The organism is Pseudomonas sp. NPDC089530 (genome assembly GCF_050280705.1).
GTDB lineage: Bacteria > Pseudomonadota > Gammaproteobacteria > Pseudomonadales > Pseudomonadaceae > Aquipseudomonas.
Window position 1 is genome coordinate 22668 of the sequence record NZ_JBNNVU010000007.1, and the last position, 115343, is coordinate 138010.

Here is a 115343-nt window from a genome sequence, read left to right on the forward strand (position 1 = left end):
CGGGCACAACACTGGCCAATGCGGCTTATGGGGTCGGCGGTACAGCGACAGCAGGTGGCGAAGTCAACATCGCCAACGGCGCCAACGGTCGTCGCATCACTGGTCTTGCCGCCGGCTCCAGCGCGACGGATGCCGTCAACGTCAGCCAACTGAATAAAACGGGTCAGGACACTGCGACTGCCCTGGGCGGCGGCGCAGCACTCGATGCGAACACAGGAGCATGGACGGCCCCCAGCTATTCCACCAACAGCATCAGCGTGACTGGCAGTAACACTGGGCCTTTGGTCAGCAACAACGTTGGCGCAGCGTTGACCAACCTCAATACCAGCGTGACCAACACCGCTGCCGTGGCGGTGAAATACGACGATGCCGTGACTAAAAATCAGGTGACCTTCAACCCGGCAGGCACCGCGGTGAAGTTGACCAATGTCGCGGCCGGTGCCTTGAACGCCACCAGCACCGACGCAGTCAACGGCTCGCAGTTGTTCGCCACCAATCAAACCGTCGACAACATCGTCAACAACGGCGCGGGCATCAAGTATTTCCACAGCAATTCAGCCCTGGCCGACAGCAGTGCGACGGGCCAGGACAGCGTAGCCATCGGCCCGCTCGCGAGTGCGACCATTGCCAACGGCGTAGCGCTGGGCGCCAACTCGTCGGCCACGGGCACAACACTGGCCAATGCGGCTTATGGGGTCGGCGGTACAGCGACAGCAGGTGGCGAAGTCAACATCGCCAACGGCGCCAACGGTCGTCGCCTCACAGGGCTTGCCGCCGGCTCCAGCGCGACGGATGCCGTCAACGTCAGCCAACTGAATAAAACGGGTCAGGACACTGCGACTGCCCTGGGCGGCGGCGCAGCACTCGATGCGAACACAGGAGCATGGACGGCCCCCAGCTTTTCCACCAACAGCATCAGCGTGACTGGCAGTAACACTGGGCCTTTGGTCAGCAACAACGTTGGCGCAGCATTGACCAACCTCAATACCAGCGTGACCAACACCGCTGCCGTGGCAGTGAAATACGACGATGCCTCCACCAAAACTCAGGTGACCTTCAACCCGGCCGGAACCGCGGTAAAGCTGACCAATGTTGCGGCCGGTACTCTGAATGCCACCAGCACCGACGCGGTGAACGGCTCACAGCTGTTCGCGACCAACCAGACCGTCGACAACATCGTCAACAACGGCGCGGGCATCAAATATTTCCACAGCAACTCGATCCTCGCCGACAGCAGCGCGACCGGTCAGAACAGCGTGGCGATGGGACCGACGGCGGTTTCCGGAGGTGCCAACAGCGTTGCGCTGGGCAATGGCGCCACGGCCAGTTTCGACAACAGTGTTGCCCTGGGCTCTGGCTCATCCGCAACAGGCACAACGTTGGCCAATGCGGCTTATGGTGTAGGCGGGGCGGCGACTGGGGGTGAAGTGAACATCGCCAACGGCGCCAATGGCCGTCGCATCACCGGGATCGCCGCCGGCTCCAGCGCCACGGACGCCGTCAATGTCAGCCAATTGAACAAAGCCGGGCAGGATACAGCGACCGCCCTGGGCGGCGGCGCAACGCTTGATGCGAGCACCGGGACATGGACCGCGCCGAGCTATTCCACCAACAGCATCAGCACAACCGGTACCAACACCGGCCCATTGGTCAGCAGCAACGTCGGCGCGGCGCTGAACAACCTCAATACCAGCGTGACCAACACAGCCGCTGTGGCGGTGAAATACGACGATGCCACGACTAAAAACCAGGTGACCTTCAACCCGGCGGGGGCTGCGGTGAAGTTGACCAATGTCGCGGTAGGTACGTTGAACGCTACCAGCACCGATGCCGTGAATGGCAGCCAGTTGTTCGCGAGCAGCCAGAACATGGCGTCGGCCCTGGGTGGCGGCGCGTCGGTCAACGTGACAACCGGGGCATGGACGGCGCCAAGTTACTCGACCAACAGCATCAGCGTGACTGGCAGTAACACTGGGCCTTTGGTCAGCAACAACGTTGGCGCAGCATTGACCAACCTCAATACCAGCGTGACCAACACCGCTGCCGTGGCAGTGAAATACGACGATGCCTCCACCAAAACTCAGGTGACCTTCAACCCGGCCGGGACCGCCGTTAAGTTGACCAATGTCGCGGCCGGTGCCTTGAACGCCACCAGCACCGACGCAGTCAACGGCTCGCAGTTGTTCGCGACCAACCAGACCGTCGACAACCTCGTCAATAACGGCGCGGGCATCAAGTATTTCCATAGCAACTCGACCCTTGCCGACAGCAGCGCAACCGGCCAAGACAGCGTGGCCATCGGCCCGTTCGCGAGTGCAACCATTGCCAACGGCGTGGCGCTGGGCGCCAACTCGTCCGCCACGGGCACAACATTGGCCAATGCGGCTTATGGGGTCGGCGGGGCAGCGACAGCGGGTGGCGAAGTCAACATCGCCAATGGCGCCAACGGTCGTCGCATCACGGGTCTCGCCGCCGGTTCGAGTGCGACGGATGCCGTCAACGTCAGCCAACTGAATAAAACGGGTCAGGATACGGCGACTGCCCTGGGCGGCGGCGCAGCGCTTGATGCGAACACCGGAGCATGGACAGCCCCCAGCTATTCCACCAACAGCATCGGCACAACCGGTGCCAACACCGGCCCATTGGTCAGCAGCAACGTCGGCGCGGCGCTGAACAACCTCAATACCAGCGTCACCAACACAGCCGCAGTGGCAGTGAAATACGACGATGCTGCGACTAAAACACAGGTGACCTTCAACCCGGCAGGCACTGCGGTGAAGTTGACCAATGTTGCGGCCGGTGCCTTGAACGCCACCAGCACCGACGCGGTCAACGGCTCGCAGTTGTTCGCGACCAATCAAACCGTCGACAACCTCGTCAACAACGGTGCGGGCATCAAGTACTTCCACGGCAACTCGACCCTCGCCGACAGCAGTGCAACCGGTCAGGACAGCGTGGCGATGGGGCCGGCCGCTGTTTCCAGTGGTGCCAACAGTGTTGCGCTGGGCAATGGTGCCTCGGCCGGTTTCGACAACAGCATTGCTCTGGGATCCGGCTCGTCCGCGACAGGTTCAACGCTGGGCAACGCGGCTTATGGCGTGGGTGGCGCGGCAACCGGTGGCGAAGTGAACATTGCCAATGGCGCTAATGGCCGGCGCATCACCGGCCTTGCCGCCGGCTCCAGCGCAACGGATGCGGTCAATGTCAGTCAACTCAACCTGATCGGCCAAAGCGCAGCGCTGGCCTTGGGCGGGGGCGCACAACTTGATCCCGCCACGGGCGTGTGGACCGCTCCGAGTTATTCGACCAACAGCATCAACGCGACCGGTGGCAACACCGGCCCGCTGGTCAGCAACAACGTCGGCGCTGCGCTGAGCAACCTCAATACCAGCGTAACCAACACAGCCGCTGTGGCAGTGAAATACGACGATGCTGCGACTAAAACACAGGTGACCTTCAACCCGGCAGGCACCTCGGTGAAGTTGACCAATGTCGCGACCGGTGCGCTGAACGCCACCAGCACTGATGCAGTGAACGGCTCGCAGTTGTTCGCGACCAACCAAACCGTCGACAACCTTGTCAACAACGGTGCGGGCATCAAGTACTTCCACAGCAACTCGACCCTTGCCGACAGCAGCGCAACCGGTCAAGACAGCGTGGCCATCGGTCCGGCAGCGAGTTCGACCGTCGCCAACGGCGTGGCGCTGGGCTCCAACTCGTCCGCCACGGGCACAACGTTGGCCAATGCGGCTTATGGCGTTGGCGGGGCGGCGACTGGGGGTGAAGTGAACATCGCCAACGGCGCTGATGGTCGTCGCATCACTGGCCTTGCCGCCGGCTCCAACGCGACTGATGCCGTCAACGTCAGCCAACTGAATAAAGCCGGGCAGGATACGGCGACCGCCCTGGGCGGCGGCGCAGCGCTTGATGCGAATACTGGAGCATGGACGGCCCCCAGCTTTTCCACCAACAGCATCAGCGTGACTGGCAGCAACACCGGCCCGCTGGTCAGCAACAACGTCGGCGCTGCATTGACCAATCTCAATACCAGCCTGACCAACACGGCGGCCGTGGCGGTGAAGTACGACGACGCCGCGACTAAAACTCAGGTGACCTTCAACCCGGCAGGCACCGCGGTGAAGTTGACCAATATCGCAGTCGGAGCGTTGAACAGCACCAGCACCGATGCAGTTAATGGCTCGCAGTTGTTCGCCACCAACCAGACCGTCAACAACCTCGTCAACAATGGCGCCGGCATCAAGTACTTCCACAGCAACTCGACCCTCGCCGACAGCAGCGCAACCGGCCAGGACAGCGTGGCGATGGGGCCGGCCGCTGTTTCCAGTGGAGCCAGCAGTGTTGCGCTGGGCAATGGCGCTACAGCCAGCGTCGACAACAGCGTTGCCTTGGGCGCCGGCTCATCCGCTACGGGCGCGACATTGGCCAATGCGGCTTATGGTGTCGGCGGGGCGGCGATTGGGGGTGAAGTCAACATCGCCAACGGCGCTGAGGGTCGTCGCATCACTGGCCTTGCCGCTGGCTCGAGCGCAACGGATGCCGTCAACGTCAGCCAACTGAATAAAGCCGGGCAGGATACGGCGACTGCCCTGGGCGGCGGCGCAGCGCTTGATGCAAACACCGGGGTATGGACGGCACCGAGTTATTCGACCAACAGCATCAGCGTGACTGGCAGCAACACCGGGCCTTTGGTCAGCAACAACGTTGGCGCTGCATTGACCAATCTGAATACCAGCGTGACCAACACAGCCGCTGTGGCAGTGAAATACGACGATGCTGCGACTAAAACACAGGTGACCTTCAACCCGGCAGGGACTGCGGTGAAGTTGACCAACGTCGCGGCCGGTGCCTTGAACGCTACCAGCACCGACGCAGTCAACGGCTCGCAGTTGTTCGCGACCAACCAGACCGTCGACAACCTCGTCAACAACGGCGCGGGCATCAAGTACTTCCACGGCAACTCGACCCTCACTGACAGCAGCGCAACCGGCCAGGACAGTGTGGCCATCGGCCCAACCGCGAGTGCGAGCATTGCCAACGGCGTAGCGCTGGGTTCCAACTCGTCGGCCACGGGCGCGACACTGGCCAACGCAGCTTATGGTGTCGGCGGGGCGGCGACTGGGGGGGAAGTGAACATCGCCAACGGCGCCAATGGCCGTCGCCTGACTGGCCTTGCTGCCGGTTCCAGCGCAACGGACGCGGTGAACGTCAGCCAGCTCAACCTGATCGGCCAAAGCGCAGCGCTGGCTTTGGGCGGCGGTGCACAACTCGATCCAGCCACCGGCGTGTGGACGGCCCCGAGTTATTCGACCAGCAGCATCAGCGCGACTGGCAGCAACACCGGCCCGCTGATCAGCAACAACGTCGGCGCTGCGCTGAGCAACCTCAATACCAGCCTGACCAACACCGCTGCCGTGGCGGTGAAATACGACGATGCCGTGACCAAAAACCAGGTGACCTTCAACCCGGCGGGAACCGCGGTGAAGTTGACCAACGTCGCAGCGGGCGCCTTGAACGCCACCAGCACCGACGCAGTCAATGGCTCGCAGTTGTTCGCGACCAACCAGACCGTCGACAACATCGTCAACAACGGCACCGGCATCAAGTACTTCCACAGCAACTCGACACTGGCCGACTCGCAAGCCAACGGTCTGGACAGCATCGCGATCGGGCCGCAGTCCATTGCCGCAGGCGTCAATTCATTCGCTGTCGGTTCAGGCGCCAATGCGACGGCTGCCGGCGGTCTGGCGCTGGGTCATCTGAGCCAGGCTCAGGTGGCGGGGGGGATCGCACTGGGTGAAGGCTCGGTTGCCGACCGGGTCTTGGCACCCACCACGGGTTCGATTCCAGCCGGCGGCGGGACGATCATCTACGACACCTCGGACGCCACCTTGCTCGGCTCGGTTTCGGTGGGCAAGGCCGGCAGTTACCGGCAGATCACCAACGTGGCAGATGCCACCCAGGATCACGACGCCGTGACCCTGCGTCAACTGACCGGCGCGATGGGCTCCCTGAGTTCGACCGGCACGCAGTATTTCCACGCCAACTCGACGAATACAACGGACTCGCTTGCCAGCGGCGCGGAGTCGATCGCTATCGGCCCGGGCACCGTGGTCAATGGCGACAACGGCATCGGTCTCGGCAATCAGGCCAATGTCGGCCAGGCCGCCGCCGGCGGCATCGCCATCGGTCGCAATACCCAGGTGTTGCTGGCGTCCGGCATCGCCCTGGGCAGCGCGGCCCAGGCAGCGGCGGAGCAGTCGGTTGCGTTGGGCGCCGGGGCCAATGCCAGCCACGCCATGAGCGTGGCGCTGGGTTCGAGTTCGCTGACCACGGTCGGTGCCGAGACAGGTTACAGCGCCTATCGATTGGCAGCACCGCAGACGTCAGTCGGTGAGATCGGCATCGGCACGGCACTGGGCAGTCGCAAACTCACCGGGCTGGCCGCCGGCACGCAAGACAACGACGCGGTCAACGTGGCCCAACTGAAAGTGGTCGGCAACCAGGTGGATCAAAACACCACGGACATCACCAACCTGGGCGGCCGCGTCGGCGGGCTCGAAAACCTGATCGGCGCGGGAGGCGGCATCAAGTATCTGCACGTCAACTCGACCAAGGCCGACTCCGCTGCCACCGGTACCGACGCGATGGCGTTGGGTGCCCAGGCGCAGGCGTCGGGCAACGGCTCGGTGGCGATGGGTAGCGGCGCGACGGCTTCCGCCGACGGCAGTGTTGCGGTGGGCAGTGGCTCCAGCGATGACGGGCGCGGTGCAGAAACCTACAGCGGCAAGTATTCGGGGGCGAATAACGCGACCGCGGGCACGGTCTCGGTGGGTAACGCCGCGACCGGCCAAACCCGAACGGTCAGCAACGTTGCCGACGGCAAGAACGCCAATGATGCGGTCAACGTGCGTCAGCTCGACGGTGCAGTGGCCGAAGCCAAGCAATACACCGATGAGTCGATTGCCAACCTGGGGACGAATGCGGGTCAGCAGGATGGCCGCATCACCACCGTCGAAGGTGATGTCGCCAACATCAAGAACGGCACCGACGGCATGTTCCAGGTGAACAACAGCAGCGCGGCGGCCAAACCGAAAGCCACGGGTGTCGACTCGATCGCTGGGGGAGTGGGGGCGGTGGCATCGGGCAAAAATAGCGCGACGGTCGGTACCCGGTCCCAGGCTTCCGGGGAAAACTCTGTTGCTCTGGGCAACGGGGCCAAGGCTTCGGCCAGGAATGCCACGGCACTGGGTGCCAACTCGGTGGCGGATCGCGACAACAGCGTCTCGGTGGGCAGTACTGGCAATGAGCGGCAGCTCACCAACCTCGCGGCGGGCACTCGCGGCACGGATGCGGTGAACCTCGACCAGTTGACCCGAAGCGTGGCGGACATCACCAGCAGTGCCAATGCCTACACCGACCAGCGCTATACGGAGCTGAAAAACGACCTCAAGCAGCAGGACGAAATTCTCAGCGCGGGGATCGCCGGCGCGATGGCCATGGCCAGTCTGCCGCAGTCGTACTCACCGGGTTCCAGCATGACGGTGGCGGCCGCCAGCAGTTACCGCGGTCAATCGTCGCTGGCCTTTGGCGTATCGCATATGTCCGGCAACGGCCGGTGGGTGACCAAGTTACAGGGCAGTACGGACACCCAGCGCAGAGTCGGGGTGGCGGTGGGTATCGGCTATCAGTGGTGACCCGCTGATGGGGCTTGTGCAGGTCTTAATCCAACTTTTTTCAGGCAGAACACTATGAACATGAAATCCATTTTCGTCGCCATTCTGATCGCTCTGGTGGCACTGGCCGGTTACGACAGGTTTCTGGCCGACAGGGCGACGGATACTCCGCGTATATGGCTGCGTATTCCTGCGCTACCCGTGATTCAGGACGCGGTTTTCCAACTGGCGCCCAGGTTCGACGAGCCGCGCAAAACACTGATGATGGAGCAACTTTGCGCGTTGGCGCGTGGCGAAGTGAAACAGGAACAGGTCGACGCCTTTCTCAAGCAACAGGGGATCGACGCGCAGACCTTGCCGCGACAGGGCAGCCCGCTCTCGTTGCTGGTCAATGCCGATCAGCCAGGGCAGGCCTCAGCCTGTGCGGCGTATCTGGCGACGTCCGTGCTGTCGACCGTCAATGTGGCCGAGTTCATGCACCCCGTCACCGTACCGGCCGCCAACGGCCAGCCAGAGCAATCGTCGTTACAGATCGATAACGCGTTGCTGACGTCGGCGCTGTCGGTCAAGTTGGCCGTGGCGCGAGCCAACGCCGATATATTCGCCTTGATCGCCGCCGAGCTGCAGCGCAGTCCAGGCCTGACGATCCCGCAATACCGTGAACGAGCCGGGCAGTTGTTTGCCCGCCTGGCCCCGACTTACCTGCAGCGCATCAAGGAACAACTTCCGCCCGCGAACACGCAGTACAAGCTGCTGCAAATGGACGACAACCGCTTCGTCTTCAGCAGTTCCGTTGGCAGTGTTTTCGAGTTTGGCCGCAACGGTCTGGTCCTGAGCCAGGGCGGAATTGTCTGGTACGGCAAAGGCCGGTTGATGGGGCAGGAATACCCGCTGCCGGTGGAGTTCTTTTCGGCGGCCGTCAAAGACTTGCTGACATCGCCGACATCGCAACAGCCCACCTCGATCCAGTGAACAGGTGATGACACACATCAACTATCGAAACCCATGTTGCCCGGAGGTGAGTGGTGGCTGAAACAGTCGACAGATTCTTTCTTCGATTACCTGAAGGCTTGCGTCAAACGTTGAAACGCATCGCGAAAAAGAACCGACGCAGCTTGAATGCCGAAATTGTCGCGCGGATGGAGCGCTCTTTGGCGGGGCTGCACATAAGCGATCTTGATGATGGAGCCAGGCACGCGTCGATTCGTGAGTCTTTCGGGGAGAAAGATAGGGCAGAGCACAGCAGCCATTGTGCGGAGCGGGGTGACACAGGAGTCCCGACGCCTGAATAAATCGCACGAACGTAGGGTAGGGGAGGCCTTGTAGATCGACGATCTCGTCAGTGTGGAGTAGCCAGTGATGCCTTACAGGTTGCGTAACGGCATCCAGTTACACTCAGTCGATCAACCTGCTCAGTATGCGATGCCCATCATGAGTCACCTCGACCATCGCCGAAAGCATCACGCTATCCGCGCCGTCTTGGGTGAGAACGGTCCAGAATTCCGGCGGTTGGAACCGTACCCCGAAGGTGCCGGACTTCGCCACCACATAGACGTTTAGCACCTGCCCAGATTTCATCAGGGTTTCATCATCGATGGCGCTCTTATAACCGAGCACTTGAGGTTTCTGAATCCGCATCTGGCCCATGGAGTATCCCACTAGCTCATGCACGGCAACCACTTGGTTGGCATCAAGCTCCTGTTGAATGGCATTGCCCACATTAGATAACCGTTCGCCAGCCCGAATCTGGGCGATACCACTTTGCAGCGCTCGGCGGGCTGTCATCAATAGTTGCCGCTGTTGTTCAGTGGCATTGGGAGTGGCGAATGTCCAAGCCTGGGCTACATGGGCCTGGGACGATGCGGCTACCAACTCCACTTTGACAAGTGCAGCATCCGGAAAAGGCATATCAGTGGGTACTGCGTTACCCACCTGATTATTCACCGAAACCGGCACGGCCTCTGGGTACCCCATGTAGCCCACAGCCATCGGCCGCCAGCCATACTGCGAAAACTGCTTTAGTAAAAAGTGCTGAATCGCTATACCACTACCGCCTTGGCGGATCATCGGTTTGACCTTAAGCAGCATGTCACTGGCGAGGGGGGCGAGCCGCGTCTCCTCAGCCAAAATTTTCTCGCTATCCAGCTGAGCAATCCTAGCCCCAAGCTCTTCGTTACCTGCCGCGTAGTGGTCGTACTGCGATTCTGTGGCGAAAACACTTGTACAACATACCAGTGAAAGTATTCCGATTTTTTTCAAAACATGGTTCCTTGGACGCGAATGCATGGCTTTTTCAGCCAAGGCGCGAAGCTGTTCCGGGGGCATCTGGTCGAGGTTGGGCGAGAAAGTCATGAACCCTACAAAACTTTAAATTCTATGTAAAAGGTGTTTTCGCTCCTCCTCCCACAGAATCAGAAAAAATAGGTATATTTTGCGGTTTTGGGAAGTCAGTTGAATATGGCGAACGTTACCGATGAAGAACTTGAGGAGAGAGCGTACAGATTACTCCTCCGTACATTAGAGTGGACGCTGGCGAAAGTCGTCGGGAAGGTGGTGGATAAATCGAGCTTGCGGCAGCATCTAGCAGGACACTCTTTTCATCTCGCTATTGATTTGATTGGAGGTGTTCGTACCCTTGTTTTGGAGAAACAGCGCTCTGCAAGTTTCGTCCTTATGCGTAGTATCGTTGAAAATTCACTGCGAGGGTTTTGGTTTTCTTACGTAGCTACTGATGAGCAGATCAAGCAGTACTCTGTAGGCCGTATGACTAATACCACAAAGGCTATTGCTGCAGAGATTCAGAAAAAAGGGTTTGAGAAGGACTGCAAATTTGCTCTTTCTCACCCGGTTTTCACACATTTGGATCAGCTTACTCACGGGGGGGTGGAACACTTGGCGCTCCGTGATGAGGAGAGTGCATCGAGAAAGATTGGCCCGGTGCAACTAAGTGGGCTCATGTTAATACTATGTTCAAGTTATTTGATTTTTTTAGTGGATTACATTTTGAGAGTGGTGCATGAAGACCTTGTCGGGGCGGACTTCGCCTATAAAGAAGGGTGCGAGTTGTATCATTTGGATTAAGTTTTTTGGACTACCCCCGGTACGATAGACATCCCCGGCCTACGCTTCGACATGCCGGAGCAACGCTTCGGTGTCGTTCATGTTGAGATCAAAAATAATCAAGCTGAATCCAGGCTGGGGAGGGGCGTTTTAACTGGCAAATCCGTGGCTGAGCTTTTCAAGTTCAGCCTTCACGAGTTCGTATCCCGCCTCACTGTGAGCCGCTTGCAACCGTGAGCACGTAATGACTCCAACCATCGGCTGATTCAGCCAATGGTCGGCTTTCGCTTTGTTGCCAAATACGAGATCGGCTTGGCGTCGGATCAGCTCGATAAAATTCATGTTCCTCTCTTGTGAAGTCGGTTGTTGATGACTGCGACGCCCTACGGCGTCAACGTGCTTCCGTGGTGACTGCTGAGGTAGCCGAGTAACCGCTCTCCATCGTGATAGCCTCAATAATGCCTATTGGGTCTTGAATCATCAGCCGCAATCATCCCTGACTAGCGACAGAAACTATCTCCCTCTACAACCGTACAATTTCACGGTTGCCTGGCCGCCACTACACAACATCGTCAGCTGTTCCAATATCTTGATGTATGCGCAAGTAAACCTTCCCGGCGATCATGTCAACGCAGCGTACCAGGGTAGTAATGGCCTTAGCATCAAAGCTGCGGTGCTCTGGGTTTTCCATGCGAATCGCATAGATCTCGGTCATATTGAAGTCTTGATGGATGACTTCTGACGTGAATGTGTACACGGTGTCATAAAAGCTTCGCCCGAGCGGGGACATCTGGGCTTTGTTGCTGACATTGTTCAAGAAGTCATAGCAGTACCTCAGGCTCTCAGCCCATACCTTATTTCGCTTTGTATTATCGGAGCGCGAGGCCAGGACTAGAGCCGCGTCGAACCCTCTGCGATCGACTGCAGAATGGGTCTGCAGCCAGAAGCCGACCTGCTCTGGGGCTAGCCAATCGACGTAGAAGTCCAACGATATTTCATAAACGGATCGAAGCAATGCGACCGCTTGGTAGTAGAAGCTGTTTTTGATCAGTAGCCTGATCGCTTGAATGTTTTCACTCAGACGATAAAGGACGGAGAACAGTGTCTGGTGGTAATGGATGCCGGCGCTATAGGCCCCGTGAAAGTTTTTCAGGCGCTCAGTCAGGGCGTCAATGGTGCTTTGAAGGTGCTCGAACTTTGAGTCGTTATCGGTGAACTCCTTTGTACCGAGAAGTGAGTAATACTCGGATTTTTCCGGTAAGGGCATCGTGGAACAGATGAACCCGCCCAGATTTTCTTCGTGGAAAAACTGGTGCCTTACCTGGAACGCGCTTTCCACAAGATCGGCAGAGGTCTCCAGGATGACGACGGGTACTCTGTGGATTCCCAGTTCCTTGTAAGCAAGGTAGACGTCGGTGTCGTCAGGCGCGATGAATTTAGCGTCTGAGTCTGAGTTTATGTTCTTGTAGACATAGAGCGCTGGTCGGTGCCCGGATCTGATCATCTCCTTGGCATGGTCAACCATCTCCCTCCGGACAGGGTCTTCGACAAGGTCGAATCGCCCGTTATTTCTCTGGAAAAAGCCATTGAGAATGTTGTCCAGCGGTAGGCGGGAGAGCAGTGCTTGTTTCTTACCATTGCTGAAGGTCAGATATTTCTTCAGGAAGATTTCGTCATCAACCAAGTCATCACGGCACAAAATCTTGTCGGTGGAGATTGTTGTGGTGATAGGTCGGCGTACGAGCTTTTTTGATTCATTTTTGAGCATTGGTTGCTTCCTTTCAGTGTTTTCGTGCCGCCGTTACCACAGAGATAGAGTGCATAGTTGCATGCAAGCGCATCGGTCAGATCCTATCGGTTTAGGACGCCGGTCGGACAAGGAGGATAGCTTGTAAGCGACTATTGGCCACTTTCACACTGCCGTTGTTGCGTTTGTTATCAACAAGGGGAAAAGCTAGAAGTACGCACCATGACATCCCTGCATCGCGAAAATTTACTGGAAATTCAAGCATCCACTGGAGATCTGAAGCTCAGACAAAATCGCGCGGTGCCTCCCACTTAGTACAACGGCAACACTAATGGCAATTGGCCAATATCTGCAATTTTTGGCATATTGATCGATACCAACGGGAAGTGCAGGCTCCTGGGATCTCGCTGCGCTGATAGGCCTTGCTTAATCACGAAAGGCTGGCCTCGGCCCTCGACCGCTTGCGAATGTCGAATGATTAGGCTCAGGATTGGTTGCAGATGTGGGGGGAACGACTCCTCGCGCCCAAGCAAAAGGCGGTTAAGACCAGAAGCACTGGCCCCAGATTCAGCGGCGGGATACCCATCGCCCAACTTGTTCATTTCGAGTACATTTCTCAACAATTTTCCGGCTACTCATGCGTTATCGAGCAGTAGCCGACCGGTGCGTAAGCAACGAGGGAACGTGAGGGCCTGAATGCAAATCAGCCGAAAGTTAAACCTGTATGACATCGAAAGTCTGTACGACTCAATAGGTACGGATCCGCAAATCAGGCTGCCTATCAGCATGAGCCATGGAGGAGGGCTTGGGGTAGACGCGGCCCTAGCTCAGTTTGTTGTTACCTGGGCCCGGGCCTATGAGCAGTCAGTCCTGCATCTATACGCCCCCGTCGAGGAGGCTATCGCTCATATTCCTCAAGTTGCCAAAAGCGCCGCTGGTCTCTTCGCGCTCATCATGAGCAGTGAGATCCATACAGAGGATCACCAGATTGTTGACCGTCGCGAAGCCCTGATGGCAATAAGGCCCCTAATTGAGGCGATGTTCGACGGCGACATCCGTAACACTTCTAGTACCAAAGGTGCTCGCCCTACGGCTATCAACCTGTTCAGCGTCAACTATGCAAAACGGGAATTCATCAAACCGTTCTACTTTGATCACAGTTCACCACAGGTTCAGCCGCAATCTTGGTTTTCAGAATTGATTGCACACTCATCTAATCTCATGACGGCTAACAAAGACAGGGCCGCGCTTCTTAAAGCTGGTCTTCCTGAACTAGGGAGCGTTCTATACGAGCTGATCGATAACGCGGATCAGCACGCTACCACCGATGTCGTGGGCAACAAATACAGGAAAGCGCTCCGTGGTACATCAATAAAATTGAACCGCATCAGTCGCCAGGACGCCTTGGGTTACTCAGACCGAGAGCCCGAACTGGCACGCTTCATACTCAAGCATTTTTTGAGGTCGGAGGTTCTGGACTTTTTAGAGATTTCAGTGATCGACAGTGGGCCTGGCCTCGCTCGGAGATGGCTGACGGCCAAAGAAGGGCGTCCGGTCGAAAGCCTTGAGCAATTGGATTTTGATGAGGAACTGAGCGCGACACTGGAGTGCTTCAAGCGACATGTTTCATCCAAGCCTGACCCAGAAACGTCTGGCATTGGTTTGCATACCGCGCTGCAGGCGCTAAACAAACTTAAGGCTTATGTGCGGGTGCGCACAGGGCGACTTTCGTTAAATCAGGCTTTTCAAGGACGCAGTGGGATAATGGAGTTCGAACCATCAGCCAGGGGTACTAAGGAACGATTGGTCGCCGCTGAAGGCACAGTATTCACTATTTGCATCCCGGTGGGCTGATATGTTCGATTTAATGGATTTCGAAGCGGAGCTTCGTCAGGACGGCAAGCCCCTGCATCTCGCTGTCTTTTTTACAGGCCCTGACTTCCTCACCGGGAAACAGATTGCTCATGCCCTTCAGACTCAGTTGCCCCGCCACGTAATGCCGGATGCACTGCTGTTCCTGCTTCCCAAGTACACGCTTGAAGAGTTCAAGGATCACAAGGCTGACAAGGCTTCCCCACTGATGGCTCAGTTTGAGCGAAAGGGGCCGGGCTCACCTCAAACGTACGGGGTGGGGTTCTACGATGAGACGGGGGCGATCACCGAATATGTACATGTTTCAGGGCCTGACACCAAGGTAGGTGCGGTGATCAAGGCTCAATCACGAGCCATTGCAAAAGCTGGCCTTGCTAGCCTGGTCAAGCGCTCAGACGTTTTGAAAAAAGCGCCCGCGGGCTTCTTCTACTCAAAACCCTCGTCTCGCGCTTCAAACTATTTCATCCGTGCTGAGGATCTTCTGTCAGAAGCGCACCATGCCCATTTCTTGGCGTTTGCGTGCTTGCCACTCATCAAGAAGATCAAAGACGAAGGGCGGGCCGCCCCCGATACCTTGTACCTGGACACGATCGCATTACTGCCATTGGCTTTCGCCATGCAAATGTACCTCATGCGTTTTAAGCAGCCACTTTTCGCGGACATTCGCTCGTTCCACTCGCATGAGGGCTTGGTCAAAGATGGGCCTTTGCCGAAAGGCGCGTCCGCGATGTGTCTGATCTCGGCCTCCACTCGATGCGGGCTGGCAGACCAATGGGTGAAGATCAACAGTGCCGACTCGTGTCTTGTGACCACCATCTTGTCATTTGAACCCATTTCGGACAGCTGCTCGATCTTGCATATTCTGAAGCAGCCAGAGGACTTTGAGGTGCTCAACGAGGGAGACTCTGGTGGCACACGGCTCATCCGTATTCACGGGGAGCGGTTCGTGGCTGAGCACAGCGAAACCAGGCTTCTGAACATCACCACCGACCACGCCCCAACGATCCTTCAACCCAAGTTCTACTTATACATGGGTGAAGGCCTGTTCAGCTGTTTCAGACAGGACAAGCCTGGGGCCCGGTCGCGAACGGTGCACGTCGATAAGAGTAAGCTGATTGACACCCTTGGGTTTAAGGAATGGTTCGACACCGTTTTGCTGGAAGAGGCGGTGTCGTCCACTCGATGGATCATTCACGATGACGATGAAGCAAGTGCCCAGCTAGCAGACAAAGCCATCGCCTACCTCGAAGGGTGTGGAGTTAAGATCGAAAACAGGGTGTCGTTTGACGATTTCGATGCCGGTACGAAATTTGATGGCTCGGTGATCGTCCTGGCTGCTGCAGTTGAGCGTGGCTCTCGGTTGCAGAGCGTTAGTCGGCGGTTGCGTACTGCCCAGCAGAGTGGCACGCGTCTCTACATAGCAGGAGCGCTGTTTGGCCGAAGCTATCAGACGATGAAGGAGCTGCATGCCAACCTGACCCAGCCGGCGAAAGACCATAGCAGATTTATCTTCAAAACCTACATCGAGATCCCTGCTGCTGAACTGGCATGCGCGGTGCACTGGGAGAAAGAGCGAGCTTTGCTGCAGTCCTTGTATTCGATCAGCAGCAAATTTTCTGATCCGATCAGCAATCGAATGAAAGTCTTTAACCAAGTGCCTGTTCAGGGACTGGCGCTGAATCCTTTCTGGCCCAGCAGTCAGACTGGTGAGCCGATGACGCTGGCTCGAGGCTTCGCGTTCGTTGATGGCAAGCCCGACGGAAAAACTAACGTCACCGTCGCGACGTCCACGGACATCTTCCTGACCATCTTGTGGATTCTGCAAAACGCCAGGTACGGTGAAAAAATTGCGAACGCCAAGCGCTTGGAGTCAGGCGAGCTCCAGCAAGTGCTGTTGTCGCCAGAGGTGTTTTCAAGGTTCGACGACGGTGTGATTCAGGCGGCATTCCTCCATGCTGCATTGCCGACCGAACTGGATTACCGTGCCGATGAAACCCAAAGTCTGGCCATGTCGGACATTATCTTTCGCCTGGCCGCAGGTTATGGGTACGAACGAGGAGAAGCAGCCATGGAGTTCGTGATGGCGTTGGCCATCGAGAAGATCCGCCTCCATAAGACCGAGGATACGCGTCTACGACAAAGGCTCATAAAGGTTTTGGAAGACAAAATCCCTGAAATCGTACATTTGCTTGACCCTGACGCGGGGTCTCCGCTTTAAGTCTCAACCCTCGCTCCTGTATTTCAGATGCCACCCCCCCCCTAGCTTATAGCTTAGGGGTGGCGGATCTCATAACAGCGGCAGTTAAGTTCCATGGGTAAATTCTCAATGGCTTTACGGGCTAACTGTATAATTTTATACCGCTAATCTTGTTTCTGAGTAATTAGGTCACGTCAGCGTAAGAGAACATATGGCTTCCATTTATCATTACACATCAGGATCGGACTTACTGGGCATTATCAGCAACAGTGAATTCTGGGCGACCGATATAAACTTTCTCAATGACCATAATGAGCATGCTTTAGGCTATGATACCTGCATCAAACATGTTGAAACTTTGAAGAATGATGAGGCGGATCCTCTTTTTGGGCCTTGGCTGAAGAATCTTTATCAACAGCTGATAAATAAATAGCTCTAGGACGAAAAGAATCAAGGGTATTGCATTGAGTTTGATGAGGATCTTTTTTTGCCTGCACCAAAAGAAGGCGCTGCTTCTGAGTTTTTTATGCGATTCGAAGATGTAAATTATGCCAATTTTGATTTATTTAGTGCCAACTTAAGTCAGGTTATTTCAAAAGATTCAATTGTTTCTAGAATGCTAGATGCGCAAAAGGCGGCGAGCTTGATCGGGCTGGATGTGCAACACCGACAATTTTCTGGGGGGCTTAGCCACAGATATAATGCGGAAGCTTATGTCTTGCCTCATGATTTCAAGTTATTCTTACAAAAATAAAGGATTCGTTCATGAGGATGAGCGGCGACTGTTACTGATCCAGAATGATTTGACCCCAAAAAATAGATATCAACCTACTGCTACAAAATTCAGGGAGAAAAATGGGGCGATTTATCCATATGCGTCAGTTGCCTTTGATCGAAGTAGCATAAAAAGTATTATAGTGGGGCCGTGTTCTGACTTTGATTTCAAAAAGTCTGGGTTGCAGAAACTTCTGAAATATCACGGCATTGACTGTGAGGTGAGGCAGTCTGCTAGCTCTCTTCGGTTTACGTGATCTTGGGCATAAACTGATATCTATGGCCTCCTCAGGCCTAAGGTGCCGATACCTCAACCCCTTACAGCCTAAAAAGCATGATCTAATCTAACGGCACGAGCTGAACACTCTTCACGCACACTGTACTTCCCACTGCACCCACAAAATCGATAAGCATCCTCAGTGCCCGTCAAAACTGCGTTCAAAAGGATCGAGAGAGGTTATGCAATGCCTTACGAGTTAGAAAATCGCTTGGTGATCGGAGTAGCTTCCAGCGCTGTGTTTGACCTGGTGGCATCGGATGCCGTGTTTAAGAGCCAGGGGGAGGAGGAGTACCGCAAATTTCAGCAAGAACACCTCCATGACCCGCTCCCAAAGGGGATTGCGTTCCCCTTCATCAAGCGTTTGCTGTCAGTGAATGACCTGAGCGACGATCCCGAGGATCCGCTTGTAGAGGTGATCCTTCTTTCGCGGAATGATCCTGACACCGGACTGCGAGTACTGAAGACAATCGAGCACTATGGACTTGGAATGACACGGGCGATTTTCATGCAAGGAAAATCCCCGTACGAGTACATCCCTGCACTAAACATTGCGTTGTTTTTGTCTGGTGAAAAAAAAGACGTGGAGGGTGCGATTAAGGCAGGGTATCCGGCAGGGCAGGTGCTCGAATCAAAATTCGAAGACGACGAAGCTGACAAAACCCTGCGCATCGCATTCGACTTTGACGGCGTACTCGCCGGCGATGAATCTGAGTCGATCATGCAGTCTTCCGGGCTGTCAGAATTTCATGCTCATGAAGTGAAGAACGTCATGCAGCCTCATAACCCTGGGCCGCTGAAGGAATTCATGGTGCGGATATCCAAGATCCAATCGGTCGAGGAGAAGCACAAAAAGCAGAACCCGCAGTACGAAAACCGCATCCGCGTTTCGATCGTCACGGCCCGCAATGCTCCGTCCCATGAGCGTGCGATGAATACGCTTAAGAGCTGGGGCGTCATGGCCAATGACGCCTTCTTCCTGGGTGGCATCGACAAAGGCAAAATTCTGGGCGTGTTGAAACCGCACATTTTCTTCGACGACCAATCCGGGCACCTCAAATCGACCAGCGCCGTCGCTCCATCCGTGCACATTCCTTTCGGCATCACCAACAACGTGACAACTGAGGTTGAGGTTGCGCCTGAGGTTGGTCAGGTAAGTGAGGCGATGTAAGACGGCGACATGTTCTGGTTGGGGCCGTTTGAGTACAAATCAAAAAAAGAGCTGTTGGATCGGCTCAAAGACTATCTGCATAACGCACCAATCGGCGTGATCACCAACACGCTCGCGGTCAAAAAATGCACCTGCGGATAGCAATGCATCCGGAAGCCAGCAGAAAAATTGGTGTCGGGATCGATCACTTCAGGATCGACAGAAATGCCTTGGGAGCGGGCAGGGGGGGCAGACTTGTCCGCTTGGACGGCAGCGAAGATAGCTTTTCCTATAAGCGCTGCGTCACCGGCGCCGTCCAATCACGACCTGGCAAAGTATGCGAGGCACTGAGGTTCGCGCTGCGTCCGCAACTGATCGCAGGGATCCATTCTGGATTCTGGTCGATTAAACCGCTCTTGATACGTCCGGAACTGGAGAAGCACTGGCGTTGGTGGATTTGAAGTTTTCTTCCAAATTTGAGGGGTACCACCGTCTCCGAGCGGGGCTTAAGCCTTTGTTGAAGAATGCCAATGTTGCGAAGGAAGGGCGCCTGTCCGGGAGCACAAGGCGCGAGAAAAGATGCGTCCACGCGAAAGTGAAAATCACTGAGGATCTCCGCGCTACGTCAGCAGAGATTGTATCGTCTGGAGCGGTACACCTTTGAAACCAATGACTGGGACACCCCAAGCGTATCTGCCACTTCTGTCTGGGTGAGTCCCCGCTTTAGTAGCATCAATATATTCTGATCTCGCTGAAAAGTGCTGACCTCAGAAGGGTCATACTGCGTCAACTCCTGAAGACCAGGGCCGAGGAGGGTACGAATAGTCGTACGGCCATCAGATCCCCGAGCAACACACCGAATCAAACCTTTGGATTTATTAACGCGTAACTCGAATTGAAGCACACTCGGATCGCCGTGCATCGCTCCCACAATCGCGGCAACTTCTGGGGCGGAAGTCATTGGTACTGGTGATCGAGACCTTCTAATCATGGGAGCGTCTCCCGAGTGGTGTGCGCGCTAGTACTTTTATTACGATAGCTCAATCGCTGTCGGCTGCTGAGCATCTCGTCCGGTTGTACATTTTTCGCGTGATGGGAGCGTCGCCTAGAGACATCGTTTCATCCTTACAGACCTTCAGCCCGGTAGCCGAGTCACCGCCCAATCCAGACTTAACTCGGAGACCACCTATGAGTCGTCGGCTTCTTACATGTGAGTTCCAGATTTGCGCGCGCCGAACGTCGTACTTGGCTGAACGTCAACTGGGCGAGTTTTGCCGCAGTTTCTGCAGCATCTAGCAATGTCTCATCATTCCTTGCGGCATCCGCAATAGCGACCCGATGTCGCCGAATCAAGGTCTGGACACCTTCGCTAGACATGACTTTCGACCTCTGAGTTTCCGTCAACGTGCAGACATCAGGGAGCGGATGTCTGGTCGGCAGTCCTCGAGACTCTACGTATTCCCTCAAAATAAGAACAAACTGATTGCATAGCGGGCGCTCAGTTTCCAGAGGTGCCCCTGGGTTATCAATGAATACCCAGGGACTGCAGCGAGGCGGATCACCAGGTTCGGGCGGGTGCTGATAAGCCATAAATTGGCTTAACAAACCCGTGTGCTGGCCGTCCCGAGACAAGGCGGCTAGCGGAATAGTCGTGAATCTGGCCACCGCGAGCATGAATCGACGCATCTCGTATTCGGGGCTGATTAAGCGGCAGTGCTTGAGGTGTGTGAAGAGCCAATCCAATTCAAGGGGCGAAAGATTGGCAGCGTCCAAGCCCTTGTCAGGCGGGGTATCTGGAGGCTGAGCCATGACTGGCGCCGGCTGTTTCCGAACCCCCACACGCCACAAATAATGAAGAAAATGGAAAGTAATACCGTGCACCTTCCGCATCACCGTGCTGACTATCGGGGTCTTGGGATTGGGTCGATGGAACGGGCGCCAGGCCGGATTAATCAGCTGCTTTGTGAGACCCTGGTGGCCACTGAATAGGAAGCGAAATCCACCCGACCTCTGAGTGACCCAATTGTCGTCAGGCTGTTTTATGAAGTGTAGAAATCGCGTCAGGCTCTCGTTATCCCATTCGGTCATGGGTCGCCGGTCAACCAGGAAACTCCAGTTCAGGGCCATCTGCAGCACAGAGGTGTAGTCGCTGTATCGACCTGCCCAAGGAGTTTGCTTGATTTGCATTGATTCAAGGATGAAATCCGCCGCGTGACGACACATTTCGACTGGTAGGCAGGACGGGTCGATATCGTATAACCGTCGCAGAACATGGATGTTTACGGGGAAATCCATGCCTTCGTCTAAGCAACGGACAAACACCCACATCGTTGGAAAAATGGGGAACGGGTTTGACGTCCAGTTCATAAGAAATGCACGTTTTGTGAGCTTCGGAAAAGTGTAGTTCGGAGAACTCAATCGCAGAAAAGGGCAAGCCTTTGAGTTCTCTAAGGTTCTTGCGTCCAGATTCAGAAAATTCCCGTCCAATGATTACGAAACGCTGACAGCATGAACATACCTGACATAGCACATGATTTAACATAATATACATTATGCGAATCATCATATAGAAAGCTAGGGCGTGATCTTCCTGTCGAGATTAACTAAATATGCAAAAAAACAGCTAAATCTGAAACTGGATACAAATCAGCCTGTTAGCGAGCATGACACCTAGTATTGGCCTGAAATAATTACCTAAATATGCGTATCAGACTCAGCTCCCAGACTAGGATGCCTACGGCCGGCGCCATCTCTTTCACGACGTGGCCTGACGATGACAGTTGGCCAGATCGGAAGCCAGACAGCACTGTGATTTTCGCGGGCGCGAAAATCACAGTGGCTTTGAGCTCTGGGCTGGCTGTCGCGCCATTTCAGTCAACACCTAATCAAACAGCTCGCAAGAAAGCGCCGAGTTCATTTTGGGCTGCTCGCAGAAATGCCCGGGCTTCCTCGATAACCCAGGTACTGGGCAGTGGTTCGTATTCCATCGTATAGCACCTTTTAGTGAGCCACGGCTTGGAGATGTTGCTAGGAGCAACAGCCTCCAACTACATAGCATGGGGTGGTCACCTCTGATACCCTGCCCTTTACAATATGAGATCAGGGGATAACTATGCTAAATATTCATTTAGTTGAGTAAACATAGATGGACCTGTGATTGCACTGCCGCCTACCCAGCTAAGTGACCATCATTTTTAAACTTTCAGACATGCAGCTGTCATTCCTTGAGGGGCGCGGCTTTCAAAACCGGAATGTCGTCAAGAAACTGTCCTGCGGCAAGCGCGATATTATCTGGAACATTATCGATCGCCAGAGCCCCAGCGATTACGTGCGGCACATCGCGGAAAATCTCGATTTGTAGCCTAGTTCCTCCACGGCGACGTCCTAAACTACAGGTTGATAGGAAAACAACACCTTGTCGAAGAGCCCCTGCCCCCCCCCACACACACGAGAGGTTCATCACTTGCATATAGCATCTTAAGCCCTGCATTAGCCGAGCTTAAGATTATAAAAATCAATCTTTACAAGGCAGCTGCTTTGATAACTGATTCAAAAGTAGCCTCATGTCGTCACCCAATTCAAGCGATTCAGCTCTTGCAAGCAACTCTCTTAAGTGTTCGGTATTGATGCGGAGGTGACCAAGACACATAGCCATCAGGAATTCAAGCGCGCCCTCACCTTGCGCATTAGCTGATCCTTCAACTACCGAAATCAGAAAGTCCATCATCTTCAGACTAAAATCATCACTAACTGAGTAGTTTAACTCTGATGCCGTAGCTGCCCTGAGAAGACATGCTTGAATTACTCCATCATTGTATCTATCGAAGCATGCCGGACTTATAACTGTTGAATGATAGATGCTAGCCAAACCTTCGCCATTAGGTTTTATCCTCATATCATGCAAAATCGCTTGAATCGTCCAATATACATCAGCCTGGGTAGATTTCGTATGATCTATTTCCAAGCCTGACCAGAAGGCAAACGTATCCCTCAACTTAAGGACTTCACCTGAAGGCGACGGCAAGAATAGATCATCTGGCTCAAATTCATTCTGCTCCAACTTCTCAAGGCGCATTTTAAGAGCATCGGATAATTCAACTGGGTCTTCTGATAAGTCATCGCTAATTCCCCTAAGAAAATCACGCTCCGCGTCCCAGGGTGTTCTCGTACTTCCGATGATACGAGGCATATGGCATTCGCTCAGTACGATCAGAGTACGCCCGCCTAACTCTAAATCTTTACGGAGTTGCTCATATGCATCCTTGCTAGGAATTTTTGAGAATCCAACCAAGTAAAGGATGGAAGATTGATCACTGATACAGCGCAGCTTCCTGGAAGCGTCGAGCAATTTTCTACCAGATGTGATTGCCCCAGCAATTACTACCACTGACGAAGATCCTTTAAGCAGATCGTCGTCAACTTCAGACATGCTCTGCCAGGTAACTCCAGGCTCACCAATAATTTGCTTAACTTGTTCCATCAAAGAAATTGAGCCAGGATCATCAAGCGCAATTATCTTTTCAGCATCTCTAGAGATATACTTTTTAATTGATCGATGGAGCTTTTCCGAAAACCCCTTGGGCATTTCTTTCAAGTAACTCCCAACATCGATAAAAAAGTGCTCCCTTGATTCTGCACCCAGGTCGGAAGCCACACGCCATTGCAAAAGTTTTTTTGCAGCGAATTCCTCAAAGAACTTCCGTCGGTCAGCTGTAAAATCTGCCTTCTTGATTACTACTTGACCATGGCTAGGAGTCTCGGGCAAAAATTGATCGCCAGCGATCTTGATGACCTTACTTCCCTTCAAGCAATCAGAACAATCTTCAGGAGCAAAAGATCTTATGCTTTCAGAGACCAAGCAAGCCACATCAAAAATCCCGTATTGGGTAGGCTTCAACTTACTATAGAAAAGTGTGACAACCTGCTCAGCGGTGAAATTATTTTTCTTAAGAATTTCTGCAGCAAGCCCGCCGCTTGTGGTTGCAGAGATAATCACCAAACTGTTAGCTGCTTCCACAAAGTCGAAGCTTTTCCTAAGCGCAGTGTAAGATTCAAAACTCTCAATTAATGGCAGCCGTTCGCTGTAGCGACCGGACATCAAAGCAGCAACACTCACCAGATAAGAAATCGACGACGTATCAACATAAATTCGATCAGGAGCCTCAGTGAAGTAAGGAAGTAAAGATATAGCAAGGAATGCTACCTCTTCACCAGCCACTAACAAATTCGAAGCTCGTATGAACCCGCTGCAATGATCACCTGAAGGTTTCGAGAAATGGAAGCTTGACGAGGATGTGATAAGCCCTTGCCTGCGCTCGAAAATATCAAGCATACCCTGACAGATCATCGCATCGCGAAGGCCCTTTTCGATTCTCAAATCGTTTTTGGCACGTGTTATTACTCCACAACTGTCGTACAGCAGAGGAACGAGTCGGTCATCTACACCACCTACGAATGATTCAAATTCTTCTTTAAATGAGTCATTACGGAAGAGACTTAGAAAATCATCTCTATGGCCGGTCGGCCCTATCAAATAAACACGATCCGGAAGCAGATTATTTTCGACATCTGCTTTTATTGACTTGACGATTTCATCTGAAGATACAGTCGTATTACAGCAAATAACGAGAGCAGGCCTTACCGACTCATATTTGAAGCGAAACGCAAAGCCGGCACTCATTGTTTGGGCTCCAGAGGAATTAAGAATGTTATTGCTACACCAGAAACCCACCCTAATTGAGTAAGGGACTCATTGGCAGGAAGCCCGGTAACCCAATCGGAAAAGTCACATAGATCGCCTGGAGCATAAGGTTGAGCAATAAAATCCCTATAGAGAGAGAGACGGCCACTTCGAACCTTCATGAAACCGTTGAGCTTAGTTAAGCGATCCATAACGACGGGAAGGCCAAGACCCTTGTTATCCTTGCCGGATGACGTCTGACGCGCGCTGAAACATTTCTTGATGATCGAATACTCGTAGCCGAGATCCTCCTCAGAGGGCAAATCGTTCGTATCAGCACACCAGCGCTCAAAAAAACCAAGCCCAGAATCAATAATGCTTATTTCGATGAATCTGGTTTTTTCAACATCATCTACTCGATGCGCTTGCAAATAGGTTGAAAGTCCGCGTTCCCGCTGGGTGCGTTTTTCAAGCGCCTTATCAAAAAGACTTATTCCATTGCTATAAATTACGCGTTGCCCAGGCCTTAGCCATACGTCCCGACTATGACTTCTTGAGCCATGCTCGTGCGTATTCAAAAATAGCTCGAAAAATATACGACCAAGATGCTGCATGTCTTCACTTGATAGCTTCTGCGCAGCACCAAGAACACCAATGGATTTTTCTACCATTGACTTTATTATATTTTCTATCTGAGAAATCTGCCTGGGAATAGCACCATCTTCGGGAGATTGTGTGTAAAAGTTCTTATCGAAACCTTTCGAGCTATGGTCGACAAAAGAAAACCAACATAGCGCACCTCTTTGTTGGCCATGTTTGTTTCCTGCTTGACTCTCAATAGCACCTCTCGCAGCAATATTCACAGCCTTGCGGATGTCAGCCCCTGTACTCGAGAGCATTATCTTCTTCGCCAGCATCGCTGCATTAAACTTATGCGGGCGGCTTACTACTTCATCCGTATATTCTTGAGCTTCTTCGGAATTTCCTCCGAGAACTATTTCTCGGGAGCTAGACAACCGCCCCCACGTATTAATCGCTTGAATCGCAGCGGCCACCCCACCAAACAGGGCATTATTAAACTCAGAGGGAAGATAGAGCGCCTCACTGGGGCTGGCTTCCTCCAAGCTATTTACAAACGCCTCACAACTATCAGTCGTAAGATCCTTAGGAAAATTAATCACCGTCTAATCCTTTGCATTTACTGGATAGCCTTTCGTACAAAATATATGCAACGCATCATCAAATGTAAAACTTACCACCTAGAGTTTTTTTATAACTCAGGCAAACTCCTGTTAGTCTCATCGGGCTGCGAAGGAATACTAAAATACACCATTCAGGCTAGTAGAGGCCAAGCAGACCGCGAAGAAATGTTGATCCGTTAAACGTCGCAGGAGGATCGAGGAGCCTCACCAGATGATCGGGCAAACAAATTCAACACATTAGCTGCCTCCGCCCGTCAGCTCGGTGGAAGTAGATTGGCTTTTACTACCAGCAGTCATGAAGAATCCTTTCGACTTCGTGATCCGACGAGTTGTCTTTCCAGGGATTCGATGAATCTGGCCAGGCCCCTGGTAACGCTACCTCCAACGGTAGCGTTGCACTGAATACTGGTTAGGAACTGTAGGGGGCTCTCGCCTACGTTGGGAGAAACCTCGGTCCATGTTCGGAAAGTCAAGCCTGCTGCAATGGCAGAGCAACGTGACCGCGTGATAGGTCACTCTTCCAGTTAAGGGGAGCAGCGCTTGATCGGTACCGGTGGGTACAGCAATTATTCGGTGCTTGGTGGTGGCGCGCACGCGTCACTCTTGCATGGCTGCTTCACTTTGCGCATGGCGCGACAAAGCGTCCTTGACCAGCGCTAGCGTTTCCGAATCGGAGTCACCCAATGCCATCGACTCCAACCGTTCAACCCACTCAGTGCAACGACTGAGCCCCATCATATATTCCAACGTGCTTGGCGAAATGTAGGCCGTGTGAGTCGTATTGCCACCGGTGGACGAGCTTTGAAAACTGATAAATCCCCGCGCGAACTGGAGGAATCGACTCGGTGAATCAACGTGCTGCTCAACCCAGCTGCGCCCCTCGTCGCCGCCGGTACCGTAGTGGTTGAGGTCCGTGAGATAGGAAGACAGATCTTCGTCACCCAGAAACGCATCAGGGTCTGCACTTGCCACCTGGCGTACGATACCCAAGTACAAGTTTTTCAGTTGCTCCAGCCCCGCATCGTCGAACATGCCGATATCGCCTCTGCGGCGCAGCGCATAGTCTGCGGCGAGCAATTTGTCGGTAACGGGCAGGCTGGGCACTACGTGAAACGCCTCGACAACCAGCTGGCTGCGCGTACTCTCGCACGTGGCGCTTCAGGAACAGCCGCAGCAAGCGTACGACTTGCTCGCGCGGCGACCAGTGGGTGTGCGGCATGCGCCGGCCCACTCGCTCACCGGCCCGTAGCAAAGATTGCACCACGGCCGCTGACTGACCGAGCGGGAACTCGTCCACAAGGCCCAGCAAGCGCTGCAGAATTTCCGCCTGTCGGTGATCTTCAAACGTGCACAGTAAGCTGGCGAAGTCCTCTGGCTCGGTGATCAGCCGGGCGAACTCGTGCAACAGCGAGTTAGGGAGCTCCTGCGTGGGAATCGACAGTTCGAAATAGCGATCAAAAACTTCCTCGCAGCAGACCCGTGAGTCTCGGTCGTTTCGTTCCTGGTTTTGCCCAATGGCCGCGGCGAGGGACAGCGATTCCTGCCTTTCTGCAGGCTTTACCAAGCGCCACGTCTGAGACACCTATCTCGCGAGCCAGAGTCAAAACTGGCGTCGACCAAACCTTCTCGAACAGCTCCTGGGCCGGGAGCGACACTGTTTTGTACATCGATAGGCCTCAGGTGAACTCAACCGAGTGTTTATCTTAAGACACGTTTTTTATCACAACTCGAAATCAAGTGGGTTGCTCCACCGAGCCATCAGGCACCTCAGGGCGGGCACATTTGCCTGGGTCTCGATGGCGATCACCCGATGATATCGTCGTGCTACCATCGGCGCATGTTAGGTGCCGGATGAGCACCTAGCGGCGACTCCTCCCCAACATGCAAGAAGCAGCCAGCACCATGAAAAATATCCAGCAAATTCAGAAAGAAGCACGCTCCGAGTCCATGAACAAGTGGATTGGGAGGCTGGAGTCTGAAACGGAGTTTGACGCAGAGGGATCTAGTCCTACCGAGAGAATGGAGGACATCATCGCGCAGATCAAAGCTGCGATGCAGCAGACGGGTATCGAAGCGCCAATCAATGAGCTGATCGAGAAGGCTTTCGAACAAGGTGTGCAGGCTGGATTCGCCAGAGCACTCTCAAAATTCTGTAAAGGTGCGATAACGGCTCGAAAGGTTCCAAACGAAGATGAGTGGGTACTCAGTACGCTGTCCACTCAGTATCAAATCACAGCTAAATTGCCGACAGCTTCAAATGAGGATCATAGAGCTACGGTCAAAATCAAGCTTGCAGATCACGGTTTCGAGTGATCATGACCACTGGAGTCCGCTCGTTAGGCGAAATTCTGTGGCGATTACTGTGAGCTTGCTTCTTCCCTACTGTCGTCACTGAATAGCGTCAATGGCGCTCAAACTGATCGGCATCGCAACGGAGTACGATATGCCCTTAGCCCCCTCTTTGATTGGCGACCTTTGGAGATTCCGTACCGCGCGTACCATGTTGCCCATTCTGGTTTGGTGCGCTAAGCACCGACGCACCATTTCCTATAGTCATCTAGATGCGGAAATCGTCCGTCGTGGTCTGGGTGCTCACACACACGCCGCAGCCTATGGGCGCGCCGCCGGCCTGGTAGGTGATGCGCTTTACGAGCTCGAAGAGCAACTTGGGCTCGAGCTACCGCCGCTGAATGCGCTGGTGGTTAACAAATACTCCCGCAGACCTGGTAGCGGCTGCAACGGCTATCTGGATCAGTTTGTTCATAGCCGCACCTTCGCGCAGCTAAATGATGACGACCAATGGGCTGTCCTTGAGCAGGCTTGGGACAAAATCTACAACTGCAGAAACTGGGAAGCCCTCCTCGAATATCTCGAAATGGAGGCACTTGCTGGCGCGGTGCCTTCCGAGTACGAGGATGACTACGAACAAGTGATCATCCCCAAAACCGGTGGCTTCTCCGGCGGTGAATCGGAACATCATCGACGGCTCAAGGAGTATGTCCTACGTCACCCAGATCTTGTGATTGAGTCGGATGCACACGATTGGGAGGGAGGCGTTGAAGTCATGCTCCCCTCCGGCGATTGCGCTGATGTGATGTTCCACAATGGGCCGTCGATGCTAGCTGTGGAGGTCAAATCTTTCATCTCTTCGGACGCTGACCTATCCCGTGGCATTTTTCAGTGCGTCAAGTACCGGGCCGTTGGAATCGCATGGCAACGTGCATTGCTGGAGGTTCCGGATGCGAGCGCCGTCCTGGTTATTCAGCAAGATCTTCCTCTGGAGCTCGCGATACTGGCAGAGCGATTGGACGTAAGGGTTGTGGTGGTGCCGGCTGACCTAACCGCAACGATGGATGACGAGTCATTGACTCTTCTGTCTGCGTAGCTCCACGAGCGACGGTTAGCATCGTGGCGCTCACTCAACGGCCAGGAGGCACTTTGGGGCTTCTATCTAGAAAAATGTAGTGCTCTATGGCGCGTAATGATTTGGCCGTTCCCGAACAACAGATGCTGATAAGCAGGAAGGATGACCTACTCCCGCTTCTTGAAGGGAAGGTCTTCCATGTCACTACGCTCCAAGGGTACGAGAAGATCCTGCAAGCTGGCGCACTGCTGCCGAACACTGGAGAGCATCGCTCTCCATGAATCGCCCCGGGTTTCGTAGACACCTCTTTGCCTTAAACTGAGGCCAATTAGGAGGTGCGATGAGCAACCCGCGTTACCCCGAAGAATTCAAAATCCAAGCGGTCAATCAAGTGACCGAAAAGAAGCTGCCTGTCGCTGATGTGGCAGCACGCCTTGGTGTATCGACGCATAGCCTCTATGCCTGGATAAAGCGCTACAGCAAACCTCATGAAAAACGGCAGCAAGACGATGATCAGCAAGCTGAACTGCGCCGTCTGCGAGCAGAGCTCAAGAGGGTTACTGAAGAGCGAGATATTTTAAAAAAGGCCGCCACGTACTTTGCCAAGGAGTGCGGCTGAAGTACGCCTTTATCAAGCAGCGAGCGGGCGACTACTCCATACGACGGCTTTGCCTGACGCTGAAAGTCCATCCCAGTGGTTATTACGCTTGGCTGTCTGAGCCGCAATCTGCCCGCGCTAAAGACGACCAGCGATTGCTAGGTTTGATCAAGCATTCATGGCTGGAGAGCGGCGGAGTTGATGGCTATCGCAAAATCCATGACGATCTGCGCGAGGTTGGTGAAGATTGTGGTCGGCATCGTGTGGCGAGGCTGATGCGTCTTGAAGGTCTGCGCTCTCAGACAGGATATCGACGACGCCCTGGAAAGTACGGAGGTAAGCCAGCAGTAGCCTCACCCAATTTACTGAAGCGCCAGTTCGATGTCGTAGAACCCAACAAAGTTTGGGTCACCGACATCACCTACATTCGCACGTATGAAGGCTGGCTGTATTTGGCTGTGGTGCTGGATCTGTTTCTCGTCAGGTCGTTGGCTGGTCAATGAAGTCGCAGATGACCAGTGATTTGGCCATTGATGCGTTATTGATGGCGGTTTGGCGGCGCAAACCGAAACAGGAAGTAATGGTTCACTCTGACCAAAGTAGCCAATACAGCAGCACCGATTGGCGTAGCTTTTTGAAGGCGAACAATTTAGTTGCCAGCATGAGCCGCCGAGGCAACTGTCATGACAACGCCGTGGTCGAGAGCTTTTTCCAGCTTCTGAAGCGGGAACGGATCAAGCGAAAAATCTACACCACGCGAGAAGATGCTCGTAGTGATGTATTCGACTACATCGAGATGTTCTACAACGCAAAACGCCGGCATGGTTTCAACAATCAGCTGTCACCGATAGAGTTTGAAAAGCGTTACACAATGAGCTTGCAAGGTGCCTAGAGAACCCGGGGCGATTCATTTTCACTTCTCAGTTAATGAAACAAAAATGATGTGGGAAGCTCTAATCGATCCTAAGTATGAGCTCTAACTGCTTGATTTCAGCTCAAGAGGCTCACTGGGAAGAAAGCACCAGATTTTCTTCGACGGTCTCTGCCGCCGCCCTAGAGTTCCATCTTCGCAGCACTGGCCGGCAACTTCTCAACGCTTTCAATCAGCCGATAAAAATGCCCCCTCAGCATTTCGTCTTCCAGGCTTTCATCCAGACGACCACGCAAGGCTTCGAGCTGGCGCGTGGCAACGGCAAAACTCCCACCGTGACTCAGTTCGTCCGCGTACTCGCCAAGGGTCGTCGCGATTTCATGGCACAGCTCAGCCGACACTGAGCGAGTCGGTGCTTCCCGTTGGCCATGGCTCAGCTCGACCTGCAGCGCGTCGCTGGTCATGGCGATGCTGCGAATACGCGCCAGCATTTCTTGCAGGCGGAATATCAGTACCTCCTGATGGCTTTCCGCGACCTGCCACCCAGGTTCCAGGGCGACCCTGGCCAGCATCGTTTCACAGGCGGCTAATTCGCTCCAGACTCGTGGGTCGTGAGGTGCTTGTCCGTTGCACAGCGAATCCGCAAGTCGGTCCAGCAACCCGGCCAATCGCCGACGCAGAGTCTCGCCTTCGGCTTCTGGCCATAGACAGGCATGAATCACCAGGGAGATGCCAACCCCCAACAACACACCGATCAGGCGGTCGCGGATTTCCGTGAGGTTGGTGCTAGGACCGAACTGTTCCAGCAAGGCCAGGGAAAAAGTGAAGACGATCTGGATGCCGGCGTAACTGATGCGTTCCGAACCCGCGGCGATCCAGGCCCCCAAGGCAATCACCGGCAGCGCCATGAACAGCAGGCCGACGATATCGTCGATCTGTGGGATGACCAGGACCACCATGGCCAGTGCCAGCACGCTACCCGTCAAGGCGCCGCCAACCCTCAGTACGGCGCGCATGCCGGTGGCTCCCAGGCTGGGCTGGGCGACGATCAGGCAGGTCAGCATGATGGTATGGATGCCTTGCCAGTCGGTGCCTATGTAGAACAGGTAACAAACCAGGGCGGCAAGCAGCGTCTTCAGGGAGAACTGGGCATAGACCGGGCTTGTGAACGCGTCCGGCACCAGGAAGGGCGTGCCCTGCTCTTCCTGTGCCACGTCGCCCGGGCTCTGCCCTGCCCCCGGCAAAGCCAGCAAGGCCAGGCGCATTTCCTCATAGACCCCCGGCAAACCCTGGGTATTGAGTTCGGCAAGCGGCACGCGCGCCTCCAGCGTCTGGCCAGTGCCCAGACCGAGTAGCGCTTGCCGCAGTTGTGCCGGGACCGGGCCCGGCGGCACCTCCGCCGGCAGCTGCGGCGCCAGGGTCAACAGCCGTGAAATACCGCTGACTCGGGCCAGATGGAACACTCGATCACGGCGGTAATTCGGGTCGCGCATGCAGGCGAACCGCAGCAGCTGTTGCGCCGCCAACAGGCTGCGCTGGAGGCTGGCGGTAGTGAAATCCGCGCTGCGCTGCTGACCGGCGAGACGCTCGGCAATCTGCTGCAGTTGTGATCGCAGGTGGCGCTCCAACTGCTTGGCCGGTTCCGCCGGAAGCAGCAGCGTATTGATCACCAGGGTCAAGGCGATCGCATAGCAGATGGCGGCCCAGACCCACAGCACCAGGCGCAGTACTACCTCGGCCTGGTCCGTCTGGTCGGCGAACGTCTGCACATAGATGACCACCAGGCCGACGAGAAAGAACACCACGCCGATCCTGGTCACCCGCATCAGGTAGACGCTGCAGAAAAAAAGAACGCTGGCCCCCAGTATCCTCGGCAGTGGAAAGCCGTAGGTGAACTTCAACAGCAGAATGGAAACCCCGATGGCCAGGGTCGCCCCGACCAGGAACAGCATGCCCACCAGGCGCGTCAGCACCACGTTGGTCTGCGTGACATAGAAGACCGCGATCAATGAGAGGGCCAGGAACGGCACCTGCAGAGTCATCGAGATGCCGATCACCAGCGCGCAGCTCAACAAGGTGCGCAGCATCAGGTTGGCCCGGCCCGGATACGGCTGCAGCTCATCCGCCAGGAAGCGGTACAGGCGCTCTACCCGGCTGCTTCCGGCGTTCATCTGGCGCCCTGGGCCGTGTTATCGGGGCGCAGCACGGCCACGGCCGAGGCACCGATGCGGAACAGTTCCGGATCAGGGGCCCGCACGGCGATTTTCACCGGGAAACGTTGCGAGACCCGCACCCAGTTGATGCTGCGCTGGACCCGGGGCAGGCCCTCGATAACGGTGCCGCCGTCATCCGGCAGGACGCCGTAGCTCAGGGAGTCGACCTGGCCCTGAAAGCGCTGGCCGGTATCGCTCAGCAGATAGAGGGTGGCCGCCGCCCCCGCCTTGATGTCCTTCAGGTCGGTCTCGCGAAAGTTGGCGATCACGTACCAATGGCGAGTATCGATCAGGGTGAACACCGGTTTGTAGGCCGAGGCGAACTGGCCGACGGTGGTGCGCAAGGAAGCGACCCGGCCATCGAAAGGTGCCCGGACCTCGGTGAACTCCAGGTTCAGCTCGGCGATGGAGATCTGCGCTTCGACTTCCGCGCGCTGCGCCACCAACGCATCCACCCCGCTCACCGCGGCGGCGGCCCGCTGGGCCTGCAACCTGGTGGCATTGAGCTCAGCCGCCGTCGAACGCTGCGCCGTTCGCGCCTGGTCCACCGCCTCCACCGAAACGAAGCCCCGGGCCAGGAGTTTTTCCTGGCGCTGAAAGGTGTCGTTCGCCTGGCTCGCCTGGGCCCGGGCGCGCTCGACCGAAGCCACCGCCGAAGCCGCCTCGTACTGCTGGGCGTTCACGCTTCTCTGGGTCAGCGCAATCTGCTGATTCAGGGTCACCAGCCGGGCCTTGGCCTGGTCCAGCGCATCCTGGTAGGGACGCGGATCGATACGCAGCAGCAGATCGCCCCTTTTGACCGATTGGTTGTCACGCACCGGCAGCTCGATAATCCGCCCATTCACTTCCGGCACCACATCGATGGTGTCGGCATAGACATAGGCGTCATCGGTTTTCGGGCTGGTTTCCAGGTGCCAGAGCACATAACCCAATACCGCGAGCGCAGCCAGAACGATCAAGAGCGCCGGCAGGCGGCTGCGCCGTGAAATTGCAGGGGAATCAGTCATGGAGTGCACGCATCTACGGGTAGAAAAAGACGAGCCACAGCAGCATCGCCAACAGGCCGGCCAGCGCCGGGTAGCTCAGCGCCAACGGGGCAAAACGCTCGTGTGCGCCCCACCTGCCCAACAGCCGATGGACAGCGAGGGTCCCCAGAACGCCGCCCACCAGGCAGAACAGCCAATCGGGGAAGGCCGCACCGAAAATCACCAGTGAGGGGGACAGGGAACAACCACTGAGCAGCAAGCAGGCAAGCACGAGCGCCCACCTGACGGGGAAGAATGAAGGCATGCAGTAAGCCAGGAGATCTGAGCGAGGATTCACCGGCACACGCTACCTTCAACATTCGGGGGCGGATATTGGAAAAAAACACATCTCGATTGTGAGAAACAACAAGCTCAAAACCCGCTGTTGAACTTTAAAGCGGCGCGTAAGAGCATGGATCGCTCGCCCGCCAGAACATCCCGTACAAGGAGCTCGCCGAAGTGATCCCGGTCCCCCTTATCAACTCGCCGCTCAGGGACTTCACCTTGGACTTCGCCAGAGCCCCTGAGGCAGTCACGGGACGAGTTCACGACGCCTTGATCAAGATGGAGGGCTACAACAACCTGTCCCCGGACGCGCGAAAGGACCTGGAAAGTTCATTGGTCTATACGGCGAAGCTCTGGTGCGAAGTACTGCTGTCCGGCGAGCGACTGCCCGAGGCGTTTGCCCTGGAGCTCAGGGAAATCGGGCGCCGGCGGGTCCATCAAGGCGTTCCCTTGCAGTCGTTGATGCGCGGATACAGCCTGGGCGCGCGGGAGATCTGGCGGACTTATCTGGAGCAGACCAAAGCCACTGACGAGATCGACAAGGAACAGCTGTTGAGCATTTCAGCGTTCACCTTCGATTTTTTCGACAGCGTTGCCGAGACCGTCACCCAGGCCTATCTGGACGAACAGATCCAGAAGACCCGCTGGCGGGAATACTTGAACCATCGGCTTTACCACATCCTGTTTCACTCGCCCCAGGAGGTGACGGAGTTCCAGCAGACCTTGCTGGCGCTCGGCATCGACCCGAGCATTCCTCGGGTGGCCCTGGCGCTGGATGTCGCCTTGCAGACCACCCAACCCTTGTTGCGCGAAGAGGAACTGGATCGCCTGACGCTCCTGATCGCGCGCTGCTTCAAGATCCCGGCCAAGGAACTGGTGCGCATCTGGTACCGGGACCGGCTGCTGGTCTGGCTGCCCGGTATTCAAGGCGAAACCATGAGCCAGTGCGACCAGCGAGTGGCCCGGCATGCGGCGTCCTTGCAGGCGCTTATCCCGCCACTGCGGTGTATCGGCCTCGGCATGGTGAACAGCGACGTCGGCGGCTGGGTCAGCTCGGCGGAGGAAGCGCTGAAAGCCATCGACCTGTTCGCCTGCGACCAGGGCGAACCGCGCATCCGGCGCTACTCCCGGGTGTTGATCGAAGACAGTGTCCGCAGCCATAAAAATGTCCTGCGCTATCTGGTGTCCCTGGTCGAGCAACTCAACAGCGAACCGGAACTCCTGCTGACCCTGGAGGCCTACTTCGCCCAGGGACGTCGCCGGAGCCAGACGGCCAAAATCCTCGATATCCATCCGAACACCCTCAACTATCGCCTGGGGCGTATCGAGAACCTGCTGTACGCAGACCTCAACGACATCAACTGGATCAGCAAGCTGGATGCCGCGCTGAGACTGCGCAAACACTCGATCAACAAGATCGAGGCCGATGACGAATGAGCTTCAGGCGCCTGCCCTGCTCCACCGCCGCCGGGATGCTCGCCCCCCTGCCTGAGCCCTCCCATCACGCGCACTAGCGCAATCCTCTTGAATGCTTGCCTGATCCTGTGGACTTGAGGGGTAGCGGATAGGAAACCCTTTACCCCTGGGCTAGAGTCCGACGACGAGGAGCCCGTCGTCATGCACCATGCCCGCGCCGGCCAGGCATCGCCCCTGGCCCCACCATCGCCCTGCGGATCGGCCAGATGCCGCCCGCCTCTATCCCCCTGCGTTGCAACAGACGCTTGTCCGCGGCGCGCGGGCGGCTCCAGCCCTTACTACTCTGTGTTGACCCGGAAGACGCCTCGCCGCGCCCTCCTCATAAGAACGAAGAACCACCAACCGACGATCAGCAGGTGAGCCATGGAACTACGAATCAACCAAAAGGCCTATCAGGTCGATGCCGACGCCGACACGCCGCTGCTGTGGGTGATCCGCGATGACCTGGGGCTGACCGGCACCAAGTACGGCTGCGGCCTGGCCCAGTGCGGCGCGTGCTCCGTGCTGGTGGACGGCAATGTGGTGCGAGCCTGCGTGACCCCGGTGGCCGGGGTGGTCGGCCGTGAGGTGACCACCATCGAGGCGATCGAAGCCGATGAGGTGGGCCAGCGCGTGGTCGCCGCCTGGGTCGAGCATCAGGTGGCGCAGTGCGGTTATTGCCAGTCCGGGCAGGTCATGGCGGCCACCGCGCTGCTCAAGCACAACCCCGCGCCCAGCGATGCACAGATCGAGGCGGCGATGGTCAACCTGTGCCGCTGCGGCACCTACAACGCCATCCGCACCGCCGTCCATGACCTTGCCGCACAGCCCGCCAAGAAGGAAAGCGCCTGATGAACACGTCCATCGACTCCGCTGAAGACCTCCTGAATTTGCCGCTGGGCGAACCGATCAACCTGTCCCGCCGGCGCTTCCTGGCCAGCACCGCCGTGGGCGCGCTGGTGCTGGGGTTCGGCCTGCCGCTCGGCTCGGCCCGGGTCCAGGCCGCCACGGCGAGCGCCGCGGAACGCGGGACCCAGGTGCCGGCGTTTCTCGAGATTCGCCCCGACGGCAGCGTGCGCCTGCTCAGCCCCTTCATGGAAGGCGGACAAGGCACCCACACCGCCATGGCCCAGATCGTCGGCGAGGAATTGGATGCCGATCCGGCCACCTTCGTGGTCGAGAGCGCGCCGCCCGGCGAAGCCTACGTGGTGATGGAAAACGGTATGCGCATCACCGGCGGCAGCATGTCGGTGCGCATGAGCTACCCGACCATGCGCCGCCTTGGCGCCCTGGCACGGGCCATGCTGCTGCAGGCCGGCGCCGAGCAGCTCGGCGTCCCGGTCGCGCAGCTGTCCACCGAGCCTGGGCGGGTGATCCACGCCGCCTCCGGCCGCTCCCTGGGCTACGGAGAACTGGCCGGGCGCGCCCTGGACATGCCCGTGCCCGACCCGGCCAGCATCACCCTGCGCGACCCCGGCCAGTTCCGCTGGATCGGCAAGCCGGTGAAGCGGATCGATGCCTACGAGAAATCCACCGGCAAGGCGCTCTACTCCATCGACCAGAAGGTCGACGGCATGCTCCACGCCGCCGTGCAGCATGCGCCGCGCCTGGGCATGACCGTGGGCAGCCTGCGCAACGAAGCCCAGGTCAAGGCGATGAAAGGTGTGCACTCCGTTCACCCGCTACCCGGCGCGGTGGCGGTGGTCGCCGAACGCTGGTGGCACGCCAAGCGCGCGGTGGAAGCCATCCAGGTCGACTGGCTGGAGCCTGCCGCCGATTCGCCGGTGCGGCCAATGCCCGCCGATTTTTCCAGCGATGGCTTCCGCGACTTTCTCGCCGCCCAGCAAGGCCCGGCCCGGGACGATGAGAATGAAGGCGATGTGACCGCCGCCCTGGCCAGTGCCAAGACCAGGGTCGAGGCCACCTACCACAACCAGTACCTCAACCACGCCCAGCTGGAGCCGCCTTCGGCCCTGGCACGCTTCAATCCCGACGGCTCGCTCGAGGTCTGGCTGCCCAACCAGGCGCCAGACATGTTCCGCGCCGATATCGCCAAACGCACCGGGCTCGACCTCGACCGAATCACCCTGCACTCGCCGCTGCTGGGCGGTTTTTTCGGCCGGCATTTTCTCTATGACTCGGCCAATCCCTACCCCCAGGCCATCGCCCTGGCCAAGGCCGTGGGCCGTCCGGTCAAGCTGATCTGGAGCCGCGAGGAAGAGTTCCTGCGCGATGCGCTGCGCCCGGTCGCCGTGGTCAAGTTCCGCGCCGGGCTGGACGCCGAGGGCCTGCCGGTGGCGATCGAGGCCGTGAGCGCCACGGAAGGCCCGACCGAAGCCATCGCCGGCAAGCAGGGCGAAAAACTCGACCCCACGGCCCTCGAAGGGCTGTCGGGCAAGTCCTATGCGATTGCCAACAAGCGCATCGCGCAGATCTACGTCAAGGGCCCGGCCATGCTCGGCTACTGGCGTTCGGTGGGCAATTCGCTGAACGACTTCTTCTACGAAGCCTTCCTCGACGAACTGGCGGACAAAGGCGGCCGCGACCCGTACGAGCTGCGCCTGCACCTGCTGCGCGACAACCCGCGGCTGACCACCCTGTTGCAGTCGGTGGGCGAGTTGTCCGGCGGCTGGAAGCGCGGCCCCTACACCGCCGCGGATGGCACCCGACGCGCCCGCGGCGTGGCCATGGCCTCGCCGTTCGGCTCCCACGCGGCGGTGATTGCCGAGGTGTCGATCGAAGGCGGCCAGGTCAAGGTCCATGAGATCTGGCAGGCCATCGACCCGGGCAGCATCGTCAACCCGGCGATTATCGAGGCCCAGGTCAATGGCGCCGTGGCCCTGGGCTTGTCCCAGGCGTTGCTGGAGGAAGCGGTCTACGTGGATGGCAAGCCGCGGGCGCGCAACTACGACCTCTATCCGATCCTGCCACCGGCGCGCATGGCGCGGGTGCAGGTCAGGATCGTCGAGAGTGGCGAAAAGATGGGCGGCATCGGCGAACCCCCGCTGCCGGCGGTGGCACCTGCGGTGGCCAACGCGGTAGCGCGGCTGACCGGCCAGCGCATCCGCAGCCTGCCCTTGAGTCGCTACACCTTCAGCTGACCGACAGAGGCCCCAGATGAACAACAGCCGATTCGCAAGAACCGCAGGCTGGCTGGCCCTGCCGTGCCTGGTCGCGGCAGGCCTGCTGGCCTGGTATGTCACCCGCCAGCCCGCCTCGCCCTTCGAACAGGAGCCGGTCGCCCAGGCCAGCTTCGATCCCGCCCTGGTGAGCCGCGGCGAGTACGTCGCCCGGCTCAGCGACTGCGTGGCGTGCCACAGCCTGCCGGGCAAGGCGCCCTTCGCCGGCGGCCTGGAAATGGCCACCCCGCTGGGCGCCATCCATGCCACCAACATCACCCCGGACCGGGACAACGGCATCGGCGCCTACAGCCTGGCCGACTTCGACCGCGCCGTGCGCCATGGCGTCGCGCCGGGCGGCCGGCGGCTCTACCCGGCCATGCCCTACCCGTCCTACGCCAAGCTCAGCGACGACGATATGCGTGCGCTGTACGCTTTCTTCATGAAAGGCGTGCAACCGGCCAGCCAGCCCAACGCTCCCGGGAACATTCCCTGGCCACTTAACCTGCGCTGGCCGATCGCGCTGTGGAACGGCCTGTTCGCCCCGACCACGGCTTACGCCACCAAGCCTGGCCAGGACGCGCTGTGGAACCGCGGTGCCTACATCGTCCAGGGCCCGGGCCACTGCGGCAGCTGCCACACCCCCCGCGGCCTGGCGTTCAACGAGCAGGCCCTGGACGAGTCCGGCGCGCCCTTTCTCGCCGGCGCCCTGCTTGACGGCTGGTACGCGCCAAGCCTGCGCCAGGACCCCAACACCGGATTGGGGCGCTGGAGCGAGCCGCAGATCGTGCAGTTCCTCAAGACCGGGCGCAACCGACATGCGGTGGTCTACGGCTCGATGACCGAAGCGTTCAACAACTCCACTCAGTTCATGAGTGATGAGGACCTGAACGCGATCGCCCGCTACCTCACGTCGCTGCCTGGCGATCCGCGGCGCGACGGCACGGCCTGGCAGTACCAGGCCGTGTCCGCCGTCACCCGCCTGGACAGTCCCGGAGCCCATACCTATGTGACCCGCTGCGCCTCCTGTCATGGCCTGGACGGTCAGGGCCAGGCCGAGTGGATGCCGCCCCTGGCCGGCGCCACTTCGGCCCTGGCCAGGGAAAGCGCGTCGGCGATCAACATCACCCTCAACGGCTCGCAGCGTATCGTCGCCGCCGGCGTGCCGGATGCCTACCGCATGCCGGCCTTTCGCGAGCAGTTGTCGGACCAGGACATCGCCCAGGTACTGACCTTCGTACGCGGCACCTGGGGCAACCAGGGGGGCGCGGTCGACGCACAAGCGGTGGGCAAGCTGCGCGCCCATACCGACCCGGCCAGCAGCAGCCCGATCGTCCTGCATATGCGCTGACAGACGACGCCCTTGCTCATTGGCGCGAGGGTCTCGCCTGCAATAAGCGGCAAAGCCGATTTTTTGAACCGGAGAGGTCCCATGGAAAGCATCGACTTACTGGTCCTGCGCACCGCCCATGACTGGCTCGAGGCCGGCCAGCGCGTCCTGCTCGTCACCGTCGCCCGCACCTGGGGCTCTTCGCCTCGCCCCGTGGGTTCGATGATGGCCCTGCGCGGCGACGGTCGCGTAGTGGGCAGCGTGTCGGGAGGCTGTATCGAGGACGACCTGATCCACCGCTACACCAGCGCCCATGCCGGCAGTGGCCTGCCGGACGGGCCGCCGCAAGTGGTGCGCTATGGCATCACGGCCGATGAAGCCCACCGCTTCGGCCTGCCCTGTGGCGGCACGCTGGAGCTGATCCTCGAATTCAAGCCGGCAAGGCCGGCCCTGGAACAGTTGTTGGCCCAGCTGGACGCTGGGCACCTGGTACGCCGCAGCCTGGACCTGGGCAGCGGCCAGGTATCCCTGGCGGTCAGCACCCAGCCGGAGCAGTTCAGCTTCGATGGCCAGCAGATGGCCAACACCCTGGGGCCTGGCTACCGCCTGCTACTGATCGGCGCGGGCGCTCTGGCCGAATACCTGGCGACCATGGCGCTGTTCAACGGCTTCCGGGTCTCGGTCTGCGACCCCCGGCCCGAGCACATCAGCGGCTGGAGCGTGGCGGACGTGGAACAACTGGTCGGCATGCCGGACGACGTGGTCCGGGCATTCGCCCCGGACCTGCGCAGCGGGGTCGTCGCCGTCAGCCATGACCCCAGGCTCGACGACCTGGCCCTGCTCGAAGCCCTGCACAGCCCGGCCTTCTACATCGGCGCTATCGGTTCGCGGCGTAACAGTCAGTCGCGCCGCGAGCGCCTGATCGAACACTTCGGCGAAAGCGAAGCCTCGCTCCAGCGCCTGCACGGTCCGATCGGCATCTACATCGGGAGCAAGACGCCCGCCGAGATCGCCGTGAGCGTCATGGCCGAGATTCTCGCCGCCAAGAACGGTGTCGCCCTGCCCCGCGCCGCGAATATTTCCAGGGCCAAGCGGGCACGCGAGCAAGCAGCCCCTGTGGCCTGACCGCTCAGTCGCAGCCCCGCGCCAGCTGCGTGAGATAGGCGCAGAACATATCGGCCATGGCGTCGGCATAGGCCTTGATTTCAGCGGCGGTGCGCGGGCTTTCCGAGAACTCCTTCCCCACGTTACCGAGCGTGCGGGTAAGCAGGTCGCTGGCCAGGTCGCGGACGGGCTGGGCTGCCTCGGGCAGCACCTCGAGCATGAACGCCTGGAAAATCTGCTCGCCCTGGGCCTTCACGGCGTGCGCTTCGGGGGCGTCGCGGTACAGCGGCGCGGCGTCGCTGAGCGCCACCCGCATCCCGGCTTCCGCGCACTCCGACTGGATGAACACCTGGACCAGCACCCGCAGTCGCTCCAGCGGAGCCTTGCCCACATCCTCGAGAATGCCGCGCAGCATCTGCGTGGTCTGTTGCCACTCATCGCTTTGCAGGCGAAACAGGATCGCCGCCTTGTTCGGGAAGTACTGATACAGCGAACCAATGCTGACGCCGGCCTTCTCGGCCACCCGGGCGGTGGTGAAACGCTGCGCGCCTTCCTTGGCCAAAACCTGAATAGCGGCTTCCAGGATCGCCGCGACCAGCTCCGTCGAACGGGCCTGCTGAGGGCGTTTGCGCGAGGAAACCTGCGGGCTCCGGCGGTTGCTCATGACGCGGCGTCAGGGCCGGAGCCAATGCGAATAGCGGATATGGCCACTTGTTAATACTCTCTAAATGCGACGAATCATTCGCATTCTAGTCATGCGCCACCAGGCGCTCAACTACGGACCGGACACCCATGACCCGCACATTGACCACCTCCCCGCTCGCCCCCCTGCTCGACCGTCTGTTCGAACAGGCCCAGGCGGCGACCAGCCCGGCAATCGCCGATATCTCCCGCGAAGAGCGCGAACGCCTGATGCACAGCAAGACCGAATACCGGGATTTCTATGGCCGTCTGAAGGACCTCTGGCTGCCGGTATCCCGGGAAACCGGCGAGCTGCTGTACCTACTGGCGCGCAGCACCAGGGCACGCCACATCGTCGAGTTCGGCACCTCATTCGGCATTTCGACCCTGCACCTGGCGGCGGCCATCCGCGACAACGGCGGCGGTCGCCTAATCGGCAGCGAGTTCGAGGCGTCCAAGGTGACACAGGCGCGCCAGCACCTGGTCGAAGGCGGCCTGGATGACCTGGTGGAGATCCGCCAGGGCGACGCGCTCCAGACCCTGGCGACCGACCTCCCCGAATCCATCGACCTGTTGCTGCTCGACGGGGCCAAGGCGCTGTATCTCGACATCCTGACATTGCTGGAAAGCCGCCTGCGGCCGGGTGCGCTGATCGTCGCCGACAACACGGATTACAGCCCGGACTACCTGGCGCGGGTACGTTCACCCGGCAGTGGCTACTTGTCCGTACCCTTTGGCGGCGACGTGGAACTGTCGATGTGGTTCGGCTGAGCCGACTCCGGATAGATCGCCAGATAGCGGTCGACGGCATCGCCGATGGTCGGAAAGAACGCGGCTTCGCCCAGCCGGGCGAACAGCCCGAAGCGCTTCAGCTTGTCCTTGACCGGGTCCTTCATCTCGGCCACACACAGCTTGATAGCTGCCGCGTGCAGGGTGTCGTCCAGCTCCGCCAGCATGTCGGCGGATGTCACGTCGACGCTGGTGACCGGTTCCGCTGCCACCACCAGCCAGCGGACCGGTGTTGGCGATGCCGCCACGGCGTCCAGCACCCGGTCGTGGAACAACTCGGCGTTGGCGAAGAACAACGGCGCGTCCCAGCGAAACAGGACCACGCCGGGCACCAGGTGTGCGTCGGGATAACGCTTGATGTCGTGATAGCCCCTGACCCCTTCCACCCGCCCCAGCACGGCCGAATAAGGTCGCCAGCCATCCCACAGGAACTCGATCACGGCGATCACGATGGCCAGTCCGATGCCCTCGATCGCACCCAGCACCGCCACACCGACGGTGCAGACGATCGACAGCCAGAACTCCCAACGCTGGATGCGGTAGATGCGCCGCAGGTCGCTGACCTCGATCAGGCCGATGGCCGAGGCGATCACCACCGCCGCCAGTGCGCTGGTGGGCAGGTTCTCCAGCAGGTCCGGTGCCATCAACAACAACACGGCAACGGCCAGCGCGCCGATGACGCCGGTCAGCTGGGTCTTGGCGCCCGCAGCCTCGGCCACGGGGGTGCGGGACGAACTGCTGCTGATCGCAAACCCCTGGAAAAAGCCGGCGGCCAGGTTGGCGACGCCGAGCCCGACCATTTCCTGATTCGGGTCCACATAGCTGCGGGTGCGCGCCGCATAGACCCGTGAAAGCACGCTGGTATCGGCGAACGAAACCAGGGCCAGGGCGCAGCCACCGATCAGCACCGGAACGATGTCGGCGCGGGTGATCCACGGGATGGCGAACGCCGGCAGGCCCTGGGGCAGCAAACCCAGCACCGACACCCCGGCCCGGGGCGCAAGGTCCAGTACCCCGACGGCGATGGTCGCCGCGGTGACCGCGAGCAGGATGCCCGGCACCCGCTTGCGGTCCTTGAGCAACAGGATGATCGCCAGGGTCGCCGCGCCGACCGTGAACGCGGTCCAGTTGGTTTGGCCTTCCATTATCGCGTTGGCGATTGCCCACAGGTTGCGCAGCGGCCCCTCGGCCTCCACCGAAAAGCCGAAGAATTTTGGCAACTGGCTGATCAACACCGTCAGCGCGATCCCGTTCATGTAGCCGTAGCGAATCGGCTTGGACAGTAGCTCCGTGACAAACCCCAGGCGTGCGATGCCGGCCAGGATGCACACCACCCCCGCCACGATCGCCATCATGCCCGCCAGGGCGACCGCACGCTGCGGCTCACCGCCGGACAGCGGCAGGACGACGGCGAGAATCACCGCAGCCAGTGAGGAGTCCGGCCCCAGTACCAGGATCCGGCTGGGGCCGAACAGCGCATAAGCGAGCAACGGCACGATGGTCGCGTACAGACCGTAGATGCCGGGCAGGCCCGAGGCCACGGCGTAAGCGATGCCGACCGGTACCAGCATGGTGGTCAGCACCAGCCCGGCCACCAGGTCGTAGCGCAACCAGGCCATCCGGTATTCGCGCAGCATGCGCAGTCCTGGCAGCCAGCGGCTCCAGCGCTGCAGATCGTCGCCGCTGGTGCGGCGGACAATCCGGCCGGGTTCCGGGACGGGAGGAGAAGCGTCCGAATGGCTCATTCGCGGCCAGGCCCGTGGCTCAGAATCGCTCCGGAATCCTGCGCAACGGATAATCCGACTCGCGATAGCCGCCGGGTTTCTGCCGTTTGGGCAGGACCACTTTTTCCCGTGGCACTTCCTTGTAGGGCACGCGGCTGAGGAAGTCGGAAATGATATTGAGGCGCGCGCGGCGCTTGTCGTTGGAGTCGGCCACCAGCCAGGGGCCGTGTTCGGTGTCGGTGGCCTGGAACATGGCGTCGCGGGCGCGGGAATAGTCATACCAACGGCTGTAGGACTTGAGGTCCATGGCGGTCAGCTTCCAGATTTTGCGCCCGTCCTTGATCCGTGCTTCGAGCCGGCGGGTCTGCTCTTCCTGGCTGACCTCCAGCCAGTACTTGAGCAGGATGACCCCCGACTCGACGATCGCCCGTTCCACCAGCGGGACGGCCTTGAGGAAGCCCACCGCCTGCTCTTCGCTGCAAAAGCCCATCACCCGCTCGACGCCGGCGCGGTTGTACCAGCTGCGGTCGAAGATCACCACTTCGCCCGCGGCGGGCAGGTGCGGCAAGTAGCGTTGCAGGTACATCTGGCTCTTCTCGCGCTCGGTGGGTGCCGGCAGCGCGACTACGCGAAACACCCGCGGGCTCAGGCGTTCGGTGATGGCCTTGATGGTCCCGCCCTTGCCGGCGCCATCCCGGCCTTCGAAGACGATGCAGATCTTCACGCCCTCCTTCTTCACCCACTCCTGCAGCTTGACCAGCTCGACATGCAGTCGACGCAGTTGCTCCTCATAGTCTTTCTTCGTCAGCTTCACGTGTCCCGCGGAAACGTCCTTGGTAGCGCCCTTCTTGCTTCTTGCCATGACCAGAACCTCATGCTGGCTTCCATTAATCGCGTGAGTCTAGTTCAGGATCCAGGATCTACAGGGCTCCCAGGCACATCAGGAGAACGACCGTCCGCTAGAAAATTCAGCTATTCCGGATGAAGTGCGCGATCCGCGTGGCGATCGCCTCAGGCGCATCTTCGAGGCAGTAGTGACCCACACCGGCAAGACGCTCGATGGGAGCCGTCGGGAACAACGCCGCGAAGAGCGGCAGGAAATGCTCGGCGCCAAGGGTGCGGTCGGCTTCCCCCCAGATCGCGAGGGCCGGTTTGTCGCCCATCGCACGCACGGTCGCCGCCTCCGGGGTTTCAAAGCGGTGCGTGCCGGTCGCGAAACCTTCCGCCCAGCCGATGGCGCCGAGACAGTCGGCTGGGTTGGCAAAGGGGGCGCCATAAGCAGCGAGCCAGTTGTCAGTGATGATCGTGTGATTCTCGAAGCCGTTGAGCTTCAGGGTGCTCAGGATGTTGAACCCCAGTTGCCCGAGCACGCACCTCAGGCTGCCCTCCGCTACCGCGCCAGCGATCCAACGGAACCACGGCGAATCACCGCCGTTCGCCGCCACGCGATCCAGCAGATCGGGCTGACCAAAGGGCGTCGGGGCATTGGCCGTCACAACGCGCTGGATGCGGTGGGGATGGCGTGCGGCAAGGCCCATACCGACAGGGCCACCAAAGTCGTGCATGACCAGCGTCACGCGGTCGAGATCGAGCGCGAGCACGAAGCGCTCCAGGTTGTCGATGTGATCCTGCAGCCAGTAGCTGCGATCCGACGGCGTTGCGCTTTTTCCGAACCCCATGTGATCGGGAACGATGACGCGATGAGTGGAGCTGAGCACCGGGATCAGATGGCGAAACAGATAACCCCACGTCGGTTCGCCGTGCAGGCACAACACCGTCTCGCCGTCGCGTGGTCCTTCGTCTACGTAGTGCATGGGAAAACCGGAGGCATCGTCGAAATGCGGGGCGAACGGAAAAGTGCCACCGAAGGTGGCGTCGAACGGGATCATGGGGAGCTCCTTTCAGTGGCCATGGGGGGGTAACTTGGTTTCAACATGAAACCAAAATGAGCATAGAGCGCACGTTTTTTGTTTGCAACCCGCGACGATGGGCACGCCACGACAGAACGTGTGAAACAAAAAAAGGGCGTCCTGTGGGACGCCCTTTTCCTGACTGCGTGATTTGTGCCGGCAGCTCACCCGGAAGCCTTGCTCGCCGCCAGATAAGGCGCCAGGCGCCGGGCCATTTCCTCGCCGAGCGCCTGCAGGCCGCTCATGGGACGGACCATCACCTCGAACTCGACGATCTTGCCGGCTTCGTCGAAGCGGATCAGGTCGATGCCCTTGAGCTGGCGATCGCCGACCCGGGCGCTGAACTCCAGCACCACGCTCAGGCCGTCGGCCGTGACCAGTTCGCGGTGATAGGCGAAATCGACGAAGACCTTGCTCACGGTATTGAGGATGGTCGAGACCACTGGCACGCCCGGGTAAGGCGTATGGGCCATGGGCGAACGAAAGACTACGCGCGAATCCAGCAGCTCAGGCAAGGCGCTCAGGTCGCCCTCGGCAATCATGGCGTGCCAGCGCCGCAGGGATGCGGCGGCCTGGGGATGCAGTTTCAGATCGGACATCTTGTGCTCCTGTCGCTTGTTGTTATCGGACGGTGGAGATCGGGTATCGGCGATGCGTGCCCGGCCACCATAAGCGCCGGACACGACGCCCAACAATGATCGCAAATGACACTTGGCTGATCGCAACGAGCAATTCGCACCGGGCTCAGGCCTGGCAGAGCCGCTCGAACAGCCGGCGGTGCTGCGGGAACAGTGTGCTCAAGCGCTCTCTGTCGCCCAGTTGCATGTCCGCGTAGTCGAACCCGGGGCAGACTGCCTCACTGATCAGGCCATACCCCGCCACGCCGGGCAGCAACCGCGACGCTTTCCACACCCCGCCGGGGACATGCAGCTGCAGGTACTGCCCGGCCCGGACATCGCTGCCCATCACCAGGGTCTTCAGGGTGCCGTCCGGGTACAGAAGGACGTATTCGAGGGCATCCCCGAGGTGGAAGTAATGCAGGATGTCGGACTGGTTCAGATGAAACTGACCGATGGGGGAATCCCCGGTCAGCAGGTAATAGATAGACGTCATCAAGTAGCGCGGCCCGCCGGTGCAACCGAGCATCGGCCGCTGGTCCGCCTGGAAGGTCCTGCGGTAATAACCGCCTTCGGTGTGCGGTTCCAGGTTCAGGGTGGCGAGCAGTTCTTCGGCGCTGCACGGCGCGTTGTGGCGGGTGGGGTTGGTCATTGGGGCAGTCGCAGGTCAGGAAGTTGCTTGCAGCCTAGCAGCCCCTCGCCTCAGTGCTCGCAACGGGCCCGGGCGGCGCTACGGACGGCCCGGGTCATGCAAACTTACGCCGACCGGGGAGCGGCTGCCGTGCCTTTCGGCAGGGCCTTGCGGGAGGCCGCCAACTTGCGACGGATGTAACGCACGACCCACACCAGCAGCATGCACAGGCTGACCACCACCGGCATCAGGGCGATGTTGACGATTTTCAGCCTCCTTCCCAACTCATCGATATCGGCGTTCAACTGGTATTGCACCTCACGCAGCTCCTTGCGGATACGGGTTTTCTCCTGCATGAACTGGCGGACCGTCGCCTGCTGTTCGGGGCTGAGCGCCTGGGATGTGTCCGATGGCAACTGCAGCAGTTTGTTTTCCGTCTCCTCCAGGCTGTCCTCGAGGGCCAGGCGCTTGGCCCTGAAGCTGGTTTCGGCCTGGCGCCGCAACTGCTCCACCACCACGAACGGGCGGCTGTAGGGGCCACGGGAACGCAGGCTGTTCAGGGCATCCGAACCGGCCAGGTTGTCCAGGGCATTGAGCACGAAGGACCCGTTGTCCGCCCAGGGCCGCGGCACCTGGCGGCCGTTGCTCTCCTGCACGTCGAGCCACAGGCGGTCGCTCAGCAAGTCGGTATCGGCCACCACCACCAGGTTGACCTGCTCTACCTGCTTGAGCCCGTCCTTGCGGCCTTCGATACCCTCGGCAAAAGCCGACTGCACCGGGCCTTGTATCCGGGCGGCAATCACATAACGCTGGCCGGGCTGGGCCAGGTCGCGCAACACCTGTTGCGGGTCCGCCGGTTTATCGAAGCGCTCCGCCTCGAAGGGCTTGGCCGAATCCGAGCTGTACATCAGCGGCGTGAAACGGGTGCTGGCCCCAGCCACCGGCTCGAGGATGCCGGCGGTGGTCAGGGCGATGAACTCAAGCCCGGCGGTACTCGGATCTTCCTGGCTCAGGGCCGCTTGCGGTACGCCGATGGTGAACGGTCGCGGCAGCGCCGGCTCGCCCTCCTTGGCGTTTTCGAACAAGGCATAGAGGTTGTCGCCCAGGACCTTGCCCGGCGGCATCCGGATGCCCCAGGCCTTGAACAGGGGCTCGAGACCGGAGGACTTGTCCTTGCTCTGGACACCGAAATACTCCTCGCCGGTGTCCTGTTCGCTGTAGGGATCGACGAAAGCCATCACTCTGCCGCCGCGCAGCACGAACTGGTCGATGGCGTACAGGGTCGGCTGCGACAGTTTTTTCGGATGCAGCAGCATCAGCACATCGACGTCTTTTGGGATGTCCTGGGTGTCGGCCTTGATTGCCTGCAGATCGAACTCCCGGCGCAGCTCCTGGATCAGGGCCCAGGGCTCGGTCTTGCGCTGCGTGCGAATGTCGAATCCACCATCGGCCGGCAGGCTGCTCAGCAGCCCCAGTGTCGGCCGCTTCGGGTTGGCCAGGGTCTGCACCAGGCGGCTGACGTCGTATTCGAGCAACGCCTCCTGGTCCGGTGCAAAGAACTCGATCGTCTGTGCATTGTTCTGCCCATCGATACCGGCCAGGCCGAAGTACACGGGCGCCCCACCCTGCCCCAGCGCCACAGCCTCCAGGCCAAACTCGCTGGCCTTGTCCTCCGCCTCGGAAAACGGCAGCGGGTCGATGACATGCAGGCGGATCTTGCCGGCGGACTCTTGCTCGTAGACTTTGAGCAGTTCCCGGACCCGCATGGCATAGCTGCGCAGCGGCGCCAGCTCTTTCGAACCGCTGTCGGAAAAGTAGAAATACAGGTCCAGCGGTTGCTTGAGCTCCGCAAGAATCTGTCGGGTGCCGGCGCTGATGGAGTAGAGCTTGTTCTGGGTCAGGTCGAGGCGAACGCCAGTGAGCAGCAGCCCCGAGGCCATATTGAAGGCCAGGAACAGCACGGCGATGAGCAACAGGCCGGAGCCGGAATACAGCATGCGTTTCATAGGTTTGCCCTCACTCGGCTTTCTTCAGGTTGACCGTCACCACAGTGGCCATCAGCCAGGCGACAATCACGCTGATGAAATAGAGGAGATCGCGCAGGTCGATCAGCCCTTTGCTGATCGCGCCAAAATGCGTCAGCAGGCTCAGCGACGCGAACAGGTCCAGCAGCCATTGCGGCGCCCATGGATTGAGCGCATCCAGTACCAGGGAAAAGCCGCAGGCGACGAACAGGAAACACACCGTGAGCGCGAGGATCAGGGCGATCACCTGGCTCTTGGCCATGGCCGACATGCAGGAACCGATGGCCAGGTAGGCGCCGGCGAGTAGCCAGCTCCCCAGGTAGCCCGCCAGGATTGCACCGTTGTCCGGATTCCCCAGGTAATTCACAGTCAGCACCATGGGCACGGTCATCAGCAGAGTGATGCCGGCGACCACCCAGGCGGCAAGGAACTTGCCGACCACCGCTTCGAAGCAACTCACCGGCAAGGTCATCAACAGCTCGATGCTGCCGGACTTGCGCTCCTCCGACCACAGGCGCATGGCCAGGGCCGGCAACAGCAACAGATAGAGCCAGGGGTGGACATCGAAGAACGGCACCAGGTCCGCCTGGTTACGCTCGTAGAAACTGCCCAGATAGAAGGTGAAGACCCCCGAAAGCACCAGGAAGATCTCGATGAACACGAAGGCCAGCGGCGTCGCGAAGTAGCCGCCCAGCTCGCGCTTGAAAATCACCGGTAACTGCCTCATGCCGATTCTCCTCGGGTCAGGGTCTGGAAGACCTCGTCGAGGCGGCCCTGCTCCAGCTCCAGGCGTTTCATCTTCCAGCCTCGCGCCATGACCAACTCGTTGACCTGGGGAAAAATCACCTCGCCGGGTCGGGCCAGCAGCGTCAGACTGCCCTCGGCCGGGTTCTCTTCGACGCCCGCCACGCCCGGCAATACCACCAGGGCCAGCAGGTCCAACGGCCCGTCGGCCTGCAAGGTCACGGCCTGGCGATAGCGGGAACTGCGCTCCAGTTCATGGGGCGTGCTGTCGGCCAGGATCCGGCCGTTGCTGATGATCAACGCGCGGTTACAGATCGCCGCGACTTCTTCGAGGATATGGGTCGAGATGATCACGATCTTGTCCTGCCCCACCCCCTGAATCAGGCGGCGAACCTGTTGTTTCTGGTTCGGGTCGAGCCCGTCGGTGGGTTCGTCGAGGATCAGCACCCGGGGATCGTGCAAGATCGCCTGGCCCAGGCCGACCCGGCGGGTAAAGCCCTTGGACAAGGTCTCGATGCTCTGCCGACGCACATCGCCCAGTTCCAGCAGGTCGGCGACCCGATCCACCCGTTCGCGCTTTTGCTTGCCGCCATAACCGCGAATGCGGGCAATGAACTCGAGAAAACCCTGTACCGTCATGTCGCTGTAGCAGGGAGCGCCTTCCGGCAGATAGCCCATCTGCCGCTGGGCCTGGCGGGTCTGGGTGCGGATGTCGAACCCCAGGATGCTCGCGGTGCCGGAAGTCGGCGCAAGAAAGCCGGTGAGCATCTTCATCGTGGTGGATTTGCCAGCCCCGTTTGGCCCGAGGATCCCCAGCACTTCTCCCGGACCGATATCACAGGACAGATCGTCTACCGCGACCTGTCCGGAAAAAGACTTGGTTAATTTGGATATTTCGATCATGGCTTCCAGGTTCGGCAAGATGAAGTCCGATATGAACAGCACAAGGCCATTCATATTCAGCAGCAGTCAGGGTTTGATAGTGTGAACAGTGTCAATAACTGTCTATGACGAAGTGGGCGCAACACAATACACGTTGAGTTTTTTGATTAGGCATAAGCCCATGCGAACAAGATCATTCTATACAAATATAGGATTTATCCTTTTCGGCAAAGGCATTGCTCTTAAAGCCTGCCACTATTGATTGCTAGTATTCTACGGCGCATATTTTTGAGCTTACTGGGTGATACATGCTCTTGCGCACTATGTTCATTGAAACCAAAGAACGGGAAATGCTGACAGCCGCTTTGCTTTGCAGTTTCTCCGTTCCAGAGGCAGGCCGGAACTTCCTCGCCTATAGCCTGAATGAAAGCGTCGATGACGATAATCTACGGATTTATATCGCCTTGTTGTTCAACGAAGGGGGTCATTACCGGGTGGGCGCCCTGGAGTCCGATGAGGACGGTCAACTGGCGACACGGCTGTTCAGCCAGATCCTGCGCGAGGCCGACACGGGAGAACGCCGTGACAGCGATGTGGCCTACCATCTTGTGGACCTGAACAAAAAACAGCTGGCTCCCGTTACCACCACGGAGCACCGCGTGGTGAGCGTCAAGAAGGAATGGATCGCCAGACTGCTGAGTTTCCAGGCATCGGCCCACTATGGCCCGGCGGTGGAATACTCGCCCATGCTGGTGAATCTCGACGACGAGCTGCTTAACGCCGCCATGGCGCAGCTCGACGAACAGTCGGGGGCTGGCGTCGATGAACAACGGACCGTACAAGCTTGCGAGGCGGAAAACCTGCAGCAAACGCAGACGCCCCCCGTCGAATCCCGTTACTCCGATACCGGCCCAGTCCCCGAGCCCACCACGGAGCATGGGCCTGAATGCCAGGACCGGGATTGGCCGTTCCCCGGAACCGATCCCGAGCACTTTCTGCAGGATATCGAGGCGAGCCTGCAGGCGTTCTCCGGCATCGCCCAAAAGCTGACGCAACAGAAACAGCAAAGCCAGGCGCAACGGCAGACCCTGGACACCAGGGAGCGCCAATTGCAGGAAAGAGAGCGACAGCTCGCACAGAAGGAAGAACAGTTGCTGCAACTTCAGGAGCAACTTCATCAGGCTCAGCAATCCGACAATACGCTACAGACCCAACAAGAGGCTCGGCAGGCCGAACTGGATATTCGTGAGGAGGCGTTGCAGCAAAAAGCCAAGGCGCTGGCGGAACAGTTCAACAAACTCAGTCAGGCAAGGGACAACTTCCACATGCTGCTGAAAAGCCTTAATGAAACCGTTCGGTTCAATGAGAACGAACTAATCGAGTGAGCGGTCATGGCCTGTGGCAGATAAAAACCGGTTAATGACGGGCAGTGATTTCAAGAGTCATTGGACTACAAGTTTCCTGACGGCGATTGTTTGCCCGCTGGCTCATGACTCATATAACGGCTTTTCACCTTATCGATATAACCGTCATTGCGCATGGCCTCTATGGATTTTGCCATCTTCGCCACGAGATCGGCGTCGCACACCTTGGAGCAGGCCAGGTAAAGGTCATGGCTCACCAGGGGCGGACTCATCAGCAACGTGCGTTTGGAAACCCGATTCCAGATATAAGTGCTTTCCTGAACCCCGTTGAACCAGGCGTCCACCCTGCCCTTCAACAACAACTGCGCCGGGTTTTCGCCGATCTTGATCGCATAAATCTGCTCCGGGGCGAAGCCTTTGCTGCGCAGTATCTCTTCCTGGGCACTGCCCAGCCCTACGGCGATGACCTTGAAGCGCTGTCGGGCTTCTTCGAAGTTCGCCACTTTATGCTCGAGACTGAAGAACGCCCTGTCCATCTGCATGATCGGCGCAATCCAGGTAAAACGATCTTCCCGCTCGGGCGTGCGGGTGAGCGGCGCGATGAGGACATTGTCTTTTTCAATGGCGTATTTCTGCGCTCGCGCCCACGGCAGAGCCCTGGGCTCGATGTTATATCCGGCCCTTTTCAGGGCCTGCAACACAACGTCCCCGACGATGCCATGGCGCTCGCCGTCGCTGGCGATGGTCAGGGGCGGTGCCTCCGGAATCAGAAACTCGATGGCTTCATGGGCCTGGAGGGCCGGAGCCGTCGAGACAAGCAACGGCAGCAACAGCGTCAAGAACGATGTGCTTCTGGCTGGTGTTTCTCTAATCACACCGCGAGCCTCTTTGGGGTCGATGTCGTTATTCGGGCTGCTGGCAGTATACGACGGTGATAAATACCGCGAGCACGGGCCCATGGCATTCAACCGGAAGGATGCTGATTCGGGCCGTCAGGGCTCGCCAGGTCGACACTGAAACGACAACCGTTGGGCTCACGGCTGTCGAGGCTCACCCGCCAGTGCTGATGGCCGCAGATGCGCTGCACCAGGGACAACCCCAGGCCCAGGCCTTCGCCCCGTTGTTCGTCACCGCGCACGAAAGGCTGGAACATCGCGTTGCGCTTCTCCTCGGGAATACCGATACCGCTGTCCTCGACGACAAACCCCTGCTCAAGCAGGCTCAGGCGGATGAAGCCGTGATCGGTGTAGTGCCAGGCATTGCGCAGCAGATTGCCCATGACCGATTGCAGAAAGGTCAGGTTGTAGCGCTCGCCCGAGTCAGGTCCGGTGTTGTAGATGAACTCCAGCCCCTTGTCGCGAATCAGCTTGCCCCAGATCTCCACCAGGCAATCCGCCGCTTCCTTGAGGCTGGCGCTGGCCCTCAGATGGGCGGGACGGCTCTCGGCATGGGCCAGCATCAGGAATGTCTCGACCAACTGGCGCATTTCATCGCTGGCCCGGCCAATCCGCCCGACCTGGGCCTGTGAGCGGGCGTCGAGCGAGGCATTCTCGAGCAGCAGCTCGCAGGAGCTGGCCAGAACCATCAAGGGGGTGCGTAACTCATGGCTGACATCGCTGGTGAACATTTTTTCCCGGCGCAGGGCGGCCCGTAAGCGGCCCAGGGTCTGGTCGAACGAGGTGGCCAATGCGCCAACCTCGTCGTTCGCATAGTCCGGAGCCAGCGGTGGCGCCAGTGCCAGCAACTGATCGCGATGGCGTACCTGTCGGGCCAGGCGTACGACCGGCGCCATGACCCGTTTGGCCAGCAACCAGCCCAGGAGAATGGCCAGCAGGATGCTCAGGATGAAACCCGCCGCCACCACCGAGAACAGCAGCCGCTCCCGTTGTTTCAGGCTGATCTGGTCCCGCAGCAGCACATACCGGCGGCCATCGACCGATCGGCTCATCGCAAAGTAAGGCTGCCCCTCGAACACCACTTCCTGGAAGCCTTCCGGCAAGGTGCTGAGGGATGGCGGCAGGCTGAGGTTGGCAGCACCGTCCTGGACGAAGAACAGCTCGTCCCTGTCCGGTCGGTGGGGCCATTGTTCGGCGTTTTCCGCAAGCAGCAGACGGTGCAGATTGCCACTGAGACTCAGGGTGGTCAGCTTGTGTTCCACCACATGCACGGTGGCAATGATGCCCAAGGCAAAAAAGCCCGCGACCAGCGCCGTCATCAGGGCGAAAACCAGCACGATCCGCCTGTTCAGGCTTTGCTTGAGATCCATGTCCACCCACGATTCGAGTGCAGATTCGTCATTCCGATCGCTGCGATTTCCAGCGGCCTGCGCTTGTCAGCGCTCAAGGCACCTTCAAGACCCGAGAGCCGGCTACCGAGTACAGCATAACCTTCGAATCCTGCAATCGCGGCCGGCAACTTTCAACAACTAATACGGCCTTGGAAAATAGCCAGCAGGCTAATTAACGACACCCGAGACGATAATGATTCGCTAAAGAAATACTTGTTGATTTTTTCACATCCATTTCACCTGTCGCACCCTAGATTCCCCGCTGTGTTGGAACTCATCGCTTTCTCTTCGAGCTACTCCTACTTGTCGCGCCGTGCCGGCAGCGACGAATTTTATCGGCTCATTTCCAGTCCAGTGGTGAATCTTTGGTAGTGCGCATCGGAATAAAACGGCTGGCCGCTCGTCTGCTGCTAGTGGCCATGGCGGGCGTGCTGCTGGCGGGGTTCGCATTGTGGCCGAGGTCGCCACTGAACCTGGTATCCGCCGCCGACCTGCGAACCTCTGGAATCCTCGAGCAATGGCAGGCCGGCAATGTGGTGGTGCTGGTGCGGCATGTCGAGCGTTGCGATCGCTCGCCTCATCCTTGCCTGGGGCCGGCGGATGGCATCACACGCCTGGGCAGCGAGGCAGCTGTGCGCCTGGGCGCGGCCTTCAAGGCCCTGGGCATGAGCCGGACCGATGTACTGAGCAGCCCGATCACCCGCACCGCGCAGACCTCAGCCTATATGTTCGAACAACCGACAGCCGCCCAGGAATGGCTGGCCAGTTGCGGCAAGCCCCTGCGTGACGATGTCGTCGCCCACAAGTCGGCGCACCGCAATCTGCTGCTGGTGACCCACAGTGGTTGCATCAGCGACTTTGAAAGCCAGACCGGCTTCAAGCATGCGCACGCCAGCGAGTACGGCAGTGCGTTATTCGTATCCCTGGAGGCGGGACAAGTAAAAGTACTGGGCGTGGTCAATGAAGAAAACTGGCCATCGTTGCTGAACCGAACGCTGTAGGTTTTTTCTTACATGTTTTTCAGTTTGCCCGTTTCAAGAAAACCCACTAAAAGCTTGCCCGGAATTAATAAGTTACTTGTTTTTTAATCCGCTTACTGGACGGCAGCGCTTTTCAAGCTTGAATACGCATCAGCCTGGTCTTGGCAACTACCAGACACCTTTCCAGGCACACCTAATAAAAATAGAAAGTTGACCCTGCCATCAGGAGCCGAGGGATGTTACGCGCCAATTTCTGCTGTTCGTTCAGCCAGCCAGTCGATTGTCGACCGGCTACCGGTCATGAGCCTTGCCGCGGGAGTCGTCGTCCATGATTCGACGCTCGACCCTGCCGTTGATGCTCGTGGCTTTCGTGTTGTCGTTTTACCTGTTGCCCCTGGCCTTCCATGGTTTGTGGATCCCCGATGAGACCCGCTACGCGCAGATCAGTCAGGAGATGCTGCTCAATGGCAACTGGGTATCGCCGCACTTCATGGGGATTCGCTATTTCGAGAAGCCGATTGCCGGTTACTGGATGATCGCCATCGGCCAGGCCCTCTTCGGCGACAACCTGTTCGGAGTGCGGATCGCCTCCGCGCTCAGCACCGGCTTGAGCGTGGTGCTGGCCTACCTGATTGCCCAGCGCCTGTGGCGGGACCCGCGCAAGTCCTTTGCCGCCGCCCTTCTCTATATGAGCTTCGGCCTGATCGCCGGGCAGGCGGGTTACGCCAACCTCGATCCGCAATTCACCCTGTGGGTCAACCTCAGCCTGGTGGCCTTGTGGTTTGCCATCGATGTGAGCACTACGGGGCAGCGCATCCTGGCCTGGGTGGTGCTGGGCATTGCCTGCGGCCTTGGCTTCATGACCAAGGGGTTTCTCGCCTGGTTGCTGCCGGCCCTGATCGCCCTGCCCTACATGATCTGGCAACGGCGCCTGGGCCAACTGTTGCGCTACGGCCCGCTGGCGGTGCTGGTGGCCGTGCTGGTCAGCCTGCCCTGGGTCTTGAAGATCCATGGCCAGGAACCTGACTATTGGCGCTTCTTTTTCTGGCACGAGCACATTCGCCGCTTCGCCGCCGAGGACGCCCAGCACACCCGTCCCTGGTGGTTCTATCTGCCGATGTTGGTGGTCTCCAGCCTGCCATGGGCGGCCTTGCTGCCGTCCACCCTGAACCAGGCCTGGCAGCAGAAGCGCAAGGCCGGGATCGGCTTCCTGCTGCTCTGGCTGGTATTGCCCCTGGTGTTTTTCAGCCTGTGCCGGGGCAAGCTGCCCACCTACATCATGCCGTGTCTCCTGCCGCTCGCCCTCTTGATGGGCCACACCCTGATCGAGCGCCTGAACCAGGCCCGCGGGCGCGTCCTGCGGATCAACGGCCTGCTCAATCTCGGCATTGCCCTGCTGGCATTAGGGGCGCTGATCTACCTGCAGGTCACCCGGCCGGTGTACGGCCATGGGGAGATGTTCAGCCTGTCCCTCGGCTATATGGTGCTGATGGGCTGGATCATCGCCAACGCCCTGCAAGCCCTGCGCCCTCTGGCGCTGTGGGCGGCGCCCGCGCTGGGTATCGGCCTGCTGGTGGCCCTGCTGCCGGCGGCGATGCCGGCTCATATCGTGGCCAGCAAGATGCCGGACCAGTTCATTGCCGAGCATCAGCAGGAACTGAGCCAGACCAGCCGCTTGCTGAGCAACGACCTGGGCGCCGCTTCGGCGCTGGCCTGGCGCCTGCAGCGGCCGCAAGTGGACCTGTACAACACCGTCGGCGAGCTGAAATACGGCATCGCCTACCCCGACTCGGCCGCCCGCTCCATCGACCTCACGCAGGTCCGGCAATGGATGACCGACGCCCGCAAACAGGGCTCGGTGGGGGTGGTGATGCGGGTCAACAACGCCGAAGAGATGCATGAGCTCGAGTTGTTGCCCGTGGATGGCAAGCGCTACGAGCGCGGCAACCTGACCATTCTGATCTTCCCCCGGAGTCAGCCTTGAGTCTTTTCCGGTGACCGGCATCGCTGCTTTCCGTGACCAGGCGTGCCTCACCGCCGCCTGGCACGGCCCTGCCGGCAAAAAAACTGAACCCTGGCTGTCTGCTTCTCAGATAAACGGTGCCTTGCCCTATTTTTCATATTCGTTTCACATTTTTCCGCTTAATCTCGGGCCCTTGAACCTATACGCGACAGAGAATGTTCTGGGCACGACCTGGGGATTGCTCTGAATTCACTTATAACGCTTTGATCCGTATTTACTTTTTTTCAGTTTGGTCTTTACTCAAGCACGGCAAGGAATTGCTCCCAATGGCTCAACCATGGACAAGCGCCAATGACTGCACTCGCCTCATTCAGCACATAAATAACAACCAGAACTATCCGCACGCTGCACACATCGTTTGCCCCTTCGTTCTCTGACGTTTTCTTCACCCGAGGTCTCAATGAACCAGGCTTTCCTTCCTTTCTCGCGCCCGAGTATTGGCGATGAAGAGATTGCAGCGGTCGAGCAGGTTCTACGTTCTGGCTGGATCACCACCGGACCGAAAAACCAGGAGCTCGAGCAGCAATTCGCCGCACGGGTCGGCTGCAAGCACGCCGTGGCGTTGTCGTCGGCCACCGGTGGCATGCACATCACCCTGCTCGCCTTGGGGATCGGCCCTGGCGATGAAGTGATCACCCCTTCGCAGACCTGGGTGTCCACCGCCAACATGATCTGCCTGCTGGGCGCGACACCGGTATTCGTCGACGTCGACCCGCACACCCTGATGACCGACGCCGCCACCATCGAAGCCGCCATCACCCCCCGCACCAAGGCGATCATCCCGGTGCATTACGCCGGCGCCGCCTTCGATCTCGATCCGCTGTATGCCCTGGCCGACAAGCACGGCATCGCCGTGATCGAAGACGCCGCCCATGCCGCCGGCACCACCTATCGCGGCCGCGCCGTCGGTGCCCGGGGCACGGCGATCTTCTCTTTCCATGCGATCAAGAACATGACCTGCGCCGAAGGCGCGATGTTCGTCAGCGATGACGAGGCCCTGGCCAACCGCGTGCGCATGCTCAAGTTCCACGGCCTGGGCGTCGACGCCTACGACCGCCTGACCCACGGGCGCAAACCCCAGGCCGAGGTGATCGAACCCGGCTTCAAGTACAACCTGGCGGACATCAACGCCGCCATCGCCCTGGTCCAGCTGCAGCGCCTGGACGCGATCAATCGCCAGCGCGGAGTCCTGGCCAGTGCCTACCTGGAGCAACTGCGCGACCTGCCGGTGCAACCCCTGCACCTGCCGTCCTATCCGCAGCAGCATGCCTGGCACCTGTTCATCCTGCGCATCGACCCCGAGCGTTGCGGCATCGATCGCGACGGTTTCATGAAAGCCCTGCAGGAGCAGAACATCGGCAGCGGCATCCACTTCGTCGCCAGCCACCTGCACAGCTACTACCGCCAGCGCTTCCCGGATGTGCGGCTACCCAATACCGAATGGAACTCGGCACGGCTGTGCTCGATTCCGCTGTTCCCCGACATGACCCTCGACGATGTCGAGCGCGTGGTCGGCGCCATCAAAACCTGTCTGGACCGAAGCCTGTGAAACCTTATCCAATCCAGTTCGTGTCGATCGTCATTCCGGTCTACAACGAAGAACAGAGCCTGCCCGAACTGCTGCGTCGCACCGAAGCGGCGTGCCGCCAGCTCAAGCACGATTTCGAGATCGTCCTGGTCGACGACGGCAGCCGCGACAGCTCGGCGCAGATCCTCGAGGACGCGGCCGCCCGCGAAGGCAGCCCGGTGGTGGCGGTGATCCTCAACCGCAACTACGGCCAGCACGCGGCGATCATGGCCGGTTTCGAACAGTGCCGCGGCGACGTGGTCATCACCCTGGACGCCGACCTGCAGAACCCGCCGGAAGAAATCCCGCGCCTGGTGGCCCAGGCCGAACTGGGCTACGACGTGGTCGGCACAGTGCGCAACAACCGCCAGGACTCCGCCTGGCGCCGCTGGCCGTCGAAGCTGATCAACCTGGCGGTGCAACGCTCCACCGGCGTGGCCATGAACGACTACGGCTGCATGCTGCGCGCCTACCGGCGCAGCGTGGTCGACGCCATGCTCGCCTGCCGGGAGCGCAGCACCTTCATTCCGATCCTGGCCAACAGCTTCGCCCGCCACACCACCGAGGTCCTGGTGAATCACGCCGAGCGTGAACACGGCGATTCCAAATACAGCCCGATGCGCCTGATCAACCTGATGTTCGACTTGATCACCTGCATGACTACCACACCGTTGCGCCTGCTGAGCATCATCGGTTTCAGCATGGCCGGCGTGGGGGTGCTGTTCGCCCTGATGCTGATCTTCCTGCGCCTGGTGTTCGGCGCCCAATGGGCCGGCGACGGTACGTTCGTGCTGTTCGCCATCCTGTTCGTGTTCACCGGTGGCCAGTTCATCGGCATGGGCCTGCTGGGCGAATACCTGGGCCGCATGTACAGCGATGTCCGTGCCCGCCCCCGCTTCTTCATTGAAAAAGTCTTGCGCAGCCAGCCTGCCGCTCCCGCTCCTGCTGTCACGGTTGACGGTTTAACTTCCACTCTCTCCGATCAGGTTTCGCCATGAGTCATAAAGCTGTTGTCTTCGCCTACCACGATATCGGCTGTGCAGGCATCGAAGCCCTGCTCAACGCAGGTTATGAAATCGGTGCGGTCTTCACCCATGCCGACGATCCGAAGGAAAACACCTTCTACGGCTCCGTTGCCCAGCTGTGCTCGCTCAAGGGCATTCCAGTGCACGCCCCGGAAGACGCCAACCACCCGCTGTGGGTCGAGCGGATCGCCAAGCTCAACCCCGACTACATCTTCTCCTTCTATTACCGCAATCTGCTGAGCGAGGCCCTGCTGGCCACCGCCAGCAAAGGCGCGTTCAACCTGCACGGCTCGCTGCTGCCGAGCTACCGCGGCCGCGCCCCGGCCAACTGGGTGCTGGTCAACGGCGAAAGCGAAACCGGCGTCACCCTGCACCGCATGGTCAAGCGTGCCGACGCCGGGGCGATCGTGGCCCAGCAACGGGTGGCCATCGAGCGCAGCGATACCGCGCTGAGCCTGCACGGCAAACTGCGCGATGCCGCCGCCAGCCTGCTGCGCGACACCCTGCCGGCACTGGCCCAGGGCAAGATCAGCGAAACCGCCCAGGACGAGTCCAAGGCCAGCTACTTCGGCCGCCGTACCGCGGCTGATGGCAAGCTGCTGTGGAGCAAGCCGGCCGAACAGCTGTTCAACCTGGTGCGCGCGGTGACCAAGCCTTATCCGGGCGCGTTCTGCGCGGTGGGCGAGCACAAGCTGATCGTCTGGAGCGCCGACGTCGTCAAAGGCAACGAAGGCCAGGCCCCGGGCCGGGTGATCAGCGTCGATCCGCTGCGCATCGCCTGCGGCGAAGACTCGCTGGTGATCAACGCCGGCCAGCGCAACGACAACGGTCTGTACCTCAGTGGCCCGCAACTGGCCAACGAACTGGGCCTGGTGGATGGCTCGCTGCTGCGCGGCGCCGAATCCGGACGCAAGCCACGCCGGACCCGGGTACTGATCCTCGGCGTCAACGGCTTTATCGGCAACCACCTGTCCGAACGCCTGCTGCGTGACGACAAGTACGAGGTCTATGGCCTGGATATCGGCTCCGACGCCATCGAGCGCCTGCGCAGCCATCCGAACTTCCACTTCGTCGAAGGCGATATCAGCATTCACTCCGAGTGGATCGAGTACCACATCAAGAAGTGCGACGTGGTCCTGCCGCTGGTGGCCATCGCCACCCCGATCGAATACACCCGCAACCCGCTGCGTGTGTTCGAGCTGGACTTCGAAGAGAACCTCAAGCTGGTCCGCTACTGCGTCAAGTACAACAAGCGCGTGATCTTCCCGTCGACCTCCGAAGTCTATGGCATGTGCCAGGACAAGAACTTCGACGAAGACAGCTCCAACCTGATCGTCGGCCCGATCAACAAGCAGCGCTGGATCTACTCGGTGTCCAAGCAGTTGCTGGACCGGGTGATCTGGGCCTACGGCAGCAAGGGCCTGAACTTCACCCTGTTCCGTCCGTTCAACTGGATGGGCCCGCGCCTGGACCGCCTGGACTCGGCGCGTATCGGCAGCTCCCGAGCCATCACCCAGTTGATCCTGAACCTGGTGGAAGGCACGCCGATCCGCCTGTTCGACGGTGGCGAGCAGAAACGCTGCTTCACCGACATCGCCGACGGCATCGAAGCCCTGGCGCGCATCGTCGACAACGAAAACGACGCGTGCAACGGCCAGATCATCAACATCGGCAACCCGGACAACGAAGCCAGCATCCGCCAGTTGGGCGAAGAGCTGCTGCGCCAGTTCGAAGCTCACCCGCTGCGTGGCAACTTCCCACCGTTCGCCGGTTTCCGCGATGTCGAGAGCAAGGCGTTCTACGGTGCCGGTTACCAGGACGTGGAGCATCGCAAGCCGAGCATCGAAAACGCCAAGCGCCTGCTGAACTGGGAGCCGACCGTGGAGATGAGCGAAACCATCGGTAACACGCTGGACTTCTTCCTGCGCGAAGCCATGCTCGAAATCGCGGACAAGCGCTGATGCGGGCAGGTCTGCGAATCGATGTCGATACCTATCGCGGCACCCGTGAAGGGGTGCCGCGATTGCTGGAACTGCTCGATGAGGCGGGAGTCAAGGCGACGTTCTTTTTCAGCGTCGGCCCGGACAACATGGGGCGCCATCTGTGGCGCCTGATCCGTCCGCAATTCCTCTGGAAGATGCTGCGCTCCAATGCCGCCGGCCTGTACGGCTGGGACATCCTGCTGGCGGGCACCGCCTGGCCGGGCAAGCCGATCGGCCGCGACCTGGGGCATCTGATGCGCCAGGCCCGGGATGCCGGCCACGAAGTCGGCCTGCACGCCTGGGATCACCATGGCTGGCAGGCCAATGCCGGGCGTTGGAACCAGGCGCAGCTGATCGAGCAGATCCGCCAGGGTGTCGACACCCTTAATGACATTCTCGGCCAGCGCGTCGACTGTTCGGCTTCGGCCGGCTGGCGCGCCGACGAGCGAGTGATCGAGGCCAAGCAGACCTTCGGTTTTCGCTACAACAGCGATTGCCGCGGCGCCTCCATCTTCCAGCCGCGGCTGGCGGATGGAGGTCTCGGGGCACCGCAGATCCCGGTGGATTTGCCGACCTTCGACGAGGTGGTCGGGCCGACGGTGGCCGCCGCGGATTTCAATGCATTCATTCTGGACCGGTTCAGCCCGCGAGGGCTCAACGTCTACACCATTCACGCCGAAGTCGAAGGGATTCTGATGGCCAACGATTTTCGTCAACTGCTGGCCCAAGCCCGCCAGCGTGACATCCATTTCAACCCGCTGGGCGAGCTGTTGCCCGCCGCCTTGCAAGCGCTGCCCCAGGGGCAGGTGGTCCGTGGAGCCCTAGAAGGCCGCGAAGGCTGGCTGGGAGTGCAAGGCGCATGACCAGACGCTGGGCCCTGCCTCTTCTATTGATTGCTTTCGGTCTGTTCTACCTGCTGCCCATGGCCACCCACGGCCTGTGGATCCCCGATGAAACCCGCTATGCGCAGATCAGCCAGGAAATGCTCCTGACCGGCCACTGGGCCTCGCCGCATTTCATGGGCATCCGCTATTTCGAAAAACCGGCCGCCGGCCACTGGATGATCGCCCTCGGCCAGGCGCTGTTCGGGCAGAACCTGTTCGGGGTGCGAGTGGCTTCGGCCCTGAGCATGGGCCTGAGCGTCCTGCTCGCGTACCTGATGGCTCGGCGCCTGTGGAACGAGCCACGCAAGAGCTTCATCTGCGCCCTGCTGTACATGAGTTTCTGTGTGGTGACCGGCGCCGCCGGCTACGCCAACCTCGATCCGCAATTCACCTTGTGGGTCAACCTGAGCCTGGTGGCCCTGTGGTTCGCCCTCGACAGCAGCACCCTGCGCGGCCGCCTGCTGGCGTGGGCCGGGCTGGGCCTGGCCTGTGGCATGGGCTTCATGACCAAGGGTTTCCTCGCCTGGCTGCTGCCGGTGCTGATCGCCCTGCCCTACATGTTCTGGCAGAAGCGCCTGCGCGAGCTCTTCGTCTACGGCGGGGTGGCGGTGCTGGTGGCGGTTGTCGTGAGCCTGCCGTGGGTGCTGACCGTGCATGCCCAGGAGCCGGACTACTGGCGGTTCTTCTTCTGGCACGAGCACATCCGCCGGTTTGCCGGTGAAGATGCCCAGCACTCGGCTCCCTGGTGGTATTACTTGCCCTTGCTGGTGGCGTTCAGCCTGCCCTGGGCGGTGCTGCTGCCGGCGACCTTCAAGCAGGCCTGGCAAGAGCGTCGCCAGGCGCCCATTGCGTTCCTGCTGCTGTGGCTGGTCCTGCCGCTGGCATTCTTCAGCCTGAGCAAGGGCAAGCTGCCGTCCTACATCCTGCCGTGCCTGCTGCCCCTGGCACTGCTCATCGGCCATGCCCTGAGCGCGCGGCTGGCCGCCGCACAGACTCGCGCCATCAGCGTCAACGGGCTGTTGAACATGCTGCTGGGGCTACTGGTGCTGTTGGCACTGGTGTTTTTCCAGTTGAAGAAGCCGCTTTATGAGCAGGAACCGCAGCACCTGGTGCTGGTGTTCGTCGCGCTGCTCGCCTGGATCATGGCCAACCTGCTGCAAGCGTTCCGGCCTTTGACCCTGTGGGCTGCGCCAGCCCTGGGCAGTTGGGTGCTGATCGCGCTGCTGCCGGCGGCACTGCCCAACTCGGTGGTCTACAACAAGATGCCCGACCAGTTCATCGTCGATCATGCCCAGGAGCTCGGCCAGACCCACAGCCTGCTGAGCAACGACCTCGGCGCCGCCTCGGCCCTGGCCTGGCGCCTGGGCCGCCCGGATGTGGCGCTGTACAACACCGTCGGCGAACTGAAATACGGCCTCGCCTACCCGGACTCCGCGGCACGCAAGGTCGGGCTCGACCAGATCCAGGCATGGATGACCGAGGCCCGTAAACAGGGTTCGGTGGGCGTGGTCATGCGGGTCAAGAGCGATGACGAGCTGCACGAAGTCGAGCTGTTGCCCAAGGACGCCAAGCGTTATGAGCAAGGCAACATCGTGATCTTCATCATTCCCCGGAGCGAGCCATGAGCCTGTTGCTGCTGCTCGCGGCCTGCCTGCTCACCTGCCTGGGACAAGTCGCGCAGAAGTTCGCCGTGGAAAGCTGGCGCGGCCAGCCTTCCGGCGCGCTGGACAAACTGCGTTCGCCCTGGCTGTGGCTGGCCTTGGCCAGCCTGGGCCTGGGGTTGCTGGTATGGCTGCTGGTGCTGCAGCGCATGGACGTGAGCGTGGCCTACCCGATGCTCAGCCTGAACTTCGTGTTCGTCACCCTGATCGCCCACTTCGTGTTCCGTGAACACATCGACCACCGCCACTGGCTGGGGGTCGCGCTGGTGGTCGGTGGCGTCCTGCTGTTGAGTCGCCAGGCATGAACCCGCTGCGTGGTCTTACCTTCGCCATGGGCAGCGTGCTGCTGGTCAGCGGCGCCCAGTTGGGCATGCACTGGAGCATGACCCGCCTGCCGCTGCCGGCCGAGTGGCTGGCGGCGCTGTCCAGCGGCCAGGTCGATCTGGCGGCGCTGGGCGTGGTGCTGGCGGCGATCCTCGCCTACGCGCTGTCGATGCTCTGCTGGCTGCTGGCCCTGCGCGACCTGCCGCTGGGCCGGGCCTATTCCCTGCTGAGCATCAGCTACGCCCTGGTCTACCTGCTGGCCGCCGCGCTGCCACTGTTCGACGAACCTTTCACTCTCTGGAAAAGCCTGGGGGTGGCCTTGGTCATCCTCGGCGTGATTACCATCAACTCTCGACCTGCCCCCGCGACAAGTCCCAGGAATACCCCATGAAAATCAGCGTATTTGGAAGTGGTTATGTCGGCCTCGTACAAGCCGCCGTGCTGGCCGAAGTCGGTCACGATGTCATTTGCATGGACATTGACGAGAACAAGGTCAAGCAGCTGCAACAGGGGCACGTCAGCATCTTCGAGCCCGGCCTTGCCAGCCTGGTGAAGGAAAACCTCGAGGCCGGGCGCCTGCATTTCACCCACGACGAAAAGCTCGCGGTGCAACATGGCCAGGTGCTGTTTATCGCGGTGGGCACACCGTCCAGCGAAGACGGCTCGGCCGACCTGCGCTACGTGCTGTCGGTGGGCGACGCCGTGGCCCGACACCGTGAGCAGCCGCTGATCCTGGTGGAGAAATCCACCGTGCCAGTGGGCACCGGCGACACCCTGAAGGCCCATATCGAACAGGCCCTGGATGGCCGCCCCCTGCAGTTCGATATCGTCTCCAACCCGGAATTCCTCAAGGAAGGCTCGGCGGTTTCCGACTGCCGCCGTCCGGACCGGATCATCGTCGGTTGCGAGCGCGAAGAAGTGCGCGACGTGATGCGCGACCTGTACGCGCCGTTCAACCGCAACCATGACCGCATCATGTTCATGGACCTGCGCAGCGCCGAGCTGACCAAGTACGCCGCCAACTGCATGCTGGCGACCAAGATCAGCTTCATCAACCAGATCGCCGAGCTGGCCGAGCACCTGGGGGCCGACATCGAATCGGTGCGCCTGGGGATCGGCGCCGACTCGCGCATCGGCTACCACTTCATCTACCCGGGCTGCGGTTATGGCGGCTCATGTTTCCCCAAGGACATGCGCGCGCTGATCCACAGCGCCGAACAGGCCCATTGCTCCAGCGACCTGTTGCAAGCGGTGGAAGCCATCAACGAACGGCAGAAACACAAGCTGTTCGAGCGCATCAAGGCCTTCTACAAAGGCGACCTGGCGGGCAAGACCTTCGCCCTCTGGGGCCTGGCGTTCAAGCCCAACACCGACGACATGCGCGACGCCCCGAGCCGGGTGCTGCTGGACGCCCTGTTCGCCGCCGGGGCCAGCGTGCGCGCCTTCGACCCGGAAGCCATGCAGGAAACCCAGCGCCTGTACCCCGACGAGCCGAAACTGATGCTGATGGGTACCCCGGAGTCGGTGCTGGGCGACGCCGACGCGCTGATCATCTGCACCGAGTGGCAGCAGTTCAAGGCACCGGATTTCCCGCTGCTGCAACAGCGCCTCAAGGCCCCGGTGATCTTCGACGGGCGCAACCTGTACGACGCCGAGCGCCTGGCCCGTATCGGCTTCACTTACTTCCCGATCGGTCGCGGCGAGTCGCGCAGCCTGCCGATCCCCCACCTGCAATGGGCCGACGCCGCGGTCGAAGCCTGATGCCCCCACTCACCGCCGCCCCCACGCCAGCCCTGAACAGGCAGGCCTGGGGGCTCGGGCTGCTGGCGCTGCTGCTGTTCTGTGCCGGCGTCTACCAGCAGGCGGTGACCGGGTTCGATTCCCGGTTCGTGCTGTTCGCCAAGGAAATGCTGCGCCATGGGCCGGGGTTCTTCCCCACCACCTATGGCCAGCCCTATGCCGACTACAGCAGCGCCTCGACGCTGCTGATCTATCTGTTCTCGTTGCCCTTGGGCCGGGTCACCAGCCTGAGCGCCTGGCTGCCCACGGCCCTGGCCTCGGCGACGATCGTCAGCCTGGTCTATCGGCTGCTGGCGCCCTATTCCCGGACCTGGGCCTTGCTCAGCGTCGCCCTGCTGTTGCTCAGCAATACCTTTATCAGCGAAACCCGCGCCGTGTCCCTGGACCAGATGCTCGCCGCACTGTCGCTGGCGGTGTTCTACCTGGGCTACGCCCATGACCACTTTGCCGCGCCCCGCCGGCTGTGGCTGATCCTCGTCCTGCTGGTCGTAGGGTTTGCGATCCGCGGGCCCATCGGCCTGGTGATCCCCACGGGCATGCTGTGCAGCTATTACCTGCTGGGCGGCCAGTGGCGCCGCCTGTTCGGCTTCGGCTGCGGCGCCCTGCTCCTGCTGCTGGCCTGCATCGGCCTGCTGCTGTGGCTGGCCCGTCTCAGTGGCGGCCCGGACTTTGTCCAGGAGGTGATCCGCATGCAGTTCCTCGGACGCATGGACGGCAGCGAAGGCAGCAGCGACTGGTTCTTCTACTTCAGCAGCTCCCTGGGTAACTACGCCCTGGCCTACCCCCTGGCGATCCTGGCATGGATCGGCGTGCTCCTGGCCCGAGGCAACGAACCGGACCCGGCGCTGAAACTGCTGCGATTGTGTACCGCCGCGGGATTGCTGGTGATGATCGGCCTGTCGATCCCCCAGGCCAAGAAAGCCCGTTACCTGCTGCCGATGCTGCCCATGGCGGCGATTGCCGCGGCCTACCCGTTCCAGGCGCGCCAGGGGCGTTTCCTGGCCGGGTTGCGGGTGGCGATTCAAGGCTGCTGGTTACTGTTGCCGGGGCTGTTGATCGTCGGGTTGCTGGTGTTGCGCCACAAGTTCCCTCAACAGTTGACGAACCTGACCCCGATGCTGGTGCTCCTCGGGTTGCTGCAAGTAGCTGCGCTGTGGCTGCTGACCCGCCCGCGCTGGCGTGCCGTGGGTCTGGCCTATGCCGCGGTGCTGGCTGTCTGGGGCACCTACATCGGGGTGTTCGAGCCCGTCGAACGCCAGCTCTACGACACCCGGGACTTCAGCCTCGCGGCACAACAGCTGATGCAAAGCGCCCCGGCGCCCCTGGTATTGCACGCCATGGGCAAGGACGCCAAGGCCATCAAGTTCATGGTCAACCTCGACCAGGACCTGCAGCCGATATTCACCGAACGCCCCGAAGCGCTCGCCGCCGTGCGTGGCCCGGCCTGGGTGATACTGGATCAAAGCGACCTGGCAGCCCTGAACGGCACGCCCCTGGCGCAACTGACGCCGGTACTCACAGGACGCTTCGACAAGAACGATTACCTCATGCTGCACCTGCCCGGCCCAGGGCAACCCTGAAGGGTTGCCCCGGTGTGTCCCGGCTCCTTACACTCGCGCCCCATGAATCTGCAAATCCGCAAGGCCACAGAGGCCGATGCCGCCCAGCTCCCCGCTATCGAACGCAGCGCCGCCGAACTGTTTCGCCACGACCCCGAACTGGCCTGGCTGGCCGACGCCGAAGTGACCGACGCGGCGCAACACCGGGCCCATATCCGCCAGCAGCGGGTGTGGGTGGCGCTGCTCGATCGGCGAGTGTGTGCCTTCCTCGACGCCGAGGCCTGCGACGACGCGCTGCATATCTGGGAAATCTCGGTCGACGCCGCCGCCCAGGGGCGTGGCATCGGCCGGCGCCTGTTGGAAACCGTGCGCGAGCAGGCTCGTCGGCAGGGGTTTACTGCCCTGACCCTGAGCACCTTTCGCCAGCTACCCTGGAACGAACCCTTCTACCAGCGCTGCGGCTTCCTCACCCTGGAAGCCAATCAGCTGAACCCACGCCTGCAACAGGTGCTGGCCGAGGAAACCCAGCACGGCCTGCCCGCCGCCAGACGCTGCGCCATGCACCTGGACCTCAACAACCTGTAGGAGCGAAGCTTGCTCGCGATTAGCCGGCACATTCAACGCCGATGTCGCCTGGACAATCGCTATCGCGAGCAAGCTTCGCTCCTACAAAGAAAGGGTGTGTAGTCCGGGATTGAAGTGCCCGCGCAACTGGCAGAGGATGGCGAGTCGCACGCCTGCCTCGGCAACGACAGGGATTGTCACCCACTCGGACTACAAGGACTCGTGCAGCACCGTGGCCACTTACTCGCTGGTTATCCGCCGCCTGATGATCTGCTCGCTGACCATAGTCGTCAGCCGCGCCATCACCAGCCCCCTGCTCACCCTGTTCCTCAGCGACAAGCTCGGCCTCGATCAGCAGGACGTCGGCCTGCTGCTGGGGATCGCGGTGTTCATCGCCACCCTGCTCGCGCTGTATGGCGGCTATATCCTCGACCGCCTGGACAAGCGCCGGCTGCTGATCCTGACCATGCTCTCCAGCGGCATCGGCTTCGTGCTGCTGACCTTCGCCCACAACCTGTACCTGACCACCGGGATCCTGGTGATCACCGAGACCGCCTCGGCGCTGTTCCTGATCGGCTCCAAGGCGATCATCAGCGAGAACCTGCCAGTCAGTCAGCGGGCCAAAGTGTTCTCCCTGCGCTACACCCTGACCAATATCGGCTACGCCACCGGCCCTATGCTCGGGGTGGTGATCGCCGGGCACCTGCCGCTGGCACCCTTCCTGATCGCCGGCGCCATCGCGGCCCTCAGCACCTTGCTGATGCGCGGCATTCCACCGACGCCGGGCACTCAGTCCCTGAACCGGCCGCAGAGTTTTCTCGACACCCTGGCGACCCTGAAGCACGACCGTACGCTGATCATGTTCACTGGTGGCTGCCTGCTCAGCACCATCGTCCACGGGCGCTTCACCCTGTACCTGTCGCAGTACCTGCTGGTCACCGAGGACGCCAAGAGCGCCCTCGACACCATGGCTGCGCTCCTGGCCTGCAACGCCATCAGCGTGATCCTGCTGCAGTACCAGATCGGTCGCTTCCTCAAGCGCGAACAGTTGCGCTACTGGATCGCCGTCGGCACCGGCCTGTTCATCCTCGGCCTGATCGGCTTCAGCCTGGCCGACAGCCTGCTGGGCTGGTGCCTGGCGATGTTCGTCTTCACCCTCGGCGAAATGATCATCTACCCGGCGGAATTCCTGTTCATCGACACCCTGGCCCCCGAGGCACTGCGCGGCAGCTACTACGGCGCACAGAACCTGGCCGCCCTGGGCGGCGCCTTGAGCCCGGTGATCTGTGGCTACCTGCTGGTGCACACCCCGGCGCCGACCATGTTCTATGCCCTGAGCGCCTTGGCCGCCCTCGGCGGGTCGCTGTGTTTCCTCAGCGGACGGCGGGTGGCGCAGATGGGCACAGTGCAAAAATAATGCACTTAAGCAGCATTATTATGAATTTGTAGCCATTTCGATTGATCGGCACACTGTGCCGGTTCCTCCCCCAACTGATGGAACGCTTCAAGGGCTTTCTGGTGCTCCAGACAAGCCCTTCTTTTTTGCCCGCTGAACCGGAATTGGACTGCTTCGTGATGCTTGCTCGCTGGAAACCCGCCGCCATCAATACCCGCCCCTCGGAATGGAGCCGCGCCGGCCTCGGCATGGCCCTGGGCACGCTGCTCAGTGTCTGGTTGTGTAGCCGGGTATTCGGCATGGAAGTCGCGCTGCACCTGATGGGCCCGCTGGGGGCCTCGGCGGTGCTGCTGTTCGCGGTGTCGTCCGGCGCGCTGGCGCAACCCTGGTCGATCCTCGGCGGCTACTTGTGCGCCGCAGGCGTGGCGCTGCTGGTGGCCCATGTACTCGGGCGTACCCTGGGCAGCGCCTGCCTGGCCGCCGGCATGTCGCTGATCCTGATGTGCTGGTTGCGCTGCCTGCACCCGCCGGCCGGGGCCGTGGCCCTGACCATGGTCCTGGCCGATCCCGCCACCATCGCCCTCGACTGGCTGGCCCTCGGCCCGGTGATGCTGGCGGCGCTGTGCCTGCTGCTGAGCGCCCTGATCTACAACAACCTGACCCGCATCCGTTACCCCAAGGGCCAGAGCGAACCGGCCACCCGGCTGCCCGCGGAAAACCCGCCGGGCGATGCCCTGGCCATCACCGCCGCTGACCTCAAGCTGGCGCTGGAGGATATGCAGGAATTCTTCGACGTCACCCCCGAAGACCTGGAACAACTGATCCACGCCAGCGAAGCCCACGCCCGCCGCCGCAGCATCGGCGAGGTGCTGGCGCCGCGGGTTTGATCCAGGCAGATCGCGGATTCAGGGGGTGCGGCAACTGCGTTGCCGATCGCAGCCTCGCTAAAGCTTGGCTGCGGCTACAAGACACCACGATCCCTGCAGCCGCTGTCGAGCATTAGCGAGACTGCGATCGACTGCGCAGCAGGCGCCAAACCAGGCAACGCGTTTTTCCAGGCAGATCGCGGACTCAGGCTTTGCGGCAACTACGTTGCCGATCGCAGCCTCGCTGGTGCTCGGCAGCGGCTACAGGGCACCGCGATTGCGTTGCGGTCTTGTTTTCGGGTTGCCTCGGTTCAGATCATCGGGTCCCAGCGCTGGGACCAGTCGGTGTCGTTGGCGATGACCTCGCGCAGGACCTCGAAGGCTTGTTGCAACTCGGCCGAGTCCCGTTCGCGGGCGTACAGCAGGTAGGTTGGGAAATTGAACTCCGGGGCTTTTTCTACCCGTTCCAGCACGCCGCTGTCGAGGTAGCTCTGCACGACCCGGCTACGGAAGTAGCCGCTGCCGCCGCCCTCGAGGATGAACTGCAACGCCAGCGGCCCGAGGTTGAAGCCCACCGCGGCCTTGGCCTGGTCCGGCAGCGCCGCGTCGTGCTGGCGGCGGAAATCCTCGCCCCAGTCGATGTACACATAAGGCTCGGGCCGGCCGGCCAGGCGCACCAGGATCAGCTTTTCCTCCAGCAGCTGTTCCACCTGCAACCCCGGCCCGTACACCGGCTGGAACACCAGCGCGGCATCCAGCACACCCAGTTCCAGCTGGCGTTGCAGGCTCGCGCCCTCGGCGATCTGGCTGCGCACCGCATGGCTGGGAATCGCCTGGCGCAGGCGGCGTACCCAGTTGAGCATCAGCGGGTTGCACAGGCTCACCTCGCCGCCGATATGCAGCACGTTGCGGTAGCCGGCCAGCAACGGCAGGTCGCGCTGGGCGGCCTCCCAGGTCTGCACCAGCTGGTTGGCGTAGACGATGAACGCCTCGCCATCGGCGGTCAGCCGGGCGCCGGCGCGGTTGCGCACGAACAGCTTGCAGCTGAGCTGACCTTCGAGGTTCTGCACCCGCGCGCTGATGGCGGTCTGGGTCAGGTGCAAGCGCTCGGCCGCGGCGATCAGGCTGCCGCTGCGAACGATTTCCAGGAAGGTGCGGGCCAGATCGATGTCCATACTGCCTCGGGTGCGCAAAAGTCGAGCGCCATTGTAACGGCCCGGCACCCAAAACAGGCGGTCGACTTTGGGTGGCAGGTCGACACTTGCAAGCTGACCGCTAAATAACAACCCCGATATAGTGTCGTAACTTTCCTGACAGCCAATTCCACAAACACCCCGACTTTACGGACGCCAATAAAATAATGACGTATTTGTCAGGTTACTTCGTGAAATAGTTACCCCTCCCCAACTAACGCCTTTTTCACAAAACACCCACCGATTATCGACACTACGCTACCAAGAATTAACCCGCTTGCCATTCCGGGGTTTGTCGATGTCGCGTTCATTGAACACTTTCTTCAATCATTACCTGAAACAACTTTCGCGTTATGCCCTGGTGGGTGTTGTCGCCACCTTGAGTCATTACGCGCTGTTCCTGACATTGCTCGACACCCTGCCGGCCTTGCTGGCCAGCCTGCTGGGCGCTGGCCTCGGCACCTGGGTCAGCTACCAGGGCAACCGCCGCTGGACCTTTGCCCGGGCAGACCGCTCAGCCAGGGCGGATCAGGCCCTGCGTTTCTGTACCACCGCCGCTGGCTACAACCTCGGCAATGGCCTGTTGATGCTTGGCCTGCTGAGCCTCTGGCCCGACTCACCGCTGCTGATGCAAGCCATCAGCACCCTCTGCCTGACCCTTGTCAGTTACTGGATCAACCGAACCTGGACTTTTAACCATGAAGTTGCCTAGTCGCGTTCAGCAAGACACCCATGAAGTGCTCAGTATCATTGTCTGTTGTTATAACGAAGCCCATGTACTGCCCGAGTTTCATCGGCGCCTGATGTTGGTGCTCGATACACTTCCACTGATATACGAAGTGCTGTATGTGAACGACGGCAGCCAGGACGGCAGTTCCGAGTTACTGGAAGTATTCTGCCGTGCCCCGCGCATACGTTGCCTCAACTTGAGTCGCAACTTCGGCAAGGAGTCGGCGATGTCCGCGGGGCTGGACCATGCCACCGGCGATGCCGTGCTGTTTATCGATGCCGACCTGCAGGACCCGCCGGAACTGATCCCGGTGATGGTTCGCCAATGGCTGGCCGGTCATGACATCGTCAACATGCAACGCAGCGACCGGCGCGGCGACACCGCCGGCAAGCGCCTGAGCGCGCAGCTCTATTACAAGCTGATGAACCTGCTGGTGGACAAGTACCCGGTGCCGCCGGATGTCAGCGATTTCCGCCTGATCGGCGCCGCGCCGCTGAACGCCCTGCGTAACATGCCCGAGCGCGCCACCCTGATGAAAGGCCTGGTCAACTGGCTGGGGTTCAAGACCGTGGAGATTCCCTACCAGCGGGCGCGCCGCGGCGCCGGCCAGTCCAAGTGGAGCCCCATGGCCCTGGTGGACCTGGCCATGGAGGGCGTGCTGGCGTTCTCCCGCAAGCCCCTGCGCTGGTTCAGCGTGCTCAGCCTCGCGACCCTGCTGCTGACCGGCGGCTACCTCCTGCAGCAGTGGCTCACCGACGCCTTCGACGTGCATCACCTGATCCTCGGCGCCCTGGCGCTGGCCCTGGTGGGCATCGCCATGGTCGGCGAGTACATCGGCGCCGCGCTGGTGGAGGTCAAGCGCCGGCCGCTGTATTTCCTGCGCAGCACCTTTGGCGGCTTTCCCCGGCAACTGCAAGCGCCTCCCAGCGTTCAACCTGACGAGCAAGACACGATCCGATGAACAGCCTTTCGACCCGCACCCTGTGGTGGCTGCTGCTCGGCATCCTGGGCCTGCGCCTGATGACCCTCGGCCTCTACCCCCTGATGGACACCTCGGAAGCACGTTACGCCGAAATGGCGCGCAAGATGCTCGAACTCGGCGACTGGGTGACGCCGATGTTCGACTACGGCGTGCCCTTCTGGGGCAAGCCGCCTTTGGCCTTCTGGACCCAGGCCCTGGGCCTGCAACTGCTGGGCATCAACGAGTTCGCCGTGCGCCTGCCTGCCTGGCTGCTGCATGTCGCCAGTTGCCTGCTGCTGATCCGTTTCGCCCGCGAGGAATACGACGAACGCACCGGGCTGCTGGCCGCCATTGTGTTTTCCAGCTCCAGCCTGGGCCTGCTGTCGGCGGGCGTGGTGCTGACCGATCCGGCCCTGAGTTTCGCCATCCTGCTGGCCTGCTACGGCTTCTGGCGCGGCACCGTGCATGGCGATCGAGCCTGGGCCCTGGCCGGCTTCTTCGGCCTCGGCCTGGGCTTGCTGGCCAAGGGGCCCCTGGCCCTGGTGCTGGTCGGTGCCCAGGCCGGGCTCTGGACCCTGCTCAACCGCCAGTGGCGCGCTCTCTGGACCCTGCCCTGGTTCAGTGGCCTGGGCCTGATGCTGCTGGTGGCGGTGCCCTGGTATTGGCTGGCCGAACTGCGCAGCCCCGGGTTTCTCGACTATTTCCTGGTGGGTGAACACTGGAAGCGCTACGTGATCAGCGACTGGGGCGGCGACCTGTATGGCAGCGCCCATGAGCGCCCGCCCGCCAGTATCTGGCTTGACCTGCTGCTGGCGCTGTTCCCCTGGAGCCTGTTGCTGCCCCTGCTGTACCGGCTCTATCGGCCCTGCGCCGACAGGCGCCCGGCCCTGAGCTTCGTCACCTTGTGGGCCGTCACCACCCCGCTGTTCTTCACCTTCTCGGGCAATATCCTGTGGACCTACGTGCTGCCCTGCCTGCCCGCCTGGTGCCTGTTGCTGGCGCTGGCCCTGCGGACCCGGCGCAATGCCCCGGGCAAGCTGGTCGCCGGTGTCGCGCTGGCGTTGCCGCTGGGGCTGACGGTCGCGGTACTCGAAGGCGGATCGTTCCAGCGCCCGCAAAACCAGCAAGCCCTGGCCTGGGCCTGGAGCGGTCTGCAGGCGACGGAGCCGGCACCGCTCTACTACTGGGGGCGGCGCTCCTACTCCGGGGAGTTCTACAGCGCCGGGCAGGCGCGGCGGGTCGAGGCTCTGGCGGAGTTGCCCGCGACCGGCAGCTTCTACCTGGCCCGGCGGGAAAAGGACCTGGACCAGGAGCCCGCACAACTGCAAGCCCTGGGCTGCGCGGAACGGCTGCGGGCCAGCCAGAGCGTGCTGTTCAAATGCTCCGGCGTCGCGCTCAGGCCACTGACAATTGCCGTTCCGGCACCGCCAGGCTGACCGCGCGTACCGAAGCCCCCGCGGCCAGGCCCAGGGTCTGGGCGGTCCGGGCGTCGACGATCAGGGTGCCCGCGGCGACCCGGGCCGCCGCCGCGGTGATCCGGCACCCGGCGAACTGGCGGTTGTGGATCAGGTAGGGTTCGGCCGCCTCGCCCACGGTGCCAATGCTCAGTTGCAGCACCTGGCTGTCGCGCACCGCGCGGATCTCGCCCGTGTCGCATTCGATCAGCGGGCCACCGTCGAAGATGTCGATGTAGTCCTTGAAGCCGAAGCCCTCGGCCTTGAGCATGCCCAGGGCCGGCTCGGTGTTGGGGTGGACCCGGCCGATCACCGCCCGGGCCGACTCCGGCAACAGGCAGGTGGGCAGCGGGAACTTGGGCATCAGCTCGGCGATAAAGGTCTTGTTGCCGAGGCCAGTGAGGTGGTCGGCGTCGGCGAAGTCCATCTTGAAGAAGTGCCGGCCCAGCCCTTCCCAGAACGGTGACACACCGTCCGCGTCGGAATAGCCGCGCATCTCGGCGATCACCTTGTCGCCGAAGTACTGGCGGAACTCGGCCAGGAACAGGAAACGCGCCTTGGACAACAGCCGGCCATTGAGGCCGCTACGGTGCTCGGCATGCAGGAACAGCGAGCACAGTTCGGAATGGCCGGTCATGTCGTTGCCCAGGAACAGGGTCGGCAACTGTTGGTTGATCCCGAGGTTCTTCGAGGCTGCGACAAACAGCCCGAGCCGGTAGTTGTACCAGGGCTCGCGCAGGCCCACCGCGCCGGCCAGGGCACAGATGCCCACGGCCTCGCCGCCGGCGCCCTCGAGCACGAACAGGTAGTCGGCATCGGCCCGTTCGGCCTCGCCGGCGAAGGTCTTTTCCGCCCATTCCAGGCGCTGGCGCAGGCGCGCGGCGTCGGCGGGCAAGGTGGTCAGGCCGGTGCCGGCGCTGTGGGCCAGGGCCAGCAAGGCCGGCAGGTCATTCAGGGTGGCAGGACGAACGATCATCGCGCGTGCTCCAGGTGGGGTTGGCGTTTGGGCAGATAGACTTCGGCGAGCATGCAGCGGGCGCTGCCGCCGCCGATGCGCTCGATGGTGTCGATATTCACCGGCAACGGCCGGGCATGGCGTTCCACCAACCGCCGTTGTTCGCGGTCCAGGGAGTTCCAGGCGGTGCGCGACATCACCAGCAGCGGCTCGCCGGCGGCGTTGTGCACTTCGAGCATGTTGCCGGCGAAGGACTCCAGCTGTTCCCAGCTCAGGGCCATGACCTGCTTGCCGCTGCCTTCCAGGCGCGAGCGCAGCGCAACGCGTTCGCCGGCATCGCTGAGGGATTCCAGGCAGGCCACGGCCAGGCGGCTGCCGACGCTCATCATCACGTTGGTGTGATAGATGGCCACGCCCTGGCGGTCGACCGCATTGAAGGCGCACAGCTCATAACCCAGGTGCCCGACCAACTGGTCCAGGGCCCGGGCATGGGTGCGGGTGGAGTAACCGGCGTAGCAAATCCGTTGCTCACGATCCAGGACCATGCTGCCGGTGCCTTCGAGGAACACTTCCTGCTGTTCCAGGCTGGACAGGTCCAGCAACTGTTCGACCCGGTACTCTTCGCGCAGCCAGTCGAGCACCCCCTTGTCCCGCTCCAGGCGGCGGTTGTGGCCCTGCATCGGGTACAACACCAGGGTGCCGTCCGGGTGGCTGCTCCACCAGTTGTTGGGGAAGATCGAATCCGGGGTGTGCGGCGCCTCGGCGTCGTTGTGCACCATGACCGTCACCCCCTCGGCCCGCAGCGCTGCGACATAACCGTCGAACTCTTGCAGGGCCTTAAGCTGCACGTCTTCGGAACAGGCCGCAGGACGCTGGAAGCGGTTGTTCGCCGCGGTGTCCTGATTGAAGGAAAAACGGGTCGGGCGAATCATCAATACGGTGTTGGTGGTTTGCATGGGCACGGATTCGATGAGGGTTCGGAGGTGCTCATTGTCTGTTCGGGCTGCAGGAAAACCCGGCTGATCCAGGGGTTCACCCTGCAGGAAATGGCTGAATGACGGCTGCGCGGCAGCCGATTCGGCGGGACCGTACGGGCAACGCCGGAAGCAGTTTTTTTTGCCGTAAGAACGTCATCGCGGGCAAGCTCCGCTCCTACAGGACTGCGTGAGTTTCTGTAGGAGCGAGGCTTGCCCGCGATGCTTTTGACTGAGGAATTGCGGGGTGCTGTTTATTCCATGGTGGTCTTGACCATCGCCAGTTCCGGATGGCTGACCAGTTTGTCGATGTGCAGGTCCGGGTCGTCGAACCAGACTTCGGTCAGCACCCGATAATGCTCCATGTCGCGGCAGCGCATGCGCAGGCTGTAGTCGAAGGCGCCGCTGATCAGCCGGCATTCGAGCACCTGCGGGCAGGCCCGGACCTTGGCCTCGAAGGCCTTCTGCGCCGCGCGCCCGCTCTGGTTGGACAGCGCGACCAGCACCAGCAGGGACAAGCCGGGGGTGAGTTTCTTCTCGTCGAGAATCGCCCCGTAGCCACGGATGACGCCCAGCTGTTCGAGCTTGCGCACCCGTTCCAGGCACGGCCTGGGGGTCAGGTGCACGCGCTCGGAGAGTTTCTGATAGGTGATGCGCCCTTCGTGGCGCAGCACCTCGATGATGGCCTGATCGATCCGATCAAGCACGATCGACAAGTCGCGGATGTCCGCCATGGATGTCTTGCCTCACTTCAAACGGCCGGATAAAAACTGCTGCAAACGTTCACTCTGCGGGTGATCGAGAATAGTCGCATCGCCCTGCTCTTCCACCCGCCCCTGGTGCAGGAACAGCACCTGGCTGGAGACCTTGCGGGCAAAGCCCATCTCATGGGTCACCATCAGCATGGTGCGCCCTTCTTCAGCCAGGGCCTGGATCACCTTGAGCACTTCGCCCACCAGCTCCGGGTCCAGCGCGGAGGTCGGCTCGTCGAACAGCAGGATCTGCGGCTCCACCGCCAGCGCCCGGGCAATCGCCACCCGCTGTTGCTGGCCGCCGGAGAGGAAGGCCGGGTACTGCTCGGCGACCCGCTGCGGCAAGCCCACCTTGTCCAGGTAGCTCCGGGCGCTGGCCTCGGCCTCTTTGCGGCTGGAGCCCAACACCCGGCAAGGCGCCAGCATGATGTTCTCCAGCACGGTCAGGTGGCTCCACAGGTTGAAGTGCTGGAACACCATGGCCAGGCGCGTGCGCAGGCGCTGCAACTGGGCCGGGCTGGCGACGCGCATGCCGCCGGGGGCACAACGGGTGGCGATACGCTCGCCGTCCAGCTCGATGCTGCCCTCGTCGGCCCGCTCCAGGAAGTTGATGCAGCGCAGCATCGTGCTTTTGCCCGAACCGCTGGCGCCGATCATGCTCACCACGTCGCCGGCGCGAGCCTGTAACGAGACGCCCTTGAGCACTTCGTTGTCACCAAATCGCTTGTAGAGATTGTCAACGCTCAATTTGTACATGGAACACTCCTGGAGCGCCGGCCGGCGGCACGGCGCCCCGCAGGGAAAGGAACGGACCGCTTCAGTGGGCCGGTCCGAGGAAATTCAACCAGCGCCGCTCCGCCAGGCGGAACGCACCGACCAGGCCGAAGGACAGCCCCAGGTACAGCAGGCCGGCGATACCGAACGCCTGGAAGGTCAGGAAGGTGGCGGCATTGGCGTCCCGGGCCACCTTGAGAATGTCCGGGATGGTCGCGGTGAAGGCCACGGAAGTGGCGTGCAGCATCAGGATCACTTCGTTGCTGTAGTAGGGCAGCGCGCGGCGCAGGGCCGAGGGCAGGATCAGCCGCAGGTACAGGCGCCAGCCGCTGAGGCCGTAGGCATGGGCGGCCTCGATTTCGCCATAGGGAATGCTACGGATCGCCCCGGCGAAGATCTCCACCGTGTAGGCGCAGGTGTTGAGGGTGAAGGCCAGCAGCGTGCAGTTCATCGCATCGCGGAAGAAGGCTTCCAGCAACGGCTGAGAGCGCACCGCGGCGATGCCATAGATGCCGCTGTAGCAGATCAGCAGCTGGATATACAGCGGCGTACCGCGGAACACATAGGTGAACAGCTGCACCGGCCAGCGCACCAGGCCCCAGCGCGAGGTGCGCATGATCGCCAGGGGCAGCGACAGGACAAAGCCCAGGGCGATGCTCGCCACCAGCAGCCACAGGGTCATGGCCAGCCCGGTGAGGCCGTAGCCGTCGCTGAACAGAAAGGGTTTCCAGTATTCCTCGAGCAACTCGATCATCGCGACAGCCCTCGCACACCCTGGTTATAGCGCCGCTCCAGGACCCGCAGCCCATAGTTGGAAAGGCTGGTGATCAGCAGGTACAGCGCCCCGGCCAGCAGCAGGAAATCCAGCATGTTGAAGGTGCTCTTGCCCGCCTCCTGGGCCACCTTGACCAGGTCCGACAGGCCGATGATCGACACCAGCGCCGTGGCCTTGAGCAGCACCAGCCAGTTGTTGCCCAGGCTCGGCAAGGCGAAACGCATCATTTGCGGAAAGACCACGAAGCGAAACCGCTGCCAGCGGTTCAGGCCAAAAGAGGCGCCGGCTTCCTGCTGGCCCCGGGGCACGCTGAGGATCGCGCCACGGAAGGTCTCGGTGAAATACGCGCCATAGATGAAGCCCAGGGTGACGATGCCGGCCACGAACGGGTCGATCTCCATATAGGGCCAGTCCATGAGTTCGGTGAGGCTGCTGAGCCAGCCCTGCAGGCTGTAGAAAATCAGCAGCATCAGCACCAGGTCCGGGACCCCGCGGATCAGCGTGGTGTAGAAGGTCGCCGGCAGGTTCAACAGACGCAGCGGCGACAGCTTGGCCGCTGCGCCGAGCAGGCCCAGGAGCATGCTCACCAGCAACGACAGGGCCGAGAGTTTCAGGGTCACCCAGGTGCCATGCAGCAACAGCGGGCCGTAGCCTTGCAGGGCCGCGAGGTCGAGGCCGAAAAGATTGAGGAAGGTATTCACGCCAGTCACCTTGAACGCCCACGGCCCGGCGCTGCGTCGTGGCTCACGACACAGTGCCGGGCATGGGGGAATCAGTTGTTGTAGAGGTCCAGATCGCCGAAGTGCTTCTGCTGGATCCGGGCGTAGATGCCCTTCTCATGCAGGGCCTTGATCGCGGCGTTGAGCATGCCCTTGAGTTCTTCCTGGTCCTTGCGGATACCGATGGCGATTTCCGACGGTACCAGCGGGTCGCTGATGCCCTGGCTGTTCTGGAAGTCGGCGCCCTGGGGCGACGCGAGGAAGCTCATCTGCGCCTGCAGCTTGTCCTGGATCGAGGCGTCGAGGCGGCCGTAGACCAGGTCGGCGTAGACCTGGTCCTGGCTCTGGTAGGCCCGCAGTTTCACGCCGCCAGGGCCGAGCTTGGCCTTGGCGTAGGTTTCCTGGATGGTGCCTTGCATGTAGCCGATGGTCTTGCCCTTGAGGGACTCGGCGGTGGGTTCCAGGCCCGAGCCCTTGCGGGTGACGATGGCGGTCGGGCCGGCGTACAGGCGGTCGGTGAAGTCGATCTGTTTCCGGCGGGTTTCGGTGACGGTCATCGAGGATTCGATGGCGTCGAACTTGCCGGCCTTGAGCGCCGGGATCAGGCCGTCGAAGTCGTTGCTGATCCACACGCACTTGACCTTGAGCTCGGCGCAGATCGCATTGCCCAGGTCCACGCCGAAGCCTTGCACGCCGCCGTCGGCGGTGGTGGATTCAAAGGGTGGGTAGCTTGGGTTGACGCCAAAGCGCAGCTCTTTCCATTCCTTGGCGCTTGCGCCCGCCGAACAGAACGCCAACGCCAGTACAGGCACAGCCAGCCATTTATTGATCATCTTCAGAGTCCCGGATTATTTGGATTTATCGCCATCCGGCACTGGGGCCGGACCGCACTTTTTGACAGGGGCAGAGAGTCGGTGCGGTATCCACCGCAACAAGGTCGTTATTGTTTTGGGTCGACGCCGGTCGGCCGGCGCAGGGGTCCTTCCCGTGCGTGGCGCTGGCAGCCAACGCCTGCAACGGGTGGCCAGAATGCCAACAGACCCATCGCCCCGGGTGTCGTTACGGGCCGCCCGGACAGCCCGAATCAGCTGATAACGGCTCGCTCGCAGCCGATTCTGTCGTGAAGCCTCTGCGACGGCCTCTTTATCCCTGCAAGCGCCGTCGGGGCGGCCTTCGCCCATGCAAAAATGCACAGCCAACCTGCAGTTATCCGGCTTGTACATGGCAAATTTGCACTGCTACGATCCGTCATCGTTCGCGCGCGAACACACCGACAAAGAACAATAAAAGCAGGGAGTTAGTGATGACTGCTCAGGTTCCATCCCAGGCCCCGCAGGGCCCCGGCGCCACCCCGGTGGACGCCGCGCCCGCACACATTCTGGCCAAAGTCCGCAACCATATCGGTCACCTGACCCTCAACCGCCCCGCCGGCCTCAATGCCATCACCCTCGGCATGGTCCGTACCCTGCAACAGCAGCTCGACGCCTGGGCTCAGGACCCGCAGGTGCATGCGGTGGTCCTGCGCGGCGCCGGCGAGAAGGCCTTCTGTGCCGGCGGCGATATCCGCACCCTCTACGACAGCTACCAGAACGGCCAGACCGTGCACGAGGACTTCTTCGTCGAGGAATACGCGCTGGACCTGGCGATCCACCATTACCGCAAGCCGGTGCTGGCGCTGATGGACGGTTTTGTCCTCGGCGGCGGCATGGGCCTGGTCCAGGGCGCCGACCTGCGGCTGGTCACCGAACGCAGCCGCCTGGCGATGCCGGAAGTGGCCATCGGTTACTTCCCGGACGTCGGCGGCAGTTATTTCCTGTCGCGCATCCCCGGCGAGCTGGGCATCTACCTGGGGGTCAGCGGCGTGCAGATCCGCGCCGCCGATGCCCTGTACTGTGGGTTGGCCGACTGGTACCTGGACAGCGACAAGCTGAGCCTGCTGGACCAGCGCCTGGACAGCCTGCAATGGGGCGACCACCCGCTCAAGGACCTGCAGGGCCTGCTGGCCAAGCTTGCCGTACAGCAATTGCCCGACGCGCCGCTGGCGGCCTTGCGCCCGGCCATCGACCACTTTTTCGCCCAGGCCGACGTGCCGAGTATCGTCCAGCAATTGCGGGAAGTGACCCTGGGCGATACTCATGAATGGGCCACCAGCACCGCCGACCTGCTGCTGACCCGCTCGCCCCTGGCCATGGCCGTGACCCTGGAAATGCTCCGTCGCGGTCGCCAGCTGAGCCTGGAACAGTGTTTTGCCCTGGAGCTGCACCTGGACCGCCAGTGGTTCGAGCGCGGCGACCTGATCGAGGGCGTGCGCGCCCTGCTGATCGACAAAGACAAGAACCCACGCTGGAACCCGCCGACCCTGCAGGCGCTGGACGCCGCGCACGTGGCGAGTTTCTTCAGCGCTTTCGACCCGAACCGGAGCTGAGCCATGCACGACCTTGAATTGACCGAAGAGCAGGTGATGATCCGCGACATGGCCCGGGACTTCGCCCGCGGTGAAATCGCCCCCCACGCCCAGGCCTGGGAAAAGGCCGGCTGGATCGACGACGCCCTGGTGGCGAAGATGGGCGAGCTGGGCCTGTTGGGCATGGTGGTACCCGAGGAATGGGGCGGCACCTATGTCGACTACGTGGCCTATGCCCTGGCGGTGGAGGAAATCTCCGCCGGCGACGGCGCCACCGGCGCGCTGATGAGCATCCACAACTCGGTGGGCTGCGGGCCGATCCTCAACTACGGCACCCAGGCACAGAAAGAAACCTGGCTGGCGGACCTGGCCAGCGGCCAGGCGATCGGCTGCTTCTGCCTGACCGAACCCCAGGCCGGCTCCGAAGCCCACAACCTGCGCACCCGTGCCGAACTCAAGGACGGCCAGTGGGTGATCAACGGTGCCAAGCAGTTCGTCAGCAACGGCCGCCGGGCCAAGCTGGCGATCGTCTTCGCGGTGACCGACCCGGAGCTGGGCAAGAAAGGCCTGTCGGCGTTCCTGGTGCCCACCGATACCCCGGGTTTCGTGGTCGATCGCAGCGAACACAAGATGGGCATCCGCGCCTCGGACACCTGCGCGGTGACCCTCAACCAGTGCACCGTGCCCGCGGCCAACCTGCTGGGCGAGCGCGGCAAGGGCCTGGCGATTGCCCTGTCCAACCTCGAAGGCGGGCGCATCGGTATCGCCGCCCAGGCCCTGGGCATCGCCCGTGCCGCCTTCGAAGCGGCGCTGGCCTACGCCCGCGACCGGGTGCAGTTCGACAAGCCGATCATCGAGCACCAGAGCATCGCCAACCTGCTGGCCGACATGCACACCCGCCTCAACGCCGCGCGCCTGCTGATCCTGCATGCCGCACGCCTGCGCAGCGCCGGCAAGCCGTGCCTGTCGGAAGCCTCCCAGGCCAAGCTGTTCGCCTCGGAAATCGCCGAGCAGGTCTGTTCCTCGGCGATCCAGATCCACGGCGGCTACGGCTACCTCGAGGACTACCCGGTGGAGCGCTACTACCGGGATGCGCGGATCACCCAGATCTACGAAGGCTCCAGCGAGATCCAGCGCATGCTGATCGCCCGCGAGCTGAAGCACTATCTGCTGTAACCCCGAAATCCTCGCAAACCTGGCAGCGGCTACCCAGGCACCGCACCTGTAGCCGCTGTCGAGCACCAGCGAGGCTGCGACCGACTGCGAAGCAGGCGCTGACCAGTCAACGCGTTTACCCAGCCAGAATGCAGACTCAGGCTTTGCGGCAACTGCGTTGCCGATCGCAGCCTCGCTGGCGCTCGACAGCGGCTACGGGGATCGTGGGCACAAAAAAATCGCAGCCAAGGCTGCGATTTTTTTGTAGCGAGGGCTGGATCAGCGGTCCTTGAACTGCGCCTCGCGCTTGGCGATAAAGGCCGCCATGCCTTCCTTCTGGTCTTCGGTGGCGAAGGCTGCGTGGAATACCCGGCGCTCGAAACGCACGCCTTCGGAGAGGCTGACTTCGAAGGCGCGGTTCACGCTTTCCTTGATCATCATGCTCACCGGCACCGACTTGCTGGCGATCAGCGTCGCGACCTTCAGCGCTTCGTCCAGCAGCTCGTCGGCCGGCACGATCCGCGCGACGATGCCGCAACGCTCGGCTTCCACCGCATCGATAAAGCGCCCGGTCAGGCACATTTCCATGGCCTTGGCCTTGCCCACGGCGCGGGTCAGGCGCTGGGTGCCGCCCATGCCCGGCAGCACGCCGAGGTTGATCTCCGGCTGGCCGAACTTGGCGTTGTCGCCGGCCAGGATGAAGTCGCACATCAGCGCCAGCTCGCAGCCGCCGCCCAGGGCAAAGCCGTTGACCGCAGCGATGATCGGCTTGCGCCGGTTGGCCACCCGGTCGCTGTCACTGAACAGGTCGTCCATGTAGATCTTCGGGTAGGTCAGCTCGGCCATTTCCTTGATATCGGCGCCGGCGGCGAAGGCCTTCTTCGAGCCGGTGAGGACAATGCAGCCGATCTGCGGATCGGCCTCCAGGCGGTCCAGGGCCTGGTTCAGTTCGCTGACGATCTGCGCATTGAGGGCGTTCAGCGCCTGGGGACGGTTGAGGGTGATCAGGCCGACGCGGTCCTTGATCTCCAGCAGAATGGTTTCGTAGCTCATCGAGGGATTCCTTGTTAAAGATTGCGCGAAATGACCATGCGCTGAATGTCGCTGGTGCCTTCGTAGATCTGGCAGACCCGCACGTCGCGGTAGATGCGCTCCAGGGGGAAGTCGTTGAGATAACCGTAACCGCCCAGGGTTTGCAAGGCGGCGGAACAGACCTTCTCGGCCATCTCCGAGGCGAACAGCTTGGCCATCGAGGCCTCCACCAGCGCCGGCTTGCCGCTGTCGCGCAGGGCCGCGGCATAGTGCACCATCTGCCGCGCCACGGCGATCTGGGTGGCCATGTCCGCCAGGCGGAAGGCCACGGCCTGATGCTCGATCAGCGGCTTGCCGAAGCTCTGCCGTTCCCGGGCGTAGTCCCGGGCCGCCTCGAACGCGGCGCGGGCCATGCCCACCGATTGCGAGGCGATGCCCACGCGGCCGCCTTCGAGGTTGGCCAGGGCGATCTTGTAGCCCTCGCCCTCCGCGCCCAGGCGGTTGGCCACCGGCACTTTTACATCCTCGAAGAGGATCTGGCAGGTATCGGAGGCATGCTGGCCGAGCTTGTCTTCCACCCGCGCGACGCTGTAGCCCGGCGCATCGGTGGGCACGATAAAGGCGCTGATGCCACGCTTGCCGGCCGCCGGGTCGGTCACCGCGAACACGATCACCACCCCGGCGTTCTGCCCGGAGGTGATGAACTGTTTGCAGCCGTTGAGCACATAGTGGTCGCCTTCCAGCCGCGCCCGGGTTTTCAGGCTGCTGGCGTCGGAACCGGCCTGGGGTTCGGTCAGGGCGAAGGCACCGAGCATGGCGCCACTGGCCAGGGGCTTGAGGAAACGCTCCTTCTGCTCATCACTGCCGAACTTGAGGATCGGCACGCAGCCCACCGAGTTGTGCACGCTCATGATGGTCGAGCAGGCGCCGTCGCCGGCGGCGATCTCTTCCAGGGCCATGGCGTAGGCCAGGTAACCGGTGTCGCAACCGCCCCACTGCTCCGGCACCAGCATGCCGAAGAAGCCCAGCCCGGCCATCTCGGCGATGGCCTCCTTGGGGAATCGATGCTCGCGGTCCCATTCGGCGGCGAAGGGTTTCAGCCGCTCCTGGGCGAACTGCCGGGCGGCGTCGGCGATTTGCGTTTGTTCGTCATTGGGCAGCATGGTCAGTCCTCAATACAGGCATTCGACGGCCATGGCCGTGGCTTCGCCGCCGCCGATGCAGATCGCTGCGACGCCGCGCTTCAGGCCTTTCTGGCGCAGGGCCGACAGCAGGGTCACGATGATCCGCGCGCCGGACGCGCCGATCGGGTGGCCCAGGGCGCAGGCGCCGCCATGCACGTTGACCTTGTCGTGGGGGATTTCCAGTTTCTGCATGGTGACCAGGCTGACCACGGCGAAGGCTTCGTTGATTTCGAACAGCTCGACCTGGTCGATGGACCAGCCGGTTTTCTTCAGCAGCTGCTTGATCGCGCCGACCGGCGCCACCGGGAACAGGCCCGGGGTATCGGCGAACGCCGCATGGCCGTGGATCACCGCCAAGGGTTTGAGACCGCGCTTTTCGGCCTCGGAACGACGCATCAGCACCAGGGCCGCGGCGCCGTCGGAGATCGAGCTGGAGTTGGCCGCGGTGACCGTGCCGCCGTCGCGGAATGCCGGTTTCAGCGTGGCGATCTTGTCCAGCTTGGCCTTGGGCGGCTGTTCGTCGTCGCTGACGGTTTTCTGTTCCTTGCCGACGGTGACCTGCAACGGAACGATCTCGGCCTTGAAGCTGCCGTCCTTGATCGCCTGCTGGGCGCGGGTCAGGGAGGCCACGGCAAAGGCGTCCTGGACTTCGCGGCTGAAGCCGTTGTCCTGCGCGCAGTCTTCGGCGAAGGTGCCCATCAGGCGGCCCTTGTCGTAGGCGTCTTCCAGGCCGTCGAGGAACATATGATCGAGTACCCGGCCATGGCCCATGCGGTAGCCGCTGCGGGCGCGGTCCAGCAGGTACGGCGCGTTGGACATGCTTTCCATGCCGCCGGCGATCACCACCTCGGCGCTGCCGGCCAGCAGCATGTCGTGGGCCAGGATGGTGGTTTCCATGCCCGAGCCGCACATCTTGTTCACCGTGGTGCAGCGGGTCGACTTGTCCAGGCCGGCGCCCAGCGCCGCCTGCCGCGCCGGGGCCTGGCCGAGGCCGGCGGGCAGCACGCAACCGAACAGCACTTCATCGACGGCGTCGCTGGCGACCCCGGCGCGTTCCACCGCGGCCTTGATGGCGGCGGCGCCGAGTTGCGGTGCGGTCAGGCTTTTCAATTCACCCTGGAAGCCGCCCATCGGGGTGCGGACGGCGCTGACGATAACAATCGGATCGTGGTTCATGGTCAATCCTCCTTATTTGGCGGCCATGCGCAAGGCGCCGTCGAGACGGATCACCTCGCCGTTGAGCATGCTGTTGGTAATGATATGCCCGACCAGCGCGGCGTACTCCTCCGGCTTGCCCAGGCGCGGCGGGAACGGCACGCCGGCGGCCAGGGAGTCGCGCACTTCCGGGGTCATACCGGCCATCATCGGGGTCTCGAAAATCCCCGGGGCGATGGTCATCACCCGGATGCCGAAGCGCGCCAGCTCGCGGGCGGCCGGCAAGGTCAGGCTGGCGATGGCGCCCTTGGACGCGGCATAGGCGGCCTGGCCGATCTGACCGTCGAAGGCTGCCGCCGACGCGGTATTGATGATCACCCCGCGCTCGCCGTCGGCGTTCGGTTCGCCTTCGGCGATGGCCGCGGCGGCCAGGCGCAGCAGGTTGAAACTGCCGATCAGGTTGACGTTGATCACCTGGCTGAAGCTGGCCAGGGCATGGGGGCCGTGCTTGCCGAGGATCTTCTCGCCGCGCACGATACCGGCGCAGTTGACCAGCCCGTGCAGGCCGCCGAACGCCTTGACCGTCGCCTGCACCGCCGCGGCCGCGGCCACTTCGTCACAGATGTCGGCGACCGTGCTCTGGCAACCGAGCTGCCGCGCCTGGGCCGCCACGGCCTCGGCATTGAGGTCCACCAGCATCACGTTGGCGCCGGCCTTGACCAGCATGTGCGCGGTGGCCGCTCCGAGACCGGAAGCGCCGCCGCTGACGAGAAAAACCTTGTTTTCGATCTGCATCATGAGTTCCTGGGTGAGTCAGGCCGAAGCCTTGTGCGCCGCGGCCTCTTGAGCCTTGGCGATTTCCTGGTTGCGCAGGATGAAGCGCTGCAATTTGCCGCTTGGGGTTTTCGGCAATTCGCTGACAAATTCGATTTCACGGGGGTACGAGTGCGCGGCCAGGCGCTTGCGCACATGCTGGCGCAGCTCTTCGGCCAACTCCGGCGCCGCGCGGTACTGCGGGCTGAGCACGACGAAGGCCTTGACCAGCTCGGTACGCTCCGGATCGGGCTTGCCGATCACCGCCGCCTCGACCACCGCCGGGTGCTCGATCAGCGCGCTTTCCACGTCGAACGGGCCGACCCGGTAGCCCGAGGTGGTGATCACATCGTCGCTGCGCCCGACGAAGCTGATGCTGCCGTCCGGGTTCAGCTCCACGGTGTCGCCGCTCAGGTAATAGTTGCCGACGAAGGCCTTGGTCACCACGCCGTCGTAGCCGTTGAACCAGCACATCGGCGACTGGCTGCGGTCGATGGCGAGGATCCCCGGCTGGCCGACCGAGAGCTCCTGGTAGTTGTCGTCGAGCACCACGATGCGGTGGCCCGGCGAGGCGAAACCGGCGGAGCCGACATGCACCGGGTGCTCCAGGCCGTGGTGGTTGCACAGGACCATGCCCAGCTCGGTCTGGCCGTAGTGGTCGTGGATCACCACGCCCAGGTGATCGGCGAACCAGCGGATCACCTCGGGGTTCAGCGGCTCGCCGGCGCTGCTGACGATGCGCAGCTTGCCCTTGATCGAACGGGCGAACTCGTCGCCGCCGGCGATCAGCAGGCGGTAGGCGGTGGGCGATCCGGTGAGGTTGGTGATGCCGTACTTGTTGATCACCCGGCAGGTGCTTTCCAGGGTGAAGGGACCGTCGTAGAAGGTGATCGGATGGCCCATGCCCAGCGGGCCGGTGACGCCGAAATAGATGCCGTAGGCCCAGCCCGGGTCGGCGACGCTCCAGAACGCGTCCTCAGGGCGCAGGTCCACCGCGTCGCGGGTGTAGTTCTGGAACGCGACTATGGCCTTGAGCGGCACGTACAGCGCCTTGGACGGGCCGGTGGTGCCGGAGGTGAACATCAGCAGGAACGGGTCTTCGCCAGTGAGCAGCACCGGCTCGCACTGCGCCGGGTAGTTGGCCAGCTCGGCCCAGAAGCTGAAGTCGCCACGGACGATGCCCTGGCCCTTGGCCCCGGCGACCGTGACGATGGTCGGGCAGTCGGCCACCTCGGCCAGTTTCGGCCGGTTGACCGCGTCGGTCACCACCACCTTGGCCCCGGAGCTGCCCAGGCGGTGTTCGAGGGCCTTGGGCCCGAAGGCAGTGAACAGCGGCTGGTACACCGCGCCGATGCGCCAGGTGGCGAATACCGCGATCAAGAGTTCGACGTTACGCGGCAACAGGCCGGCGACCTTGTCACCCTTCTGGACACCCTGGGCCAACAGGAAGTTGGCGAAACGCGCGGCCTTGTCTTGCAACTCGCTGAAGGTGTAGGTCGCGCTGCTGCCGTCGCGGCCCTCCCAGAACAGCGCGATGCGCCCCGGCAAGGCGTGCCGGTCACAACATTCGACGCAGGCATTGAGCGCCGCCAGCGAACCCTGCAGGGCCGCATCGACGCTGTGCTGATAATTGAAGTGTGCAGTGGCAGACAAGTAATCGCGCATCGCCAGAATCCCTCACTGTTCTTATTAGGATGGGAACCACAGAAACAACAGGCAGATACTGGCGCCAGGGCCCTGACGGGACAATGGTCAAAGCTTTCAAGTTGCGTGACTGGTTTGGCCAAAAAAGCCATGGCGCCCTGTAGCCTTGTAGCCGCTGCCGAGCACCAGCGAGGCTGCGCTCAATCGCGCAGCGATTGCAATCCAGACAACGCGCTCTACCTGGCACACCGCGAGCTCAGGTTTTGCGGCCACTGCGTTGCCGATCGCAGCCTCGCAAGCTCGGCAGCGGCTACAAGGGCTACGGTGTATCAGGTCGGGTCGTTGAGGATCAGGCTGCGGTAATGCCCGGGGTTGGAGCCTGACCATTTGCGGAAGGCCTTGTAGAACGAGCTGGCGTCGGCGAAGCCCAGGCGGCTGGCGATTTCGCTGAAGCTGATCTGCGGCTCGGCCAGCCAGGCGATCGCCAGTTCCTTGCGCACCCCGTCCTTGAGGCCCTGGTAGGTCTGCCCCTCTTCCGCCAGGCGCCGGCGCAGGGTCGAGGCCGACATGCACAGGCTGTGGGCCAGGCTTTCGGTTTCCGGCCACTGCACCGCAGGCAACTGCCGCAAATCGTGACGGATGCGACTGGCCAGGCTCTCCGGATCGCGGTACTTGACCAGGATATTGGCCGGCGCCTGGGCCAGGAAGCGCTTGAGTTCGTCAGGGCTGCGCTTGATCGGCAGGTCCAGGCAGTCGGCGGCGACGATCATCCGCGTGCGCGGCCGGTCGAAGCGCAGGTTCGGCGAGAACATCACCCGGTAGTCGTCGCAGAAATCCGGCGCCGGGCAGCGCAGCTCGATGGCCAGGATCGGGATGCGCCGCCCGGCCAGCCAGCAGGCCACGCCGTGGACGATCATCCAGTAGGTGAAATAGGTGAAGGCCCGGCGCGGCTCCTGCTCGTCCTCCAGCAACACAATCTCCGCCAGGCTCTGCTGGCGCACCAGTTGGGCCGGCAGGTGTTCGAGCATCAGCGACAGAAAGGCCAGCCCGGACGCCAGGCCCGCCGCCAGGTTCGGCTGGGCCATGGCGCTGCGGCAGAGAAACGCCAGGCTGCCGGATTTCAGCTTGCGCGGGTCCATGCCGAAGAACTCGTCGTCCGTGCGCCGCGCCAACAGCCGCCACAGGCGCGCATAGGCCGCCGCCGGCACCCGGGCCGCGCCGACCTCCAACTGGGCCGGGTCGATGCCGACCTTGGCCAGCACTTCCTCGGTAGCGGCACCGGGCTCGCAGCTTTGCAGCAGCGCTTCGCGCACCAGGTGCATGGAGATCGTGTCTTTTTCCGCCATTGCGCGTTACTGCTTCCTGCATCAAGGGATAGGCCGGCCATCTTAGGCAGTGACCGGTAAAAATCCAGTGGGCTTTCGGCTAATTCGCGGCATAAGCCCGATATCCAGGGGTAACTTTTACGATACCAAGCAAAGAAATATCCTAAATTCCTCATGATAGATCCGATCAAATAGTGGCCAGCTCTTTTTAGCAATCAATCTCAAATAGGATTCGCTCTCACTAAAAAGAGAGCCTTTCCTATGCCAACGAAAGCCCCCACCGCCTTGCCGCAACAGCGCCTGCTGGCCTCGACCCTGGGCCTTGCCCTCGCCTCCGGCGCTGGGTTGGCCGAAGCCGGCGAACGGCAGAAATCCCTGCAACTGGACAACATCAAGGTCGAGGCCGAGCAACCCGGCTACCAGACCGAACGCTCGGCTTCGGCCAAATACGTCGCGCCGCTGCTGGACACCCCGCAGACCATCACCGTGGTGCCGCCCAAACTGATCCAGGAACAACAGGCCCTGAGCCTGCGCCAGGTGCTGTCCAACGTGTCCGGCATCACCTTCAATGCCGGCGAAGGCGGTGGCGGCTCGGGGGACAGCATCAACATCCGCGGCTTCTCGGCCAACAGCAATATGCAGATCGACGGCCTGCGCGACAGTGCGCAGACCAACCGCTCCGACACCTTCAACGTCGAACAGGTGGAGGTCATCAAGGGCCCCAACTCGGTGTTCGGCGGCGCCGGCACCACCGGCGGCAGCATCAACGTGGTCAGCAAGCAGCCGAAGAACCAGGCGTTCACCCGCCTGGGCGGCAGCCTGGGCACGGACGACTACTACCGCCTGACCCTGGACAGCAACCAGCCGCTGGAAGGCGTCGGCCACGACAGCGCCGTGCGGCTCAACCTGATGGCCCATCAGAACGACGTGCCCGGCCGCGAACGGATCGACCGCCAGCGCTGGGGCATCGCGCCGTCGCTGCGCCTGGGTTTCAGCGACGCCACCCGGCTGACCCTCAGCGCCTTCCACCAGAGCGACGACAACCTCCCCGACTACGGCGTACCGGCCCGGGACGGCAAGAAGCTGGCCGGGGTCAAGCGCGATGCCTACTTCGGCTGGAACAACCTCGACAAGGAAGAGATCGAGCAGAACGCCTTCACCGCCGATTTCGAACATGACTTCAGCGACAGCCTGCGCCTGCAGAACCTCACCCGCTACAGCCGCACCGCCCGCGACACCATCGTCTCCGCGTCCCACGCCAACACCAGCGGCGTGCCGGCGGGCCGCTACCGCCCGGCCGGGCCCCAGGCCTACGGCCGCGACGCCACCACCGAGATGTGGATCAACCAGAGCAACCTGATCGGCGACTTCGAGTTCGCCGGCATGCGCCACGACTTCACCACGGGCCTGGAGCTGTCCCATGAAACCCTGGACCTGAAGACCTACAACCACGGCCTGGGCACGGCGCTGTACCCGCGCGACGGCTACGCCCTGGGCAGCCCGCCCGGCCGCTGGAACGGCCCGGTGAAGAAGGCCACCAGCGGCTACACCGAAACCCGGCTGACGGACCAGGCGCTGTACCTGTTCGATAACATCGCCCTGCACGAGCAATGGGACCTCAACCTGGGCCTGCGCTACGACAAAGTCCGCGGCAAGGCCGACAGCTACTCCGGCGCCCATGTGAAAACCGCGAAACGCGCCGCCGACGACGCCAAGGTCAGCGCCCGCACCGGGCTGGTGTTCAAACCCACCGAAAACGGTCGCCTCTATGCCGCCTGGGGCAACTCCTTCAACCCTTCCGCGGAGAACCTCGCCTCCACCGGCGGCGGCCTCAGCGCAAGCACCGAAGACCTGGCACCGGAAAAGAACGAGACCTGGGAACTGGGCACCAAGTGGGAGCTGCTGGACAAGCGCCTGGAGCTGGATGCCGCGCTGTTCCGCGTGGAGAAGAGCAACGCCCGGGAAACCATGGCCGACGGCTCGACCCAACTGGCCGGCAAGCAGCGGGTGCAGGGGGTGGAGCTGGGCCTCACCGGCCACGTGACCGAACACTGGGATGTGTTCGCCAACTACACCTTCCTCGACAGCGAAATCCTCAAGGCGGCGGATACCGCTTCCGGCATCGCCCGCAAGGGCCAGGCCCTGGGCAACACCCCGCCGCGCTCGCTCAACCTGTGGACCACCTATGAACTGCCGGCCGGCTGGACCCTGGGCTACGGCACCCGCTATGTCAGCGAGCGCAACGTCAGCTCCAGCACCCAGGCCAAGCTGGACGCCTACTGGCTGCACAACGCCATGCTCGGCTACAAGGTCAACCGCAACCTCGACCTGCAGCTGAACGTCAACAACCTGTTCGACAAGGACTATGTGGAACGGGTACGCCAGCAGGCCGGCAGCGACGCCCGTTCCTCGGCCATCGAATACGGCGATGCACGCGCGGCGATCCTCTCGGCCACCTATTCGTTCTGACCCTTCGCTCCAGCGTGAAGCTCCGGTCGACCGGGGCTTCGCCACCGCCTCCCCGCTTCGGCCGTCCTGGCCGAAAACCGATACGCAATCTCCCGCGCCTTACCCACCCCGAGCGGGCGAATCCCCTGTCCGTGGCGGCTTGCGCTGCTGAATGGATTTACCACCAGTGCAAAAAAGTACCGATTCAAGTGTCAGGGATGATTTGTCAGCGTGGTCGTCGAGGGCTTGTAATCAGCCCCACATGCTTCCCGGCATCCGGAAGACACAACAACAATAACTGTCCTTCCGCCGCCCTTCGGGCGCGGAACAGGAGTGCACGATGAAACCCAGCCTCACAGCCCTGCTCGTCACCGCCGGCATGACCCTGAGCGGCGTCAGCCTCGGCGCCCAGACCCTGACCATCGCCACCGTCAACAACAGCGACATGATCCGCATGCAGAAGCTCTCGAAAGCCTTCGAGAACGAGCACCCGGACATCCGGCTGAACTGGGTGGTGCTCGAAGAAAACGTGCTGCGCCAGCGCCTGACCACCGACATCGCCACCCAGGGCGGGCAGTTCGACGTGCTGACCATCGGCATGTACGAAGCCGCGCTGTGGGGCGCCAAGGGCTGGCTGGAGCCGATGAGCGACCTGCCCGCCGCCTACGACCTGCAAGATATCTTCCCCGCAGTACGCGAAGGCCTGTCGGCCAAGGGCACGCTGTACGCCCTGCCGTTCTACGCCGAAAGCTCCATGACCTATTACCGCACCGACCTGTTCCTGGCCGCCGGCCTGAACATGCCCGAGCACCCGACCTGGGAGCAGATCGCTGAGTTCGCCGGCAAGCTGAACCAGCCCGGGCAGGAACAGTACGGCCTCTGCCTGCGGGGCAAGGCCGGCTGGGGCGAGAACATGGCCCTGATCACCACCCTGGCCAACGGTTTCGGCGCGCGCTGGTTCGATGAACAGTGGCAGCCCGAATTCAACGGGCCGGAATGGAAGAACGCCCTGAGCTTCTACGTCGACAGCATGAAAAAGGCCGGCCCGCCCGGCGCCTCCAGCAACGGTTTCAACGAGAACCTGGCGCTGTTCAACAGCGGCAAGTGCGCGATCTGGGTCGATGCCAGCGTCGCCGGCTCCTTCGTCACCGACAAGACCCAGAGCAAGGTCAGCGACCATGTCGGCTTCACCTACGCGCCGCGGCAGGTCACCGACAAGGGTAGCGCCTGGATGTACGCCTGGGCGCTGGCGATCCCCACCAGCTCCAAGGCCAAGGACGCGGCGCGGACCTTCGCCACCTGGGCCACCTCCAGGGAATACGGGGCACTGGTCGCGGAAAAAGACGGCATCGCCAATGTGCCGCCGGGTACCCGCGCCTCGACCTACAGCGAAGCCTATCTGCAGGCCGCGCCGTTCGCCCGGGTGACCCTGGAGTCGCTGAAGGCCGCCAACCCGGGCCAGCCGACCCTCAAGCCGGTGCCCTATATCGGTATCCAGTTGGTGACCATTCCCGAGTTCCAGGCCATCGGCACCCAGGTCGGCAAGCTGTTCTCCGCCGCGCTGATCGGCCAGACCTCGGTCGACCAGGCCCTGGCCGCGGCCCAGCAGACCACCGAACGCGAAATGAAACGCGCCGGCTACCCGAAATAATCCCGTCCTCTGTGGGAGCGAGGCTTGCCCGCGATGAACGATAACGCGGTTATCGGACAGACCGCGGTGCGGCCATCACGGGCAAGCTCCGCTCCTACAGAAAACACACCTGAACGGTTGTGACTGCCATGAATACCTCGACTGCCAACGCTCATCTGGAAATGCCCCAGGCCGTCCGCAAGCGCCGCCTGCTCAACCCCGGCTGGTTCCTGGTCAGCCCCTCGGTGGCGCTGTTGCTGCTATGGATGATCGTGCCGCTGGGCATGACCCTGTACTTCTCGCTGATCCGCTACAACCTGCTGTACCCCGGGGAGAACGAGTTCGTCGGGCTGGAGAACTTCAGCTACTTCCTCAGCGACTCGGGCTTTTTGCCCGGGGCCACCAACACCCTGCTGCTGGTGGGCAGCGTGCTGGCGATCAGTGTGGTGTTCGGGGTGCTGATCAGCGCCCTGCTGGAAGCCAGCGAGTTCTTCGGCCGCGGCCTCGTCCGGGTGCTGCTGATCTCGCCGTTTTTCATCATGCCCACGGTGGGCGCGCTGATCTGGAAGAACCTGATCTTCCACCCGGTGTCGGGGATCCTCGCCGCGGTGTGGAAACTGTTCGGCGCCCAGCCGGTGGACTGGCTGGCCCATTACCCGCTGCTGTCGATCATCGTCATCGTCTCCTGGCAGTGGCTGCCGTTCGCCATCCTGATCCTGATGACCGCCATGCAGTCCCTGGACCAGGAACAGAAAGAGGCTGCACGCCTGGACGGCGCCGGCGCCCTGGCGATCTTCTGGCACCTGACCCTGCCGCACCTGGCGCGGCCGATCGCCGTGGTGGTGATGATCGAGACCATCTTCCTGCTCTCGGTGTTCGCGGAAATCTTCACCACCACCAACGGTGGCCCGGGCTACGCCTCGACCAACCTCGCCTACCTGATCTACAACCAGGCGCTGGTGCAGTTCGACGTCGGCATGGCCTCGGCCGGCGGCCTGATTGCCGTGGTCATCGCCAATATTGCCGCGATCGTCCTGGTGCGGATGCTCGGCAAAAACCTGACTGACAAGCCCTGAGGTGCGCGCCATGACCCTGCAACACTCCCGCCGCCTGCACAGCCTGCTGCTCGGCACCCTGGCCTGGATTATCGCGATCCTGATCTTCTTCCCGATCTTCTGGATGCTGCTGACCAGCTTCAAGAGCGAAATCGAGGCGTTCGCCACGCCGCCGCAGTTCATCTTCACCCCCACCCTGGAGAACTACCTGCATATCAACGAGCGCAGCAACTACCTGGCGTTCGCTTGGAACTCGGTGGCGATTTCCTTCAGCGCCACCGCCCTGTGCCTGCTGATCGCGGTGCCGGCGGCCTACTCCATGGCCTTCTTTGAAACCCGCAATACCCAGCGCACCCTGCTGTGGATGCTGTCGACCAAGATGCTGCCGCCGGTGGGCGTGCTGATGCCGATCTACCTGCTGGCGAAAAACTTCGGCCTCTTGGACACGCGCCTGGCGCTGATCGCGATCTACACCCTGATCAACCTGCCGATCGTGGTCTGGATGGTTTACACCTACTTCAAGGACATCCCCCGGGACATCCTCGAAGCCGCGCGTCTGGACGGTGCCACGCTCAGCCAGGAAATGCTCCGGGTGCTGCTGCCCATCGCCAAGGGCGGCCTGGCCTCCACCGTACTGCTGTCGCTGATCCTGTGCTGGAACGAGGCCTTCTGGTCCTTGAACCTGACCTCGTCCAACGCCGCGCCGCTGACCGCGCTGATCGCCTCCTATTCCAGCCCCGAGGGCCTGTTCTGGGCCAAGCTCTCGGCCGTCTCGACCCTGGCCTGCGCGCCGATCCTGATCTTCGGCTGGATCAGCCAGAAGCAACTGGTGCGCGGCCTGTCCTTCGGCGCAGTGAAATAACCCAAGCACACACCTGTAGCCGCTGCCGAAGGCTGCGATCGGCTCCGAAGGAGACGCGCTCTTGAGGACCTCGAAGGCCCTGCGGGCCTTATCGCAGCCTGCGGCAGCGGCTACACCGAATTATTGAAATCCGGAGAGATTCCATGGCCCACCTGAAAATCAAGAATCTGCAAAAAGGCTTCGAAGGCTTTTCCATCATCAAGGGCATCGACCTGGAGGTGAACGACCGCGAGTTCGTGGTCTTCGTCGGCCCGTCGGGCTGCGGCAAGTCCACCCTGCTGCGGCTGATCGCCGGCCTCGAGGACGTCAGCGGCGGGACCATCGAGCTGGACGGCCGCGACATCACCGAAGTCAGCCCGGCCAAGCGCGACCTGGCCATGGTGTTCCAGACCTACGCCCTGTACCCGCACATGAGCGTGCGCAAGAACATGTCCTTCGCCCTGGACCTGGCCGGCGTGGCGAAAACCGAAGTCGAGAAGAAAGTCGCCGAAGCGGCGCGCATCCTCGAGCTGGGGCCGATGCTGGAGCGCAAGCCCAAGCAGCTGTCCGGCGGCCAGCGTCAGCGCGTGGCCATCGGCCGGGCCATCGTGCGCAACCCGAAGATCTTCCTGTTCGACGAACCGCTGTCCAACCTCGACGCCGCATTGCGGGTACAGATGCGCCTGGAGCTGGCGCGCCTGCATAAAGAGCTGCAGGCAACCATGATCTATGTGACCCACGACCAGGTCGAAGCCATGACCCTGGCGGACAAGGTGGTGGTGCTCAATGGCGGTCGCGTGGAACAGGTGGGCTCGCCGCTGGAGCTGTACCACCGCCCGGCCAACCTGTTCGTCGCCGGTTTTCTCGGCACGCCGAAGATGGGTTTTCTCAAGGGCAAACTGAGCCGGGTCGATGTCCAGGGCTGCGAGGTCGAGCTGGAGGCCGGCACCCGCATCCGCCTGCTGCAGAGCGGTGCCCAACTCAGCGTCGGCAGCCCGGTGACCCTGGGCATCCGTCCCGAGCACCTGGAGCTGGCCCGCCCCGGCGACTGCACCCTGCGGGTCACCGCCGATGTCAGCGAACGCCTGGGCAGCGACACCTTCTGCCATGTGCGCACCGCCTCCGGCGAAGCCCTGACCTTGCGGATCCGCGGCGACCTGGCCAGCGCCTGCGGCCAGCAACTGGAGCTGAAGCTGGACCCCGAACACTGCCATCTGTTCGATGCCGACGGCGTGGCCGTGGCCAGAACCTTGCGCGCCGCCGCCTGACCGACGAGTACCAAACCATGAAGCTGAACCGACATAACCTCCACCACCTGGCCCCCGAAGTGCGGGTGCCGGCCTACGCTCCCGCCGAGACCCGGCAAGGCATGGTGCATATCGGCGTGGGCGGTTTCCACCGCGCCCATCAGGCCTATTACACCGATGCCCTGATGAACAGCGGCGAGGGCCTGGACTGGAGCATCTGCGGGGTCGGCCTGCGCGCCGAAGACCGCCGCGCCCGCGACGACCTGGCCGGCCAGGACTACCTGTTCACCCTGTTCGAGCTGGGCGACAGCGACGCCAGCGAAGTGCGAGTGATCGGCGCCATCAGCGAGATGCTGCTGGCCGAGGACGGCGCCCAGGCGCTGATCGACAAGCTGGCCGACCCGCGGATCCGCATCGTCTCGCTGACCATCACCGAGGGTGGCTACTGCATCGACGACAGCAGCGGTGAATTCATGGCCCATCTGCCGCAGATCCAGCACGACCTGTCACACCCGCGGCAGCCGAAGACCCTGTTCGGCTTTCTCTGCGCGGCCCTGGCCCGGCGCCGGGCGGCCGGCATTGCGGCCTTTACCCTGATGTCCTGCGATAACCTGCCGCACAACGGCGCGGTGACCCGCAAGGCGCTGCTGGCGTTCGCCGCCCTGCGCGATGCCGGCCTGCACGACTGGATCGCCGCCAACGTCAGCTTCCCCAACGCCATGGTCGACCGCATCACCCCCATGACCAGCACCGCCCACCGCCTGCAGTTGCACGACCAGCATGGCATCGACGATGCCTGGCCGGTGGTCTGCGAGCCGTTCGTGCAGTGGGTGCTGGAGGACAAGTTCGTCAGCGGCCGGCCGGCCTGGGAAAAGGTCGGCGTGCAGTTCACCGACGACGTCACGCCCTATGAGGAAATGAAGATCAAGCTGCTCAACGGCAGCCACCTGGCCCTGACTTACCTGGGCTTCCTCAAGGGCTACCGCTTTGTCCACGAGACCATGAACGACCCGTTGTTCGTGGCTTATATCCGCGCCTACATGGACCTCGACGTGACCCCGCAACTGGCGCCGGTGCCGGGCATCGACCTGGACCGCTACAAGGACACCCTGGTGGCGCGTTTCTCCAACCAGGCAATTGCCGACCAGCTGGAGCGGGTCTGCTCCGACGGCTCGTCGAAGCTGCCCAAGTTCACCGTGCCGACCATCAACGGCCTGCTCGCTGCGGGCCGCGACACCGAACGCGCGGCCCTGGTGGTCGCGGCCTGGGCCCTGTACCTCAAGGGCGTGGACGAGAACGGCGAGATCTACTCGATCCCCGACCCACGGGCCGAGTTCTGCCGCGAGCTGGTGCGCGAAGAACAACTGCTGCCCCAGCGCCTGCTGGCGGCCGAGGTTATCTTCGGTCCCGCCATCGCTCAATCGAGCGAATTTGCCGAAGCCTTCGAACGTTGCTACGCCAGCCTGCGGGACGACGGCGTGACCCGGACCCTGGAGCGGGTGTTGGCGCAGGAAAGCTGATGGTTGCCTGTAGCCTTGGCGTTACTCCAGGCAGATCGCGGATTCAGGCTTTGCGCTTGCTACGTCGGAATGCCGCCCAAACCGATCGCAGCCTCGCAGGCTCGGCAGCGGCTACACAGCCACCGCGATCCCTGTAGCCGCAACCGTCGTAAAACCGGGCACCGCGTTGTCGCTGACGCACCACCGACTACAGTGGTTTGATTTGAAATCCGTGCAGGTCCATCCATGACGACGCAACAACTATTCCTCGGCATCGACTGCGGCACCCAGGGCACCAAGGCCATCGTGCTCGACGCCGCCAGCGGTGAGGTGCTGGGACTCGGCGCCGCGCCCCACAACCTGATCAGCGGCGCCAACGGCCGCCGCGAACAGGACGTCGGCCAATGGCGCGCAGCCCTCGCCCTCGCCACCCGCCAGGCCTTGCTGGCAGCGAGGGTCAGCGGCCAGGACATCCTCGGCCTCGGTGTGTCCGGCCAGCAGCACGGCCTGGTCCTGCTCGACCCGCAAGGCCAGGTGCTGCGCCCGGCCAAGCTCTGGTGCGACACCGAATCCAGCGAACAGAACCAGCGCCTGCTGGATTACCTGGGTGGCGAACAGGGTTCCCTGGAACGCCTGGGCCTGGCGCTTGCCCCCGGCTACACGGTCTCGAAACTGCTGTGGACCCGGGAGCAGCATCCCCTGGTGTTCCAGCGCATCGCGCGGATCCTGCTGCCCCACGACTATCTGAACCATTGGCTGACCGGCCGCGCCTGCAGCGAGTACGGCGACGCCTCGGGCACCGGCTATTTCAATGTGCGCAGCCGCCAGTGGGACCTGGCGCTGCTCCGGCATATCGACCCCGACGGCCGCCTGGAAGCGGCCTTGCCCGAGCTGATCGAAGCACACCAGCCCGTAGGCACACTGCTGCCGGAGATCGCCCGGCACCTGGGCCTCAACCCGCGGGCGCTGGTGTCCAGCGGCGGTGGCGACAACATGCTGGGCGCTATCGGCACCGGCACCATCCAGCCCGGCACCCTCACCATGAGCCTGGGTTCCTCCGGCACCCTGTACGCCTATGCCGATCGGCCCCGGGTCAGCGCGGACCCTGGGGTGGCGACCTTCTGTTCCTCCAGCGGCGGCTGGCTGCCGCTGATCTGCACCATGAACCTGACCAACGCTACCGGCGCGGTGCGCGAGCTGTTCGCGCTGGACCTCGACGGCTTCAACCGACAGGTGGCCCAGGCGCCCATCGGGGCCGAGGGTGTGTGCATGCTGCCGTTCCTCAACGGCGAGCGGGTCCCCGCCCTGCCCCACGCCAGCGGCAGCCTGCTGGGGCTGACCCCGGACAACCTGACCCCGGCCAACCTGTGCCGGGCGGCGGTCGAAGGCACCACCTTCGGCCTGCGCCATGGCCTCGACCTGCTGCGCCGCAACGGCCTGCAGAGCCAAAGCATCCGCCTGATCGGCGGCGGCTCGAAAAGCCCGCTGTGGCGGCAGATGGTCGCCGATATCATGCACACCCCAGTGGTCTGCACCGAGCAGAGCGAAGCGGCGGCCCTGGGCGCGGCCATCCAGGCGGCCTGGTGTCGCTACCAGGACAGCAACCGGGACAGCGACCCCGCGCAAAGCCTGGCGCAACTGTGCCAACGCTGCGTGAAGCTCGATGCAAGCAGCGAAACCTGGCCGGTCGCGGCCAATGTGGCGGCCTACCAGCAGGCCTACGAACGTTACCAACAGCACGTGGCAACCCTTTTGAAGAGCGAGTGACTATGTATCTGGTCTGCGGTGAAGCACTGTTCGATTTTTTCAGCGAAGACGATGCCGGCGGGCGGGCATCGCGGGTGGACTTCCAGGCGCTTGCCGGCGGCTCGCCGTTCAATGTCGCGGTGGGCCTGCGCCGCCTGGGCGTCGATGCGGCGCTGTTCGCCGGGCTGTCCACCGACTACCTCGGCCGGCGCCTGCTGCAGGTGCTGCGCGACGAAGGCGTGCGCCAGCACTACCTGCTGGACGTCCAGGCCCCGACCACCCTGGCGATGGTCGCGCTCGGCGCCAACGGCGTGCCGCACTACAGCTTTCGCGGCGAAGGCTGCGCCGACCGCCAGTTGCAGTTGGCCGACCTGCCTGAACTGGACAGCCGGGTGCGCGGCCTGCACCTCGGTTCGTTTTCCCTGGTGGTGCAGCCGGTCGGCGACACCCTGCTGGCCCTGGCGCGCCGCGAACGGGGCAAGCGCCTGATCAGCCTCGACCCCAATGTGCGCCTCAACCCGGCGCCGGACATCGAGCTGTGGCGCCGACGCATCGACACCCTGGTCAGGCTGGCCGACCTGATCAAGGTCAGCGACGAGGACCTGCACCTGCTCTACCCCGACCAGGACCCGCGGCACGTGATCGAGGGGTGGTTGCAGCATCATTGCCAGCTGGTGTTCCTGACCCGCGGCGCAGAGGGCGCGGAGGTGTTCAGCAAGGCACATGGCCACTGGTCGGCGCCGGCCATGCCGATTAAGATGGCCGACACCGTGGGGGCCGGCGACACCTTCCAGGCCGCCTTGATCGCCTGGTTGACCGAACGGCAGCTGGATTCGCTGGAGGCTGTTGCGCGGTTGAACCGGGAACAGATCGACCAGATGCTCAGGTTCGCCATCCGCGCCGCGGCGCTGACCTGCAGCAAGACCGGACCGGACCTGCCCTATCGTCACCAATTGAATTGATTGATCGCGGGGGCGCAGTGCCTGCGCCCCGCATCGACCCGAACAGAGCCTGCCTTTTGATCCGTTCCGCCTACATCGCTGTGTTGCTCCCCTTCCTCCTCACCGGCTGCGCGACCTCGCCGCCCGCCAATCCCAACGACATCTGCGAGATCTTTCGCGAGAAGAGCGACTGGTACAAAGCCGCCAAGGCCACCGAAGAGAAATGGGGCGTGCCGATCCAGGTGCCGCTGTCGATCATCTACCAGGAATCGAGCTTCAAGCAGGACGCCTTGCCGCCGCGCAAATACCTGCTGTGGGTCATTCCCTGGGGCCGAGTGAGCACGGCGGCGGGCTATCCGCAGGCCAAGGACGAGGTCTGGGGCGACTACCAGAGCAAGGGTGACAACTACTGGGCCAGCCGCACCGACTTCGCCGACGCCACGGATTTTATCGGCTGGTACATGGACCAGACCTGGCGGGTCAACGGCGTGACCAAGCAGGACGCCTATCGCCAGTACCTGAACTACCACGAAGGCTGGGGCGGCTACCGCCGCCAGACCTACGCGGCCAAGCCGTGGCTGCAGACCGTGGCGGGGAAAGTGCAAAGCCGCTCCAACCTCTACGGCCGGCAATACGCCGGCTGCAAGGAAGAACTGAACCGAGGGTTCTGGAGCCGGTTCTGGGATTGGTTGTAACGGCCTGACAAGCGTCGTTCCAGACGGATCGCGGATGCAGGCTTTGCGATTGCTGCGCAATCGATCGCAGCCTCGCAAGCTCGGCAGCGGCTACACAGAGACCGCGATCCCTGTAGCCGCTGCCGAAGGCTGCGATCGGCGGCGCAGCCTTCGCAAAACCTGCTGACGCGTCATTCCAGGCAGATCGCGGATTCAGGTTCTGGCCGTCAGAACACCGAGAAGTTGTAGCTGACGATCAGCCGCGTTTCGTCCATGTCCCGGGCGAATTTCTCGTAGTTGCTGCGGTAGGTGGCGTTACGCAGGCGCAGGCTGACGTCCTTGAAGGTGCCGCTCTGCACCACGTACTTGAGTTCGCTGTCGCGTTCCCATTCGCGGCCTTCCTGGTCGCTGCCCGGGACCTTGATATGGTCGCCGCTGATGTAACGGGTCAGGAAGCTCAGGCCGTTGAGGCCGATGGCCTTGAAGTCGTAGTCGTAACGCAGCTGCCAGGAACGCTCCTGGGCGGCGGCGAAATCGTTGACCTGCGCATAGTTGACCAGGTACGGGTTGGTGCCATCGAGGTACGGCATCGAGTTGTCGCCGTTCATGCGCTGCCAGCCGGCGCTGAAGGTATGACCGTCGATGGCGTAACCGAGCATGCCGCTCAGGGCGCGGTTATCGATGGAGCCCGCGCGCTCGGCGCCGCTGTCGGCACTCTTGAGCAGGCGCAGGTCGGCCTTCAGCACACCGTTGCCCAGCGGCTGGTTGCCCAGCAGGCCCACGAAATGCTGACGGTAGATGTCTTCGAGCTCGGCGTAGTGGTACTGGCCGGTCAGGCGGTCGTTGAACTTGTAGTCGATGCCGTACATGTCGAAATGGTCGGCGGTGACGTTGCAGGCATAACGCTTGTTCTTGCAATGCACGCGGATGTCCTGGGCGTCCGTGGAGTCCCGGGCGGTGTATTGGTCCAGGCGCGCGGCCATGAACGTCAGGTCCTTGATCTCCTTGGAGGTGAGCATGGCACCGTTGAACATGGTCGGCAGCAGGCGCCCGTCGTTGTACTTGAGCAGCGGCAGGTCCGGCAGCAGCGCGCCGTACTTGAGCACGCTCTGGGAGACCCGCACCTTGGCGGTCAGGCCCAGCTTGGCGTACTGGTCCTTGGAGCCCCGCGGGTCCTGGCCGCTGGACGGCAGCAGGCCGCTGTTGCTGCGGTCGGGGCTGGAATCGAGCTTGAGGCCGAGCATGCCCAGCGCATCGATGCCAAAACCGACGGTGCCTTCGGTGTAGCCCGATTGCAGGTTGAGAATGAAGCCCTGCGCCGCCTCTTCGCGCTTGGAGGCGCCTTGATCGTTGCTGGTGTGACCGTCGCGGAAGTCACGGTTGAAGTAGATGGTGCGCGACTCCAGCTTGGCGCTGCTGTCTTCGAAAAAGCCCGCAGCCTGGACCTGGGCGGTAAAACCCGCGCACAGGCAAAGGGCACCGAGGCCCAGGGGACGGTAGGAGTGCAGCAAAGGGAAAGGGGGACGCATGAAAAGCTCCAGCAGTGCATCGGTAACGCGGGTGAAAGAAAGCAATAGCAATCCATCTGGCGAATCATTTCTGGCCAGGTGAATTGATAAGATCAATGTTGACCCGCAATGATGGCAGATAGCCTTAACCGCACACACCCGACTTTAGTCTGAAGCCGCTACAGCCTTTGCCCTGCCGCGCCCTCCTCTGGCTGTCCTTGCGCCCTGCCGGGAAGCAATCATTTCCGACACTTTCCCCATCGGCGGCGCGCTGTTGACCGGGCAGCGATTGGCCGGCGCTCTAGACGTCCTGTGGATCCAACCCCGTGCTTCTCGTTGGAAAAAGCAGCATTTCTTTCTTTGGCAACCCTACCGTTCGTCGGTAAATTTTAGCTGCCTGGGGTTTGTAACAAGGAATTGGCAGAACACCTTTCAAAGACGAAATTTAAATTTATCTGATTGATTTAAATGGCATTTAAACCTTGACCAGCTTTGCTCTGAACAGCATCGTCATTTATACAGCACGGCAAAACGCCAATTAACCGACTACCAAATATGGTAGTGTCAAAAAAAGAACGCGAAAAGGCCTTGCACCTATTCAGTTCTTCAAAAAGTGAGCGGAAAGCTCGCTCACCACCCCCCATCACGGACGAGGTGACAACCTTGGATGTCAGCGTTTTTGGTACCGGTCATCCAGGCCTGGTACAGGCAGCCGCCCTGGCCGACGTCGGCCACCCTGTGGCCTGTGTCGACATCGCCCCCCTTCACCCGCCTGGGTTGAGCAGCGGCTTGCCCTATCACATGCCGGGGGCGCTCTACCCATGAATATCCTGATCACCGGGGCCGCCGGATTCATCGGCGCCCATACCGTACTGCGTTTGCTCAAGGATGGGCATCAGGTCACCGGGCTGGATAACTTCAACGACTATTACGATCCGCAACTCAAGCACGACCGGGTGCGCTGGATAGAACAGCAGGTGGGACCTTTCCCCCTGTACCGCCTCGACCTGAGCGATACCGAAGCCCTCGCCCGGCTGTTCGCCCAGACCCACCCGCAGGTGGTGATCAATCTCGCAGCCCAGGCCGGGGGGCGTTATTCCCTGGAAAACCCCAAGGCCTACCTGGACAACAACCTCGGCGGTTTTCTCAACCTGCTGGAGATGTGCCGGCGCTACCCGGTCGAGCACCTGATCTACGCCTCGTCCAGCTCGGTGTACGGCGCCAACCATCAGACGCCCTGCAAGGTCGGCGACAACGTCAACCACCCGCTGTCGCTGTACGCCGCGAGCAAGAAGGCCAATGAACTGATGGCCCACAGCTACAGCCACCTGTACGACATGCCGGCCACCGGCCTGCGCTTCTTTACCGTGTACGGCCCCTGGGGTCGCCCGGACATGTCGCCGATCCTGTTCGCCAAGGCCATCAGCGAAGGCCGTCCGCTGAAGCTGTTCAACTACGGCATGCACCAGCGCGACTTCACCTACATCGACGACATAGTCGAAGCCCTGGTGCGTCTGTTGGCCAAGCCGCCGCGGCGCGATCCGCTGTGGAATCGCGAGCAGCCCGACCCGGCCAGCAGCATGGCGCCCTGGCGCCTGTTCAATATCGGCGGGCAGCGTCCGGTGGAGCTCAAGGACTACGTCGCCACCCTAGAACAGTTGCTCGGGCGCAAGGCCGAGGTCGAGTACCTGCCGTTGCAACCCGGCGATGTGCTGAACAGCTGCGCCGATGTCGGCGCCCTGGAGAACGTCACCGGCTTCGGCCCGCAGGTCCCCCTGGCCGAAGGCCTGGGACGCTTCGTCGACTGGTTCCAGAGCTACTACCGGCCGCCCTTGCCGCCACGGGCCTGAGCCGCCCAAGGTCGGCGACTGTTTAGCGGCACGAGGGGATTCGGCGGAGCGCTTGTGCGGGAATCCCTGAGCAGCCATCGGCGCCTCCCCTACAGCCAACTCCGCTAATTCCTGTAGGGCCTTACCTGGATCGGCTGTCAGGCGTAAATGCCGCTTATTACAGAGTTTTCTGAATGTTTCAGCAGGCGGAATACCACGGCCGCCTCGGCTTGAATCGACCGGCTTATTCCTGCACCATCCGCCCCCTGCTTATTCAATGGATGGATTTCACGGCATGCTGGATGCTAACGCTACCCATATTTCCCTGACGATCGAAGGCGCCTCGGTCGACCTTCAGGTCCTGAGTTTCGTCGGCCGCGAAGCCCTCAACCAACCCTTCTGCTTCGACATCGAACTGGTCAGCGCCCGCCCCGACCTCAAGCTCGAAGAGCTGCTGCACAAACCGGCTTGCCTGTCCTTTGGGGCAACCGGCAAAGGCCTGATCCACGGCCTGGTGTACCGCATCGCCCAGGGCGACTCCGGGCGCAAGCTGACCCGCTACAGCATCAGCCTGACCCCGCAGCTCAACTACCTGCGCCACAGCTTCAACCAGAAGATCTACCAGCACTTGAGCGTGCCGAAGGTCATCGCCCAGGTCCTCGAGGCCCGCGGCATCCTGGCCGACGCCTACAGCTTCCAGCTCGGCGCCGAGTATCCGGAGCGGGTCTATTGCACCCAGTACGACGAGTCCGACCTGCACTTCATCCAGCGCCTGTGCGAAGAAGAAGGCATCCATTTCCACTTCCAGCACTCGGCCAGCGGCCACAAGCTGGTGTTCGGCGACGACCAGACGGTGTTCCGCAAATTGGCGGCGGTGAACTACCAGCAGGACTCCGGCATGGCCGCCGAGCAACCGGTGATCAAGCGCTTCAACCTGCGCCTGGAGACCCGCACCAGCCGCGTCGGCCGCCGTGACTACGACTTCGAGAAACCGCGGCTGCTGCCCGAAGGCACCGCCAAGTCCGAGTTCATGCCGGACCTGGAAGACTACGACTACCCTGGCCTGTTCACCCAGAAAGCCCGGGGCAAACAACTGGCCAGCCGCGCCCTGGAACGCCACCGCAGCGATTACCAACTGGCCGAAGGCAAAGGCGACGAACCGAGCCTGGTCAGCGGCCATTTCCTGACCCTGGCCGCCCACCCGCGCAGCGAATGGAACGACCTGTGGCTGCTGCTGGAAGTGATCCACGAAGGCAAGCAACCGCAGGTGCTGGGCGAGAACATCACCAGCGACGTCACCAGTAATAAGGACGACTTCCACCAGGGCTACCGCAACCGCTTCCTCGCCACGCCCTGGGACGCCCACTACCGGCCGCCCCTGGAGCACCCCAAGCCCAAGTCCCTGGGCAGCCAGACCGCGGTGGTCACCGGGCCCAAGGGCGAAGAAATCCATTGCGACCGGTACGGGCGGATCAAGGTGCAGTTCCATTGGGACCGCGACGGCCAGGCCGACGACAACACCAGTTGCTGGGTGCGCGTGGCCAGCGGCTGGGCCGGCAAGGCCTACGGCGGCATCGCCATCCCGCGGATCGGCATGGAAGTGCTGGTGACCTTCCTCGAAGGCGACCCCGACCAGCCCCTGGTCACCGGCTGCCTGTACCACAAGGAAAACGTGGTCCCCTACGACCTGCCGGCGAACAAGACCCGCAGCACCTTCAAGACCCTGAGCAGCCCCGGCGGCAAGGGCTACAACGAACTGCGCATCGAAGACAAGAAAGGCGCCGAGCAGATCTACCTGCACGCCCAGCGCGACTGGGACGAAAACGTCGAGCACGACCAGCGCATCCGCGTCGGCAACGAACGCCACGACACGGTGGAAGCCAACACCCTGACCGAACTCAAGGCCGAAGAACACCGCATCACCCATCTGGACCGCAAAAGCGAAATCCGCGCCAACGACCACCTGACCGTGGCCGTGACCCAGCACGCCAAGATCGGCACCGCGCAGTTCGTCGAGGCCGGCCAGGAGATCCACTACAAGGCCGGGAGCAAGGCCGTGCTGGAAGCCGGCGCCGAACTGACCGCCAAGGCCGGCGGCAGCTTCGTCAAGCTCGACGGCGGCGTGACCATCAGCGGCGCGGAGGTGAAGATCAACTCGGGAGGTGGGCCAGGGGCAGGCTCGGGACTGAATATCCTGATGCCCGGCATGCCGCTGATTGCCGATCAGGACAGGGCGGGCGGCGTGTTGAAGAGCAAAGAAGTCAGCCGCTTTTACGAGCGGTGCAAGTTCGTTACCGGCTCCGGCACGCCAGTCGAAGGTATCAAGGCAGCCTTTATCCTGCCGAGCCTCACTGCTCCATTGATCTTCAAGAGCAACGCTGATGGTCACTCCCCACAAGTCGAGGCGGATACCGTACAAACAGCCAAGGTTCATCTTCTATGGGATGACTTTGATGTCCCGGATGGAGCAGACGATTACGAACGGAGTCGGAAGCAATGAGCAGTACACCTCCAATTGCCACGCCTGAGATCAGTAAGGCCAAGAACGCCGCGCCCCATGAGATCAAGATCAACTGTGCCCAGTTGTGGTCTCTGGCCCAAGCGCAAGCGATCAGGCGACTAAGCACTCAGCGTAACGAGTATTACCTGTTCGGCAGCAAGAAATGGATGCTGGTCGGCGATTTCAGTATCAGGGCCGCTCGTATTGCCGGCGTATACGCGTCCTTCTATCTGGAACGGGAAGACGGAGGCCAGGCAGCGTTCAAGGGCCGCTTCTACTGGATGGGGCTGGCCGCTTTTGCGAGCAAGCAGGTGATGTGCGGTCTGGACTTCACGAAGCTCGTAAATGCAGCAACGAATAACCCTTTGCTTGCTCCCGCGAAAGTACCAAATCAGGTAGGCAAGAATGGCCTTGGAAAAGGCAACTTCTGGCTGTTCCAAGACATATTCTGCTGGCACTGGTTTTACAGTAAGTTTCCAGACAGTTTCTTTTCATGCTCGGGGGCACGAAACAGCGACACGTTCGAAAAGCCGATAGCGGAGGCTGTAAAGAAACTTCCCTGGTCAGGAGAGTCACTGCCAGCCATTAATAATCTCAAGCTGACGCCCGAGATCACCTCGGCCTTTAAACTGGTCAAGGAAACGGAGGCTCTGACCGGTACGGAAAGAGCTGAAAAACAATATAAATCATTGATTGCAATTGCCAATCACGAGCAACTCAACATATTGCAAAAACTGATTTACAACGACTGGTCCTTCCAAAGAACGCTCGACGCTCAAAAACTGGCAGAAGGTGCTCCACTGGTGCCTCTGCGTTCAGCGGCATTCTCTACTCAATGCGATCTTGACGATCCTGAACTAAGAGAACAAATGCACGATGGCGACCTGTATAACGCTCAACAGCGAATGGACTTCATCGTGAAAATCGCAGACAAATACCACAAGCTCATGTTGAAGAAAAAAAGCTACATGGAAGGTCAAATCGCTGCGATTGCCAGTTGGAAGAATAGAGAATGAGAAGACTCTGGTTACTGTGCTTTATCTTTCTCGTCGGTTGTGACGATTCCCCTAGTGAAGGTACGCTCAAAGTGAAAAGCGAAGTCAAGAATATAGGTGTTCAGCTGGGGTCACCTGTTGAAGACTTACTTAAACAAAGCCCTGTCAAGTTCAGCTCCGATTGCCTGGCTGCCGCCAACATGTGCTGGCATGAAATCAATCAGGGCAGAAATGACCAGGAGCTTTTGAACGTAACCATTACTCAGCCAAAGAGCAGCCTCGAACTGGACCAGGTCGCCTCCCTGGCCATCGTGGCCGACGATGACGTTTCCAAGGACATCGAAGAGGTTGAGATTACGCTTCGCGGCCTTCCAGACAACAGCACGCACGAAGACAACAGGACACTCGTCTACAGCCTCATCGACAAGCTGAAAGCCGCGGGATGGCATAAGTACTACTTCCCTTCCGACCCGCGAATCCCCGGTTCCGAACTGGATAAGTTCGACTGGAAGGAATCGGTATTCGGGCGCAGTCCTTTGAGCCATCCGCTCTTCGATCCAGACAGGGCAATGAGCCTCGAGCAATGGACAGGGTCAGGCATGTTCTATGACTGGTATCTGTACAGTGGCGACTACCTGGCTCACATCAAGGTCCTACGAAACTCGTCAGTGGCCTCGACGGAGACAGGAACTTATTTGATCAAGATCGAATTCACCTCTTTCAATACCTTCTGGCAAAACAGCTTCGAAGAGGAAGAGCGCCCTGGCTGGAAAAAACTGTTCCCTGAACATCTGAAGGCTCTTCTAGAGCTCAGGTCGCAAGCCGAGTCCAAGGCCAGAGCCGCGGGCGTGGAAGTTGACGAGAATTATCAACCTCCGGCCATGGAGCGGGCTGATTGAGATAACAGAGATAAATAGCACTAGAACCTGGTAGCCCCAAGTGGCGACTTGCCGTGATGTCAGATCGTTTGCTCCTGCTTAATCTTCGATTAATTCCCCCGCCCAAAACTGTACGGGACCGCGCAGCGCAGAATTCTCTGCGCCCTGCACGGCCCCCTCGAATGCTGCCTTGCATCGAGTGGACTGATCGGAAAAGTCTCACGAACATGCGTATTTTGCTGGTCGGGCCCCTGGCGTTTATCGGGGTCGTGGGTGTAGCGCAAGCGGACAACGCCCAGGTGCAACCCGTGCCTTATCACTACGGCATGCCGCTGAACGTGGCCAAGGTGCTGTCGATGAGCGAGCCGGCGACGCCGGAGTGCAAGGTGATTACCGCGGACATGACCTTTATCGACAAGGCGGGCAAGCTCGAAGCCATCAGTTATCGCAAGTTGTCGGATGCCTGTAGCTATCAGAACTGAGTCGCTTCCCTGCCCTGCGGCGCGGGTTCGTCCCGCGCCACTTTTTTCTGCTCGTCAGTGTCGATGGAGTCAAGGGTGCCGTTGGGAGCGAGTCAAGACGGCCGCCCAATGAGCCCTGGTTTCAGGGGGGGCTGGCCTTTCTTGGGGGAGGCAATTCTCAGAAGTAAAAGATACATCACACCCGAAGCGCAAAGCCCTTATGAAGCTGCGGTACTGCAAGGTGATATCTACTCCATGATCACACTGGCGGCAGCAGGCTTTGATCTTGAAAAAACTGAGCAAGCAAAAGCCAGGCGAGTAAATATGATGCATCAGTGTTCGCTGAGGGCAGAGGCTTGAACATGAAAAGAAGGCAATGTTTCATTACTGAGAATCAGTATAAAGACACCTTGACCTACTTTACGGAAGAAGAAAGTTACTGGCAGAGCCACGCCATGGAAGCTGACTCGCCTGAGCAGGAGAATGCACTCAAGGCACGGTGTATTCTGCGTTCAACTCTGGCCGCCATGATTATTCAGTACACCGCCGGCGAAGCCATCGACTCCCTCAGACCACAACTGGAGAAGGTGATCAGCAGTTATGAGCATTATCAATCGACGTTGGCAACCTATGAAAACATCGCAAACATTTCGCCTCTGAACATCGAAGACTATCCCTATCAATTCGAAGAGTTCGCCCAAATTGTCAGCTTGTGCATATTGCTGCACAGAAATGACTTGCTACCCCGCTTTGTCAGACTTTTTGATCAGGCTGGCTATGCCGGCGAAGATACTCTTTACGAAGATCTGCTTCGTCCCTGCCTTCCTGAGCGTCATGATGTCGATGAGTGGTATCACGCGGTCTATACCCCTCTGATTCGAGCAATTTACAGCGAAAATAAAAGCGAAGCTTCACAACTGTTGAAACAGTACTGCAATGAGTGGTACCCCGCGTTTGAACAGGCCCCGTGGCATGACAGTCATCTTGATGGAGAAGAAGGTAGCTACTTTGGCTATTGGGCATTTGAAGCTGCTGCCGTTGCTTTTCTATATGGGATCGATGATCGCGAAGTCGAGCATATGGTCTATCCAAGGGATTTGGTTGAATACGCTAGAAACTACAAGGAGCAACCTGGAGGGCTCGTAGGGCGTATCGGATCCAGCAAGCCCAGCAGTCCCCTGCCTTAAAGCTTTCGCGGCTGAATACTCAATGCACGACTCCAGCTCGTCGGCCGTTTCCCTTCCGGGCAGATACTTAGCCCCCTACTTAATCCCCGATTAATCCCCCCGTCCAAAACTGTACGGGACCGCGCAGCGCAGAATCCCCTGTGCCCTCCGCGGCACGCTCGAATGCTGTTTTGTATCGAACGGACTGATCGGAGAACCCTCATGAACCTACGTATTGTGCTGGTCGGCGCCCTGGTTTTCACGGGAGCCGTGGGTGTGGCCCAGGCGGATACCCCTCAGGTGCAACCTGTGCCCTATCACTACGGCATGCCGCTGAACGTGGCCAAGGTGCTGTCGATGACCGAGCCGGCGACCTCGGAATGCAAGGTGATTACCGCGGAGATGACCTTTATCGACAAGGCGGGCAAGCTCGAAGCCATCAGTTATCGCAAGTTGTCGGATGCCTGTAGCTATCAGAACTGAGTCGCTTCCCTGCCCTGCAGCGCGGGTTCGTCCCGCGCCGCTTTTTTCTGCTCGTCAGTGTCGATGGGGTCAAGGGTGCCGTTGGGAGCGGGTCAAGACGGCCGCTCAATGAACCCTGGTTTCAGGCGGGATGGGCTGGCTTCCCGGATGGCTCGCCAGTGCACGCAACGGGTCGCGGTTTGCATGAGCGGGCGTTATCCGGTCAAACTGCCCGGCCTTTCATCCTGACGGTTCCTCCCTTTATGGCCGGAGTCGTCGATCAACCCGCAAGGAGGCCTTATGCGCTTTTTTCCTGTTGCCACCGCCGTCGCTGCACTGTTGAGCAGTGTTTCCACCCTGAGCCACGCGGCCAAGCTCGAAGACGTGGCCCCCTACCCCAAGGCTGAAGACGGTTTTGTGCGCCAGGTGATTCATCTGCCCAAGCAGGCCAAGGAAGAGGACTTCAAGGTCGAGATCCTGGCCGGCAAGACCCTGACCGTCGACTGCAACCGCCAGCGCCTGGGCGGCACCCTGGAAGAGAAGAACCTGGAAGGCTGGGGTTACTCCTACTATCGCCTGGACCAGGTCAGCGGACCGATGAGCACCCTGATGGCGTGCCCGGGCGGCACTAGCAAGCAAGCCTTCGTGCCGGTGGTCGGCGACGGTTTTGTGCTGCGCTACAACAGCAAGCTGCCGATCGTGATTTATGCGCCCAAGGAGGTCGAAGTGCGTTATCGCCTGTGGTCGGCCTCGAACAAGGTCGAGAAGGCCCGCGCGGAATAATTCTGCCAACGCATTATTCCTGGCAGATCGCGAATTCAGTTTTTACGGGTGCTTCGTCGGAGTGCCGCCCAAACCGATCGCAGCCTCGCAGGCTCGGCAGCGGCTACAAGGGCAGCGCAGTTCCTGTAGCCGCTGCCGAAGGCTGCGATCGACGGCGCAGCCGGCGCAAAACCTGCCAACGCGGTTATCCAGAAAACCCGCTCACGCCGGTACGCCGGCCCCCAGGGCCGCCCTCTCAGCCACTTCGCCCAGGCGCTCGAAGTTGATATTGGCCCCGGAGTCGATGGCCACCAGGGTTTCGCCCTGCACGCCATTCCGGGCCACGTACTGCTTGATCCCGGCCACCGCCAGCGCTCCCGAGGGCTCGGTGATGGAGCGGGTGTCGTCGTAGATATCCTTCATCGCGCAGCAGAGTTCGTCGTTGCTGACGCTGATCACCTCGTCCACCAGTACCCGGCACAGCTCGAAGCAGTAGGCGCCGACTTGCGCCACGGCGACGCCGTCGGCGAAGGTGCCGACGCTGGGCAGCACCACCCGTTCCCCCGCCCGCAACGCCTGCTGCAGACAATTGGAGTGTTCGGACTCGACACCGACGATGCGCACCTCCGGCCGCAGGTATTTCACATAAGCCGCGATGCCGGCGATCAACCCACCGCCGCCCACCGGCACGAAGATCGCGTCCAGGCGCCCCGGATGCTGGCGCAGGATTTCCATGCCCACCGTACCCTGCCCGGCGATCACGTCCGGGTCGTCGAAGGGCGAAACGAAGGTCTGCCCGCTGCGTTCGGCCAGTTGCAGGGCGTGGGCCAGGGCAAAGGGAAAACTCTCGCCGTGCAGCACCGCCTGGGCGCCACGGCTGCTGACGCCCTGCACTTTCAGCTGCGGCGTGGTGCAGGGCATGACGATGGTCGCCTCGATCCCCAGTTCTCGCGCCGCCAGGGCCACGCCCTGGGCATGGTTGCCGGCGGACGCGGTGATCACCCCGCGACGCTTTTGCTCGTCGCTCAGTTGCGCCAGCCTGTTGTAGGCACCGCGGATCTTGAAGGAAAAGGTCGGTTGCAGGTCCTCGCGCTTGAGCAGCACCTGGTTGCCCAGCGTCGCCGACAGGCTCGGCGCCGGTTGCAGCGGCGTACGCACCGCCAGGTCGTAGACCGGCGCCGCGAGAATCTTCTTCACGTAGCGCTCAAGCAGTTCCAGTTGCGTAGCGGGCTCGGCGGGATGGTTCATGGACGTCTCCTGGCTGTGTCGAAACCCCGGAGACAGAAAGAAAAAACCCGCCTCTAGGGCGGGTTGGGTGCAGTCGTCAGCAAGCCCGCCAATTCGGAATGGCGGTAATAATGCTTGGCTGGGAACGGAATGCGAAAAGGGTCATGGCGGAGA

At 61.2% G+C, this 115343-nt stretch carries 92 protein-coding genes and 3 pseudogenes; 58 read left to right on the forward strand and 37 right to left on the reverse strand.

Annotated elements, in window-relative coordinates; translation table 11 throughout:
- Positions 1–95: 95 nt before the first annotated feature.
- The 4 genes and pseudogenes from ACQKQA_RS04365 to ACQKQA_RS04380 all read left to right on the forward strand — a co-directional run.
- A pseudogene (locus ACQKQA_RS04365) lies at positions 96–203 on the forward strand (hypothetical protein); the annotation flags it as partial.
- Positions 204–308: 105 nt separating this feature from the next.
- Entirely contained in the window at positions 309–7715 is a 7407-nt protein-coding gene (locus ACQKQA_RS04370) for a YadA-like family protein (protein ID WP_427554100.1), read from the forward strand.
- A 54-nt stretch (positions 7716–7769) separates the two neighbouring features.
- The gene (locus ACQKQA_RS04375; RefSeq protein WP_427553906.1) at positions 7770–8666 is read left to right on the forward strand and encodes a hypothetical protein; all 897 of its coding nucleotides are present in this window, start codon (positions 7770–7772) and stop codon (positions 8664–8666) included.
- 53 nt (positions 8667–8719) lie between these two features.
- The gene (locus ACQKQA_RS04380) at positions 8720–8986 is read left to right on the forward strand and encodes an Arc family DNA-binding protein (protein ID WP_427553908.1); all 267 of its coding nucleotides are present in this window, start codon (positions 8720–8722) and stop codon (positions 8984–8986) included.
- A 103-nt stretch (positions 8987–9089) separates the two neighbouring features.
- On the opposite strand, the gene ACQKQA_RS04385 is transcribed toward ACQKQA_RS04380, so the two are convergent.
- Positions 9090–9953, reverse strand: coding sequence for a M24 family metallopeptidase (locus tag ACQKQA_RS04385; RefSeq protein WP_427554102.1), 864 nt, complete (start codon positions 9951–9953; stop codon positions 9090–9092).
- A 198-nt stretch (positions 9954–10151) separates the two neighbouring features.
- On the opposite strand from ACQKQA_RS04385, the gene ACQKQA_RS04390 reads away from it, so the two are divergent.
- The gene (locus ACQKQA_RS04390; protein ID WP_427553910.1) at positions 10152–10775 is read left to right on the forward strand and encodes a DUF6988 family protein; all 624 of its coding nucleotides are present in this window, start codon (positions 10152–10154) and stop codon (positions 10773–10775) included.
- A 129-nt stretch (positions 10776–10904) separates the two neighbouring features.
- On the opposite strand, the gene ACQKQA_RS04395 is transcribed toward ACQKQA_RS04390, so the two are convergent.
- The gene (locus ACQKQA_RS04395; protein ID WP_427553912.1) at positions 10905–11096 is read right to left on the reverse strand and encodes an MbcA/ParS/Xre antitoxin family protein; all 192 of its coding nucleotides are present in this window, start codon (positions 11094–11096) and stop codon (positions 10905–10907) included.
- 217 nt (positions 11097–11313) lie between these two features.
- Positions 11314–12522 (reverse strand): hypothetical protein, encoded by a 1209-nt coding sequence (locus ACQKQA_RS04400; RefSeq protein WP_427553914.1) that lies wholly within the window; start codon positions 12520–12522, stop codon positions 11314–11316.
- Between the two features lie 675 nt (positions 12523–13197).
- On the opposite strand from ACQKQA_RS04400, the gene ACQKQA_RS04405 reads away from it, so the two are divergent.
- The 6 genes from ACQKQA_RS04405 (at position 13198) to ACQKQA_RS04430 (ending at position 19232) form a co-directional block, all read left to right on the forward strand.
- Positions 13198–14355 (forward strand): ATP-binding protein, encoded by a 1158-nt coding sequence (locus ACQKQA_RS04405; RefSeq protein ID WP_427553916.1) that lies wholly within the window; start codon positions 13198–13200, stop codon positions 14353–14355.
- A gap of 1 nt (position 14356) precedes the next feature.
- Complete coding sequence (locus ACQKQA_RS04410) at positions 14357–16591, forward strand: hypothetical protein (RefSeq protein WP_427553918.1); 2235 nt, start codon at positions 14357–14359, stop codon at positions 16589–16591.
- 190 nt (positions 16592–16781) lie between these two features.
- Positions 16782–17003: a hypothetical protein gene (locus ACQKQA_RS04415; protein ID WP_427553920.1), complete on the forward strand. Its 222-nt coding sequence runs from the start codon at positions 16782–16784 to the stop codon at positions 17001–17003.
- Positions 17004–17057: 54 nt separating this feature from the next.
- Positions 17058–17324, forward strand: a complete 267-nt coding sequence (locus tag ACQKQA_RS04420) for a hypothetical protein (RefSeq protein ID WP_427553922.1) — start codon at positions 17058–17060, stop codon at positions 17322–17324.
- Between the two features lie 484 nt (positions 17325–17808).
- Entirely contained in the window at positions 17809–18792 is a 984-nt protein-coding gene (locus ACQKQA_RS04425) for a 5'-nucleotidase (RefSeq protein WP_427553924.1), read from the forward strand.
- Between the two features lie 143 nt (positions 18793–18935).
- A complete protein-coding gene (locus ACQKQA_RS04430) occupies positions 18936–19232 on the forward strand; it encodes a DCL family protein (protein ID WP_427553926.1) in 297 nt (98 codons plus the stop codon).
- Between the two features lie 164 nt (positions 19233–19396).
- On the opposite strand, the gene ACQKQA_RS04435 is transcribed toward ACQKQA_RS04430, so the two are convergent.
- From ACQKQA_RS04435 to ACQKQA_RS04450, 4 genes are all read right to left on the reverse strand, one after another.
- Positions 19397–19762, reverse strand: a complete 366-nt coding sequence (locus tag ACQKQA_RS04435) for a helix-turn-helix domain-containing protein (protein ID WP_427553928.1) — start codon at positions 19760–19762, stop codon at positions 19397–19399.
- A 2523-nt stretch (positions 19763–22285) separates the two neighbouring features.
- The gene (locus ACQKQA_RS04440; RefSeq protein ID WP_427553930.1) at positions 22286–24451 is read right to left on the reverse strand and encodes a hypothetical protein; all 2166 of its coding nucleotides are present in this window, start codon (positions 24449–24451) and stop codon (positions 22286–22288) included.
- Entirely contained in the window at positions 24448–25632 is a 1185-nt protein-coding gene (locus ACQKQA_RS04445; RefSeq protein ID WP_427553932.1) for a hypothetical protein, read from the reverse strand. The genes ACQKQA_RS04440 and ACQKQA_RS04445 overlap by 4 nt, the downstream gene beginning before the upstream one ends.
- A 618-nt stretch (positions 25633–26250) precedes the next feature.
- Complete coding sequence (locus tag ACQKQA_RS04450) at positions 26251–26757, reverse strand: hypothetical protein (RefSeq protein WP_427553934.1); 507 nt, start codon at positions 26755–26757, stop codon at positions 26251–26253.
- 798 nt (positions 26758–27555) lie between these two features.
- On the opposite strand from ACQKQA_RS04450, the gene ACQKQA_RS04455 reads away from it, so the two are divergent.
- The 3 genes and pseudogenes from ACQKQA_RS04455 to ACQKQA_RS04465 all read left to right on the forward strand — a co-directional run bounded on the left by ACQKQA_RS04455 (position 27556) and on the right by ACQKQA_RS04465 (position 30507).
- The gene (locus ACQKQA_RS04455) at positions 27556–27966 is read left to right on the forward strand and encodes a hypothetical protein (protein ID WP_346648347.1); all 411 of its coding nucleotides are present in this window, start codon (positions 27556–27558) and stop codon (positions 27964–27966) included.
- 91 nt (positions 27967–28057) lie between these two features.
- Positions 28058–29038: a hypothetical protein gene (locus tag ACQKQA_RS04460; RefSeq protein ID WP_427553936.1), complete on the forward strand. Its 981-nt coding sequence runs from the start codon at positions 28058–28060 to the stop codon at positions 29036–29038.
- A 319-nt stretch (positions 29039–29357) separates the two neighbouring features.
- Positions 29358–30507 (forward strand): annotated as a pseudogene (locus ACQKQA_RS04465) (IS3 family transposase).
- 161 nt (positions 30508–30668) lie between these two features.
- Here ACQKQA_RS04465 and ACQKQA_RS04470 read toward each other — a convergent pair.
- The 3 genes from ACQKQA_RS04470 to ACQKQA_RS04480 are packed head-to-tail and all read right to left on the reverse strand — an operon-like array spanning position 30669 to position 33956.
- The gene (locus tag ACQKQA_RS04470) at positions 30669–32657 is read right to left on the reverse strand and encodes an FUSC family protein (RefSeq protein WP_427553938.1); all 1989 of its coding nucleotides are present in this window, start codon (positions 32655–32657) and stop codon (positions 30669–30671) included.
- Entirely contained in the window at positions 32654–33706 is a 1053-nt protein-coding gene (mdtN, locus tag ACQKQA_RS04475; RefSeq protein ID WP_427553940.1) for a multidrug transporter subunit MdtN, read from the reverse strand. The genes ACQKQA_RS04470 and mdtN overlap by 4 nt, the downstream gene beginning before the upstream one ends.
- 13 nt (positions 33707–33719) lie before the next feature.
- Complete coding sequence (locus ACQKQA_RS04480) at positions 33720–33956, reverse strand: YtcA family lipoprotein (RefSeq protein WP_427553942.1); 237 nt, start codon at positions 33954–33956, stop codon at positions 33720–33722.
- Between the two features lie 332 nt (positions 33957–34288).
- Between ACQKQA_RS04480 and ACQKQA_RS04485 the strand changes: the two genes are divergently transcribed.
- The 5 genes from ACQKQA_RS04485 to ACQKQA_RS04505 all read left to right on the forward strand — a co-directional run bounded on the left by ACQKQA_RS04485 (position 34289) and on the right by ACQKQA_RS04505 (position 41038).
- Positions 34289–35446, forward strand: coding sequence for a PucR family transcriptional regulator (locus ACQKQA_RS04485; protein WP_427554103.1), 1158 nt, complete (start codon positions 34289–34291; stop codon positions 35444–35446).
- Between the two features lie 402 nt (positions 35447–35848).
- Complete coding sequence (locus tag ACQKQA_RS04490) at positions 35849–36316, forward strand: (2Fe-2S)-binding protein (RefSeq protein ID WP_427553944.1); 468 nt, start codon at positions 35849–35851, stop codon at positions 36314–36316.
- Positions 36316–38565, forward strand: coding sequence for a molybdopterin cofactor-binding domain-containing protein (locus tag ACQKQA_RS04495; protein WP_427553946.1), 2250 nt, complete (start codon positions 36316–36318; stop codon positions 38563–38565). The genes ACQKQA_RS04490 and ACQKQA_RS04495 overlap by 1 nt, the downstream gene beginning before the upstream one ends.
- 16 nt (positions 38566–38581) lie before the next feature.
- Positions 38582–39934 carry a c-type cytochrome gene (locus tag ACQKQA_RS04500; protein WP_427553948.1) on the forward strand — a complete coding sequence of 451 codons (1353 nt, stop codon included), beginning with the start codon at positions 38582–38584 and terminating at the stop codon, positions 39932–39934.
- An 81-nt stretch (positions 39935–40015) separates the two neighbouring features.
- The gene (locus ACQKQA_RS04505) at positions 40016–41038 is read left to right on the forward strand and encodes an XdhC family protein (protein ID WP_427553950.1); all 1023 of its coding nucleotides are present in this window, start codon (positions 40016–40018) and stop codon (positions 41036–41038) included.
- A 4-nt stretch (positions 41039–41042) separates the two neighbouring features.
- On the opposite strand, the gene ACQKQA_RS04510 is transcribed toward ACQKQA_RS04505, so the two are convergent.
- Complete coding sequence (locus tag ACQKQA_RS04510; RefSeq protein WP_427553952.1) at positions 41043–41681, reverse strand: TetR family transcriptional regulator; 639 nt, start codon at positions 41679–41681, stop codon at positions 41043–41045.
- A 128-nt stretch (positions 41682–41809) separates the two neighbouring features.
- Between ACQKQA_RS04510 and ACQKQA_RS04515 the strand changes: the two genes are divergently transcribed.
- The gene (locus tag ACQKQA_RS04515; protein ID WP_427553954.1) at positions 41810–42469 is read left to right on the forward strand and encodes an O-methyltransferase; all 660 of its coding nucleotides are present in this window, start codon (positions 41810–41812) and stop codon (positions 42467–42469) included.
- Here the strand turns inward: ACQKQA_RS04515 and ACQKQA_RS04520 are convergent.
- From ACQKQA_RS04520 to ACQKQA_RS04555, 8 genes are all read right to left on the reverse strand, one after another.
- A complete protein-coding gene (locus tag ACQKQA_RS04520; RefSeq protein WP_427553956.1) occupies positions 42415–44232 on the reverse strand; it encodes a SulP family inorganic anion transporter in 1818 nt (605 codons plus the stop codon). The two genes, ACQKQA_RS04515 and ACQKQA_RS04520, sit on opposite strands and share 55 nt — an antisense overlap.
- 19 nt (positions 44233–44251) lie before the next feature.
- Positions 44252–45073: a polyphosphate kinase 2 gene (gene ppk2 / locus ACQKQA_RS04525; protein WP_427553958.1), complete on the reverse strand. Its 822-nt coding sequence runs from the start codon at positions 45071–45073 to the stop codon at positions 44252–44254.
- A gap of 106 nt (positions 45074–45179) precedes the next feature.
- Positions 45180–46100, reverse strand: coding sequence for an alpha/beta fold hydrolase (locus ACQKQA_RS04530; protein ID WP_427553960.1), 921 nt, complete (start codon positions 46098–46100; stop codon positions 45180–45182).
- A 185-nt stretch (positions 46101–46285) separates the two neighbouring features.
- On the reverse strand, positions 46286–46720 hold the full coding sequence (locus ACQKQA_RS04535) for a nuclear transport factor 2 family protein (protein WP_427553962.1): 435 nt from the start codon (positions 46718–46720) through the stop codon (positions 46286–46288).
- Between the two features lie 145 nt (positions 46721–46865).
- Positions 46866–47390: a cupin domain-containing protein gene (locus tag ACQKQA_RS04540; protein WP_427553963.1), complete on the reverse strand. Its 525-nt coding sequence runs from the start codon at positions 47388–47390 to the stop codon at positions 46866–46868.
- Between the two features lie 104 nt (positions 47391–47494).
- Entirely contained in the window at positions 47495–49375 is a 1881-nt protein-coding gene (locus tag ACQKQA_RS04545; RefSeq protein WP_427553965.1) for a GldG family protein, read from the reverse strand.
- A 10-nt stretch (positions 49376–49385) separates the two neighbouring features.
- The gene (locus tag ACQKQA_RS04550; protein WP_427553967.1) at positions 49386–50120 is read right to left on the reverse strand and encodes an ABC transporter permease subunit; all 735 of its coding nucleotides are present in this window, start codon (positions 50118–50120) and stop codon (positions 49386–49388) included.
- Positions 50117–51040, reverse strand: a complete 924-nt coding sequence (locus tag ACQKQA_RS04555; protein WP_427553969.1) for an ABC transporter ATP-binding protein — start codon at positions 51038–51040, stop codon at positions 50117–50119. Before ACQKQA_RS04555 ends, ACQKQA_RS04550 begins: the two co-directional genes overlap by 4 nt.
- A 302-nt stretch (positions 51041–51342) precedes the next feature.
- Between ACQKQA_RS04555 and ACQKQA_RS04560 the strand changes: the two genes are divergently transcribed.
- Positions 51343–52404 carry a hypothetical protein gene (locus tag ACQKQA_RS04560; RefSeq protein WP_427553971.1) on the forward strand — a complete coding sequence of 354 codons (1062 nt, stop codon included), beginning with the start codon at positions 51343–51345 and terminating at the stop codon, positions 52402–52404.
- Between the two features lie 65 nt (positions 52405–52469).
- Here the strand turns inward: ACQKQA_RS04560 and ACQKQA_RS04565 are convergent, their stop codons facing one another.
- Positions 52470–53258, reverse strand: a complete 789-nt coding sequence (locus ACQKQA_RS04565; RefSeq protein ID WP_427553973.1) for a substrate-binding periplasmic protein — start codon at positions 53256–53258, stop codon at positions 52470–52472.
- 89 nt (positions 53259–53347) lie between these two features.
- Entirely contained in the window at positions 53348–54649 is a 1302-nt protein-coding gene (locus ACQKQA_RS04570) for a sensor histidine kinase (protein WP_427553975.1), read from the reverse strand.
- Positions 54650–55041: 392 nt separating this feature from the next.
- On the opposite strand from ACQKQA_RS04570, the gene ACQKQA_RS04575 reads away from it, so the two are divergent.
- The 14 genes from ACQKQA_RS04575 to ACQKQA_RS04640 all read left to right on the forward strand — a co-directional run bounded on the left by ACQKQA_RS04575 (position 55042) and on the right by ACQKQA_RS04640 (position 71322).
- Complete coding sequence (locus ACQKQA_RS04575) at positions 55042–55671, forward strand: histidine phosphatase family protein (RefSeq protein ID WP_427553977.1); 630 nt, start codon at positions 55042–55044, stop codon at positions 55669–55671.
- A gap of 307 nt (positions 55672–55978) precedes the next feature.
- Positions 55979–57634 (forward strand): lipid IV(A) 4-amino-4-deoxy-L-arabinosyltransferase, encoded by a 1656-nt coding sequence (gene arnT / locus ACQKQA_RS04580; protein ID WP_427553979.1) that lies wholly within the window; start codon positions 55979–55981, stop codon positions 57632–57634.
- Between the two features lie 439 nt (positions 57635–58073).
- The gene (gene arnB / locus ACQKQA_RS04585; RefSeq protein WP_427553981.1) at positions 58074–59222 is read left to right on the forward strand and encodes a UDP-4-amino-4-deoxy-L-arabinose aminotransferase; all 1149 of its coding nucleotides are present in this window, start codon (positions 58074–58076) and stop codon (positions 59220–59222) included.
- Complete coding sequence (gene arnC / locus ACQKQA_RS04590) at positions 59219–60238, forward strand: undecaprenyl-phosphate 4-deoxy-4-formamido-L-arabinose transferase (RefSeq protein ID WP_427553983.1); 1020 nt, start codon at positions 59219–59221, stop codon at positions 60236–60238. Before arnB ends, arnC begins: the two co-directional genes overlap by 4 nt.
- The gene (gene arnA, locus ACQKQA_RS04595; protein ID WP_427553985.1) at positions 60235–62226 is read left to right on the forward strand and encodes a bifunctional UDP-4-amino-4-deoxy-L-arabinose formyltransferase/UDP-glucuronic acid oxidase ArnA; all 1992 of its coding nucleotides are present in this window, start codon (positions 60235–60237) and stop codon (positions 62224–62226) included. The genes arnC and arnA overlap by 4 nt, the downstream gene beginning before the upstream one ends.
- Positions 62226–63110 (forward strand): 4-deoxy-4-formamido-L-arabinose-phosphoundecaprenol deformylase, encoded by an 885-nt coding sequence (gene arnD, locus ACQKQA_RS04600; protein WP_427553986.1) that lies wholly within the window; start codon positions 62226–62228, stop codon positions 63108–63110. Before arnA ends, arnD begins: the two co-directional genes overlap by 1 nt.
- The gene (gene arnT, locus ACQKQA_RS04605) at positions 63107–64756 is read left to right on the forward strand and encodes a lipid IV(A) 4-amino-4-deoxy-L-arabinosyltransferase (RefSeq protein ID WP_427553988.1); all 1650 of its coding nucleotides are present in this window, start codon (positions 63107–63109) and stop codon (positions 64754–64756) included. Before arnD ends, arnT (ACQKQA_RS04605) begins: the two co-directional genes overlap by 4 nt.
- Positions 64753–65097: a 4-amino-4-deoxy-L-arabinose-phosphoundecaprenol flippase subunit ArnE gene (gene arnE, locus ACQKQA_RS04610; protein WP_427553990.1), complete on the forward strand. Its 345-nt coding sequence runs from the start codon at positions 64753–64755 to the stop codon at positions 65095–65097. The genes arnT (ACQKQA_RS04605) and arnE overlap by 4 nt, the downstream gene beginning before the upstream one ends.
- Positions 65094–65507 (forward strand): 4-amino-4-deoxy-L-arabinose-phosphoundecaprenol flippase subunit ArnF, encoded by a 414-nt coding sequence (arnF, locus tag ACQKQA_RS04615; RefSeq protein WP_427553992.1) that lies wholly within the window; start codon positions 65094–65096, stop codon positions 65505–65507. Before arnE ends, arnF begins: the two co-directional genes overlap by 4 nt.
- Complete coding sequence (locus tag ACQKQA_RS04620; protein ID WP_427553994.1) at positions 65504–66877, forward strand: UDP-glucose dehydrogenase family protein; 1374 nt, start codon at positions 65504–65506, stop codon at positions 66875–66877. The genes arnF and ACQKQA_RS04620 overlap by 4 nt, the downstream gene beginning before the upstream one ends.
- Complete coding sequence (locus tag ACQKQA_RS04625) at positions 66877–68496, forward strand: phospholipid carrier-dependent glycosyltransferase (RefSeq protein WP_427553996.1); 1620 nt, start codon at positions 66877–66879, stop codon at positions 68494–68496. The genes ACQKQA_RS04620 and ACQKQA_RS04625 overlap by 1 nt, the downstream gene beginning before the upstream one ends.
- Before the next feature lie 42 nt (positions 68497–68538).
- On the forward strand, positions 68539–69060 hold the full coding sequence (locus tag ACQKQA_RS04630) for a GNAT family N-acetyltransferase (protein WP_427553998.1): 522 nt from the start codon (positions 68539–68541) through the stop codon (positions 69058–69060).
- Positions 69061–69271: 211 nt separating this feature from the next.
- On the forward strand, positions 69272–70456 hold the full coding sequence (locus ACQKQA_RS04635) for an MFS transporter (protein ID WP_427554000.1): 1185 nt from the start codon (positions 69272–69274) through the stop codon (positions 70454–70456).
- 158 nt (positions 70457–70614) lie between these two features.
- A complete protein-coding gene (locus ACQKQA_RS04640) occupies positions 70615–71322 on the forward strand; it encodes an HPP family protein (protein ID WP_427554002.1) in 708 nt (235 codons plus the stop codon).
- Between the two features lie 290 nt (positions 71323–71612).
- On the opposite strand, the gene ACQKQA_RS04645 is transcribed toward ACQKQA_RS04640, so the two are convergent.
- Positions 71613–72476, reverse strand: a complete 864-nt coding sequence (locus ACQKQA_RS04645; protein WP_427554004.1) for a LysR family transcriptional regulator — start codon at positions 72474–72476, stop codon at positions 71613–71615.
- Positions 72477–72792: 316 nt separating this feature from the next.
- Here ACQKQA_RS04645 and ACQKQA_RS04650 point away from each other — a divergent pair, with 316 nt between their 5' ends.
- From ACQKQA_RS04650 to ACQKQA_RS04660, 3 genes are read left to right on the forward strand one after another with little or no spacing between them, the layout of a single operon-like run.
- On the forward strand, positions 72793–73206 hold the full coding sequence (locus tag ACQKQA_RS04650) for a GtrA family protein (protein WP_427554006.1): 414 nt from the start codon (positions 72793–72795) through the stop codon (positions 73204–73206).
- Positions 73193–74185: a glycosyltransferase family 2 protein gene (locus ACQKQA_RS04655; protein WP_427554008.1), complete on the forward strand. Its 993-nt coding sequence runs from the start codon at positions 73193–73195 to the stop codon at positions 74183–74185. Before ACQKQA_RS04650 ends, ACQKQA_RS04655 begins: the two co-directional genes overlap by 14 nt.
- Positions 74182–75621 (forward strand): ArnT family glycosyltransferase, encoded by a 1440-nt coding sequence (locus ACQKQA_RS04660; protein WP_427554010.1) that lies wholly within the window; start codon positions 74182–74184, stop codon positions 75619–75621. The genes ACQKQA_RS04655 and ACQKQA_RS04660 overlap by 4 nt, the downstream gene beginning before the upstream one ends.
- Here ACQKQA_RS04660 and astA read toward each other — a convergent pair.
- The 7 genes from astA to ACQKQA_RS04695 all read right to left on the reverse strand — a co-directional run bounded on the left by astA (position 75581) and on the right by ACQKQA_RS04695 (position 81421).
- Entirely contained in the window at positions 75581–76615 is a 1035-nt protein-coding gene (astA, locus tag ACQKQA_RS04665) for an arginine N-succinyltransferase (protein WP_427554012.1), read from the reverse strand. The two genes, ACQKQA_RS04660 and astA, sit on opposite strands and share 41 nt — an antisense overlap.
- Complete coding sequence (ctlX, locus tag ACQKQA_RS04670) at positions 76612–77550, reverse strand: citrulline utilization hydrolase CtlX (RefSeq protein WP_427554014.1); 939 nt, start codon at positions 77548–77550, stop codon at positions 76612–76614. The genes astA and ctlX overlap by 4 nt, the downstream gene beginning before the upstream one ends.
- 272 nt (positions 77551–77822) lie before the next feature.
- A complete protein-coding gene (locus ACQKQA_RS04675; RefSeq protein WP_007974731.1) occupies positions 77823–78302 on the reverse strand; it encodes an Lrp/AsnC family transcriptional regulator in 480 nt (159 codons plus the stop codon).
- Between the two features lie 12 nt (positions 78303–78314).
- On the reverse strand, positions 78315–79076 hold the full coding sequence (locus ACQKQA_RS04680) for an ABC transporter ATP-binding protein (RefSeq protein WP_427554017.1): 762 nt from the start codon (positions 79074–79076) through the stop codon (positions 78315–78317).
- A 61-nt stretch (positions 79077–79137) separates the two neighbouring features.
- Positions 79138–79848, reverse strand: a complete 711-nt coding sequence (locus ACQKQA_RS04685) for an ABC transporter permease (RefSeq protein WP_427554019.1) — start codon at positions 79846–79848, stop codon at positions 79138–79140.
- The gene (locus tag ACQKQA_RS04690; protein WP_427554021.1) at positions 79845–80570 is read right to left on the reverse strand and encodes an ABC transporter permease; all 726 of its coding nucleotides are present in this window, start codon (positions 80568–80570) and stop codon (positions 79845–79847) included. Before ACQKQA_RS04690 ends, ACQKQA_RS04685 begins: the two co-directional genes overlap by 4 nt.
- A 71-nt stretch (positions 80571–80641) precedes the next feature.
- Entirely contained in the window at positions 80642–81421 is a 780-nt protein-coding gene (locus ACQKQA_RS04695) for a transporter substrate-binding domain-containing protein (protein ID WP_427554023.1), read from the reverse strand.
- 470 nt (positions 81422–81891) lie between these two features.
- Here ACQKQA_RS04695 and ACQKQA_RS04700 point away from each other — a divergent pair, with 470 nt between their 5' ends.
- Both ACQKQA_RS04700 and ACQKQA_RS04705 read left to right on the forward strand, forming a co-directional pair.
- Positions 81892–83013 (forward strand): enoyl-CoA hydratase/isomerase family protein, encoded by a 1122-nt coding sequence (locus tag ACQKQA_RS04700; protein WP_427554025.1) that lies wholly within the window; start codon positions 81892–81894, stop codon positions 83011–83013.
- Between the two features lie 3 nt (positions 83014–83016).
- On the forward strand, positions 83017–84168 hold the full coding sequence (locus ACQKQA_RS04705; RefSeq protein ID WP_427554027.1) for an acyl-CoA dehydrogenase family protein: 1152 nt from the start codon (positions 83017–83019) through the stop codon (positions 84166–84168).
- Positions 84169–84426: 258 nt separating this feature from the next.
- Here ACQKQA_RS04705 and ACQKQA_RS04710 read toward each other — a convergent pair whose 3' ends face one another.
- From ACQKQA_RS04710 to ACQKQA_RS04735, 6 genes are all read right to left on the reverse strand, one after another.
- On the reverse strand, positions 84427–85200 hold the full coding sequence (locus tag ACQKQA_RS04710) for an enoyl-CoA hydratase (RefSeq protein WP_427554029.1): 774 nt from the start codon (positions 85198–85200) through the stop codon (positions 84427–84429).
- 14 nt (positions 85201–85214) lie between these two features.
- Positions 85215–86342, reverse strand: coding sequence for an acyl-CoA dehydrogenase (locus ACQKQA_RS04715; RefSeq protein WP_427554031.1), 1128 nt, complete (start codon positions 86340–86342; stop codon positions 85215–85217).
- Positions 86343–86351: 9 nt separating this feature from the next.
- Entirely contained in the window at positions 86352–87545 is a 1194-nt protein-coding gene (locus ACQKQA_RS04720; protein ID WP_427554033.1) for an acetyl-CoA C-acyltransferase, read from the reverse strand.
- 6 nt (positions 87546–87551) lie between these two features.
- Positions 87552–88313 (reverse strand): SDR family NAD(P)-dependent oxidoreductase, encoded by a 762-nt coding sequence (locus ACQKQA_RS04725; protein ID WP_427554105.1) that lies wholly within the window; start codon positions 88311–88313, stop codon positions 87552–87554.
- Positions 88314–88331: 18 nt separating this feature from the next.
- Positions 88332–89996, reverse strand: coding sequence for an AMP-binding protein (locus tag ACQKQA_RS04730; protein WP_427554035.1), 1665 nt, complete (start codon positions 89994–89996; stop codon positions 88332–88334).
- Positions 89997–90304: 308 nt separating this feature from the next.
- The gene (locus tag ACQKQA_RS04735; protein ID WP_427554037.1) at positions 90305–91321 is read right to left on the reverse strand and encodes an AraC family transcriptional regulator; all 1017 of its coding nucleotides are present in this window, start codon (positions 91319–91321) and stop codon (positions 90305–90307) included.
- A 240-nt stretch (positions 91322–91561) separates the two neighbouring features.
- On the opposite strand from ACQKQA_RS04735, the gene ACQKQA_RS04740 reads away from it, so the two are divergent.
- The 9 genes from ACQKQA_RS04740 to ACQKQA_RS04780 all read left to right on the forward strand — a co-directional run bounded on the left by ACQKQA_RS04740 (position 91562) and on the right by ACQKQA_RS04780 (position 103402).
- A complete protein-coding gene (locus ACQKQA_RS04740; RefSeq protein ID WP_427554039.1) occupies positions 91562–93769 on the forward strand; it encodes a TonB-dependent receptor in 2208 nt (735 codons plus the stop codon).
- Between the two features lie 358 nt (positions 93770–94127).
- Positions 94128–95399 carry an ABC transporter substrate-binding protein gene (locus ACQKQA_RS04745; RefSeq protein WP_427554106.1) on the forward strand — a complete coding sequence of 424 codons (1272 nt, stop codon included), beginning with the start codon at positions 94128–94130 and terminating at the stop codon, positions 95397–95399.
- Between the two features lie 128 nt (positions 95400–95527).
- Positions 95528–96454: a carbohydrate ABC transporter permease gene (locus ACQKQA_RS04750; protein ID WP_427554041.1), complete on the forward strand. Its 927-nt coding sequence runs from the start codon at positions 95528–95530 to the stop codon at positions 96452–96454.
- Between the two features lie 10 nt (positions 96455–96464).
- The gene (locus ACQKQA_RS04755; RefSeq protein ID WP_427554043.1) at positions 96465–97295 is read left to right on the forward strand and encodes a carbohydrate ABC transporter permease; all 831 of its coding nucleotides are present in this window, start codon (positions 96465–96467) and stop codon (positions 97293–97295) included.
- Positions 97296–97438: 143 nt separating this feature from the next.
- Complete coding sequence (locus ACQKQA_RS04760; protein ID WP_427554044.1) at positions 97439–98542, forward strand: ABC transporter ATP-binding protein; 1104 nt, start codon at positions 97439–97441, stop codon at positions 98540–98542.
- 17 nt (positions 98543–98559) lie between these two features.
- On the forward strand, positions 98560–100041 hold the full coding sequence (locus ACQKQA_RS04765; protein ID WP_427554046.1) for a mannitol dehydrogenase family protein: 1482 nt from the start codon (positions 98560–98562) through the stop codon (positions 100039–100041).
- Positions 100042–100266: 225 nt separating this feature from the next.
- Positions 100267–101787, forward strand: a complete 1521-nt coding sequence (gene xylB, locus ACQKQA_RS04770; RefSeq protein WP_427554048.1) for a xylulokinase — start codon at positions 100267–100269, stop codon at positions 101785–101787.
- A gap of 2 nt (positions 101788–101789) precedes the next feature.
- The gene (locus tag ACQKQA_RS04775) at positions 101790–102728 is read left to right on the forward strand and encodes a carbohydrate kinase family protein (protein ID WP_427554107.1); all 939 of its coding nucleotides are present in this window, start codon (positions 101790–101792) and stop codon (positions 102726–102728) included.
- 56 nt (positions 102729–102784) lie between these two features.
- On the forward strand, positions 102785–103402 hold the full coding sequence (locus ACQKQA_RS04780) for a hypothetical protein (RefSeq protein ID WP_427554050.1): 618 nt from the start codon (positions 102785–102787) through the stop codon (positions 103400–103402).
- Between the two features lie 206 nt (positions 103403–103608).
- Here ACQKQA_RS04780 and ACQKQA_RS04785 read toward each other — a convergent pair whose 3' ends face one another.
- Entirely contained in the window at positions 103609–104910 is a 1302-nt protein-coding gene (locus ACQKQA_RS04785; protein ID WP_427554052.1) for an OprD family porin, read from the reverse strand.
- An 800-nt stretch (positions 104911–105710) separates the two neighbouring features.
- On the opposite strand from ACQKQA_RS04785, the gene ACQKQA_RS04790 reads away from it, so the two are divergent.
- The 9 genes from ACQKQA_RS04790 (at position 105711) to eco (ending at position 113963) form a co-directional block, all read left to right on the forward strand.
- A complete protein-coding gene (locus ACQKQA_RS04790) occupies positions 105711–106739 on the forward strand; it encodes an NAD-dependent epimerase (RefSeq protein WP_427554054.1) in 1029 nt (342 codons plus the stop codon).
- A gap of 274 nt (positions 106740–107013) precedes the next feature.
- Positions 107014–109218 (forward strand): type VI secretion system tip protein VgrG, encoded by a 2205-nt coding sequence (locus ACQKQA_RS04795; RefSeq protein ID WP_427554056.1) that lies wholly within the window; start codon positions 107014–107016, stop codon positions 109216–109218.
- Positions 109215–110234, forward strand: coding sequence for a DUF2515 family protein (locus ACQKQA_RS04800; protein WP_427554058.1), 1020 nt, complete (start codon positions 109215–109217; stop codon positions 110232–110234). Before ACQKQA_RS04795 ends, ACQKQA_RS04800 begins: the two co-directional genes overlap by 4 nt.
- Positions 110235–110305: 71 nt before the next feature.
- A complete protein-coding gene (locus ACQKQA_RS04805) occupies positions 110306–111112 on the forward strand; it encodes a hypothetical protein (protein ID WP_427554060.1) in 807 nt (268 codons plus the stop codon).
- Positions 111113–111318: 206 nt separating this feature from the next.
- Positions 111319–111573 carry a DUF2790 domain-containing protein gene (locus ACQKQA_RS04810; protein WP_427554062.1) on the forward strand — a complete coding sequence of 85 codons (255 nt, stop codon included), beginning with the start codon at positions 111319–111321 and terminating at the stop codon, positions 111571–111573.
- Between the two features lie 108 nt (positions 111574–111681).
- Positions 111682–111912, forward strand: a complete 231-nt coding sequence (locus ACQKQA_RS04815) for a hypothetical protein (RefSeq protein WP_427554064.1) — start codon at positions 111682–111684, stop codon at positions 111910–111912.
- A gap of 2 nt (positions 111913–111914) precedes the next feature.
- Positions 111915–112739: a PoNe immunity protein domain-containing protein gene (locus ACQKQA_RS04820; RefSeq protein WP_427554066.1), complete on the forward strand. Its 825-nt coding sequence runs from the start codon at positions 111915–111917 to the stop codon at positions 112737–112739.
- Between the two features lie 201 nt (positions 112740–112940).
- A complete protein-coding gene (locus tag ACQKQA_RS04825; RefSeq protein ID WP_427554068.1) occupies positions 112941–113201 on the forward strand; it encodes a DUF2790 domain-containing protein in 261 nt (86 codons plus the stop codon).
- 279 nt (positions 113202–113480) lie between these two features.
- Positions 113481–113963, forward strand: coding sequence for a serine protease inhibitor ecotin (gene eco / locus ACQKQA_RS04830; RefSeq protein ID WP_427554070.1), 483 nt, complete (start codon positions 113481–113483; stop codon positions 113961–113963).
- Positions 113964–114182: 219 nt separating this feature from the next.
- Here eco and ilvA read toward each other — a convergent pair.
- Positions 114183–115190, reverse strand: a pseudogene (gene ilvA / locus ACQKQA_RS04835) (threonine ammonia-lyase, biosynthetic); the annotation flags it as partial.
- Between the last annotated feature and the right edge of the window lie 153 nt (positions 115191–115343).

Excerpts from the sequence above, each read along its gene's own strand:
- ACQKQA_RS04375 (WP_427553906.1), top strand. The coding sequence starts at position 7,770 with ATGAACATGAAATCCATTTTCGTCGCCATTCTGATCGCTCTGGTGGCA.
- ACQKQA_RS04390 (WP_427553910.1), top strand. The coding sequence starts at position 10,152 with ATGGCGAACGTTACCGATGAAGAACTTGAGGAGAGAGCGTACAGATTA.
- ACQKQA_RS04395 (WP_427553912.1), bottom strand. The coding sequence starts at position 11,096 with ATGAATTTTATCGAGCTGATCCGACGCCAAGCCGATCTCGTATTTGGC.
- ACQKQA_RS04400 (WP_427553914.1), bottom strand. The coding sequence starts at position 12,522 with ATGCTCAAAAATGAATCAAAAAAGCTCGTACGCCGACCTATCACCACA.
- ACQKQA_RS04405 (WP_427553916.1), top strand. The coding sequence starts at position 13,198 with ATGCAAATCAGCCGAAAGTTAAACCTGTATGACATCGAAAGTCTGTAC.
- ACQKQA_RS04410 (WP_427553918.1), top strand. The coding sequence starts at position 14,357 with ATGTTCGATTTAATGGATTTCGAAGCGGAGCTTCGTCAGGACGGCAAG.
- ACQKQA_RS04415 (WP_427553920.1), top strand. The coding sequence starts at position 16,782 with ATGGCTTCCATTTATCATTACACATCAGGATCGGACTTACTGGGCATT.
- ACQKQA_RS04425 (WP_427553924.1), top strand. The coding sequence starts at position 17,809 with ATGCCTTACGAGTTAGAAAATCGCTTGGTGATCGGAGTAGCTTCCAGC.
- ACQKQA_RS04430 (WP_427553926.1), top strand. The coding sequence starts at position 18,936 with ATGCATCCGGAAGCCAGCAGAAAAATTGGTGTCGGGATCGATCACTTC.
- ACQKQA_RS04435 (WP_427553928.1), bottom strand. The coding sequence starts at position 19,762 with ATGATTAGAAGGTCTCGATCACCAGTACCAATGACTTCCGCCCCAGAA.
- ACQKQA_RS04440 (WP_427553930.1), bottom strand. The coding sequence starts at position 24,451 with ATGAGTGCCGGCTTTGCGTTTCGCTTCAAATATGAGTCGGTAAGGCCT.
- ACQKQA_RS04455 (WP_346648347.1), top strand. The coding sequence starts at position 27,556 with ATGAAAAATATCCAGCAAATTCAGAAAGAAGCACGCTCCGAGTCCATG.
- ACQKQA_RS04460 (WP_427553936.1), top strand. The coding sequence starts at position 28,058 with ATGGCGCTCAAACTGATCGGCATCGCAACGGAGTACGATATGCCCTTA.
- ACQKQA_RS04470 (WP_427553938.1), bottom strand. The coding sequence starts at position 32,657 with ATGAACGCCGGAAGCAGCCGGGTAGAGCGCCTGTACCGCTTCCTGGCG.
- mdtN (WP_427553940.1), bottom strand. The coding sequence starts at position 33,706 with ATGACTGATTCCCCTGCAATTTCACGGCGCAGCCGCCTGCCGGCGCTC.
- ACQKQA_RS04485 (WP_427554103.1), top strand. The coding sequence starts at position 34,289 with ATGGAGGGCTACAACAACCTGTCCCCGGACGCGCGAAAGGACCTGGAA.
- ACQKQA_RS04490 (WP_427553944.1), top strand. The coding sequence starts at position 35,849 with ATGGAACTACGAATCAACCAAAAGGCCTATCAGGTCGATGCCGACGCC.
- ACQKQA_RS04495 (WP_427553946.1), top strand. The coding sequence starts at position 36,316 with ATGAACACGTCCATCGACTCCGCTGAAGACCTCCTGAATTTGCCGCTG.
- ACQKQA_RS04500 (WP_427553948.1), top strand. The coding sequence starts at position 38,582 with ATGAACAACAGCCGATTCGCAAGAACCGCAGGCTGGCTGGCCCTGCCG.
- ACQKQA_RS04505 (WP_427553950.1), top strand. The coding sequence starts at position 40,016 with ATGGAAAGCATCGACTTACTGGTCCTGCGCACCGCCCATGACTGGCTC.
- ACQKQA_RS04510 (WP_427553952.1), bottom strand. The coding sequence starts at position 41,681 with ATGAGCAACCGCCGGAGCCCGCAGGTTTCCTCGCGCAAACGCCCTCAG.
- ACQKQA_RS04515 (WP_427553954.1), top strand. The coding sequence starts at position 41,810 with ATGACCCGCACATTGACCACCTCCCCGCTCGCCCCCCTGCTCGACCGT.
- ACQKQA_RS04520 (WP_427553956.1), bottom strand. The coding sequence starts at position 44,232 with ATGAGCCATTCGGACGCTTCTCCTCCCGTCCCGGAACCCGGCCGGATT.
- ppk2 (WP_427553958.1), bottom strand. The coding sequence starts at position 45,073 with ATGGCAAGAAGCAAGAAGGGCGCTACCAAGGACGTTTCCGCGGGACAC.
- ACQKQA_RS04530 (WP_427553960.1), bottom strand. The coding sequence starts at position 46,100 with ATGATCCCGTTCGACGCCACCTTCGGTGGCACTTTTCCGTTCGCCCCG.
- ACQKQA_RS04535 (WP_427553962.1), bottom strand. The coding sequence starts at position 46,720 with ATGTCCGATCTGAAACTGCATCCCCAGGCCGCCGCATCCCTGCGGCGC.
- ACQKQA_RS04540 (WP_427553963.1), bottom strand. The coding sequence starts at position 47,390 with ATGACCAACCCCACCCGCCACAACGCGCCGTGCAGCGCCGAAGAACTG.
- ACQKQA_RS04545 (WP_427553965.1), bottom strand. The coding sequence starts at position 49,375 with ATGAAACGCATGCTGTATTCCGGCTCCGGCCTGTTGCTCATCGCCGTG.
- ACQKQA_RS04550 (WP_427553967.1), bottom strand. The coding sequence starts at position 50,120 with ATGAGGCAGTTACCGGTGATTTTCAAGCGCGAGCTGGGCGGCTACTTC.
- ACQKQA_RS04555 (WP_427553969.1), bottom strand. The coding sequence starts at position 51,040 with ATGATCGAAATATCCAAATTAACCAAGTCTTTTTCCGGACAGGTCGCG.
- ACQKQA_RS04560 (WP_427553971.1), top strand. The coding sequence starts at position 51,343 with ATGTTCATTGAAACCAAAGAACGGGAAATGCTGACAGCCGCTTTGCTT.
- ACQKQA_RS04570 (WP_427553975.1), bottom strand. The coding sequence starts at position 54,649 with ATGGATCTCAAGCAAAGCCTGAACAGGCGGATCGTGCTGGTTTTCGCC.
- arnT (WP_427553979.1), top strand. The coding sequence starts at position 55,979 with ATGATTCGACGCTCGACCCTGCCGTTGATGCTCGTGGCTTTCGTGTTG.
- arnB (WP_427553981.1), top strand. The coding sequence starts at position 58,074 with ATGAACCAGGCTTTCCTTCCTTTCTCGCGCCCGAGTATTGGCGATGAA.
- arnA (WP_427553985.1), top strand. The coding sequence starts at position 60,235 with ATGAGTCATAAAGCTGTTGTCTTCGCCTACCACGATATCGGCTGTGCA.
- arnD (WP_427553986.1), top strand. The coding sequence starts at position 62,226 with ATGCGGGCAGGTCTGCGAATCGATGTCGATACCTATCGCGGCACCCGT.
- arnT (WP_427553988.1), top strand. The coding sequence starts at position 63,107 with ATGACCAGACGCTGGGCCCTGCCTCTTCTATTGATTGCTTTCGGTCTG.
- arnE (WP_427553990.1), top strand. The coding sequence starts at position 64,753 with ATGAGCCTGTTGCTGCTGCTCGCGGCCTGCCTGCTCACCTGCCTGGGA.
- arnF (WP_427553992.1), top strand. The coding sequence starts at position 65,094 with ATGAACCCGCTGCGTGGTCTTACCTTCGCCATGGGCAGCGTGCTGCTG.
- ACQKQA_RS04620 (WP_427553994.1), top strand. The coding sequence starts at position 65,504 with ATGAAAATCAGCGTATTTGGAAGTGGTTATGTCGGCCTCGTACAAGCC.
- ACQKQA_RS04625 (WP_427553996.1), top strand. The coding sequence starts at position 66,877 with ATGCCCCCACTCACCGCCGCCCCCACGCCAGCCCTGAACAGGCAGGCC.
- ACQKQA_RS04630 (WP_427553998.1), top strand. The coding sequence starts at position 68,539 with ATGAATCTGCAAATCCGCAAGGCCACAGAGGCCGATGCCGCCCAGCTC.
- ACQKQA_RS04640 (WP_427554002.1), top strand. The coding sequence starts at position 70,615 with ATGCTTGCTCGCTGGAAACCCGCCGCCATCAATACCCGCCCCTCGGAA.
- ACQKQA_RS04645 (WP_427554004.1), bottom strand. The coding sequence starts at position 72,476 with ATGGACATCGATCTGGCCCGCACCTTCCTGGAAATCGTTCGCAGCGGC.
- ACQKQA_RS04650 (WP_427554006.1), top strand. The coding sequence starts at position 72,793 with ATGTCGCGTTCATTGAACACTTTCTTCAATCATTACCTGAAACAACTT.
- ACQKQA_RS04655 (WP_427554008.1), top strand. The coding sequence starts at position 73,193 with ATGAAGTTGCCTAGTCGCGTTCAGCAAGACACCCATGAAGTGCTCAGT.
- ACQKQA_RS04660 (WP_427554010.1), top strand. The coding sequence starts at position 74,182 with ATGAACAGCCTTTCGACCCGCACCCTGTGGTGGCTGCTGCTCGGCATC.
- astA (WP_427554012.1), bottom strand. The coding sequence starts at position 76,615 with ATGATCGTTCGTCCTGCCACCCTGAATGACCTGCCGGCCTTGCTGGCC.
- ctlX (WP_427554014.1), bottom strand. The coding sequence starts at position 77,550 with ATGCAAACCACCAACACCGTATTGATGATTCGCCCGACCCGTTTTTCC.
- ACQKQA_RS04675 (WP_007974731.1), bottom strand. The coding sequence starts at position 78,302 with ATGGCGGACATCCGCGACTTGTCGATCGTGCTTGATCGGATCGATCAG.
- ACQKQA_RS04680 (WP_427554017.1), bottom strand. The coding sequence starts at position 79,076 with ATGTACAAATTGAGCGTTGACAATCTCTACAAGCGATTTGGTGACAAC.
- ACQKQA_RS04685 (WP_427554019.1), bottom strand. The coding sequence starts at position 79,848 with ATGATCGAGTTGCTCGAGGAATACTGGAAACCCTTTCTGTTCAGCGAC.
- ACQKQA_RS04695 (WP_427554023.1), bottom strand. The coding sequence starts at position 81,421 with ATGATCAATAAATGGCTGGCTGTGCCTGTACTGGCGTTGGCGTTCTGT.
- ACQKQA_RS04700 (WP_427554025.1), top strand. The coding sequence starts at position 81,892 with ATGACTGCTCAGGTTCCATCCCAGGCCCCGCAGGGCCCCGGCGCCACC.
- ACQKQA_RS04705 (WP_427554027.1), top strand. The coding sequence starts at position 83,017 with ATGCACGACCTTGAATTGACCGAAGAGCAGGTGATGATCCGCGACATG.
- ACQKQA_RS04710 (WP_427554029.1), bottom strand. The coding sequence starts at position 85,200 with ATGAGCTACGAAACCATTCTGCTGGAGATCAAGGACCGCGTCGGCCTG.
- ACQKQA_RS04715 (WP_427554031.1), bottom strand. The coding sequence starts at position 86,342 with ATGCTGCCCAATGACGAACAAACGCAAATCGCCGACGCCGCCCGGCAG.
- ACQKQA_RS04725 (WP_427554105.1), bottom strand. The coding sequence starts at position 88,313 with ATGCAGATCGAAAACAAGGTTTTTCTCGTCAGCGGCGGCGCTTCCGGT.
- ACQKQA_RS04730 (WP_427554035.1), bottom strand. The coding sequence starts at position 89,996 with ATGCGCGATTACTTGTCTGCCACTGCACACTTCAATTATCAGCACAGC.
- ACQKQA_RS04735 (WP_427554037.1), bottom strand. The coding sequence starts at position 91,321 with ATGGCGGAAAAAGACACGATCTCCATGCACCTGGTGCGCGAAGCGCTG.
- ACQKQA_RS04740 (WP_427554039.1), top strand. The coding sequence starts at position 91,562 with ATGCCAACGAAAGCCCCCACCGCCTTGCCGCAACAGCGCCTGCTGGCC.
- ACQKQA_RS04745 (WP_427554106.1), top strand. The coding sequence starts at position 94,128 with ATGACCCTGAGCGGCGTCAGCCTCGGCGCCCAGACCCTGACCATCGCC.
- ACQKQA_RS04750 (WP_427554041.1), top strand. The coding sequence starts at position 95,528 with ATGAATACCTCGACTGCCAACGCTCATCTGGAAATGCCCCAGGCCGTC.
- ACQKQA_RS04755 (WP_427554043.1), top strand. The coding sequence starts at position 96,465 with ATGACCCTGCAACACTCCCGCCGCCTGCACAGCCTGCTGCTCGGCACC.
- ACQKQA_RS04760 (WP_427554044.1), top strand. The coding sequence starts at position 97,439 with ATGGCCCACCTGAAAATCAAGAATCTGCAAAAAGGCTTCGAAGGCTTT.
- ACQKQA_RS04765 (WP_427554046.1), top strand. The coding sequence starts at position 98,560 with ATGAAGCTGAACCGACATAACCTCCACCACCTGGCCCCCGAAGTGCGG.
- xylB (WP_427554048.1), top strand. The coding sequence starts at position 100,267 with ATGACGACGCAACAACTATTCCTCGGCATCGACTGCGGCACCCAGGGC.
- ACQKQA_RS04775 (WP_427554107.1), top strand. The coding sequence starts at position 101,790 with ATGTATCTGGTCTGCGGTGAAGCACTGTTCGATTTTTTCAGCGAAGAC.
- ACQKQA_RS04785 (WP_427554052.1), bottom strand. The coding sequence starts at position 104,910 with ATGCGTCCCCCTTTCCCTTTGCTGCACTCCTACCGTCCCCTGGGCCTC.
- ACQKQA_RS04790 (WP_427554054.1), top strand. The coding sequence starts at position 105,711 with ATGAATATCCTGATCACCGGGGCCGCCGGATTCATCGGCGCCCATACC.
- ACQKQA_RS04795 (WP_427554056.1), top strand. The coding sequence starts at position 107,014 with ATGCTGGATGCTAACGCTACCCATATTTCCCTGACGATCGAAGGCGCC.
- ACQKQA_RS04800 (WP_427554058.1), top strand. The coding sequence starts at position 109,215 with ATGAGCAGTACACCTCCAATTGCCACGCCTGAGATCAGTAAGGCCAAG.
- ACQKQA_RS04810 (WP_427554062.1), top strand. The coding sequence starts at position 111,319 with ATGCGTATTTTGCTGGTCGGGCCCCTGGCGTTTATCGGGGTCGTGGGT.
- ACQKQA_RS04815 (WP_427554064.1), top strand. The coding sequence starts at position 111,682 with ATGAGCCCTGGTTTCAGGGGGGGCTGGCCTTTCTTGGGGGAGGCAATT.
- ACQKQA_RS04820 (WP_427554066.1), top strand. The coding sequence starts at position 111,915 with ATGAAAAGAAGGCAATGTTTCATTACTGAGAATCAGTATAAAGACACC.
- ACQKQA_RS04825 (WP_427554068.1), top strand. The coding sequence starts at position 112,941 with ATGAACCTACGTATTGTGCTGGTCGGCGCCCTGGTTTTCACGGGAGCC.
- eco (WP_427554070.1), top strand. The coding sequence starts at position 113,481 with ATGCGCTTTTTTCCTGTTGCCACCGCCGTCGCTGCACTGTTGAGCAGT.